The organism is Hwanghaeella grinnelliae, assembly GCF_004005845.1.
GTDB lineage: Bacteria > Pseudomonadota > Alphaproteobacteria > UBA8366 > Aestuariispiraceae > Hwanghaeella > Hwanghaeella grinnelliae.
In genome coordinates, this window is sequence record NZ_SADE01000001.1 from 401,725 (window position 1) to 517,067 (window position 115,343).

Below are 115,343 nucleotides of genomic sequence, written 5' to 3' on the forward strand. Positions count from 1 at the left end.
TCCTGAGCTTCGCGCGGCCATCGCGGACCATTATGCCCGGGAGTACGGCGTTTCGGTGCCGCAGGACCGTATTGTGGTGACCACGGGGTCGTCCGGCGGTTTCCTGCTGTCCTTCCTGGCTGCATTCGATCAAGGGGATAAGGTCGCCCTGGTCGCACCCGGATACCCTTGTTACCGGCATATTCTGACCGCGCTCGGCATCAAGCCGGTCATTATCGAGACCACCAAGGAAGACCGCTACCAGCCTTCTCCGGCTTTGTTGGAGAAGGCGCAGGCAGAACACGGCAAGATCGACGGGTTGATCGTCGCTTCGCCCTCCAACCCGACGGGTACCATGCTTTCGAAAGAGGACATGGCGGCGCTCGCAGAGTACTGCGGACAATCAGGCATACGGCTGATCTCGGACGAGATCTATCAGGGAATTTCCTACGGCCGTGGTTTCGAAACGGTCTTGTCGCACGCCGATCACGCGGTCGTCGTGAACAGTTTTTCGAAATATTTTTCCATGACCGGCTGGCGCTTGGGTTGGTTGGTCTTACCGGAAGATCTTTTGCGCCCGGTGGAATGTTTGGCCCAGAACCTTTTCATCTCGCCTCCGACTTTAAGTCAGGTTGCTGCGGTGGCCGCCTTCGACTGCCGGGAGGAGTTGGAGAGCAACGTCGCGCGCTACGCTGCGAACCGGGACTTGCTGCTTCGGGAATTGCCGCAATCCGGGTTCGGGGACTTGGCGCCCAGTGATGGTGCATTTTACCTCTATGCCGATGTCGGCCATATGACGAATGACAGCCTGTCCTTTTGCAGCCGGATTCTGAAAGAGACCGGGGCAGCGGTGACGCCGGGGCTGGATTTCGACGAAGCGCGGGGGCACCGGACAATGCGCTTCTCCTTTTCCGGCACGACGGAGGAGATCGCGGCCGCGGCTGCGGCGCTGAAAGACTGGCGGCCTTAGAAACCTCCCAACTTGGAGATAAGAAAAAGCCCGGAAGCATTGCTGCATCCGGGCTTTGTCTTTTGGCAGGCAAAGCTGCGTTCTCCGCTGTTTTAGGATCCGATCATACGGTTCCACCAGCCTTTGCGCTTCGGCTTGTTCGGGTCTTCGGCTTCCTCCGCATTGGCAGCGTCGTTTGCCGCTTCCTCGACAGAGGGTGCCGGTGCCGTGCTCTCCTGCATGGCCGGTTGAGGCGTTGCCGCGGCCGGTTCTTCCGCCGGTTCCGGAACAACGGCCTCTTTGGGCTGCGTTTCGGCACGGACCTCTGCGGCGGCCGCAGGTTCGGCAGGTTCGGCGGGCGTGACGTTTTCCGCTACGGCGTCCGCTGATTCCGGCCCCGCTGCTTCCGCCTCTGTTGCTTCCGCCTCTGCGGCCTTCTTGGCTGCTGCCGTCTTACGCGGTCGGCGTGTCCGTTTCGGTTTTGCCGGTTTTTCTTCCTCAGCGGTCTCGACCGACGCTTCGGCGGGCTGCTCTACAGCCTGTTCAGTCGAGGAGTCGGTGGATTGTTCGCTGACGGCGGATACGTCATCGCCTCCGGTTTCGACAGCATTCTCGGCATCGGCCTCACCCTTGTCCGCGCCGCGACGGCGGCGGGGACTGCGACGGCGGCGTGGCTTGTCGGCCTTACCGTCATCGCCGTCCGAGGCGGTGGAGTCTCCCGCGACTTGTTCGGATTGCGCAGTAGTCTCAGCCTGTTCACCGGACTGGTTCTCGGCACCGCTATTGTCCGAACCTGAGGCATCGGAACCGGCGTCTTCCGACGAACCATCCGCTGCCTGCGCATCGGTTTCCTGGTTGCGGCGCTTGCGGCCACCACGGCGACCGCGTTTGCGGCGCTTGCGCTGACCCTGTTCGCCGTCACCGTCGCCGGCAGCCTGGCGATCGCTTTGTTCGGCGTCGTCGCCGTCATCGCTATCGTCGCTGTCGTCGTTTTCGTCGGCATTGGCTTCCTGCGAAGCGTTCTGGTCCTCATCGCCCTCTTCGAAGCGCCGCTTGCGGCGACGGCCGCGTCCACGGCGGCGGCTGGACCGGCCTTGTTCCTCAGACTCTTCCGTCGCAGCCGTCGCAGCTGGGCGCTCGGCAGCAACAACCTGTTGGGTTTCGGCAGTATCATCCGCTTCACCGGCAACGCGGCTGAGCAGGAAGTGAGGCGGAATGAAGCCGTCATCCGTTTCGATGACGACATTCATGCCGTAATTCTCTTCCATTTCCGCCAATGTCGCGCGCTTGTGGTTCAGAACATACAGCGCCACGCTTGGCGGTACGCGTACGGTGATCTGGCGCGAACGGCGACGAAGTCCTTCTTCTTCGACGGACCGCAACACCCGCAGGGCGGAAGACTCGGTCGACGGAATGTTGCCGACGCCGCCGCAAGTCGGGCAGGGAGCGGTCATTGCCTCCAACAGGCTCGGCCGCAGACGCTGCCTGGACATTTCCAGCAATCCGAAGGGGCTGATCCGGCCAACTTGAATGCGGGCCCGGTCACGCCGCAGCGCTTCCTTCAGCTTCCGTTCGACCGAATGGTCGTTGCGGTTTTCTTCCATATCGATGAAATCGATGACCACAAGACCGGCAAGGTCGCGCAGGCGAAGCTGGCGGGCGATTTCCTCGGCCGCTTCCAGGTTGGTCTTATGCGCCGTTTCTTCGATATGGCGTTCGCGGGTGGCCCGGCCCGAGTTGACGTCGATTGCCACCAGCGCTTCTGTCTGGTGCATGACGATGGAGCCGCCGGAGCGCAGTTGAACAACCGGATCGAAAATCTGGTTCAGCTGGCTTTCGACCTGATAGCGCTGAAACATCGGGACGTTTTGATCGTCCTTATACGGCTGGACCTTCTTGGCGTGACTGGGGATCATCGCCTTCATGAAGTCCTTCGCGACGCGGTATCCCTCCTCGCCGGCGACGAGGATTTCGTCGATATCCTTGGTGTAAAGGTCGCGGATCGAGCGGCGAATCAGATTCGCCTCTTCATGGATCAACGCCGGTGCTGAAGAGCCCAAAGTCGTCTCACGGATCGTATCCCAGGTCCGCATGACGTATTCGTAATCGCGCTTGATCTCCGCCTTCGAGCGTTCCTGACCCGCGGTCCGCAGGATAACGGCCATGCCGTCCGGAATGCTAAGGTCCGTCAGTACGCTTTTCAGACGCTTGCGGTCCTGCGGGTTGGCGATCTTCCGGCTGACGCCGCCGCCACGTGACGTGTTCGGCATCAATACGCAATACCGGCCGGCCAGCGACAAATAGGTCGTCAAGGCCGCGCCCTTATTGCCGCGCTCTTCCTTGATCACCTGGACCAGCAGAACCTGCCGACGCTTGATGACTTCTTGAATTTTGTACTGCCGTTTCAGGCGGGGACGGCGGCGCTGTGCCTCCTCGACGGCTTCATCGGCACCCTCGGTTCCACCGACTTCCTCGACACTATTGCCGTCGTCGCTGTTTTCCTCGACATCGATGGCATCGTCGTCGCCGTCGTCCTCTTCCTCAATCCGGTCGGCGACCGGAATGCGGTAGTAGTCAGGGTGAATTTCACTGAAGGCCAGGAAACCGTGACGGTTTCCGCCATATTCGACGAACGCGGCCTGCAACGATGGCTCTACCCGGGTCACTTTCGCCAGGTAGATATTGCCTTTCAGTTGTTGCTTGGTCGCTGTTTCGTAGTCGAATTCCTCAAGCCTGTTACCATGTATCGCCACCACCCGCGTTTCTTCGGGATGTGTGGCGTCGATCAACATGCGTCGCGCCATTAATTTTAACTCCAGCCACCTTCATCCCGCGGTCTGAGCCCGGGTGCCGGCGGTGATTATTGCTGGGAGATCCGGCTGTGACGAAGTCCGCACCATGCGGATGGCTTCGTCTTTGGCGTCCTGCGCAGGCGTCGGCAACGCCGCATCTCTGGCGCCGGACGGTTTCTTGCTGGATCTCCACGGTTTCAATCATTTGTACGTTCACTTGTCTGTTCGCTGCCGCGGGCAATGGCTTAGCGCCCATTCCGAACAACCCTATGACGGGTCTCGACGGAACAAGCTGCTGAGCGCCATTGGATTGTTTCACCGGCGGCGGCGTGCCATCCCGGCGGCGTCAATCAAGGGAAAACCTTTCAGCGCGAACGGGATTGCGGCACTACCGCATCAGGAACCCTTGGCGGCGTAGAGTCGCAGATAGAAACTATCGAAAGCGAACCGGTAGGAAAACCGATTTTTCATAGATATGACAGACTTAATACCATTGTCGCAGTTTGCCGTATGGCAAATGGTCGTCGTGGGGGTGGGTTGGTTTGCCTGATTTGAACGGACATAGCTGGATTTCCCTGGCGGTAAGACCGTCGGAACCATTGAAGAAACAAGGGAATCCCACCATAAACAAGAGCAGCGTTACCGTTATCGAATCGATTTGAGACGCCATGTCCGCACCCGTTCCAACGCTGTTTCGACGGATCGTCGTCGCCCTGACCGCTTTTCTGGCGGTTTTTGGCGTTGCGGTCACGGCGCATGCTCAAAGCAAAGTGACGGACGTTCGGGTGGGGGTGCACCAAGGTTTCACCCGGTTTGTGTTGGAACTGGATGCGTCGGCACCTTATCGACTGCTGACCTTGCGCGATCCCTATCGTGTGGTCATCGACCTGCCTGAAGTTGCCTGGGAAACCGGGGACGAATCAGCCGGAAAGGTCGCGAAAGGCGTGATCGGCAAGTTCCGCTTCGGCCTGTTCCAACATGGCGTCAGCCGGTTTGTCATCGACTTGCGTGAACCGGCCGTTGTGAAAGCGCATTTCCGGCTCGATCCCGAACCGGGCGCCGGCCACAGATTGGTTGTTGATCTTGAACCCAGCACAGATCAACAGTTCGCGGCCGCGATGGGTAGCGTGGAATCGAAAGATTGGGCATCCCGCCAATCCGCTGTGGCGGCGGCTTCGCAGTCCCAGCAACAGTCCATTGTTCGTGCGCCCGTCAAACCGACGGAGCAGGCCGAAAAGCGTCTGAAGACAATTGTGATCGACCCGGGCCATGGCGGTGTCGATCCTGGGGCAATCGGCGCTTCCGGGATCTATGAAAAGAAGATAACACTGGCCTTTGCGAGAGATCTGCGCGACCGGTTACAGGCATTGGGTGGATACCGGGTTATTATGACCCGTGACCGGGATATCTACATACCGCTCAGGCGGCGGTATGAAGTTGCCCATCGGAACGAGGCGGACCTGTTCATTTCGGTCCACGCCGATGCCCATCACACATCCGATTTGCGCGGCTTTTCAGTTTATACTTTGTCTGAGACGGCGTCGGACAAGGAAGCCGCCGCATTGGCGACGAAGGAAAACAAGTCCGACATTCTCGCCGGTTATGATCTGTCCGAATACGATGATCAGACATCGTTCATCCTGCTGGACCTGGCCCAACGCAAGACAAGCGAGGCGTCTTGGCAATTCGCCCAATCGCTGGTCAAGAATGTAGGCAGCAACGTCACTTTGCTGCGGCGGCCACATCGTTTCGCTGGCTTTGCCGTCCTAAAGTCGCCAACCGTGCCCTCAGTCCTGGTGGAGTTGGGGTATCTGTCGAACCGCCGGGAAGAGAAGGATCTGCGGACACCCGCATACCGCGCAGGGCTCGCGGATGCCATCATCCGTGCGATTGATGTTTATTTTGAGCAACAGGACCGGCTTAGCCGTTCCTAGTTCAACCGCAGTCGGCTAATATTCCCAGGAACAGCGAGTTTTGTTCGGAATTTTGCCACATTCGCGCGGTATATCGGCGCGATGCGGTTGTATCGGCGTGGAACCCGTGGTTTTTGCGGGCCAAGCGGCCTAGCGTGCGGTGCAGGGTCTGACTTCATTGGGTGATAAATGCGTTTGATCAGAGTATTGCTGGGCCTTCTGGGTATTGGCGTCTTCGTTTGCTTTCTGGGCGTGGCGGCGGTTGCGTATGGGTTTTGGCATTACGGTCAGGGATTGCCGGAATACAAGCAGCTGGTGGACTACGAACCGCCGACGGCTACGCGCGTGCATGCGGGTGACGGACGCCTGATTGCCGAATATGCCACGGAAAACCGCGTTTTCGTTCCAATCAAGTCGATACCGCGGCACGTTGTTCAAGCCTTCGTCTCGGCGGAGGATCAAAACTTCTTCAGCCATCCCGGCGTCGACTTCATTGCCTTGGCGCGCGCCGTGGTCACGAATATCCAGATCAAGCTGCGTGGCGGGGGACGTCCCGTGGGCGCGTCGACCATCACGCAACAGGTCGCGAAGAACTTTCTGCTCAGCAACGAAGTCTCGATCGAACGCAAGGCGAAAGAAGCGATCCTTGCGCTCCGGATAGAACGTGTGCTCAGCAAAGAGCGCATTCTGGAACTCTATCTTAACGAGATCTATCTCGGTTACGGGTCCTACGGAGTGGCCGCGGCGGCGCTGAACTACTTCGATAAATCGCTGGCCGACCTGACGATCGAAGAGGCCGCCTATCTGGCCGGCTTGGCGAAAGGGCCGCGTAACTACCATCCCGTTTATCGCTATGACGACGCCATCGTGCGGCGGAACTATGTCATCGGCCGTATGGCGAAGGATAAGTTCATCAGCAACGAAGAGGCCCGTATGGCGATGGCAGCGCCGCTGACCGTTGTGCCGCCGCGCGATGTGCTCTCCGTCGAGGCGCGCTACTTCGTGGAAGAAGTGCGGCGTGAATTGGTCGACCAATTCGGCATCGGCCGGGTAAACGAGGGCGGCCTTTCGGTTCGCTCTACACTCGACTCGGAATTGCAGGAAATCGCGCGCACGGTTCTTCGCGATGGGCTGGTTGCTTATGATCGTCGCCACGGATATCGGGGGCCGGTCGCGCAGATCGGCATTGAGGGAAATTGGCAAGCGTCACTCGGCGAAGCTCAGATTCCACCTGACATCGACCCCTGGCAGCCTGCGGTCGTGCTCTCTTTGGACGGAAAAAAGGTCCAGCTGGGGTTCGCGGACGGCACCGAGGGGACCTTGCCGCTGGGCGAGATGCGGTGGGCGCGTAAAGCGTTGGACGATCAGGCGCGGGGCTCGGCGGTGAAAAAACCGGGCGACGTTGTCGCGCCCGGCGATGTCATCCTCGTGGAAGCCGTGCTGTTCAAGGAGCCGGATAAGGAAGGCGGCAATCCCGAACCTTATCCGCCGGGAACCTATGCGCTGCGGCAAGTGCCGGCGGTCAACGGCGGGATTGTCGCGATCGATCCCCATACCGGGCGCGTTTTGGCGATGCAGGGCGGCTGGAGCTATGACGACAGCGAGTTCAACAGGGCGACGCAGGCGACGCGGCAGCCCGGATCCGCGATCAAGCCTTTCGTATACCTGACAGCGCTGGAAAATGGGTTCACGCCCGCGACCATGATCTTGGATGCCCCTTTTGTGCTGGATCAAGGGCCGGGCCTCAAGAAATGGAAACCGTCGAATTTTTCTCGAAAGTTCTATGGGCCCAGCCCCATGCGGGTAGGGATCGAACGGTCGCGCAACCTTATGACCGTCCGGTTGGCGCAAGCCGTTGGCATGGACGCGGTGGTCAAGACCGTCGAGGATTTCGGCATCATGCAGGACATGCCCAAGCAATTGTCCATGGCCTTGGGCGCGGGTGAAACCCGACTACTGAATATCACAACCGCTTACGCGATGTTGGTGAACGGTGGGAAGAAGCTAACCCCGACCCTGATAGACAGGGTCCAGGATCGTGACGGGCGGACTGTTTTCCGTCACGACAATCGGGACTGTCCCGCTTGCCGTAATACCGAATGGACCGGGCAGGCGGTTCCGGCACCGCCGGACAATCGCCCTCAACTGGTCGATCCCATCAGCGCCTATCAGGTAACGAGCATGCTGGAAGGCGTCGTGCAGAGGGGTACCGGGCGGCGCATCCGGGCATTAGGCAAGCCGCTTGCCGGGAAGACCGGCACTACGAATGACAGCCGCGATACCTGGTTCGTCGGTTTCGCCCCTGATTTGGCGGTCGGTGTCTTCGTCGGGTTCGACAATCCCATACCGCTCGGTAAACAGCCTTGGGGTGGGCAAGAGACGGGGTCATCCGTCGCTGCGCCGATCTTCAAAGCGTTCATGGGCGAAGCATTGAAAGACAAACCGGCGATCCCCTTCCGCACGCCGCCCGGCGCCTTGTTGGTGCGGATCGATGCGGAAACGGGTCTCTCCGCAGGTCCGGGAACGAAGAACGTCATTATGGAAGCGTTCAAACCGGGTACCGCGCCTTCCACCTCGGGTTCCGGGATTTTCATCGACGGGTCCGATGTGGATGGCACCACGCCCGGGGCCGGCGGTGCCGCCGGCGGGTCGGGAAGCGCAACGGGTTTATACTGATCGTGACTATTGTCTCGGCTCGGTTGAAAATCATCCACAATACGGTTGGAAATGCGGCGTGGCTTTGGTCCAGGTTCCAGCGAAGGACTATCGGTAACTAATATTTAACTCCTTCAACGCTAGACGTTAGCAGGCAACAGGGTGCTGTGAAGATACCCGACGCGTCTGTCAGGTAAGTCGTTTGGTGACGGTCGGGAAAATACCCGCCGGTTGGGAGAGTTTCATGACGAGCCGCAAGCTCATCGTTCTGGATGACGATGATATCGCCCGCGAAATTGTCTCCGCGAGTGCGCAGCGCGCCGGCTTTGCCTGTGTCGGATACTCTTCGGCCGCCGAATTGCGCATGGAGGACAATCTCCATGATTTCGATTTGCTCGTTCTCGACCTGAATTTGCTGGATACAGACGGGGTAGAGGTCCTGCAGTATCTTAGCGGTCAGGAATTCAAGGCTCCCATCCTCTTGGTTAGCAGTCTCGAAGAACGAGTCCTCTATTCCACCCTGCGTGTCGGTTCCTCCCTTGGACTTCAATTGCTGGACCCCGTCCGCAAGCCGCTGCGGCCTTCCGAATTGGGGAATATTCTCGCGTCGATTTCGACGGTTAGTGCGCCGTTGCGGCAGGAGGATCTAAAAAAGGGACTCCAGGAAAGTCAGTTCCGAGTCGCATACCAGCCGAAAGTATCGTTGCAGGATGGACGCGTCGTCGGTGCGGAAGCCTTGGCCAGATGGACGCACCCGGACCGCGGCCCGATATCACCGGCGGATTTTATTGCATTGGCGGAAGACGGCCCCCTGATTGCGGACCTCACCTATTTCGTGGCCGGGACGGCCTTTGAAGACTGCAGGTCGTGGTCCAATACGGGTTTTCATCTGTCTGTCGCGGTCAACGTATCGGCAAAATCGCTGACCGACCGCTCCTTCAGCGACAAGTTGGCGGAGCTTGTTCGCGACAGCAGCCTGCAGACTGATCAGATTACCCTGGAAATCACCGAAACCTCGGCCATGTCCGATGCCTCGGCGATGTTGGCGATGCTGACGCAATTGCGGATTCGTGGGTTCAACCTCAGCATGGATGACTTCGGCACCGGTTATTCCAGCCTGATGCAATTGCACAGGCTGCCGTTCTCAGAGGTCAAAATCGATAGAACCTTCATCCACGGCATGGATACAGATCAGGAGGCGCGGGTTATTTCCCGGGCGATGATCGGGCTTGGCCATAACCTGGGAATGCGCGTTGTGGCGGAAGGCATTGAGACCAAGGGCGTCATGCAGATGTTGCAGGAAGAAGGCTGCGATATCGGGCAGGGCTATTATCTGGGCAAACCTATGTGGCATCATGAGTTCCTGGATTGGTTGGGAGACTCTGCCGTCGCAGTTCCAGCGGAATGAACACTGTCCGAAACGACACAGACCAGACTATCGAAACCGTTCCCCGGAACGAGGTGAGCGAGGGTCAACTCGCCGGCCTCGAACTGTCCAAACGGCCGATCTGGATCTGGGACTTGAAAAGTGAACGGATCGAATGGGCGAACACGGCCGCTCTTGAATTCTGGCAAGTTCCCGATATCGAAACCTTGCGGCCCAAAAGTGAGCTGAAGTCCACCGCGGCCAGAATGCGTGTTGCTGGCTATGGCGACCGGACCGCGGCTGGTGAAGTCGTCGACGAAGATTGGACCATGTATCCCGGCGGCAAGCCGGTTTCCGTCCGTATCATCGCGTCCGGCTGTCGTTTTCGCGGTGACGATGCCTTGATATGCGAGGCGGTCGAAGGTGTCACTGCGACCAAGGAAGCCGGCGCCTACGCGCTGCGGGCCTTTGCCGAAACCTTCCACGTGTCGCCAATCGCGGAAATCGTCTGCAACATCGACGGCCGGATACGTTTTCTGAATACGGCGGCGATGAACGCGTTCAGTGTCATGGCCGGTGCCCGATTGGCCGATATAGCCGACGACAACACCGCAGCGGAATTAGAGCAGTTTCTGGATGTGCACCTGGGCGAATCCTACCTGACGAGGGATGTGAAGTTTGGGGACGACCACGACGCGCGCTGGTGGCGGATCATCGCGCAGGCCGGCAAAGATACGACAACCGGCGAGGATGCGGTCTATCTCTATTTGCTCGACGTGACGGTCGAACGGGAGGCCGCCCAAGCGCTTTCCGCCCAGGAAAAGATGTTCGCAATGGCGTTCAACGCCCTGCCTCTTGGCTTTGCGCTGAAAGACAGTGAAGCCCGATACATTTTTGCCAACAAGTTCTTGGAACGGCAATTCGGCAAGCCTCACATGGAACTTATAGGCAAAACGATTGCCGAAGTCTCTGACTTCGATGGCGTGTACAACGCGCTAGAGTTCGATTTAGAGGCTTTGAGAACCGGAGAATCCAGCCGAATTCATGAAGTTCATCCCATTGGTGATCAGATGCGCCACATTTTGCGTGGCCGGGAAGTCGTCGATGGTTTGGACGGAAACAATTGGCTGCTGAGTTTCGGCCTCGACGTTACAGACCAAGTGCTGGCGCAAGAAGATTTGCAGTCGGAAAAGGATTTCATCCAGGCCGTTTTGGACACGGCGCCGATACTTGTCTTCACGCGCAAGCAGAACGGCGATTTCGGTTTCATGAACCGGGCAGCGAGTCAGTTCCTGGAGGATAAGCCGAGCCTCGTTCTCGGTCTTGATCCATTGGGAAGGGGACGAAGTGACGGCCAGAGTGACGCGGAGGCCAGCGTTTATACTCTGGTTGAGCAGCGCCAGGACCGTGTGACCACGGAAACGGTCTACCGCACGGCCGCCGGCGAGGAGCGGTCCTTCCGCACCACCAGTCTGCCCCTGAACCGGTCGAAAGGTGATCTGGAGGTGTTGTCCGTCTCCGTCGACATCACAGAGTTGCGGCGGGCGCGGATGTCAGCCGAACGATCGAATGAAGCCAAGAATGGTTTCCTGGCGGCTATCAGTCACGAGATCCGGACGCCGTTGAACGGCGTTCTGGGTATCGCGCGTTTGCTCGAAGATACGCGCCTCGACCGCGACCAGGCGCAGATGGTGCGGACGGTGCAGGAATCCGGTCAGCATCTATTGTCGCTGATCAACGACATTCTGGATTTTTCCAAGATCGAGGCGGGTGCTGTCACATTGGAAGAAGAGTCTTTCGACCTTCATTCCTCGCTCACCTACATCGCCGACATTCTATCGCCGCGCGCGCAGCAGGCGGGCATCGATGTCGTCTTTACCGTCGATGGATCCGTTCCCCGGGGGCTGACTGGTGATCTGGGCCGGGTCCGACAAATCCTGGTGAACTTGATCGGGAATTCGATCAAATTCACGAAGCAGGGCGGTGTTCATCTCGCTGTTGATGTCGCTAAACGGAACGGCGAATTGGTGACGCTAAGCTTCGCGGTTACTGACACCGGAATCGGTATTCCGGAACAGGCGCTGCCGACATTGTTCGATCCGTTCACACAGGTCGATTCCAGCGCGGCCCGGCGGTATGAGGGCGCGGGTCTTGGGCTCGCGATTTGCATGCGGCTGGCCACTTTGATGAACGGCGAATTGGATGTGGCCAGCAAGCTCGGCTCCGGCAGTACCTTTACCGTGACCATTCCGTTCATCGTAACGGAAGGTGCCGCCGAAAACGATTTGAACCTGTCGAACCCCCTTGAAAAGCTGCAGGTCAGCCTGGTCGGATTTTCACCTCTGGTCACCAATGCATTGGCGAAGCAGGTCCGGGGGTGGGGTGGGACGCCTTCCGTCTTCGGGGCGATTTCCGATATCCCCGATCCGTCCGCATCAGATTTAATGATCATGCCGGAACATGCGGCGCGGAACGGTGGGACTTCATCCGCTGCGGATATTTGCCCGACATTGCTTCTGCTCGAATGGACGGAATCACAAGCCAAGATTTCGGATTCAAGGTATGAGACGATGCGCCAACCCGTCTCGGCGATGAAACTTGCCGGTGCGATCAAGCGCTTGTTGTCGGGAGGCGGCGGGGGCGATCTGCCGGAGGAAGAGGCGCTTCAAGCACAAGAGAATGCGGAACAGCTTGCCAGCGACACGGCCTCCGCGTTGCAGATACTTGCCCAGAAGAAAGCCAAATCAATGCGGATCCTCATTGCCGAGGATAACAACGTCAACCAATACGTCATCGGACAGATGGTGCGGAATGTCGGGCATACGGCGGACATCGTCGGGAATGGATTGGAAGCGGTTCAGGCAGCCTCCTCGCTGCCCTACGATGTCATTCTGATGGATGTTCGGATGCCGGAAATGGACGGGATCGTCGCGACCGGAAAAATCAGGGAACTTCCGGGGGCGGCCGGGAAGATTCCGATCATCGCGATGACCGGCGATGTTCTGCAAGACACGGTCGACGCCTGTTTCAAGGCCGGAATGGACGGCTATATCGCCAAACCGTTCGACCGCGACGTGTTGATGGCGGAACTGGCGAACCTGGTCGGGAGTGGACGTGTTTCGGATGCCCAGACGATGAGCGCCACCCTGCCGTTGGCCGACGAGATCGACGAGGAAATGGTCTTTGAAATGTTGCAGGTCCTCGGCAGTGCCGATTACATGAGGCTACTGGACCAAACCGTGACGCGCACCAAAACGGTGATTGAGGAAATGCTGCAGGCAGCCGCTGTCCGCGGAACCGACGATTTGGTTCAGAAGGCCCATGCGTTGCAATCCTCGCTAGGCCATCTTGGCCTCAAACATGCGCGGGATGTTTGCCTTTTCATCGAACAGAATGCCCCGAAGCGCGAGATGTCGGAAATTACCGCCGAAATCAATAAATTGGGCGAGGTCGTGGAACGCGGCGTTGCGCGCATTAAGTCGGACCAATAAGGCTCTCCGAAAGGGGCACCTCACCGACATGGTGGGGCTTGTCACGCTTGGCGCTATCTTCTAAACGCCTTTGGTAATGATGAGTGGGCGCGCGCCCATGCGATCTATCGGCAACGAGGAAACGTTTTCATGCGGGCTGAAATTCAGACTGTCGTCGACGAACTCAAGCAGTCATTGGAACTGCTGAGGAGGCATCTTTGACTTGGAGAATTCCAAGAAACGCCTGCTTGAACTGAATGCCAGGGTCGAAGACCCGACCCTTTGGGACAATGCCGCCGAAGCGCAGAAACTGATGCGTGAACGGTCCTCCCTCGATAGCCGGATCAGCGGATTCGAGGAACTTGAGAACGGTCTGAACGACAATGTCGAACTGATCGAAATGGGGGAGGCCGAAGGCGATGCGGATGTCGTCACCGAGGCCGAGGACGCGCTGATCGCATTGGGCGACAATGCGCGCAAACTTCAGATCGCAAGCATGTTGTCGGGTGAAGCGGACGGCAACAATTGCTTCCTTGAAGTTCATGCAGGCGCAGGCGGCACCGAGTCCCAGGACTGGGCCAGCATGCTGTTGCGGATGTATAGCCGCTGGTGCGATCAAAACGGCTACAAAACCCAGATCATCGAAGAAAGCCCCGGTGAAGAAGCGGGCATCAAATCCGCAACGCTGAAGATCGAAGGACCGGACGCCTATGGCTGGCTGAAAACGGAAACAGGGGTTCATCGCTTGGTCCGTATTTCGCCCTTCGACTCAAACGCGCGGCGACATACAAGCTTCTCCTCCGTCACGGTCTATCCCGAGATCGACGATTCAATCGAAATCGAGATTGAGGATAAGGATCTGCGGGTCGACACCTATCGCGCCTCGGGCGCCGGCGGGCAGCATGTCAACAAGACCGACAGTGCGATCCGCCTGACCCATATCCCCACGGGTATTGTCGTCCAGTGTCAGAACGATCGTTCGCAGCATAAAAACCGTGCGCAGGCCATGAAAATGATGGAAGCGCGCCTTTATGAAAGAGAACTGCGCGAACGGGAAGAGGCCGCCCAAGCGGAGCACGAGGCAAAGACCGATATCGGTTGGGGCCATCAGCTTCGCTCATACGTCTTGCAGCCCTATCAGATGGTGAAGGACCTTCGCACAGGGGTCGAAAAGGGGAACGCCCAAGGCGTCCTGGACGGCGACCTGTCGGAATATCTGGAAGCGGCGCTTGCGATGAAGGTGGAAGGGGGCCCGAGCGGCCCGGTCGAAGATATCGACTAGAGCCTATTCCTCCAGGAAGAAATCGAGCAAGAGCCGGGCGGTTTCGTCCGGCTTTTCTTCCGCCAGAAAGTGGCCGCAATCGGGGATCGCCTGTCCGCGAACATCGGCTGCGCGGTCGCGCCAGCAGGCCAGCACGTCGTATTGCGCTTCCATCACCGCGGCCCCACCCCAGATCGCGAGAAGAGGACAAGCGATCTTGGTCGCCAAATCCGCCTCATCATGTTCCAGATCGATGGTGGCCGCCGCGCGATAGTCTTCACAGGACGCAAGGATCATCGCGGGGTTGTTCCAGCAGCGCTGATACTCCGCATAGGCTTCCGGATCGAAATAGCTGTTGCCTTGAGGGGACAGGCTGCCGGTTTTGAAACCGTAGTAGAAATCCGGGTCTCGGCCGATCAGCGTTTCCGGCAGCGGGTTGGGCTGCGCCAGGAAGAACCAATGGTAATAGGCCATCGCGATTCCCTGATGCGAGTCGGAAAAGATCTTGTGGGTCGGCACGATGTCGAGCACCGCAAGACGCCGGACCCGGTCCGGATGGTCCAGCGTTAGCCGGTGCGCGACACGCCCACCGCGGTCATGCCCGGCCAGCAAAAATTCCTCGAATCCAAGGGCCTGCATCACAGCGACCAGATCGGCGGCGCTTGCGCGCTTGGAATAGGGGTAATGGTCGGGCGTTGTTTCGGGCTTACCGCTGTCGCCATAGCCCCGCAGGTCAGGTGTGACGACGGTGAAGTGTTCAGCCAGTTTCGGCGCCACCTTGTGCCACATTGCATGGGTCTGAGGGTAGCCGTGCAACAGCAATAAGGGCGGCCCGTCGCCGCCGATACGCAAATTGATTTCCGTTTCTGGTGCTTCGATACGCTTTTGCTCGAAACCGTTGAACAGCATGGTGAACCTCCCCTTGCGGTGTCGCCGGTTTGCCTTTCGGCCCGGCTATTATGATTTGGGTCGCCGGTTGGCCAGGTAAATCCCCGGCAGGACAAGCGCAGCACCGATCAGATGATAACTCTGCAAGGTCTCCCCCAAAAAGAACCAAGCGAGAAAGGCGACATAAACCGGTCCCATATACAGGATCAGGCTGCCGCGTGCGGCACCCAGGACCGCTTGTGCCTTGGCATAGGCCTGATATGCACCGAAACCCGGCAACAGGATCAGCAAGACAATCGCCGTGATACCGTCCTGCGTCATAGGCATCGGTTTGATGGTCAGCGTTTCCCAAACATAGAACGGTGCCAAAAGAAGTGTGCCGGCGCCGCAGATCGCGGTGAACCGGGTCATCATGCCCATCGCGCTTGGCCGGTACTTCATCATGATCGCGTAGATTGCCCATCCGGCGACCGCCCCCATGATCCAAAGGTCGCCGATGGTGAATTGCAGGTTCTTGAAAGCGCTCAAGTCTCCGCGTGCGATAATCCAAAGCACCCCCGCAAGGGAGATCAGCCCGCCGACCACCTGAACGGCCGTCAGGCGTTCGCCGTAAAACCTCCACGCCAGAAAAACGATCATCACCGGGGCTGAAGCATAGAGTAGACCGATATTGGTAGCCGTCGTCGTTTCCGCGCCGATATAGACGAAAGCGCCACAGATCCCCATCCCCAAGGCGCCAAGAACTAACAGATCCTTCCATTCCCGCCTAACGTCATGGCGATGCTGCCATAGTTTCGGGCCGCGGATCATCAGCATCAGGATCAGCACGCCGAACCACCGCCAGAAGGCCAAGGCGACAGGGGGCGCGGTATCGGCCATCCAACGCGCGACAAGCATGTTGGCGCCGAACATCGCGGGCGCGGTCAGCAAAAGAGCATAGGCGACCTGACGTTCGCTGAACCCGGCAAAGCCGTGCTCCTGCGGGGCTTGGTCACCGCCGGAAATGGGGGCGTTTGACATGATGCTCTTGATATAGTGGCAACGGGGATACCGCCAGCGCAGGGGCGGGAAAAAGCTTTATGATACGATTCCAGTTAAATGCTCGTGACCAAGTGTGGACGGGTCGTCATTTATCACTATTGTTTAACCTGTCTCTGGTATGGATAGCGTGGCGTAGGGGCCTAACCGCGTGTTCTCTTTCCGAGACTGGGAGCAATGTGGTGTCTGTCCAGGTACGGTTTCCGTGAATAGAAGTTGGCTAGGTCGTAAAAGCAGGAACTTCGCGCGAATGCTGCGACGTCGCCTGGTCGTGCCTATGTTCTCCAACAAACGCCCGCCTGAATTCGCGGCGCGCGGTGTATTGTTCGGTATCTTCTTCGCGTTCACGCCCTTGGTCGGCGTACAATTGGCCGTGATCCTGGCTTTCTGGTCCTTCGTCCGTGCGTTCGTTCCGCGCTGGGACTTCAATCTGATCGTGGCCATGGCCTGGATCTGGACCACCAATGTCTTCACGCTGGGGCCGATCTATTACGGCTTCGTTCTGACCGGCCAGATCATGTTGGGCCGTTGGGACGAACCGCTGGGTTACGAAGCCTTCACCACACGGCTGCATGAACTGCTCGCGGCACATACCGATGCCAGCGCGTTGCAGGAATTCTGGTACGGCACGATCAGTGTCTTGGATGCGTTCGGCCTGCCGCTGTTTCTGGGATGTGTGCCTTGGGCCGTGGGCTTGGCTGTCGCGGGGTATTTCTGGTCGCTGCGCTTTGTGCGTCGTCGGCATGAAACCCGGGCTGCCCGCCGCGCAAGCCGCCGCGAACGCAGCCGTTTCGCCCGGCAAGGTGCCTGACGCCCCAGCGGTTTTCGGTTTTCAGATTTTTCAGACCAGGGCGCCGTAGAAGTCGGGCGGCATGCCGGCTTTTGTCCGGCTGTCTTCATTGAAAGGCGGCTTCAGCATGCCCTTGAAATTGGCGCTGACAAGGTCCCGCCAAGTCTCTGCGGGGTCCTGGCCCCGATGCAGGCACAACCAATCGAACCACCGCTTGCCCGCGGCCACGTGGGTGATTTCGTCATCATGGATGATCTGCAAACGGTCCGCGCTGTCGTCGTCGCCCGCGGCCCGCAATTTCGCGATCATTGCCGGGGTGACGTCCAACCCACGCGCTTCCAATACCAGCGGCACGATGGCCAGCCGTGTCAGCAGATCATGGGCCGTGTCCCTGGAGGCCTGCCACAAACCGTCATGCGCCGGCAGGTCGCCATAGGCGCTGCCCAGTTCTTCCAGCCGTTCGGCTAGAAGCAAGAAATGCTTCGCTTCGTCATCCGCCACTTGAACCCAATCGTCCAGGAACGCTTTGGGAGGTTCCGGCCTGCTTGGGGCGAAACGCGCGACGATGTCCCAGGCCAGATCGATGGCGTTCAACTCAATATGGGCAAGCGCGTGCAGAAGGGCCGCGCGCCCGGCCGTGCCCTGGTTGATCTTGCGCTTTTTTACCTTGCCGGGATTGACCAAATCCGGCTTTGCCGGGCGCCCCGGCCGGTCCGGCGGCGGTGCCGATCCGACCTCAGTAACCGCCCCATCACGCCACATGGCCGCATAGCGGCGCGTCAGGCCCGCCTTCTCCGCCGGGTCCGTCGTTTCAAGTGCGGATACCGCCAAGGCGGTCAGGCTTTGGTGTTCAGGCAAAAGGCCTCTCGCCTCAAAGTGTTTTGGCGGCGTCCAGCACTTCCTGTGCGTGGCCGTTGACCTTTACCTTGGGCCAAGCCTTTGCGACCTTGCCGTCGGGCCCGATCAGGTAGGTGGACCGGATAATTCCTTCGAATTCCTTGCCGTACATCTTCTTCACGCCCCAAGCGCCGAACTTTTCGCAGACATCCGAGCCTTCGTCGGAGGCGAGGGCAAAGTTCAATTCCTGCTTGGCCTTGAAGTTGTCGTGCTTTTTTACGGAGTCCTTGCTGATCCCGATGATCGTTGCGCCGATTTTGTCGAAATCACCTTTCAGATCTCGGAAGTCCTTCGCTTCGGTTGTGCAGCCCGGTGTGTTGTCCTTGGGATAGAAATAGACGACGACCGGCGATCCTTTGAGATCGGCCAGCGTGACGGACCCACCGCCATCGGTCGGCAGGGTGAAATTCGGGGCGGTGTCGCCTTCTTGCAGCGCCATGGCGGGTCTCCTGTCGGTGTTTATGTTTTCGCATACAGAGTTACAGGATTGATACGCCGTCGATCAATCATCGGATCGGCACTAGGGCGTATCAGTTGGGCATATTCGGCCAGGGTGCTTTTCGCTGCGGGACCTTTCCGGGGTTCCGACGAAGGCTTAGTCTAGCCGCAAAGATCATGGCGGCCGCAATTTGCGGGTATAAGACGAGAAGAGGGAAAATCGCATGACAGTCTTGCTGGTAGGGTCGGTGGCACAGGCCGGACAATCCGTCGTTGAGCGCGAGTTGGGCGGGAAGATCCCGGTCGATGCTGTAATGCTGAACGATCCCGACAAGGAAGCGGTTGCCGCTAAATTCGCCGCGGCCCGGATGATTGTCTCTCCCGCCTATCGTGCGGAATTCCCCTCGTCCCCCAAGCTGGAAATGTTGCATGCGCCGAATGCGGGGCTCGATTCGATCGAATTCGATGCCCTGCCGCCTGGGACGCGTGTCTGCAATGTCTTCGAACACCATATCGGGATCGGCGAATACGTGCTGGCCGGGATGCTGCGCTCGGTGATCGACCTCGATGCCCGCAGCCGCAAGTTCAAGGACGGTTTGAACTGGGAAGACACCCCGCGTCTTGGCGCGCCGACACGTGGCGAGTTGAGCGGCAAGACCCTGCTGAGCATCGGCTATGGCACGATCGGTCAAGCGGTTGCGGAACGGGCCCGGCCTTTTGGTGTCCGGATTGAAGCGGTGACGCGGACCCCGCGCGCGATGACCCCCAAACCGGACAAAATGGCCGGCTATGACAGCATGAAGCAAATGATCGGCGATGCCGATTTCGTGCTGATCGCCTGTCCCCTCAATGACGAAACCGAAGCCATGTTCGATGTGGACCTGATTGGGGCGATGAAGCCTTCGGCCATCCTGATCAATGTGGCACGCGGCAAGATCGTGGCGGAAAAGCCGCTTTACGATGCCTTGGCCCAGGGACGGATCGGCGGTGCGGTGCTGGATACGTGGTGGGACTATCCGACGACCGAAAACCAGAACGTCAAACCGTCGGCCTGCCCCTTCTGGGACTTGGACAACGTCGTGATGACGCCCCATTGCTCCGGCTGGACGGATGGTTTGATCGAGCGCCGATTCAAGATCGTTGCCGAGAACGCCCGCCGGCTTTTTGCCGGCGAGGATCTGATCAATCAGGTTTTTCCCGAGCTGTGACCCGGATCGCCGAACTCGCCCTGGGACCCGTCGCCGGCCCCTAATTCCACCCGTGCCTGTTCGGCCGGCTCGGCGATGATCTCCTGGTAACGTTGCTGAACTGTCTCCGCCACCTCGGCGATATGGGCTCGCAAGGAAGGGAAGTCCTCAAAACCGCCGCAATGGGCCAACAGCGCTTTTTGCCCGTCGGGTGCTTTTTCTTCGTCCAATCCTTCTTGTGCGGTCAGGCGAATAGCCGCCTGAAGGTTCCGCCATAATCGCAAGGCGGATCGAAGCTCTTCCGCGACCGTATCGTCCAGATAGCCGGCATCCGCCAACTTTACCAAGGCAGTGCCGGTATTGGTGGAAAGTATGTCCTTCCCCTCCGCTGCGTACCGCAATTGCAGATACTGGGAGATGAATTCGATATCGACCAAGCCACCGTGCCGGTGTTTGATTTCCCAAGGTTTGTCACCGGGATACTGTTTGCGGATCCGCTGGCGCATGGTGTCGACATCGCGGACAAGTGCCTTTGCGTCACGCGGCTGCCGGATGGCGTCTTCGATGATCCGGGTTAGTACCGTTTGCAAACCGGCTGGGCCGTAAATCGTCCGCGCGCGTGTCAGTGCCATGAATTCCCAGGTCCAGGCCTCGCCCTGATAGTAGTTCTTGAATCCATCGAATTGGGTGCATACCGGCCCCGACCGACCATTGGGCCGAAGTCTTGTGTCGACTTCGTAGAGGTTCCCTTCGCCGGTTTGTGAGGTGATAGCCGTGACCAAGCGTTGGCCGAGGCGTGAGAAATAGACCATGGGGGTCAGCGCGCGTGTCCCGTCGGACCCGTCAATATCCGCGGGCACGTTGTAGACGAAAACCAAGTCCAAGTCGGACATTGGCGCCATTTCCCGCCCGCCCAACTTGCCGAAGGCAAGAACAGCCAGTCCCGTTTCGCCCTCAGCGCTTTCGCCAGGCCAGCCGCCATGGGGGTCGCGGAATTCCCGGGTCACGGATTCTGTCAGGGCACCGACCGCCGTTTCCGCCACTGATGTCAGAATTGGACCGGCCTCTTCACCCGTGCGGCGCCCTTGCAGCAATTCGACACCGGTCTGGAACCGGCGGTCGTTTGCCCAACGGATGACGATATCGAGTATGTCCTGGAAGTCCCGGGCCTGCCCCAATGCATGGTCCAGCGTTTGTTTCATTTCGCGTCGGTCTGCTTCATCCGTGGACCAGTCGTCGCTGATCACCCCATCGAGAAGGGAGGGATGCCGCGATAACCAGATCGCCAAACGCGGAGCGTTGCCCATGATTTCGGAAACCATGTCCAGAAGTGACGGGTTGGAATGAAAAAGTGAAAGCAGCTGCACACCCGACGGCAACTCACCCAGGAAATCGTCAAACCTGTTGAACGCTTGCATCGGGTTCGTCGTGGCGGCGAGGCTTTCCAGCAGGCGCGGCATCAGTTCGGTCAGAAGCTGCCGGGCACGTTCGCTTCTGGTAGAGCGATAGCGCCCATGGTGCCAGACGCGGATGCGCCCAATCACATGGGATGCGTCCTCGAACCCCATATCGGTTAAAGTTTCCACCGTTTCCGGGTCGTCCTCGACACCGGTGAAGACCAGCGACCGTCCGCCGCTGCCCAGGTCCGGCTCGTCTTCGAAAAGTTGGGAATATTCCTGCTCTACCTGACGCAGATGGCGAAGAAGATCGGCGCGGAAGGCATCGGCGTCGTCGTAGCCCATGAAAACGCCGATGGCGTCAACGCCCTCCCATGTCGCGGGCATTTTCTGGGTCTGTTCATCCATCACCATTTGCAAGCGATGTTCCAAGGTACGCAGGAAATCATAGCTTTCTCGCAGCCGGGCGGCGGCCTCATGGGTGGTGTGGCCTTCCTCCGCCAATTGATCAATGGCCTCAAGTGTCTTGCGCATGCGCAAGCTGGGTGTACGCCCGCCCCAGATCAGTTGTTGGGTCTGGGCGAAAAACTCGATCTCCCGAATGCCGCCGCGGCCGAGCTTCACGTTGTGCCCTTCGATGGCGACCTGCCCACCGCCGCGATGGGCATTGATCTGGCGTTTGATGGAATGGATGTCCGCAACGGCGGCAAAATCCAGGTGCTTCCGCCAGACGAACGGTCGGATATGTTCCAGGAAACGGTATCCCAGGTCGCAATCGCCCGCGACCGGTCGCGCCTTGATCATGGCCGCGCGTTCCCAATTCTGGCCGATTGTTTCGTAATAGGATTCCGCAGCGCCCACGGTCATGGCCAGTGGCGTCATCCCGGGGTCCGGGCGCAATCGAAGATCTGTTCTGAAGACGTACCCGTTCGCGGTGCGCTCATGCATCAGGTTGACGATGGTCTGGGTGGCGCGGACCATGTCTTGGCGCAAACGGTCGGAATCCTTGGGCTTCAGCCGTTCGGGCTCGTACAAGGCGATGATGTCGATATCGCTGGAATAGTTCAGCTCACCGGCTCCCAATTTCCCCATGCCAAGAAGCATGTAGCCGCAATTGTCGAGCGTATCGCCATCCAACTCGACGTCGATTTTACCGCTCGCAACGAGGGAACCGAGTGCATGCCGAACACTGGCATTCAGACAATGTTCCGCCAGGAGGGACAGGGTTCCCGTAATCTCGTGCAGTTTCCATGCGCCCGTCAGGTCCGCCAAGGCGATCAACAAGGCTGCCTGACGCTTGGCGATACGCAGGGCCTTGGACGTGGCCGCCTGCGGCTCGGCGGGATTTATTTGCCGGATGCCCTCGAATATGGCGTCCCGCGCGCCTACATATCCGGTGTCGGGAAGGTCCAGCAGAAAACCGACCTCCTTGACCGCGAGTTGCGTCAGAAAGGGACTGTTACCGAACAGCGCATCCAATATCTGCTTGCCGCCGGGCGCGGCCAGGAAGGCTTCGGCCTCCGCCGCTCTCTCCGCGGATTGGGCGGCTTCCAACCATCTTTCCAGGCCAACGGTCGCGGCATGGTCGTCGCCGGCCCGCGGCGGGCGGTCCGGCTCGGGAACAATTGCGGATAGATCCATCAATGCGTCCTGTTCACGTCAGAAAATCTAGGCTAACCCATTGGTCATTCCCAATGGGCGGCAGACTAGGGGAAGTTCGGCCGCTCTCCAAGGTTCGGCAGGTATAGGCCTTACGGCTTGTTCTTGGCGTTTTCCCCGGTGTGTCCTTGGCGCTTCCATTTGGAGTGCGGGCGCGAACATGCTCTATTGCGGCGGAAATCCGTTTCCTTTCCGCAATCATAGAAGAACGGTTCTTGTACTAAGTGCGACGACGCAGCCTACGCATAACTTTAGAAATCGCCGCTGGGCTAATAGCCGGACTGGCTTTCCTTGTGGGCATCGGCTTTTGGCGGTTGTCGCAGGGACCCGTTTCGCTCGCCTTTTTGACGCCCGCCGTGCAGCAGGCCTTGTCGCAGTTCGAAAGCCCGATGGAGATAGAGGTACAGGATACTGTCCTGTCCTGGGGCGGTTGGGACCGGGCGGTCGATATCCTGATCAAGAATGTCACGTTACGGCAGCCCGGTGAGCGCCCGGCGATTGTCTTGCCGGAAGTGTCGGTAGGACTTTCGATCCGTGCGCTTGGCCGTGGGTTGATCGCACCGACCAGTCTGGAGATCTCTTCACCTGAAATCTTGGTGCAGAGGGATGCGGATGGGCGCTTTTCCTTCGGTTTGTCCGCTCAAGACCTTGAGGCGGGAGACAACGAAACGCCAGTCTCCATGTCGGTGCTGGATGCATTTATGCGCCCGCCGGACCCGGACAGCCGATTGGCCTATCTCACCAAGGTCGGCATTCTGAACGCGACCGTCACGGTCAGCGATCAAGTTGCAGGACTGACTTGGCGGATGCCACAGTCCAACATCATCCTCGTCCGGGAAGGGAACGAGCTGCGCGGCAATGTCAGTTCCATTTTGACCGCGGTAGGCCAGGAAACGCCGATATCCGCCGTGATGCTGCGATCCCTGGATACGAGGGCGATGTCCTTCACCCTGAGTTTCGAAGAATTAGATCCAGCATTGGTCGCCAGGGCGATCCCGGAAGCTTCTTTCCTGAAGGATGTTCAAACGTCCCTGACAGGGTCGGTGAAGGCGAGCCTTCTGTTGGACGGCAGACCGCGAGACGCCGAAATCAATTTGCGCGGCGATTTCGGCCGCATGGTCCTCAACCTGGATTTGGACGAGGAAACGCCTGTCCTGACCGCTGGGCTGAAACTGTTCGACGTCGATACGAAGAGGTTGGCGGCGATCAGCCCGCTGTTGGCGGATTTGAAGCCGCTGGCGACACGGCTGGACGGGACCGCCGCGCTGACGACGACGACCGCGGGCGATATCATTGCCGCCGATTTCGCCGTGACGGGCGGGCAGGGTGAGCTTGATCTTTCGGACTTCGACATTGAGCCGCTTGCGCTTCGGGGGTTGGCCCTGTCCGGCCGTGTCGACGCGGATCTTATGTCGATCGTGCTTGAAGAAGCGCGTGTCGACTTTCTAGAGGAGACCTCACTTGCCGTGCGAGGGGCCGCGGTGAAGGACGGCAACGCCTATGCGGTCGACCTTGCTGGCGATGTTACGTCGTTTTCGGCAAATGCACTTGAATTGCTTTGGCCGGAGACGATCAAAGGCGGTGCGCGCAGTTGGGTTCTTCCCAATATCCCAAAAGCGCTGGTGCCGTCCGCGACGATCGAAGTGCGCGGGCGCGTGCCTTTGGATGACCCGGCGGCGATAGAGCTGGATCAATTCGGTGGATCGATGGAAATCCGTGACGCCACGGTTCATTATTTTCGGCCCTTGCCGCCGGTCGTCGGCATCTCAGGCCGGGCGGAATTCGGCCCCGGCTATTTCAATATCACGACGGAAGGCGGGCAGGTCGGCAAGAATATTAAGCTGGGGGCCGGCCGGGTTGATTTGACGGAACTCGATACGCTCGAAAACGCCAGCGTGTCCGTTGCCCTGGAAACACCCCTCAGGGATGCGCTTCAACTGCTTGACCAGAAGCCGCTCGGTTTGATCACCAAGCTTGATATCGATCCAAACGACTTGGCTGGGGAAGGAAATGTCGAGACGTCCTTCAAGTTCAGGCTGTTGAACTCTCTAAAAGCGGATGACGTGATTTATGCCGCGCGGGCTTCGATGCGGAATGTGTCGATGAAGAACGCGCCGCTGGATTCGACGATTTCCAATGGCGTGCTCAATTTGGATTTGAACACTTCCGGGATGACGATTTCCGGCAATGCCGAAATGAACGGTGAACCGGTGCTGATCGACTGGCAGGAGAATTTCAAGGACACACAGGACCTGCGCTCGCGCTATGACGTGACCGGTATCGTCGATGACGAGTTCCTGCGCGGCGTGGGTATCGATTTCGATCCTTATATCAAGGGATCCGCCAAAATAGACCTGACTTATCAATCCTTCCGCCGCCACCCGGCCATGCTCGACATTGCCGCAGAGGTGACGGAGTCGGTGATTACCGCGGACGTCTTGAATTGGGCGAAACCCAAGGGTGTTCCGGGGGACCTTTCGTTGCGGATGGTCTTCCTGCCGGAAGGCGGTGCGCGGTTGGAGGATGTCGTCCTGAAGACCGACGAATTGGATGGGACGGGTACGGTTCTATTAGGGCAGGACTTTTCCACGATCATGCGGGTCGATATCGATCACCTGAGTTATCGGGGGAACGATGCCAAGGGCGTCATCAAGCGCCGGACGGACGGCGGGTTGAGTATCGATGCTGAAGGCAAACGCTTCGACATCAATCATTTTCTTGAACCCGATCGTGGCGATCCCACTGAAGAGGAACCCGGCCTGCCATTCGACCTGATGGCGAGTTTTGACGAGATTGTGGCCGGCGCGCAGAGGCGCCTTCAGGATGTCGCGGTCACTATGGCGCATGATGGTGACGATGTCCTGGCCCTTCGGTTGGATGCAAGGGTATCGGATGGCAGCGCGCTCTTGATCCGGCTGGAACCGGCGGGGCCGGGGCAGACCTTGAATGTATCGGCCGATAACGCCGGCGCTGCGCTGGATGCCTTTAACTGGACGAACCGGATCCGTGGCGGTCAGCTTTCCGTCCAGGCACAGCGAAAGACGTTGGATGCACCGATGACCGGCACCGTTCTGGTCGAGGATTTTTCGCTAAGCAATGCGCCGGCAATCGCCAAGTTGTTGGAGTTCATGTCGCTTACCGGAATTCTTTCCGCCTTTTCTGAAGCCGGTTTGGCATTTGACGAGATGGCGGCGAATTTCAGTTTCGACGACGGCTTTTTGGAGTTCGAAGACGCCCGCGCTTACGGAAGTTCCATAGGGATCACGGGAACCGGCCATATCGACACGGATGCCGAATTCGTCGCTGTGGAAGGCACCGTGGTGCCCGCCTATTCGGTCAACCGTGTCCTGGGTGCGATCCCGCTGATCGGTCCCTTGGTTGTCGGCGGGGAAGGTCAGGGGCTGTTTGCGGCGAACTACAAAATCGACGGTCCACTCGAAGATCCCGAGGTTGCGGTCAATCCGCTCTCCGCACTGGCACCGAGTTTCCTGCGGCGTTTGTTCAAGGCGGATACGGAGCCGGTTGAGCCGCTTGATACCGGACGCGACGATTCCGGCGGGACGACGGGACCGGCGATCGGCGGCAATTGACGGGCAGGCGCCGATCGACGGCGCGCCCGCTGTTAAGCGGGACGCACCAAGATATGACGTTTCTTCCCAGAAGACAGTTTGATCACGCCCTCATCCATAAGATCGGAAAGCGTGACCGTCATGCTGTCGCTGGCGATCTTCTCGTCATTCAGACGGGCGCCACCGTTCTTGATCAACCGGCGCGCTTCCCCGTTGCTGGCCGCGAGGCCCGCGCGGTTCAGAATATCGAGAATGCCGATGCCGGCCTCAAGGTCCCCACGCGGGATCTCGACCGTGGGCAGGTCGTTTGCAATTTGACCGGCGTCGAAGGTCTTGCGCGCCGTTTCGGCCGCGGCTTCGGCTGCCGCTGCACCGTGAAGCAAACTGGTCGCTTCGTGCGCTAGAATCTTCTTTGCCTCGTTTATTTCGGAGCCCTCCAGGGCTTCCAGCTTGGCGATCTCCGCAATGTCCATATCCGTGAACAGACGCAGGAAGCGGCCGACATCGGCGTCGTCCGTATTTCGCCAGAACTGCCAATAATCGTAGGGCGACAATTGATCCCCATCCAGCCAGATCGCGCCGGAGGCGGTCTTGCCCATCTTTGCGCCACCGGACGTGGTCAGCAACGGTACCGTCAAGCCGAAGACTTCATTGCCTGAAACCCGGCGGGTCAATTCGATCCCATTGACGATATTGCCCCATTGATCCGAACCGCCCATCTGCATTTTGCAGCCGACCCGTTTGTTCAACTCCATGAAGTCGTAGGCCTGCAGGATCATGTAGTTGAATTCCAGGAAGGTCAGCGGCTGTTCGCGGTCCAAGCGCAGCTTCACTGAATCGAAGGATAGCATGCGGTTGATGGTGAAATGCCGGCCGATGTCGCGCAGGAAATCGATGTAGTTAAGCCCGCGGAGCCAATCGTCGTTGTTCACCATGACGGCGTCCGTCGGCCCGTCCCCGAAAGTCAGGAACTTGGCGAAGACGCGTTTGATGCCCGCAATATTGTCGGCGATCTGTTCGTCGGTCAGCAGTTTCCGGCTTTCGTCCTTGCCGCTGGGATCGCCGACCCGGGTGGTCCCGCCGCCCATGAGCACGATGGGTTTGTTGCCGGTCTTCTGCAGCCACCGCAGCAACATGATCGGCAAAAGGCTGCCGGCATGCAGGGACGTCGCCGTTGCATCGAAACCGATATATGCCGGCATAGGACCCTTCGCGGTTTCCGCATCGATACCGTCGGCATCGGTGCATTGATGGACAAAACCGCGCTCGGTGACGATGCGCAGGAAGTCTGATTTCGGATTCGCCATGGGTCGGATACTCGGTGAAAGGTTATCGGGTCGTGTTGTTTGTTGTCGGTTGCCGTGCGGTTTGGCTTGCACGGCGGCGCGGTTTAGCATGTGCCCGCGTAAGCGGCAATGTAGACGGCGGGACAAGGAAGGACCTTTAAATGGCGGTTCCCCTGTTGCGCAAGGGAGGACGAATGGCGGACGGACCGGTATGGGCCCTTGGCCTGATGAGCGGAACCAGCATGGATGGTGTGGACGCCGCATTGATCAGGACGGACGGCGATACGGTGACGGCGGTCGGCCCGTCGGTCATGGAATCCTACGACGAGGGCTTCCGGGATAAGCTCCGCGCCATCCTCGGCGCACGCCAGGGAACCCCAGAAATCGAAGCCGTCGAACGGGAGTTGACCCTGCGCCATGCCGATGCGGTTCGGGCTTTGTTGGCGTTGGCGTCTATCCCGATGTCGGAGGTTGCTGTCATTGGTTTTCATGGTCAGACGATCGCCCATGATCCCGCCAAACGGTTCACTTGGCAGATCGGTGATGGCGATCTGCTTGCGTGTGAAACCGGCTTGCCCGTCGTTTGCGATTTTCGTTCGGCCGATGTGGCCGCGGGCGGGGAAGGCGCGCCTTTCGCGCCCGCCTATCACCAGGCGATCATGATGGGACAGGCAAAACCCGCCGTGGTTCTGAATCTGGGCGGGGTCGGAAACGTTACCTGGATGGACGATGATGCCCTGCCGATTGCGTTCGATACCGGGCCGGGAAATGCCCTGATTGACGATTGGCTGATGACGGAAGCCGGCATTGCCTTCGACGAGGGCGGAAAAATCGCGTCGGCTGGCAAGGTCGTCCCGGATGTCCTGGCGCGTTTGTTGGACCATCCCTATTTCGACCGATTGCCGCCAAAATCCCTCGACCGAAACGATTTCTCCGCCGATGCGGTGTCCAACCTGTCGCTTGAGGATGGCGCCGCGACCTTGGCGGCGTTCACGGTGGAAAGTGTTGCCAAAGCCCCCTATCCAAAACCACCCGTGTCGGTCTTTGTCACAGGCGGGGGACGGAAAAACGCCACCTTGATGCGGGGGTTGTCGGAAAGGCTCGGTGTGCCTGTCTTGCCAATCGAAGAAGCCGGTTATGACGGCGACGCACTGGAAGCCCAGGCTTTCGCGTTCCTGGCCGTCCGCCATTTGCGCGGACTACCCACAAGTTTCCCATCCACAACCGCGGTCCCTGCGCCGATATGCGGCGGCAAGTTATGTCATCCCCCGCAGGATATGCAGAGGCCGTCCGAGGGCAAGCCGGCCAAAAATCAGTCCGCGGCCTGACCCTTGGGGTGCCCTGCATTGTTTTCGTCGAGATAGGACTCGGTCAGTTCCGCGATATCGTCCAATTGGTTGGCGAAGAAGTGGTTGGCGCCTTCCAGTACCTTTTCCGTGACCGTGATGGTCTTCTGGGAATTGATCTTCTGCACCAGTTTCGTCACCGAATCCGGCGGCACGATCGTATCTTCCGAGCCATGGATAACCAAACCGGATGACGGGCATGGGGCTAGGAAGGTGAAGTCGTAGATATTCGCCGGCGGGGCAACCGAGATGAAGCTGGTGATTTCCGGACGGCGCATCAGCAATTGCATGCCGATCCATGCCCCGAAGGAGAAGCCGGCGATCCAACATTGCTTGGCGTTCTCATTGAAGCTTTGCAGCCAGTCCAGGGCGGAAGCCGCATCGGACAATTCGCCTTCGCCTTTCGCGAAGATGCCCTGACTTCTTCCAACGCCGCGGAAATTGAACCGCAGGCAGGAAAAGCCCCTATCCGCGAACGTATTGTACATGGTGTAGACCACGCGGTTGTTCATCGTTCCGCCATGCTGCGGATGCGGATGAAGAAACAGCGCAATTGGTGCATCCGGCTCGGCGCCATGCGTATAGCGGCCCTCGAGACGTCCTTCCGGTCCGTTGATTATGACTTCAGGCATACGCTTCCAATCCTAGTCCACAATTATGCAATGACCCGAAGGGGTCAGCCGGTATCGCAATAGCGTCGTTCATGCAAAAAGGGCACACATCCACAGGGGAAGGAGTTTCCCTCAAGGACGTGAACCCCATGTCGGATGCACGTTACGTATTGTACCACTCTTTTTTGGGCGTTCTTGGGCAACTCTGCAATACCCGATCAATAAGGATCGCGACTTTCCGGGGCAAAGGTAAGGCTGCTTCGGCCGACAATAAGACCAATGTCGAATGTATTTTTTCCTGAATGATAATTGATTGTCGCTTCAACCCTATTATATCTTCCGGAGAGTTAACAATGAGCCGGATTCTTCTTGACCGGCGATATCGTGCTCGGCTAGGCGAGGGGTTCGCCGGGATGGGCACTACGGGTCCACAGCAGCGGGTGGGGACGGAAATGACGGTACTACGAACGATTATCGATGAAATCGATGGCATGATTGCACGCGATCCCGCCGCGCGATCGCGGCTGGAAGTCGTGCTTTGTTATCCCGCATTTCACGCCATCATGGCCTATCGAATGGCACACCCGTTGTGGCGGCGCGGCTGGCATTTGCTTCCGCGGATGATATGCCAGACGGCGCGTTGGCTGACCGGGATCGAAATCCACCCAGGTGCGAAGATCGGCAAGAAATTCTTCATCGACCACGGCATGGGCGTCGTGATCGGGGAAACTGCCGAAATCGGCGATAATGTGACCCTCTATCAAGACGTCACCCTGGGCGGTGTTTCACCTGCCGAGGAAAGCGAAAAGCAGCGCAGCGTCAAACGTCACCCAACATTGGAAGATGGCGTTATCATCGGTTGCGGGGCGCAGATCTTGGGCCCGATCACGGTCGGAAAATGCGCGCGCGTCGGTGCCAACTCGGTTGTTGTGAAAGACGTTCCCTACGGTGTTACTGTCGTGGGCATACCGGCGAAGGTCGTCGTTGCACGTCAACAGGCGCAGGAAACCGTCTTCTCGCCCTACGGCACGCCGATGGGCGATTTGCCCGATCCGGTCGCGCGTGCACTTGAAGGCCTGATGCAGGAAGTCACGATCCTGCGGAACCAGGTTCAAGTGTTGGAAGGGCGATTGGAAGAGTCCGAAAATCGTGCTGCCACGCCGGGGGCAACCGGGTCGTCGGGTGACATGGACTACCGCGTATCGGACTCGAAGCAATAGGCTTTCCAGTTCCGAGGGAGTTGCGAATTAGGCTAAGGCTGGCAGCGATGCCGGCCTTAACTTTTATTCGCCAGCCGTAAAGCCATTCATTATGATCACCGAGTTTTGTGCCGGTACTGGACTTGATCCTTGCCCGATCTAAGTCTAATCGCACCAATATGCTTATTCGGTTCGCGAAACGAACCGTGAATAATGGGAGATCGAACCTGTGCGCTTGAGTACGAAAGGCCGCTATGCGGTAATGGCGCTGGTCGATTTGGCGAATATGGGGGCCGATCGACCTGTGGCGCTGGCGGATATCGCCCGGCGGCAGGAAATTTCTCTATCCTATTTGGAACAGTTGTTCGCGAAGCTCCGCAAAGGCGGGGCCGTGCGTAGCGTGCGCGGTCCGGGTGGCGGTTACATGCTGGCGCGGCCGGCGGATCAACTGCGGATCTCCGATATTGTGGTCGCGGTTGATGAGCCGATCCGCGCGACGCGCTGCACCCCGACCTCGCCGGAAGGGTGCATGAACAACAAGACCCGCTGCATCACCCACCACTTGTGGGAAGGGCTTAGCTTGCAAATCTTTGAATATCTCAGCTCCGTTACGGTCGCTGATGTTCTTAGCGGCAATATTGCCGGCATGGATAACAGCCCCGAGGCATTGGAAGAGCGGCGCGCCGCCGCGGAATAGCCACAACGCGTACCGAGGCGCTTACGGATATTCCCTATTGGCGCGACATGCTCTAGAAACGCGGCCATGCCTGATAAGATCTACCTTGATTACAACGCGAGTGCGCCTTTGAAACCGGAGGCGCGCGACACGGCTGTTGCCGCGCTCGGCATCGGCGGAAATCCGTCTTCCGTCCATCAATCGGGTCGGGAGGCGCGCGCGATCATCGAGCGCGCCCGGGAGGATGTGGCCATCCTGGTTGGCGGGCGTACCCAGGACGTGATCTTCACCAGCGGTGCTACCGAAGCGAATAATTTGGCCATCCGCGGTTTTGTGCCGGAAGGAGAACCGCGCCGGGTCATCGTCAATGGGACCGAACATCCCTCTGTGTTGGAAGCCGTCGGCGATGCTGAACATTTGCCCGTGAAGGCGGATGGAGTGGTCGATATCGGTTTCCTTCAACGCATGCTCGCGGACCGGGATTGGCGCAACTGTCTGGTCTCGGTGATGGCGGTGAACAATGAAACCGGTGTTGTCCAACCGATCGATGAGGTCGTCGCCGTTGCCCATGCCGCCGGCGCAAAGGTCCATTGCGACGCCGTACAGGCGGCAGGTCACATGCCCATCGACATGCTGGAGCGGGGCATCGATATCGTGACAATTTCAGCCCACAAGATGGGCGGTCCGCGCGGCGTTGGCGCCGTGGCAACAGGACCGGGGGTGGCGTTGAACGCTATCATCCGGGGCGGCGGGCAGGAACGGGGCATGCGCTCAGGCACGGAAAACCCGGCCGGCATTGCCGGGATGGGCGCTGTCTGTGCATCCGCGCCCTCTTACGGGCCGAATGTGGCGAAGGCGCGGGAATTGCGCGACCGGCTTGAGGTCGCTTTGCGCGAAACCATTCCGGCGTCGGTGATTGTCGCCGCCAACAGCCCCCGGGTAGGCCATGTCTGTTGTGTTGCCCTTCCCGGTGTCCCCGCGGAAACGCAGGTCATGATGATGGATCTGGAAGGCATTGCCGTCAGTGCGGGGGCAGCGTGCTCGTCCGGGAAGATCAAGACGAGCCATGTTTTGCGGGAGATGGGGCTGGGCGACGACATATCTGGTTCTGCAATCCGGGTCAGTTTTGGCTGGAACAGCCGGGACGAGGATGTTGACGGTTTCCTGGAAGCCTTTCACCGCATGGCCGCCCGTATCGGCTCATAATCGTTAACGGTTTGGACGGATTTTTTCTTTACAGTCAGGGCCTCAAGGAACAAAAACCCAGCCCGAAAGCGTGTCTTGTGAAGTGTGGCGGTCAAAAATGGCGAAAATTACTTTTGTAAACCGAGACGGCAGTGAAACAGTCGTGGACGCCCGCGACGGCCTGTCGGTCATGGAAGTCGCGATCGACAATGATGTCGATATTGAGGCCGCCTGCGAAGGGTCTCTGGCTTGTGCGACCTGCCATATGGTTGTGGACTCTGATTGGTACGACAAACTGGATCCGCCGAGCGACGAAGAAGAAGACATGCTCGATTTGGCCTTCGGATTGACCAGAACGTCCCGGCTTACCTGCCAAATCCGCGTCAGCGGCGCAATCGACGGTCTTCGGGTGAAACTGCCTGACGAATAGGGGCCCCTCGCGCTGCAGGCGGGATTTTTCATGTCATTCCAACGCTTAGACCGATAACCCGGATCCTGGAAAATGACTCCAAGGTCAAAGGTGTCATTGTAAGCGATGCAAAAAGCCTGCTAGGCTTTGTCCCGTAGATCGTTTTCCGGTGGCGGGTCCCGCAAGTTTCCTACCTCCGGTCACGTCACGAAATGGGTTTTGAACCCGGATCTCAAGGGTCCGGGTATTGTCGTCGTTACAATAACATACCGCCCAAACGGGCGTGCAGCTGGGGAAGGATACATCCATGTCGGAAGTAGAGCAGAGACTTGAGAATTTTATGGACGGTCTCAAAAAACGGAATCCAGGGGAGCCTGAATTCCATCAGGCGGTTTTCGAGGTCGCCGCATCTTTGATGCCGTATATCGTCGCGAATCCGACCTATGAAGATATGCAGATTCTGGAACGTATGACCGAGCCGGATCGTACGATTTCCTTCCGAGTCTGCTGGGAAGACGATGAGGGCAATATCCGCGTTAACCGTGGTTTCCGTGTTCAGTTCAACAACGCGATCGGCCCTTATAAGGGCGGTTGCCGCTTCCACCCGACGGTGACGCAAAGCGTTTTGAAGTTCCTCGGCTTCGAACAGCAGTTCAAGAACTCGCTGACCGGTTTGCCGATGGGCGGCGGCAAGGGCGGCGCGAACTTCAACCCGAAGGGCAAGTCGGATCGGGAAGTGATGCGCTTCTGCCAGTCCTTCATGCACGAGCTTTTCCGTCACATCGGTCCGGATACGGATGTGCCGGCGGGGGATATCGGGGTCGGTTCGCGCGAAATCGGCTATATGTTCGGTGCCTATAAGCAGCTGACCAACCGCTTCGAAGGCGTGTTGACCGGTAAGGGCCTGGAATTCGGCGGCTCGCTGATCCGGACCGAAGCCACCGGTTACGGCGCGGTTTATTTCCTGCAGAACATGCTGGATCAGAAAGGCGTCGACATGTCCGGCGCGAATGTCGTCCTGTCCGGTTCCGGGAACGTCGCGACGCATGCGGCTGAAAAGGTCAACCAGTTGGGCGGCAAGGTTCTGACAATGTCGGATTCGGCCGGTTTCATTCACGACCCGGACGGGATCTCCGAGGAAAAGGTCAACTGGATCAAAAACCTCAAGAACGTCCGCCGCGGCCGGATCTCGGAGTATGCGGACCACTTCACCAACGCGTCCTATCATGAAGGCAAGCGCCCGTGGAGCGTCTCCTGCGATTTCGCGCTGCCCTGCGCGACGCAAAACGAGATCGATATCTCGGATGCGAACGAGTTGATCAAGAACGGTGTCCGCGGGCTCGCGGAAGGCGCCAACATGCCGACCGAACTTGATGCCATGCACGCCTTCCAGGCCGCAGGTGTCCTGTTTGGCCCGGCGAAAGCTGCGAATGCGGGCGGTGTGGCTGTTTCCGGCTTGGAAATGAGCCAGAACTCAGCGCGCATTTCTTGGAAGGAAGGCGAGCTTCAGGACCTTCTGCAGAACATCATGAAGGGCATTCACGACAGCTGCCACAAATACGGCGAAGGCAAGGGCAAGGATGGCGATACCGATTATGTCGCTGGTGCGAATATTGCCGGTTTCGTGAAGGTCGCAGACGCCATGCTGGCATATGGCGTGATCTAAGTTGGGATGATCCAAGCCTCTCGGGGCTTGGGCCGATCCTTTGTTGATTGGATAACCGGGCCGAAGCGATGCTTCCGGCCCGGTTTTCATGTCCGCGCGTGGCGCATGGCAATAGTCCTTGCCCCGGTGGCAGCGTGCAGATGGCCGGAGTGCCGAAAAGGCAGCACGTCTGGCGCCATGCTCTCGCAGGGTTCAAGGCCGAAAGTCGGTTTTGAACTCTTCCAGAACCGCTCCAAAATCACTTCTATACGGTCGTTTTTCCGTCTCCGCGCTTGTCATGAGGCTAAATAGGACTAATATTGTCCTTAAGGATCGGACCAAATTGGTCCTATTTAAATTCAAGCGCATTGGAAGTGACGATGCTCAGATTGAGCCGGCTCACAGATTACGCGGTAGTGGTGCTCAGCCAGATGGCGGGGCGCTCAGGCGAGGTCATGACCGCGATCGATCTGGCGGAGGCGACGGCGCTTCCGCAACCGACTGTCGCGAAGGTGCTGAAATTGTTGGCGCGGAGCGAGGTGATCGAATCCCGGCGCGGCACTCAGGGTGGATACGTCCTGGACCGATTGTCGTCCGAGGTGTCCGTGGCTGAGATCATTTCCGCGATTGATGGTCCGGTGGCGCTGACCGCTTGTGTGGACGAAGCGACAGGTGATTGCTCGGTTGAAACATGCTGCCCCATGCGTGGGCGCTGGGACCGGTTGAACACAGCGGTTCAGACAGCATTCGAATCCGTCAGTTTGGAAGAGATACTGTCCGTGAACAGTGTCCCGAATTTTATCGATGTGCCGCCGGTGGCTGGGGTGAAGCCCGCTTCTGCGGTTGGTGAATTGGAGTAGGTCCCATGGTAGCGACAAAGGAAACCGTCCAGCAGGTCCGCGATCTCGGTACCGAGAAGTACAAATATGGTTTCTCGACGGATATTGAAATGGATATCGCGCCGAAGGGCGTGAACGAAGATATCGTCCGGATGATCTCCGCCAAGAAGGAGGAGCCGGAATGGCTGTTGGAATGGCGTTTGAAGGCGTTCCGGGCTTGGCAGGAAATGCCCGAGCCGAAGTGGCAGAAAGTCGCCTTCCCGGAAATCGACTATCAGGAAGCCTATTACTACGCGGCGCCTAAAGGGTCGGACAACAAACCCAAAAGCCTGGACGAAGTCGACCCCAAGCTGCTGGAAATGTATGAGAAACTGGGCATTCCGCTGCGCGAACAGGAAGTGCTCGCAGGCGTTGAAGGCGCGCCGAAGGTCGCGGTCGACGCGGTGTTCGATAGTGTCTCCGTCGCGACGACTTTCAAGAAGGAATTGGAAAAGCACGGGGTTATCTTCTGTTCGATTTCAGAAGCGGTAAAAAACCATCCGGATCTTGTCCGCAAATATATCGGATCCGTGGTTCCCTATTCGGACAATAAGCATGCCTGCTTGAACAGCGCTGTCTTCACCGATGGCAGCTTCGTCTATATTCCCAAGGGCGTCCGCTGCCCGATGGAATTGTCGACCTATTTCCGGATCAATGCGGAAAACACCGGCCAGTTCGAACGCACATTGATCATCGCCGATGATGATTCCTATGTAAGCTATCTGGAAGGGTGTACCGCCCCGCAGCGGGACGAAAACCAGCTTCATGCGGCGGTCGTGGAATTGATTGCGCTGGATAATGCGGAAATCAAGTATTCGACGGTCCAGAACTGGTATCCGGGCGACGAAAACGGCAAGGGCGGGATCTATAATTTCGTCACCAAGCGCGGTGCATGTCGGGGGCGCAGTTCCAAGATTTCCTGGACGCAAGTGGAAACCGGTTCGGCCGTTACCTGGAAGTATCCAAGCTGCATCCTGCAGGGTGATAATTCGGTAGGCGAGTTTTATTCGGTTGCCATTACCAATAATGCGCAGCAGGCCGATACGGGTACGAAAATGATCCATATCGGGAAGAATACGACCTCTAAGATCATCTCGAAGGGGATTTCCGCCGGGCGTGCCGACCAGACCTATCGCGGTTTGGTGCGCATTATGCCCAAGGCGGAAGGTGCACGGAACTTCACCCAGTGTGACAGCCTGCTGATCGGGGATACCTGCGGCGCGCATACGGTGCCCTATATCGAAAGCCGGAATCCTAATGCGAAGGTTGAGCACGAGGCGACGACCTCGAAGATCAGCGACGATCAACTGTTCTATTGCCTGTCACGGGGAATGAGCGCGGAAGACGCGGTCGGACTCATCGTGAACGGGTTCTGCAAGGAAGTTATGCAGACCCTGCCCATGGAGTTCGCCGTAGAGGCACAGAAACTTATCGGTATCAGTTTGGAAGGCAGCGTCGGATAGCGGTTTCGGGCGAAAGCCGAAACCAACCCCGGGACGGGGGGAATATTCGATGCACCAAGGAGTAAGCGACGATGGCCTTGTTGGAAATACGTGACCTGCATGCGGAAGTGGATGGGAAGGAAATCCTGAAAGGGATCAATCTGACCGTCGAACCGGGTGAGGTTCATGCGATCATGGGTCCGAATGGATCGGGCAAAAGCACTTTGTCCTATGTGCTGGCCGGCCGCGATGGCTATGAGGTCACGGGCGGTGAAGTGATCTATGACGGCAAGAACCTGCTGGACCTGGCACCGGAAGAACGCGCCTGCGAAGGCGTCTTCCTGGCCTTTCAATACCCGGTGGAGATCCCGGGTGTGGCAGGAACGACCTTCCTGCGGCATTCGGTGAACGCCAAGCGAAAGTACCAGGGTGAAGCCGAATTCGATGCGATGGAGTTCGTGAAGTTCGTTCGCGGCAAGGCCAAGGATCTGAACATGCCGGACGACATGCTGAAGCGCGCGGTGAATGTCGGCTTTTCAGGCGGTGAGAAAAAGCGGAACGAGACCCTGCAGATGGCCGTTCTGGAACCGAAGCTCGCCATTCTGGACGAAACGGATAGTGGCCTGGATATCGATGCGCTGAAACTTGTCGCCGATGGTGTAAATGCGTTGCGCGCGCCGGAACGCGCGATGTTGGTCATTACCCATTACCAGCGTCTGTTGGACTATGTGGTGCCCGACAAGGTGCATGTTCTGGCCAATGGCCGGATTATCAAATCCGGGGACAAGTCCCTTGCCCTGGAACTTGAGGAACACGGCTACGCCCATATCCTGGAAGCGGCGGCCTAAACCATGAGCGGAAATGTACAAGAACAGACGCTGGAGCCGGTACTCGAGCGGTTGCTCGACGCGGCCCCTGGCGGTCGTCCGGCGGATGAAGGCGCTCGCGGACCATTGGCGGCGCTGCGGGCCGAAGGCAGGCGTGCTATTGCCGCAGCGGGTTTGCCGACACAAAAATCAGAGCCCTGGAAATACACCAGCCTGAACGCATTGCGGAAGGTCGAATGGAGTGGTCCCGCCGGTGACGGCGCCGATTTCGATACGGTTAAATCCGCGCTGCCGGTTTTGGATGCGTATACGGTCGTCCTTCTGAACGGGCGGTTCGATTCGGTCTTGTCGGATTTGAACGGCCTGCCGAAGGGCGTTCGCGTCCTGCCGCTTCCCGAAGCGATGTCCGACTCGGCCGTAACCGATACATTGGCATCTCTCATCCCGCTCGACATGGCGCCGATGGCTGCGTTGAATACGGCACATTTGGATGACGGGGTTCTGGTGCGAATTGACGCCGGCAAGGCGCTGGACAAGCCGCTGCACATCGTTTCCGTCGGCTATGCCGGGAGTGCGCCGGCCGCGTATCACCCGCGGTTCCTGATACAGTTGGATGAAAATGCCGAAGCGACGGTTATCGAATCCCATATTGGGCTGAAGGGCGCGCCGACCTTTTCAAACACCGTTACGGAAGTTGTCTTGGCACCGTCCGCGCGCTTGGGGCACTACAAGCTTCAAGATCAGGCAGTGGACGGGTTCGACTTGTCGACGACGGCGATCCGCTGTTCGGATAAGTCCGTCTATGACGGATTCACGCTTAGCCTGGGTCTGGGGACGGTCCGCAACGATGTGCGGATGACGCTGGACGGGGAACACGTGGAAGGCCGGTTGAACGGGGCTTACCTGGGACATGGCGGGTCCCATGTCGACAACACGACCTTTATCGACCACGCCAAGCCGAACAGCACCAGCCGGGAGGTCTTCAAGGGTGTCCTGGCGGATGAGTCCCGCGGCGTTTTCCAGGGAAAGATCCTGGTCAGGCCGGATGCGCAGAACACGGACGGACATCAGCTGAACAAGTCCTTGCTGCTTTCAGACAAGGCTGAAGCGGATTCAAAGCCCGAACTGGAAATCTATGCAGATGATGTTCGGTGCAGCCATGGCGCGACGATCGGGGCCTTGGATGATGAACAGCTGTTTTATTTGCGGGCCCGTGGGATCGACGCGGTGACCGCGCGCGCGATACTGGTTCAAGCCTTCCTGATGGAAGCGTTGGATGAGATTCAGAAGGCGTCCGTCAGAGACGCCCTGCACGAACATCTGGCTGCACGATTGCAGCCGTTGTTCAAAGGAGGACTGGTATGAGTGCGGCAGCAGGCGCGGTAAATCCGGTTTACGATGTAGAGGCCGTGCGCGCGGACTTCCCGATCCTGTCGACGGAAGTTCACGGCAAGCCCTTGTGCTTCCTGGATAGCGGCGCATCCGCCCAGAAGCCCAAGCAGGTCATCGATCTGATGCGCTGGCACTACGAGAATGAATACGCCAACGTCCATCGCGGCGCCTATGCCTACAGTGAGAATATCACCGGGGCTTATGAGGCTGCGCGGGAAAAGGTGCGTGCCTTCCTGAACGCACCCTCGGAACGGAATATCGTCTTCTGCAGCAATACGACAGCTGCGATCAATCTGGTCGCCTATAGTTTCGGGCGTGGCTGCATGAAGGAAGGGGATGAGGTCATCATCTCCGACATGGAACATCACTCCAACATCGTTCCCTGGCAGTTGCTGCGGGACATGATGGGAATCGTCCTGAAAGTCGCGCCGATCACCGATGACGGTGAATTGCGGATGGATGCGTTTCGCGACCTGCTGACCGACCGAACGAAACTGGTCGCTATCACGCATGTTTCGAATGTGCTGGGCAGCGTCACACCGGCGAAGCAGATTGTCGATGCCGCCCACCAGGCGGGCGCGAAAGTGTTGTTCGACGGCAGTCAAGCCGTGATGCACATGCCGATCGATGTGCAGGATCTGGATTGCGACTTCTACGCCTTCACCGGCCACAAGCTATACGGACCGTCAGGGATCGGCGTACTCTATGGCAAGGAAGATGTCCTGGACGCGATGCCTCCCTTTTTCGGGGGTGGGGACATGATTTCCACGGTTGCCTATGAAGGATCGACCTGGGCGGAACTGCCCGCGAAATTCGAAGCTGGAACACCGCCGATCGTTCAGGCGATCGGGCTTGGTGCTGCGATCGACTATGTGACGGGCGTCGGGCTGGACGGGATCGCCATGCATGAGGCGGATCTGCTGCAATACGCAACCCAACGGCTGTCTGCCATCGACGGCTTGCGCATCTACGGGACCGCCGGTCACAAGGCGGCGGTGATTTCCTTCACCATGGGCGATGCGCATCCACACGATATTGCGACGATCGTCGACCGGGAAGGTGTTTGCGTGCGCGCAGGGCACCATTGCGCGGAACCGCTGATGCACCGGTTCGGTGTAACGGGAACGACACGGGCCAGTTTCGGCATGTACAACACGCGCGCTGAGGTCGACACCCTTGCCAATGCGCTTGAGAAAGTGAAACGGATTTTTGGCTAGGGATAGCCGAACCGATATCGAACGGGAATAGTAGCGATGTTAAGTCCATACCCAGGATACGACTTGTTCGGCGATGGCGGGCAAGCCGCCGAGGAAGGGACGCAGGCGCGCGCCGGCTACCCCTTGCCCGAAGGCACGCAAAAAGCCAAACCGGAAGAATTGGAAGCCGCGTTGCGCACCGTGCACGACCCGGAAATTCCGGTAAACATCTACGATCTTGGCCTGATTTACGAATGTACGATGCAGGACAATGGGGATGTTGATGTTACTATGACCCTGACCGCGCCGGCCTGCCCGGTGGCCGGTGAGATGCCGGGCCAAGTCGCTCAGGCGTTGGCCGGGGTTGAAGGGGTCGGTGAGGTCGTGGTGACACTGACGTGGACACCGCCGTGGACGCCCGACCAGATGTCCGACGACGCGAAGATGGCCTTGGACTTTTTCTAACGGGAATTCTTTTGGCTGATTCCCATGGCCCCTGGTTGTCGAACGCTTGAGCAGACACAATTTATCGGTTTGAGCATGATGGAGAGTAAAAATGTTCGGTGATGGTACCCCAATCGTGACCTTGACTGACGCTGCCGCGCAGCGCGTTCAGGCATTGGTGGAAAAGGGAGGCGAGGACGTCCTGGGCCTTCGCGTCGCCGTGGCGAACAAGGGGTGTTCCGGCCTCTCCTACGTGGTCGAATACGCCAAGGACAAGAAGCAGTTCGAAGAGGTTGTGGAAGACAAGGGCGTGAAGGTTTTCATCGACCCTGCTGCGGTCATGTTCCTGATCGGCGCGGAAATGGACTACGAGGAAAGCAAATTCGCGTCCGGCTTCACCTTCGCCAATCCGAACGAGACGGCCCGATGCGGCTGTGGTGAAAGCTTCAGCGTTTCCTGACGGTACCGGCCAGCGCTGGTATTTCCGACTATTTTTCTCCTACAATGTAGTGGCCATCGGATCGAAACTCCGGCAAGTGCGTGGGAGTCTTGAGAATTGGACATTCAGGTCAATCCGGAATTCGAAGACCTCCTCGAATATGCGGGGGTCGATGGGGCCTTGTTTGCGCTGAAGGAAATGGAGGCCGAAGGTCCCCGGCTGATCGGTTTGATTGATGTGGGGGGGAAGTCCGGAAACCTTTCTGCTGTCGCGGAAGCGGCCCATTCCCTGAAATCTTCCTGTGCGGCGCTTAGTATGAATGCCAGCGCTGAATTGGCCAAAACTATTGAAACTGCGGCACGTTCCGGCGGCGGGGTCGTATTGGCGGATACAGCTGTCGAATTGCGAACGCTTTTCGATCAGGAACTTGCAGCGATCCGTAACTTTGTGGAGCGTAGGGCCGGCAATGGCGCGTCTCGGTAATTTAAAGTCCAGGAAAGCGGTTATCGAAACCTGCCTGGCGATGAATGCCAGCGGCATCAACCAGGGAACATCCGGTAATGTCAGCCTGCGCAGCGATAAAGGTTTCCTGATCACCGCTTCGGGCGTGCCCTATGATGCAATGACGCCGGATCAGGTCGTCGAGATGGATTTGGACGGCGGATATTACGGCGAATGGGCGCCGTCGTCGGAATGGCGGATGCATTTGGACATCTATCGCAGCCGACCGGAAGCCCAGGCCATTGTCCATACGCACTCCACCCATGCCACGGCGCTTTCCTGTCTGCGCAAGGACATCCCGCCGTTCCACTACATGATTGCGGTGGCCGGTGGGGCCGACCTGCGATGCGCTGATTATGCGACCTTCGGCACCAAGGAATTGTCCGAAAACATGCTGCGGGCATTGGAGGGCCGAAAAGCCTGCCTTCTGGCGAACCATGGCACGATCTGTTTCGGTCCGAACCTGGCAAAAGCCCTGTGGTTGGCAATTGAGGTGGAGGCCCTCTGCCATCAATACTTCCTGGCCTGCGAGGCGGGTGAACCGATTCTTCTGGACCCGGCCGAAATGGCCCGGGTGCTCGACAAATTCTCGACCTATGGCAAGCAGGACGCCGAAGCGCTCGCCAAGGCGCAGGCTAGCGGTGAGGCGCCAGTCAAACGCGACTGACGGCGCGCGACTGAAGCGGTGGATCATATTTTCGCCATTGCCGCTTGCCCCTGAACAGCAACCCAAACAAAATGTTCCCCAACAAGAGTGGTTCGTCGGTAGGCGCAAGTCCGGGACGAATTGAAGAAAAATACATCAGGGTACGGGTATGTCTGATTTGGATGCGTGGCGTTCGTTCCACCGAATACATGACTTGGTGGACCGCCTTCCGGACCTTGCCGGTGAAGAGGTCATTATCAGGGCATTGGACCACGTTTTCACCGGCAATGAGCTTAAGGCAGCGGTAGATTCGGCAGAAACCGCCTTGCGCGCCCACGGCATTCGTCAAGGTGACCGGGTCTTGCTTGTGAACGAAAATTGCGCGGCGCTATGCGTGTTGATTTTTGCCGTCAGCAGGATCGGCGCGTGGTCCGCGATTGTGAACGCCAGAATCGCGAAGGCTGAGATCGACCGGATCGCGGCACACTGCAAGGCCAGGGCCCGGTTCTATACAGGCGCGATTTCGGAACCGGCGGCGGCTATGGCGGTGGCTGATGGCGCGGATGACATCGACCTGGGCCCCACTACCGGCATACAGGCGACCCCTGCGGTGGATGAGGTGCCGGAGGCAGGGGAGCCGGAAGATGGTTCCGCTGTTGCCGTTCTGCTTTATACGTCCGGCACGACCGGGCAACCGAAGGGGGTGATGCTCACCCATTGGAATCTGCTTTTCACCGCCCAACGGTCAGCGGAGTTGCGCGGCACCAAGCCCGGCGAGAGGACGCTTGGCGTTCTGCCGATTTCCCATGTCTTCGGTCTTTCATCGGTGTTCATCGGCACGGTTTTCGGCGCTGGAGAACTCATCCTGCGATCGCGCTTTGTGCCGCGTGATATCGCTGACCTGCTTGAGAACGACGATGTGACGATCTTTCAGGGCGTACCCGCGATGTACGCCCATTTCCTCGAGCTGGCGACCGTCCGGGGCACGCCTATGGCGCCACCGAAGATACGGTATACCTCTGCCGGCGGTGCACCGCTGGACCTGTCCATCAAGCAACGGATCGAAGCGATGTGGAAGGTGCAGTTGAAGAACGGCTACGGCTTGACGGAAACCACAGCCGGCGTATGTGCGACGACGTTGGAGTATCCCGCTGACGATGACAGCGTCGGCGTTCTGTTCAAATCGGTCGAAGCTCGAATTGTCGACGCGAATACTTTGGAAGACATGCCGAACGGGGAGATTGGGGAGTTTTGGGTGCGCAGCCCGGGTAATATGAAGGGCTATTACCACAATCCGGAAGAGACGGCGAAAGTCCTCTTGCCGGATGGATGGTATCGTACCGGCGATTTCGCGAAACGTACGGCGGACGGCTATTTCTATATTGTCGGGCGTTTGAAGGAGTTGATCATTCGGTCCGGCTTCAACGTCTATCCCATTGATGTGGAAACCGCACTGAACAGCCATCCCGACGTGGCGCTCTCTGCGGTTGTTGGCCGGTCGGTTGACGGCAATGAAGAGGTAGTCGCCTTTGTCCAACCGATCGCGGGTAGGACGATAACGATGGAGGCGCTGCGGGCGCATGCGGAAGCCAGCCTTGCTCCCTACAAGCGGCCGTCTGAGTACATCTTCAGCGATAACCTGCCGGTAACGCCCGCAGGTAAGATCCTTAAGAATTCCCTGCGCGAGGAGGCCCAAACCCGGGCCGCAGCCGGCTAGTACCGTTTGAGGAGAGTTTTATGGCTCAACTGTTCAAAACCCGGATCACTGACCTTTTCGGTATAGAACACCCTTTGATTTGCGGCGGGCTGATGTGGTTGTCGGATGCCAATTACGTGGCGGCGAGTGTTAACGCGGGCGGCATGGGCTTCATGACCGCGAAGACCTTCCCGGACCCGGAAGCCTTCCGGGCGGAACTGCAGAAATGCCGCGAACTGACCGGCGGCAAGCGTTTCGGCGTGAACCTGTATCTGTCGATGCAGCCGGGATCGAACGACATGCTGCATACCCATGTCGATATCATGTTGGACGAAGGCGTCGACATCGTCGAAACCGCCGGCATGCCCCCGCAGGAATTCCTGGGCGATTTGAAGTCGGCCGGCGTAATCATCAATCACAAGGTTGCTTCCATCAAACACGCGGCGAAGGCCGAAAGCCTCGGCGTCGACGCGGTCACCATCGTGGGCGCCGAATGCGGCGGTCACCCGGGCTTGGACCTGGTCGGCACCATGGTTCAGACGGCGGCAGCAGCGCAAAGCCTCACCATCCCCTATATCGTCGGCGGTGGGATCGGCCATGGCAGCCAGGTAGCCGCCGCCCTTGCCATGGGGGCGGATGCGGTCGTAATGGGATCACGCATGACGGTGTCGGAGGAGATTTGGGCCCATCGCGCCTACAAGGACAAAGTCGTTGAAGCGAGTGAGAGGGACACGCGGCTTATCATGTCGTCCTTCCGAAATACGTACCGTGCCTATGACAACGAAGACGCAAGGTCGGTTTCAAAATTGGAGTCCGAAGGCGTTACGGATTACGAGGAATACAAGCCCTTCGTCGCCGGCATTCACCAGAAGGAAGCCTATACCAGCGGCGATTGGAACAAGGGTGTACTTTCCCTTGGGCAGTCGGCGGTCTTCGCGACTGAAGTGAAACCGGTCGCGGACATCTTCGCCGATATTCTGGAAGAAGCCAGACTGGCTGCCGAACGGCTCGACAATATGCGTTTCCCAGCCGCTGCCGCAGGGCAGGTTGCGTGAGGAGGATACCAAGATGACGACGATGAATACGCAGGTGCTGCTCGCCTCTCGGCCGACAGGCGAACCCATACCGGAAAACTTCGACATCGTCCAAAGCCCGATACCTGAGGCGGGGGAGGGCGAGATCGTCGTCCGCACGATATATCTTTCCATCGATCCCTATATGCGCGGGCGGATGGACGATGCGAAGTCCTATGCAGCCTCCGTGCAAATCGGCGACGTGATGACCGGCGGGGTCGTGGGCCAGGTTGTGCAGTCTCGGAATCCCAAATTCTCGGAAGGCGACTTCGTCCTTGGTATGTTCGGCTGGCAGAGCTTTTCGGTCAGCGACGGTTCCCTGGTCCGGAAGCTGGATCCGGCGGTTGCGCCGATTTCGACTGCTGTGGGCGTCTTGGGCATGCCGGGGCTGACGGCCTATGTCGGGTTGCTCGACATCGGGGAACCGAAACCCGGTGATACGGTTGTCGTCGCTGCCGCTTCCGGCGCGGTCGGATCGGTCGTGGGACAGATCGCCAAGATCAAAGGGTGTCGCGTGGTCGGGATAGCGGGCCCGGCAGACAAGTGCGCCTATGTGATGGAGGAGCTGGGTTTCGATGCCTGTGTCAGCCACCGAAGCGAAACGCTGAAGACGGATCTTGAAAAGGCATGCCCCGATGGCATCGACGTCTATTTCGAGAATGTCGGCGGCAAGGTTTTCGCGGCGGTCCTGCCGTTGATGAACGATTTCGGTCGGATCCCGGTCTGCGGGTTGATCGCGAACTACAACCTCACCGAACTGCCGCCGGGCCCGGATATGTCGGCGCGGGTGATGCGGAACATTCTGACCAAACGGCTGAAGATCCAAGGCTTCATCGTCACCGATCGCTACGACCGTTTCCCAGCCTTTGAAAAAGAGGTCGGCGGCTGGATTCGTGACGGTTCCCTGAAATACCGTGAAGACATCATCGAAGGATTGGAAAATGCGCCCGCCGCTTTGATCGGTGTGCTGGCCGGCCGGAATTTCGGCAAGATGCTGGTGCGCGTTTCCGACGATCCCAGCCGTCCCTAATCAACCTGCCCCGGTTTACGCGCCCGGTCTAGGCGCTCGGTCTAGGCGCTAGGCAGCGTGTAATCCTTGAACATGTCGCGCAGTTCGGTCTTGCGGATTTTACCTGTGGCGGAATGGGGAATGGCCTCAACGAAGGCAATATCATCGGGCAACCACCATTTCGCGACCCTGCTTGCCAGATGATCCAGGATACTCTCCTTGGAAACAGTCGCCCCTTCGCGCGGGACGACGACCAATAGGGGGCGTTCGTCCCATTTCGGGTGCGGCAGGCCGATTGCCGCGGCTTCGACGATATCCGGATGACCGATGGCCGCGTTCTCCAAATCGATTGAGCTGATCCACTCGCCGCCTGATTTGATCAGGTCCTTGGAACGGTCGACGATCAACAGGAAGCCTTCTGGGTCGATGGTCGCGACATCGCCTGTCTTGAACCATCCCTCGGCGTCAAAACACCCGGCACTGGCACTTTCGTCGTTGTAGTATCCAGCCGTAATGAAGGGGCCGCGGACATACAGCTCGCCCGATGTCTTTCCATCATGCGGCTGCCTGTTGCCGTCTTCGTCGACGATTTTCATATCAACCTGGAACAAGCGCCGGCCCTGCTTTGCCTTCAGGTTAATGCGTTCATCCATATCGGTCTCGTCGTAGCGGGACGGAAGGACGCCGATGGTGCCGATCGGGCTCATCTCCGTCATGCCCCAGCCATGGACGATATCCAAGCCGTGTTGCTTCTCGAAAGTCTCGATCATGGCGCGTGGTGCGGCTGACCCGCCGATCAACATCGATTTCAGATGGGCGGGTTTGCGCCCCTGTTTCTGCATTTCACCGATCAGGCCCAACCAAACTGTCGGGACGCCCCATGCCGCCGTCACATTTTCCTTGTCCATCAAGTCGAAAAGGCTGGCGCCGTCCAGATTGGGGCCGGGGAAAACCAAGCTGGTCCCGGTGACGAAACAGATATAGGGCAGCCCCCACGCGTTCACATGGAACAGCGGCACGACGGGTAGGACAACATCCCGGCTTTCCAAATAAAACCCGTCCACCGACGCAACCGAAAGCGCGTGCAACACGTGCGAGCGATGAGAATAGAGAACGCCCTTCGGATTGCCCGTGGTGCCGGACGTATAGCAAAGCCCTGCCGCCGTGTTCTCGTCCATGTCCGGCCAATCATACGATGTCGGCTGGCCATCCAGCAGATCTTCGAAACACAGTGCGTTTTCGATTGTCGTGTCGGGCATATGGGCCCTGTCGGTCATGATCACCACATGTTCGACAGAGGGGAATCTACCCTGCATTTTCTCAACGATGGGAACGAAGGTCAGGTCGATGAACAGTGCACGGTCGGCCGCATGATTGACGATATAGTCCAACTGCTCGGCAAAAAGCCGGGGATTGATCGTGTGGCAGACAGCCCCGATGCCTGAGATGGCGTAGTAGAGTTCCAGATGCCGGTGCCCATTCCAAGCGATGGTCGCGACGCGGTCTTCCTCGTTGATGCCCAAGGCCTTCAAGGCATGGGCCAGTTGGGCAACCCTGTCCCTGGTTTCAGCGAATGTTTGATGATGGACATCGCCTTCGACCCGGCGGGAAACGACCAGTTTGTCGGCATGATTCTCCGCCCCGAACTCGATCAACGACGAGACGAGCAACGGCCTGTTCATCATCAAGCCACGCATGGCATCCTCCCTAGTACATTTTGTGGCACGCTATACTGGCGCGGCCAATTCTCAATTCTTGGTCGGAATCTTGGCTGCGGCGGGACGGTTAGGCAAGCAGCTTTCATCGGGCTCGACAGGGTGGCGGGCCAGTCTGTACTCTTTGGACAATTGAACAAGAACAGTAGAACTGGGGGAAGACCGGATGATTTTCGATCTAACGGGAAAGACTGCGTTGATCACGGGATCATCGCGTGGCATCGGCCGGGCGATTGCCGAGGCGATGGGCGGATTGGGTGCCAATGTGGTGATTTCCAGCCGAACGGCGGAAGATTGCGACAAAACCGCCGCCGAGCTTAAAGCGACAGGTATTTCTGCGGCGTCAATCCCCTGCCATATCGGCCGGAACGAGGAATTGCAGTCGTTGGTCGACAAGACGCGGGACGCGTTCGGCCAGGTCGATATTCTGGTCTGCAATGCGGCGATCAACCCGGTTTACGGCCCGCTCGCAGAGGTTTCGGACGAAGCCTTCGACAAGATCATGACCACGAATGTCCGCTCCGCCTTCACGCTTTGCAAAATGGTCCTGCCCGATATGGCGAAACGCGGCGAGGGATCGATCATCGTCATATCCTCCATCGCCGGGCTCTACGGCAATGACCGGATTGGCGCCTATGGCGTTTCGAAGGCGGCCGAAGCCCAGTTGGTGCGGAACCTGGCGGTTGAGTGGGGTCCGAAGAACATTCGCGTGAACGCGATTTCTCCCGGTCTGATCAAAACGGATTTCGCCCGTGCCCTCTGGGAGGATCCGGAAGTTCGCAGCCGTTCCGAACGTAAGGCGCCGCTGCATCGCATCGGTGAGCCGGAGGAAATCGGCGGGCTTGCCGCCTTCCTGGCGTCGCCGGCGGCGAGTTTCATAACCGGACAGAACATTGTCGCGGATGGCGGTCAGACGATTTCCGGCGGAGCGTAAGACATGGGAACGCTTGGCCCCGTAAGCGAGGCACATCGACTGGATGAGGGCCGTCTGACCGACTATCTCGTCGGCGCTGGACTGGATGACTTCCGGCAGCCCATGACGGTTCAGCAGTATCAAGGCGGACAATCAAACCCGACCTATCTGCTGGAAGCGGCCGGGACGCGATATGTTCTGCGCAAGAAGCCGCCGGGGAAATTGCTGCCCTCGGCGCATCTGGTGGAACGGGAATATCGGGTCATGAAGGCATTGGCGCAAACGGACGTGCCGGTGCCGGCCATGCATCTGCTGTGTGAGGACGATGAGGTCATCGGCACGACCTTTTTCGTGATGGAGTTTCTTGAAGGCCGGGTTCTGCCCGACCCTTCCATCCCCGAAGCGTCGGTGGCCGAACGGCAGGCGATCTATGAGTCGCTCTGCGATACCTTGGCGAAACTTCATAACGTGGATTACGAGGCGATCGGGTTGGGCGATTTCGGCAAGCCCGCCAACTATGTTCAGCGGCAGCTCGACCGTTGGACCAAACAGTTCCATGCGGCGAAGACCGACGAAATGCCGGCCATGGATGCGCTGATCGACTGGCTGCCCGCAAACATGCCGGACGAGGACGAGACCGCCATCGCTCATGGGGATTTCCGGCTGGAAAATACGATCCTGCATCCGACGGAACCGCGGGTGATTGCTGTGCTGGATTGGGAATTGGCGACGCTTGGCCATCCGTTGGGTGACCTGGCCTATAACTGTATGACCTTTCACCTGCCACATGGGGCGCCGTCCCTGAAAGGGATTGCGGGCCTGGACTTGAAAGGTCTGGGCATCCCGACGGAAGAGGAATATGTCGCGCGCTATTGCCGCATGACGGGACGGGGGAACATCCCCGACTTTTCCTTCTATGTTGTCTTCGCGATGTTCCGCCTGGCCTCCATCTGCCAAGGCGTCTACGCCCGCGCGCTCCAAGGCAATGCCAGTTCCGACAACGCGCTCGTCGTCGGCAAGAAGGCCGCCGTTCTGGCGGATATCGCCTGGGAAATTGCGCAGAAACGGGGATAGAGGACCGAATTGAAAAGGGCCCCTGAATGGGGCCCTTTTTTGTCAGTTCTTCTTGAATTCCATCTTGGCGATGGATTCCAGATGGACCTCGTCCGGACCGTCGGCCAGCCGCAATGTCCGTGAATGGCCATAGGCATGCGCCAGCGGGAAGTCTTGGCTGACACCGCCGCCGCCATGCACTTGGATCGCCCGGTCAATGACGCGGCCCGCCACGCGGGGCGCGACCACCTTGATCATGGCGATTTCCGCGCGCGCGGCCTTGTTGCCCACCTTGTCCATCTTGTCCGCGGCATGGAGGGTTAGCAGGCGGGCTTGGTCGATCTCAATCCGGCATTCGGCGACCATGTGGCGCAACGCGCCCTGTTCCGCCAGCGGCTTGCCGAAAGCAACACGTTCCATTGCCCGGGCGCGGATCGATTCCAGGGCGCGCTCCGCCTGACCGATCTGGCGCATGCAATGGTGGATACGGCCTGGCCCCAGGCGACCTTGGGCGATCTCGAACCCGCGGCCTTCGCCGAGCAGCATGTTGGTGGCGGGCACACGGACATTCGTGAAGGTGACTTCCGCATGGCCGTGGGGCGCATGATCGTAACCGAAGACGGTGAGGCCGCGTTCGACTTTCACGCCGGGCGTATCCATCGGCACAAGGATCATGGATTGCTGTTTGTGCTTTTCGGCATTCGGGTCGGTCTTGCCCATGAAGATGGAAATCTTGCAGCGCTTGTCCATTGCGCCGGATGTCCACCATTTGCGCGCGTTGATGACATAGTCGTCGCCGTCACGGGTGATGGAGGCTTCGATATTCGTCGCATCTGAGGAAGCAACGGCGGGTTCCGTCATCGCGAAGCAGGACCGGATCTTGCCGTCCAACAGAGGTTCCAGCCATTGCTTGCGCTGTTCCGGCGTACCATAGCGGACCAACACTTCCATATTGCCGGTGTCGGGGGCGGAGCAGTTGAAGGCTTCCGGCCCGATCGGCGACCGGCCCATGATTTCGCACAGACCCGCATATTCCAGGTTGGTTAGCCCTGCGCCGTAATCGCTTTCCGGCAGGAATAGGTTCCACAGGCCCGCCTCGCGCGCCTTCGCCTTCAAGTCTTCCATGATCGGTGGCACCTGCCAGCGGTCGCCTTGGCTTTCCAGCTGTTCTTCGAAGACGGCTTCCGCCGGGTAGACGTGTTCGTCCATGAAGGCGGTCAGCTTGTTGGCCAGTTTCGTGGCCCGTTCGGTTGTTTCAAACATGGCGTTTCCTATTCCGACTTCATCGCGGTGTATCGCTTCAGGTGATACTGCGCGTTGCCGAACAATGCGTTGATCATGGTCAAGCGTTTGAAGTAGTGGCCGATCGGCATATCGGCGGTCATGCCCATCCCGCCATGCAGCTGGATTGCTTCCTCGCCCACCAGTTTCGCCGACTGACCGCATTTCACCTTCACCGCCGCCGCAGCTTCGGCGCGTTCTGCCGGGCTGCAATCGTCCAACAAGGCGGCAGCCCGATAGGTCAAGGCGCGTGAGAATTGATGCGCGGAATACATGTCCGCCATCTTGTGCTGCAGGGCCTGGAAGCTGGAAAGCGGGCGGCCGAACTGTTTGCGTTCCTTGGTATAGTCGACGGTGAGGGCCACCGCTTGTTCCATTGCGCCGGACGCTTCGGCCGCGAAAAAGACACAGGCCCGGTCAACGACGGCTTCGATGATCGATAGCCCTTTGTCTTTCACCCCCAGGATGGCATCCGCGCCCACCCGTACATCGGTGAAGGTGACTTCCGCCGCGCGCAATCCGTCGACGGTTTGGTGGCCACGCACGGAAACGCCTTCGGCGGCGCGGTCCAGCACGAAGAGGGTAATGCCGTCCCGGTCGCGTTGGGCGCCGGATGTCCGGGCCGACACGATCAGGCTGTCCGCCGACCCGCCGTGATAGACCAGCATCTTTTGTCCGTTGATCTTGAAGCCGTCCCCATCGGTAGCAGCCGTCACGGCAACGTCGTTCAAATTGAACCGTGATTTGGGTTCGCTATGGGCGAAGGCCAGCAAGCGTTCGCCCGCGATCATTTCCGGCAGCAGCCGTTCGGCCAGCGGACCGCCCGCAAGGTCCAAAGCGGTCCCGGCGAGAATGACGGAGGACGCGAAGGGCTCAACTACCAAGCCCTTGCCCAACGCCTCCATCAACACCGCCATGTCGACACCTGTGCCGCCGAAGCCGCCATGTTCTTCCTTGAAGGGCAAGCCCAGCCAGCCGAGTTCGGCAAAGGTCGCCCAGTTTTCGCGGCTGAAGCCTTCCTCGCTGTCGATCAGTTTCTGGCGCGCTTCGATGGTGTAGTCGTTCTGCACCAACCGTTCGGCAGAATCCTTGATGAGTTGCTGTTCGTCCGTCAGCCAAACCGACATGGTTTCCGTTCCCCTTGGCCTTAGTTTTTTGGTTGGCCTTACAGGCCAAGCACGCGCTTGGCGATGATTTCACGTTGGATCTCGTTGGACCCGCCATAGATCGAGGCCTTGCGCCAATTGAAGTAAATCGGCGCGGCCGTCGCGGCATAGTCAGGGCCGATGCCCGGCTCGTTCGCGTGGATGTCCCAGGTGTCCGGCGCAAAGGCATGGGCATGGTTGCCGACCGCCTCGACCGCCAATTCGGTGATGGCCTGTTGAACCTCGACACCCTTGATCTTCAGAATGGAGGCTTCAGGCCCCGGCGGGTTGCCGCGCGCTTCGCCTTCCAAGGCCCCGATGACCATGGCTTCCAATGCGAACAATTCGATTTCGACTTGCGATACCCGTTCTTGGAAATCGGTGTCTTCGGCCAGTGTGATGTCGCCGTTGACCTCATGTTCCGCGATGGTCTTCAAGCGCGCCAACTGCCGTTTCGACCGGCCGACGGCGGCAATGCCCGTGCGTTCGTGACCCAGCAGGAACTTGGCATAGGTCCAGCCCTTGCCTTCCTCGCCGACCAGGTTTTCGACCGGTACGCGGACATCCTCGAAGAAGACGCTGTTGATCTCCACGTCCCCGTCAATCGTCTCGATTGGGGTGACGCTGATTCCCGGCGTCTTCATGTCGATCAACAGGAAGCTGATGCCTTCCTGCTGCTTGCCGCTATCATCTGTGCGGACCAGGCAGAAAATCATGTCCGCATATTGCGCCAATGTGGTCCAGGTCTTCTGGCCGTTGACGATATAGTGGTCGCCGTCCCGCACCGCCTTAGTCCGCAGCGAGGACAAGTCGGACCCCGATCCCGGTTCCGAATATCCTTGGCACCACCAGTCGTCGAAGGACAGGATGCGCGGCAGGTATTTGGCTTTCTGTTCAGCCGACCCGAAAGTGTAGATCACCGGGGCCACCATGCTGACACCGAAGGGTATGACGCGCGGGGTGCTGCCCAGCGCCAATTCCTCGTCATAGATATGGCGCTGGATCGGCGTCCAACCCGGGCCGCCGTATTCGACCGGCCAGTTGGGCGCGGCCCAGCCCTGCTCGAACATACGTTTGTGCCATTGAACGTAGTCGTTCTTATCGAGCGGATAGCCCAACTCCACTTTCCGCTTCGTCTCGGGGTCGAGTTTGTCGCGGATAAAGGCGCGGACTTCCTGCCGGAAAGCCTCGTCCTCGGCACTCAGAACCAATTCCATTATTTTCCTCCCTGCCGGGTTTTATACCCGGTCAGATAACCTCGAACAGGCCGGCCGCACCTTGGCCGCCGCCAATGCACATGGTGACGACGACATTCTTCGCGCCACGGCGCTTGCCTTCGATCAGCGCATGGCCGACCAGACGTGCGGCGGTCATGCCGAAGGGATGCCCGACGGCAATCGATCCGCCGTTCACATTCAGGATGTCGTTCGGAATGCCCAGCTTGTCGCGGCAGTAAAGAACCTGAACCGCAAAAGCTTCGTTCAATTCCCAAAGGTCGATGTCGTCCATCTTCAGGCCGGTCCGTTCCAACAGGCGTGGCACCGCGTAGATCGGGCCGATCCCCATTTCATCGGGTTCGCAGCCGGCAACGGCGAAGCCGCGGAAGTAACCCAGCGGTTCAATTCCGAGGCGCTCTGCTTCCTTCGCGTCCATGACGACGGAGGCGGATGCACCGTCAGAGAGCTGGCTGGCATTGCCGGCGGTGACGAACTTGTCCGGCCCCATGACCGGCTGCAGGCCGGCAAGACCTTCAAGCTTCGTGTCCGGCCGGTTGCATTCGTCCTGGGCGATCGTGACTTCTTCTTCCCAGGACTCTTTGGTTTCCTTGTTGGTCACGATCTTGGTCGTGGTGATAGGGACGATTTCGTCGTCGAATTTGCCGGCCTGTTGGGCGGCGGCGGTGCGCTGCTGGGACTGCAGGCCGAATTCGTCCTGCGCCTCGCGGCTGACGCCATAGCGTTTGGCTACCACATCGGCGGTGTCGATCATGCTCATCCACAGATCCGGCTTATGTTCCATAAGCCAGGCTTCTTTGTAGAAATGATTGTTCCGGTGCGGTTGAACCAGGCTGATCGATTCGACCCCGCCCGCGACCATGGCCGGTGCCCCTTCCATCACCACCCGTTGGGCCGCCATGGCGATTGCCTGCATGCCGGAACTGCAGAACCGGTTGACGGTTGTGCCTGCGGCGGTCACCGGAAGGCCGGCGCGGATCGCGGCCAGACGCGCGACGTTCTCACCGGTTGCCCCTTCGGGGAAACCGCAGCCCAGGACCACGTCTTCGATCATGCTCGGGTCTATGCCGGCTTTCGCGACTGCATGCTGAATGGCATGTCCCGCCATCGTCGCACCATGGGTGTTGTTGAAGGCGCCGCGGAACGCTTTGCCGATGGCGGTACGGGCCGTTGAGGCGATAACGGCTTCACGCATGGATATATCCTCCTGTAAATGCGCTTCGCTTAGAGATCGGCGAAGCGTTTGTCTGCCTTGGCCAATTTTTCGAGGAGCGGTGCGGGCTTCATCAGATCGCCATGCTGCTCGTGGAATTCACACATTTTGTCATAGACCGTCTTCACACCGACGGTGTCCGCATAGAACATCGGGCCGCCGCGATACCGCGGGAAGCCATAGCCGAACAGCCAGACGATATCGATGTCGCAAGGGCGCATGGCGATGCCTTCTTCCAGCACTTTCGCGCCCTCGTTGATCAACGGATAAAGACAGCGTTCGACGATCTCCTGATCCGAAATCTTCCGTCGTTCGATGCCCAGGCGCTTGGACGTCTCGACCACGATTTCCTCGACCTTGGCGGAGGGCGTCGGCGTCCTGCCGTCGTCGTAATCGTGCCAGCCGCCCCCGGTCTTCTGGCCGAACCGGCCTAATTCGCAAATCTGATCGGCAATGTCCGAATAGCGCAGGTTGTTCGGGTTCTCGGCGCGTTGCCGTTTGCGAATCCGCCAACCGACATCGTTGCCGGCAAGGTCCATCATGGCGAACGGCCCCATCGGAAAGCCAAAGTCATAGATCGCCTTGTCCACTTGGGCGGGCAGGGCGCCTTCCTCAAGCAGGAAACCGGCTTCGCGCAAATATGGGCCCAGCATCCGATTGCCGACAAATCCGTCGCAGACGCCGACCAGAACGCCAACCTTCTTCAGCTTTTTCGACAGGTCCATGACCGTCGCGATGGTTTCCGGCGCGGTTTTCTCCCCCCGCACGTTTTCCATCAGCTTCATGACATTCGCAGGGCTGAAGAAGTGGGTGCCGATCACCGATTCCGGCCGGCTGGTGGCGGCCGCGATGACGTTGATATCCAGCATCGAGGTGTTGGTTGCCAGGATCGCGCCGGGCTTGGCGACGCTGTCCAAGGCCCCGAAGATCTGTTTCTTCAGGTCCATTTCCTCGAAAACCGCTTCGACGATGACATCGGCCTCCGACAGGGCGGCCATATCGGTCGCCCCGGTGATCAACGTCATTCGGGAATCCATGTCTTCCTGGGTCATCCGGCCTTTGTCCACGGTCGCCTGATAGTTCTTGGCGATCGTCTCCAATCCCCTGTCCAGGGCCGCCGGATCGTTCTCGACCACGGTCACGGGGATGCCCGCATTGGCGAAGTTCATGGTAATCCCACCACCCATTGTGCCGCAGCCGATGACACCGGCAGTCGCGATTTCCTTGACCGGCGTGTCTTTCGGGACATCGGGGATTTTGGCGACTTCCCGTTCGGCGAAAAAGGCATGGCGCTGGGATGCAGCCTGGCTGGAACCCACCAACCCCTTGAAAATTTCGCGCTCCTTGGCGAGGCCTTCCGGCCCGGGCAGGGTCGCCGCGGCTTTTACGGCCTCAATGCAGGCGAAAGGCGCGTCGAAACCGCGGGCCTTCTTAGCGATTGATTTGGCGAATTCGTCGAAGACCCCCGGATTGGCGCGGGCCTCGGCAATTTTCTCTTCGATTTCCATGGTTCGGCGCAGCGCACCGCTTGCCGCCAGCCGTTCCGCCGCGGCGAGGGCGGCTTCCAAGGGGTCGCCTTCGACGACCTCGTCCACGTAACCCAGCTTCTGTGCCTTCGCGGCCGGGGCCAGTTCCCCCGACGTGATCAGCTTCAATGCGGCCTCAACCCCGGTCAGGCGCGGCAGGCGCTGGGTGCCCCCGGCGCCCGGAATGATGCCAAGCGTCACTTCCGGCAGGCCCAGGCGCGTTTTTGTTGAGGCAACCCGGTAATGGCAGGAAAGGGCGGTTTCCAGACCGCCGCCGGCCGCGACCCCGTGGATCGCCGCGACGACCGGTTTTTTCGAATTTTCGATGCGCAGGCAGACGCTGGGCAGGTTCGGATCGGCCAGCGAGCGCGGGGTGCCGAATTCGCTGATGTCGGCGCCGGCGCTGAACATGCGCCCGGCCCCCTTTATGACGACAGCGGTGACCGCGTCGTCCGCTTCGGCCTGGTCCAGGGCTTCCGAAATACCGGTCCGAAGTGCCAGACCCAGGCCGTTTACCGGCGGATTGTTCAGCGACAGGACAAGAATCGACCCATGCCGCTCAATCAGAACCGCATCACTCATGACAGGACTTTCCCCCCAATTACCCAAAAAAGCGTGCCCAACAGCGTTCTAGACCTCAAGCCATTCAGACCGGATCTGCGCGTCGTTGAGTAAGGCTTCCGGCGTTCCGTCGAACACCATATGGCCGTGCCCCATAACATAGACACGATGCGAAATACGCAACGCTATTGTCAGTTTCTGCTCGACCAGAAGGATGGAAACCTTGCGTCTCGCAATCTCTTCGAGCAAGCCTGCAACCTTCTCAACCATTTGCGGGCTAAGCCCTTCCGTGGGCTCGTCGATCATGATCAGATCCGGATCGCCCATCAATGTGCGACACATTGTCAGCATCTGCTGTTCGCCACCCGACAATGCGCCGGCGCGGATATCGGCACGTTCCCGAAGGTTGGAGAACAGGTCGAACATGTCATCGATTGACCAACGCCCCTCCTGCTTCATGCTTTTCATGCCCAGAACCAGATTCTGGCGCACGGTCAGCGTCGGGAAGACGTCCCGGTTTTCCGGCACATAACCAATGCCCAGGCGGGCGATTTCATGCTGTTTCTTGCCCACCAGTTCGGTGCCGCGGAACTTGATGGAACCCTGTGGCGGCACTTCGCCCATGACGGCCTTGCAGGTGGTCGACCGACCGACGCCGTTACGCCCCAGCAGGCTGACGATTTCGCCTTCGGCTATGTCGAAGGAAACACCCTGCAGGATATGGCTCTTGCCATAGAAGGCTTGAAGATCGCGGACTTCCAACATCAGTGGGCGCCCCCAACCGTTTCGGTCTCTTCTTCCGGGGCCTCGCCAAGATAGGCCTCCTGGACCGCCTTGTTGTTGCGGATTTCCTCCGGCTTGCCGGTGGCGATGATCTCGCCATAGACCAGGACCGAAATTCGATCCGCCAGGTCGAAGACGACGCCCATGTCATGTTCAACCATGACCAGGGTCTTGCCCTCCGTCACCCGGCGAATCAGCTCCACCGTCTGGTCCGTTTCCGATGCGCTCATTCCCGCCGTCGGCTCGTCCAGCATGATGACATTCGCGCCGCCGGCGATGGTGATCCCGATTTCCAAGGTGCGTTGTTCCGCATATGTCAGCACCCCGGCCGGGATCGCCTGCCGATCGGTCAGGCCGATCATTTCCAGGATTTCGGATGTCCGCTCGTTTAAATCCTTCTGCCGGCCGACCAGTTTCCAGAAAGCGTATTTCAGCCCCATGCTCCACAACAGACCGCAGCGCACGTTTTCGAAAACCGTCATGCGCGGGAAGATATTGGTGATCTGGAAGCTCCGGCTTAGCCCTTTGCGGGCGATTGCATAGGGTTCCAGCGTGGTGACGTCTTCTCCGTTCAGACCTATGCGCCCGCCAGTCTTGCTGTATTTGCCGCTGATCAGGTGGAAAAGGGTCGATTTGCCCGCACCGTTCGGCCCGATAATGGCATGACGTTCGCCCGCCGGAATCTCCAGATCCACGCCCCGGATGATCTGTGTTTCACCGAAATCCTTGCGGATCCCTTGCAGGCTCAAAGCGGAAGCGCTCATCGGTCGCCTCCCTTTTCCGAGAAGTCATTGGCTTCCGCCCAGGCTTCCCTGACCTGCGGTGTCGCGCGGTAGGTCGTGTATGCGCCAATGGCGGTCACGGCCAAGGCCACGGCCCAGTTGGCCGGGTTATGGGTGTCGACCGCCATCCAAAAGAAATGCGCCACGTTGTCGCCGACCGGCGCGTTGTTGTAGTGATTCAGCATCTCAAGCACAGCGACACCGCCGGCCAGGGCGACCAGCAGCGGAATACCGGCGATCATATAAGGTTTTGCAAGCTGGCCGAGCCGCCCGGCTTTCATGGCCGGCCCGTGCATCATCATCAAGCCGGTCAGGCCCGAAGGCACATACATCACCGTCAGGACGAAGAGCAGGCCGACATAAAGCAGCCAAAGTTCCGTGTGATTGCTCAAGACCGTTTGCAGCAGGGTCAGCAGTACCGCGCCGACGATCGGGCCGATGAAGAAGCCGATGCCCCCGATATAGGCCATCAATAGCACCCAGCCTGAGGTCGTCAGATTCAGGTTTTCCTCGGTCAGTATTTCGTAGTTGATCGCGAACAATCCGCCCGCGATTCCGGCGAAGAAGCCCGACGCGCAGAAGGACATGAAGCGAACCTGACGCTGGCTGTACCCGACGAATTCGGCCCGTTCCGGATTGTCCCGCACCGCGTTCGCCATACGCCCGGCGGGCGTGAGGGAGAAGAGGTACATCAGCGCCGCCGCGACGAAGACGATGACCGCGGTGAGGTAATAAACTTCGATCTCCTTCAGGAACTCGGTGCCGAAGACCGGTGGGCCCATGGTGCGGTCGCCGCTGACCCCTTCCTCACCGCCGAAAAAGACGACGAAGATGATTGAACAGGCCGCGATCAATTCGCCCACGCCGAGCGAGATCATCGCGAAGACCGTTCCGGCGCGTCTGGTCGAGAAACTGCCGATAATGATGGCGAAGGCCAAGCCGAAGAGCCCGCCGATGAAAGGCAGAAACGGCAGCGGAATAGGCCAGCCGTCAACCTCGATATAATTCATGACATGGACGGAGAAGAATCCGCCCAGGCCGAAATATACCGCATGCCCGAATGACAGCATGCCGCCCTGGCCGAGCATCATGTTGTAGCTCAGTGCGAAGACGATGGAGATGCCCATCTGGTTCATGATGGTGACCGAGACGGGCGAGGAGAAAATCACCGGCATCACCGCCAGCACGATCGCACAGACAATCCATATGCCGAAGGGGCCGAGAAGCGCCGGCATCCGCGCCGGTCCGGACGTGTTCGTTGAAGACCGCATCATGTTTCCCGCTTACCCATAAGGCCGGTCGGCCGGAAAATCAGGATCAGGATCAACAATAGATAGGGCAAGATCGGCGCCACCTGCGGCAGGGACAGCGACCAGAGGTCCCGCAGGACATGATCGTCGCTGAAACTGACGCCGAGTAGATCCAGCAGATCGGTCATCGAGTAGTCGAGCGCGATGGCGAAGGTTTGCAGCCAGCCGATCAGCAGCGAGGCCACGAAGGCGCCCGCCAGCGACCCCAGCCCGCCGACAACGATCACCACGAAAACAATGCTGCCCAATACGAAGGCCATGCCGGGGAAAGTGCCCAGGGCCGGTCCCGCGATGACGCCCGCCAACCCTGCCAGGGCGGAACCGACGCCGAAGACGCCCATGAACACCAGCGGCACGTTGTGACCCAAATTCGCGACGGTGTTCGGATGGGTGATCGCGGCTTGGATGATTAGGCCGACGCGCGTGCGTGTAAGCATCATCAGCAAGGCGATGAATATCCCGATAGAGATAAAGATCATAAAGGCCTTATAGGCCGGGAAGGATTGACCGAAGAGGGTGAACAGCGGGAAATCCAGCAACTCGGGCTCGTGGTAGTCCTTCGTTGCCTTGCCCCAGAAGAACTGCACCACTTCTTCAATCAGGAAGGCGAGGCCGAAGGTGAAGACAAGCTCTGCAACATGGCCCCAGCGGTGCACATAGCGCAGGCCGTAACGCTGGATTAACGCGCCGACTACGCCCACCAGGATCGGCGCGAATATCAACCCGACCCAAAAGCCCATATAGCCGCTGATCGTATAGGCGAAATACGCGCCCAGCATATAGAAGCTGGCATGTGCGAAATTGAGAACGCCCATCATGCTGAAGATCAGCGTCAATCCGCTGGACAGCATGAACAGAAGCAGGCCCGTCACCAGACCGTTCAATAAGGAAAAGACGACTAACTCCACCGTACCCCCGCGTGGCTTGTTCCCGACTTAAAGCGTTGATGATCCGGGTGACGAGGAACCCGCCCCTTGTCCCGGTAGTGAAACGGCGGCTCGGCGATAAGGTCGAATGACGTCACGCCGGGCCGCCCTTTCGGTCGGCGCGCCTTATGACGGCCGTTTCATCTCGCAACTGGTCGGAAGGTCCTTACCGGCTTCCTTGACCGTTTTCTCGGTCAATAGGCCATAGCCGGAATTGTCGGCATCGACCTCGATGTTTTTATCCGTATGGACGGTGATATTTACGTCCTGGATAATTTGGTGGTCGCTGGCCCGCATATGAACCTTGCGGCCATAGATGTTGGTGAAGTCCATGCCTTCCAGCGCGGTTGCGACCGCTACGGGATCGTCCGTTCCGGCAGCTTCCATCGCCTTCGCCAGCATCTGGATCGTGCCGATGATGCGCGGCTGGTTCAGATCCTTGTCCGGATTGACCTTCTTGAAACCCTCGTTGAAGGCTTTGAACTCGGCGCTGGGTGGGTTGAAGGTGCCTTCGTGAACGACGCGGATGACGTCCACGCCCTTGTCCGCGAAGGTCGCGGTGATACCGTCATGGGCCCCGTAATAGGTGAAGATCGGCGCGTCCACGCCGGCTTCCACGATGGCCTTGCCCAGGCCGACCATGTCCGCCCCCCAGTTGCCGGTGATAACCGCGTCCGCGCCCGATGATTTGATTTTGGTGGCGTAGGGCGTGAAGTCCTTCACTTTGCCGATCGGGTGCAACTCGTTCCCGACGATTTCGATATCGGGGCGTTTGGCACCGATGAACTTCACCGCGGCGGCGGCCACGGCTTTCCCGAAGGAATAGTCCTGCCCGATGATGTAGACCTTTTTGATGTCCTGGTCTTCGGCGATGACGTCGGTCAGCGCGTCCATCTTGATGTCCGCATTGGCGTCGAAGCGGAAGTGCCAGAAATTGCACTTCTCGTTGGTCAGCGCCGGGTCGACCGCCGAATAGTTCAGGAAGATGATGCGCTGGTCCGGATTACGCCGGTTATGCTTGTTGATGGCATCGGTCAATGCGTTGGCGACGCCGGAGCTGTTCCCCTGGACGATATAGTGGATGCCTTCGCTGATCGCGCGCTTCAACTGGATCAGGCTTTCCTTCGGGCTGATCTTGTTGTCCATCGGAACAATTTCGAACATCCGACCGCCAAGCACGCCACCTTTGTCGTTGACCAAGGTCTGCGCTGCATATTCGAAGGTTCGGTAGCCGGATTCACCTGTTGTAGCGAAGGGACCCGACAGCGGGTCGATGAAGGCGATACGGATATTGTCTGCCGCGAAAGACGCGCCGGTAAAGCTTGCGGCCAGTAACGCGGTCGCAGTTAGAGTCCTGACTTTCTTGATAATTCCCATAATTTCCTCCCGTCTAAGGTGAAGCGGCGCTTTGTTTTGATGCCCAACCTTTTCGATTGGATCTGTGCCGTTTCGTTGGCCTTGTTCGACCGTTGGACGAAAGTAGACCCCTAGTGTCGACGAGAATCAAGAAATGACTTTAGGACTAATGCAAAGCCAGGTTGTTGAACACGCGTTCGAAAGCGGATTATTCCGGCCGTTCCATGCGGCAGGATGTGGGCAGAGAAGCACCTGCGGCCGGTACGGTCGATTCGGTCATCAACCCAAAACCTGAATTATCCGCGTCGATCACAATTTCGCGGTTGGTGTGGGTCAGGACGTTGATGTCCTGGATGATCTGATGGTCCGTGGGTCGCATATACAGCTTTCGGCCATAGATATTGGTCATCTCCAGTCCTTCCATAGCGCGTGCAACGGCCACCGGGGTATCGGTCCTGGCCTTTTCCATGGCCTTCGCCAGGAACTGCAGCACGCCGATGATGCGCGGCTGGTTGATGTCCATTTCCGGATTCGCGGTCTTGAAGGCTTTGTTGAAGGTTTCGAAAGCCGGGCTTGGCGGGTTGAATGCGCCTTCGTGGACGACGCGTATCCGGCCTAGCCCCTTTTCGCCGAAGGTCGCAGTAATGCCGTCATGGGCGGCGTAGAAGGTGAAAATCGGCACATCCAGTCCGGTCTCGATGATGGCCTTGCCAAGGCCGACCATATCGACGCCCCAATTGCCCGTGATGACCGCGTCGGCGTGCGAGGCCGCGATTTTCGTCGCATAGGCGGAAAAGTCCTTCACCTTGCCGATCGGGTGCAATTCATTGCCGACGATGGCGATATCCGGCCGTTTGGCGGTCAGGAATTTGACCGCGGCATCGGCGACGGCCTTCCCGAAGGAATAGTCCTGTCCAATGATGTAGACTTTCTTGATGGCCTGGTTCTGGGCGATGACGTCGGTGATCGCGTCCATTTTCATATCCGCATGTGCATCGAAGCGGAAATGCCAGAAATTGCATTTGTCGTTGGTCAGGGCCGGGTCGTTGGCGGAATAGTTCAGGAACAGGACGCGTCGATCCGGATGGCGCCGGTTGTGTTTCTCGACCGCTTCGGTGATGGCGCTGGCGACAGCGGAACTGGCCCCCTGGGCAATATATCGGATACCGTCATCGATGGCGCGTTTCAGTTGGATCAGGCTTTCCTTCGGGCTGCCCTGATTGTCCATCGGGACGATCTCGAACTGTTTCCCGCCCAGAACGCCACCCTTGTCGTTCACCATAAGTTTCGCGGCCAGTTCGAATGTCCGATACCCGGCCTGGCCTGATCGCGCGAAGGGGCCGGACAACGGATCGATGAAGGCGATCCGAATACTTTCGGACGCGTGGGCGGCGCTGATCATTAGGAAAGCAGAAAGGAACAAGGCAAATGCGTTTCGAAACACGGCAAACCTTCAAATGAGTTGGTGTCTGTTGGGGCTCTGGGCGGTTCTTGTCCCTGCGTCACGGCAGTTTTGCAAGCGAAGCCTCATCACTTTCCGGGCAAAGACGGCGATACTCCGAACCGTCTGGTTGATTGACCGGCGCAACGGGTCTTGTACCCTTGTGGTCGATACCGGACCCAGGAACACAAGAACAAGCCCGCAACCGGGCATTTGATAGAGGGAGACGGAACGCTGAGCGAACTGCTTTACGAAGTCCACGGGGAAATCGGCGTGGTAACGCTGAACAGGCCCGAGGCACGGAACGCGCTGACTTTCGGCATGTATGAAGGCTTGGCCAAAATCTGCCGGGAAACGGAAATCGGCGGGCCGGTCAAAGCCATCGTGGTGCAGGGCGCCGGTGGCAAAGCCTTTGCGGCCGGAACGGATATTTCCCAATTCCGGGCCTTTGGCGAGCCGGACGACGCGCGGCGTTATGAATCCACCATGGACGAAGTGCTGACCGATATCGAGAAATGCCCGGTGCCGACCATCGCGGCGATCACCGGTGCTTGCACCGGCGGCGGGGCCGCCATCGCGGCGACCTGCGATATACGGATCACGGATGAGCGCCTACGCTATGGGTTCCCCATCGCCCGCACGCTGGGCAATTGCCTTTCGATCGCCAATCTCGGCCGGCTGGCGCCGCTGATCGGCGTCGGGCGCTTGAAGGAGATCCTGCTGACGACACGGTTGATAGAGGCGCAGGAAGCGCTTGCCATCGGCTTGGTGTCCGAAGTTCTGCCGGATGCGGACGCGGTCCGGGCCCGCGCAATGGAGTTGGCCGAAATGCTCGCCGGAAATGCGCCGCTTTGCATGCGGGCGACCAAGGAAGGGATTCGCCGCCTTCGCGTCGACGGTACCGAAGCGAGCGGCGACGACTTCATCGTCGAATGCTATATGAGCGATGATTTCAAGGAGGGTATCGAGGCTTTCCTGGGCAAGCGCAAACCCACCTGGCGGGGGCGCTGACATGGTTGGACCGTTAGAAGGCTGCCGGGTACTGGAACTGACCCATATCATGGCGGGACCGACCTGCGGGATGATGCTGGCGGATATGGGGGCCGACGTCATCAAGGTCGAAAAGCCGACCGGTGATGACACGCGACGCCTTACACCGCCCACCATCAACGGCGAAAGCGCCGCGTTCCTGATGATGAACCGCAATAAGCGGGGCCTGGCATTGGACCTGAAGCAGGATTCCGCGCGCGATGCGCTGAAGACGCTGTTGAAGGACGCGGATGTGGTGATCGAGAATTTCCGCGGCGGCACGATGGAACGCCTGGGCCTCGGTTACGAAACGCTGAAGGAGGAAAACCCGGGGCTGATTTTCGTTTCGATATCCGGCTTCGGACGTACCGGCCCTTATGCCGCCCGCGGCGGATTCGACCTGATCGCGCAGGGCATGTCCGGCATCATGACGATCACCGGCGAAGGACCCGGTCGGCCGCCGGTGAAGGTCGGCGCGCCTCTGTCGGACATCACCGCCGGAATCATCGCGGCGATGGCGGTGTCGGCCGCCTATGCCCATAAGCTTAAGACGGGGGAGGGGCAAAAGGTCGATACGTCCCTTTTCGAAGCGGCGATCACACATACCTATTGGCAATCGGCAATCGCTTTCGCGACGGGTGAGACGCCGCATCCGCTGGGCTCGGCCCATCCGTTGAGTGCGCCCTACCAAGCGTTCCAGACATCCGACGGCTGGATCAACCTTGGGGCCGCGAACCAAAGGAACTGGGAAAAGCTGGTCACCTGCATCGGTGCGCCCGAATTGAACGAAGACCCGCGTTTCGTAAGCAATCACGAGCGCATGCATAACCTGCCGGCTTTGGAGGAAGAGTTGAACAAGGTCTTCCGGCAACGCACGACGGAAGATTGGTTGGCCGCGCTTGAGGAAGCGGGCGTGCCTGCCGGTCCGGTATTGACGGTCAATGAAATGCACGAGGACCCCCAGGCCTTGGCCCGGGAAATGATCGTGGAAACGGACCATCCCGTGGCGGGCATGACGAAGGCGCTCGGTCTGCCGGTCAAGTTTTCTGAAACGCCGGGGGGCATCGAACGGCCGGCGCCGCTATTGGGTCAACACTCCGTCGAGGTTTTGGCGGAAGGCGGCTACGGCGCCGATGAGATCGAGGCGATGATCGCGTCCGGCGCCGTTATCCAGACCTTACCGCCAGGTTAGAGAGGCCAGTAAACAAGCAGGTTGCAAAACCGGGCTAGAGCGGGATGTGGAAAATCGCGCCCTCACCCCAGGTTGCGGTCATGACCGCCGTTTCATCCGGCGTAACGACCAGACCGACCGGGCTGGACAATCCGCCGGCCAGGGGCTTGGACCCGCCATCCATCAGGATCTCTCGAACCGTCGTGCCGCCGTAGTCGACGACGAAGACGCGGCCGGTCTTTGTCATCGCGACGCCCGGGCCGGGTGTCCTGAATTCCTGTCCCGCCTCGACCCGCGTCCCGTCCGGACGCAGGATCGTGACGCCGCCGCCGATATTGGAGACGACGAATCCGCCATCCGGTGTCTGGACGACTCCGACGGGCGTGCGCAAGTCATCGATGACGGGGGTGAGCGTGCCGTCCTCGACCGCGAGGATCTGGTTCGTTCGGCGGTTCGCCACCATCAGCCGGCCGGCGAGGTCGAAGCTCAATCCCGCCGGCGTCGCCAGGCCCGTCACATGAGTGCCGCGGACACCGTCCGCCGAGAAACGCCAGATCACGTCAGTGGAATAGGAGGCGACGAAGATCGTCCCATCGGGCGCGATGGCGAGGCCGGAGGGCCCCGCCAATCCTTCGGCGAAGACCTCCCGCCCACCGTCGGGGGCGAACCGGCTGATCCGACCCGGCCCCCATTCGGCGACGAACAGGTGGCCCTGGGCGTCGAAGGCCATACCGACGGGCGATCCGATGCCGTCCCAAAGGCGCCTGGGCGTTGCGGCGGTGGCATGAGCCGGACCCGCAAGGCCGCCGGTTAGGATGAAGGGCGCGGCGAGTGCCTGCGCGATGATACGGCGTCGCGTCGTCTTCATGGCCGTGCCTCGATCTTCTCCGCGTCCCTGGACGCAAAGACTTCCTTCGCCGCGAACAATCCGTTCAGGGCCGCGGGAAAGCCTGCATAGACGGCCATTTGCATCAGGATTTCCGTGATCTCCTCCCGCGACAGGCCGACGTTCAATCCCGCCGCGATATGGATCTTCAACTGCGGTTGGGCCGTGCCCATGGCCGCCAGCGCGGCGATGGTCGAGACCTCCCGATCCCGCCGCGCAAGCCCGGGGCGGGAATAGATGTCGCCGAAGGGGAATTCGAACAGATAGTCGGCAAAGTCCGGAGAGATATCGGCCAGCGCGTCGATCACGGCCTGGCCGGCCGCGCCGTCGATAGCCTCAAGTGCGCGCCGCCCGCGTGCCAATCTTGTTTCGGGATCCGGTCTGTTTTCCGGCGCGGCTCCGGTTTCCCGGGGAAGGGGGTCGTGTATCGTCATGCTTTCGCGTCCTTTTTTCGAGATCGACATAAGTGTCGATCTTGGTGTCGAGGACGAGAAGCGAGGCTTGCAGATCGGCCAGATGGGCGCGCACCCGGTCACGGTGCATTTCCAAAATCTCCCGTCGTTCCGGACCGGTATGATCACCCTTTGTGCGAAGCTCCGCATACCGCAGCATTTCGCGGATCGGCATGCCGGTGGTCTTCAGGCGTTCCAAGAACCCGATCCAGACAAGAACCGAACCGTCATAGTCACGTTGCCCGCTGGCATCGCGGTCTGCGGGCGGCAGCAGCCCGATCCGCTCATAGTAGCGGATTGTGTGGACCGATAACCCAGTGCGTTTTCCAAGCTCGCCGATCTTCATGACACCTTGCTTCTCATCAAGACGCGACCGACCCTAGGGGTTCGAGTGTACTCTAAGTCAAGAAGTTTCTTGTACGGATAGCATGGGCCGTCACCCACCCTGGTGAGCGGGTGTCACATGTACGTCCTTGGGCTGGATATCAGGCGGTCCGGCGATGTTCGTAGGCGCCCAGTTCCGGGGCCTTGTGGAACTTGCCGTCCTTCATGATGGCGACAAGGCGCGCATGGTCCTGCAGCAGCTTCACGTCGCGGGACGGGTCGCCATCCACCAGCAGCATATCGGCAAGGTTGCCTTCGCGGATCGTGCCCAGGCCATTCTCTTTTCCCAGACGCAGGCCCATCAATTGGCCGCCATACATGGTGGCCGCACGGATCGCTTCCAGCGGCGTGAAGCCCAGCATGTCGACGAAATATTCCAGGTCCGTGGCATTGGTGCCGTGCGGGGTCCAGGCGAAACCGTAGTCGCCGCCGATCAAGACGCGGATGCCGCGCTTGTGCATCTCCTTCATGGACTCGATGGCGTGTTCCAACTCGCGCTCGTACATGTCGGTCAGCGGCGTGCCGGGCGTGATGCCGTATTCTCCGGCATTGCGGGCCGTGTTGATCAGCCAGGCGATGGCGGGGGCGACGAAATGCTTGTCCTTGTTCGCCTCCAGCATGTCCATGCTTTCATTGTCATGGAACGAGGCATGGTAGATTACTTCGATCCCGTATTTAACGCAGCGCTTGACCGATTCCTTCGACCGGGCATGCGCGGCCATGGCGCGGTGACGTCCCTTGGCTTCCGCCGCGATGATGGCAAGCTCGTCGTCGGCAAATTGGTTTTCTTCCGCGCCCATACCGGTGATCTCTTCACCGGACAAATTGATCTTGATGGTGTCGACGCCGATTTTCATCATCTCGCGCGTTTTCCGGCGGCAATCCTCGACGCCGGACACGACGATCCCCAGATTGAGGCCCTCATGCGGGATATGCGGCAGGGATGCATCGCCCAAACCGCCGACGGAGGTCAGTTCCGGTGTCGCCGCGGTATAGCGCGGGCCGGGCACCTTGCCTGCGTTGATCGCATCGCGGATGACGACATCCAGCCGGGGTTTCGCGGCGGCTGCGCCGTAACCGGCGGTGAAGCCGGAATCCAGCAGGATTTTCGCCATATAGACGCAATTCAGCATATGTTCTTCGATCGGCATCATCTGGATCGGGTTAATGCCGGGCGCGTTGTTCCAGCTGAGGTGCAGATGCGCGTCGATCAGGCCGGGCATCAGGGTCATGCCGCGACCGTCGATCCGCTGACCGCCATTGCTGTTCCAGCCATAGCTGCCTTGGCCGAAGCCGCCGCCTGAGCGCTGGACCGATTTGATACGGTTACCGGAAACGGTCACCTCGCCGTTGAACGGCTGTTCGCCGGTGCCGTCGATGATCCGAACATTGGTGAAGACAATATCGGACGACCCGTTGCCGTTACCGTTGCCGCCGCCCCATCCGCCAAAAGTCGACTCAGCCATGGTTCAATCTCCTCCATAGGGCCGCGTTCGATGCGCGGCCGCCTTCAGATGCTTGTTCAATGCAAATGTTCTTTTAATAGGGACGCCGTTCTTCCGGGCGCTTCCATCATCATCCAATGGGCGACGTCTGGAATGACTTCCAGTCGTGCGCCCGTAATCGCCTGCGCCAGGGCTTTGCCCATTGGCACTGGCGCTACGGGGTCCTTTTCCCCCGCTATCAGCAAGGTGGGCGCCTTGATCGCATCGTGGCGCGCCGGTTTCGCCTCGCTTAAGGCGATGCAATGGTCCGCATAGCCACGCGGGTCCTGCCGCATCAGGCTCTCCCGCACAAAGGCAGGGACCACCGGGTTGGCCTTGCGTGAGGCTTCCGAAACGCTGCCGTGCGACACGGCATCGGCAATGCCCGCCATACCGTTCGTCCGCGCCGCTTCCGCCCGCTCTTTCAAGCCGGCCCGCGCGGCAATAGGCGGTTCCAGTATAGGCCCCATCAGGGTGAGGGCAGTGACGCATTCAGGGTGCTGGGCGGCGATGTATTGGCACACCAGCGTTCCCATGGAATGGCCGACGAAATGGGCCTTGGCGACGCCGGCGGCGCGCAAGGCGTCCAGAACGTTGTCGGCCATGCCCTGTATGCCGGACCGGCCGGGCCGGATCGGGGAGCGCCCCGCGCCGGGCAGGTCCGGGCGCAGGACGCGGAATCCTTCCATGATCCCCATCAGGGGCTGGAAGCTGTTTGAATCCCCACCCAGGCCATGCACCATCACAACCGCCGGCCCGGTATCCGGCCCGGTAACTTCCATGATCATGCTGCCCAGGCTGCGATCGGTCATGATCAAATCGCCTCGACTGGGTTTTCCAAGGTACCGATACCGGCGATCTCGACCTTCACATTATCACCGGGGGTCAGGTATTTCGGCGGTTTGAAACCGATGCCGACGCCCGCCGGTGTGCCGGTGGCGATAACGTCGCCCGGCATAAGCGTGATGCCGTTCGAAATTGCCGCGATGATCGTTGGGACATCGAAGATCAGCAGGCTGGTATTCGAATCCTGACGAAGTTCTCCGTTGACCCAGCACTTGACCGTCGTGTCGCCCAGGTCGATCTCATCCGCAGTGACGGCGACGGGACCCATGGGGCAGAACGTGTCCTGCGACTTTCCGATCAGCCATTGGCTGTGTTTGCCTTGCAGATCGCGGGCCGTGACATCGTTGATGACCGTGTATCCCCAAACATGGGAAAGAGCATCTTCCTTGGATATGTTGCGGCCGGACTTGCCGATGATGACGCCCAGTTCCGCTTCATAGTCGACGGCGGTCGTGACCGAGGAATCCATCTTGATGGCGGCGCCGTCCGGAACCACCGTTTCCGGCAATTTGGAGAAAACGATGGGCGCTTCCGGGACCGCACCCTTGGCGGCGGAACTGTCGAAACCGGAATTCGCAAATTCGTGGGCGTGTTCGTGATAATTCTTGCCGACGCAGAAGATGTTCCGATGTGGCCGGGGGATCGGCGCGCAGATTTTCACGTCGCCGATGGGAATGGTGTCCAAGGTGCCTGGAACATCGCGCCCAATCAGGGCGGCGACGCCGTTGCCATCCGCGGCAAGATCAAGGCGGTCAACCGTGTCGCCATTGCCCGACAGTTTGCCCAAATGGGTGCCGCCTTGCCATTCGAATACGCAGAACTTCATCACTTATCCTCTTCAGGTTTGGTCCGGTATCAGGATGGTTGATCCGGTGGTTTCGCGTGCTTCCAAAGCGCGATGCGCTTCCGCGGCGTCGCTCAATTTATACTTCTGTCCGATTTCGACTTTGACGGTGCCGCTTCGGATCGCGTCGAAAAGGTCGGCTGAAATCGCGGCGATCTTTTCCGGCGTGTCGGTGTAGTGACCGTAATTGGGGCGCGACAGCGTGACCGATTTGGACGCCAGGGAACTGACATTCCAGGACCCGATATCGCCGGACGCCTGACCGAAACTGACCAAGTGCCCGGGGGTCGCGAGCGCGGCAATGGAATGCGCGAAGCTGTCCTTGCCGACTGCATCGTAAATGACATCCGCGCCATGCCCTTTGGTCAGGTCCATGACTTGTTCTTCCAGGCTCTTCTCGCCCGGCGTAACGACGTGGTGGGCGCCGGCGGCGCGTGCGATCCGGGCCTTCGCTTCGGATGAGGTCGCGCCGATGACGGTCGCGCCCATTCGGTTTGCCCATTGGCACAGCATCCGGCCGACACCGCCCGCCGGCGCGTAGATCAGAACGGTCTGCTTCGGGCGCACGGCATGAACCTGATGCAGCAGAAATTGGGCCGTCATGCCTTTCAACAAGCCTGCCGCTGCCGTCTCATCGTCGATCCAGTCAGGCAGAGGAATAACCAGCGCCGCACCCATGGTGCGGTGGCTGGTATAGGCACCGACCGGCGGGCAGGCATAGGCGACGCGCTGACCTTCACGCAGATGGCTGACGCCGGGCCCGATATCGATAACCTCGCCGGCGGCTTCCATGCCGGGCGCCTGCGGCGGTTCCAACAGCTTGAAGTAACCGGTGCGGCAATAGACGTCGATATAGTTGACGCCGATGGCTGTTTGTTTGATCCGAACCTGGCCGGGCCCGGGTGCCGGTGCCTTGATCTTGGCCGCGTGCAGCTCTTCCGGTCCGCCGTGACGGTCGATAACCATGGCCGTCCCGTCGATTCCGTTGCCTGCCGAAAGGGCCGGAGCGGCGATACCTGTGCCGGGTCTGGTCCGTTCGACCCGTTCGCGGACGGCTTCGAACCCGGCTTCGTAGACGCCCTGGGTAACCAAATCCCGCAATTCGTTTTCCTGGCCGGGCGGCGTATCGAATTTGGATGACCAGTGCCAGAAGGTTCTGTTGCCATCGGTGATCGGTTTGAGGCGCACCTCCGCCAAGTAGTTCTGCAACGGTACGTCCGCGTCGACGATGGCGTAACGGAACCGGTGTTCCTTGTCGGACAGGGACAGCAATTGTTCGCGGATCCGCTCGCCGCCTTGAAGCGTGAAGTTCCGGACCGCGCCGACTTGGTCGGTCTGTCGTCCGGCTTCCAGGCTGCTGCGGCGCACCGCCGGGTGCCAGCGGTCGTGGCCGTTGAAATCGCGCAGCACGTCCCAGACCGCCGCAATGGGCGCGTCTATGACTGTGCTGCACTCGACCTTGACCGACATGGATCAGCTCCCGAATTTTTCTTTCAGGGCGTTGAAGCCGCCCTGGAAGACGCCGTTGCCGACCAGGTCGGTCAGCTCGGATTCGCGACCGGGCGCGCAGTCGAATTCCGCCGACCATTCGGCGAAGGTGCGGTTGCCGTCGGTGATCGGGGTCAGTTTCAGGGTCGCGACATAGTTTTCCACGCCCATCGGGCTTTCCAGGATCGAATAGGTGCAGGAAAAATCATAGTCGCTGAGTGCCAGCAACTGCTCGCGGATAAAGCCGCCATCCTTCAGACGGAAGGCGCGGACGCATCCGACCTGGTCCGATGGCTGGCCGCCCTCAATCCGGCTTTCGGCAATCGCCGGATGCCAGTTGGGCAGGGCGTTGAAGTCCCGCACGGCCGCCCAGAGGCGGTCGGCGGGCGCTTCGATGACGGAAGATGTATAGACCTCGACCATGATCAATCGTCCGACTTATCGGTCTTGTTGGACTTGGCGAGACTTTGGGCGTCCTTCGCGCTGCGGAAGATATCACCCATCTTGGCGACATTCGGATTTTCGACGCCGATCTCCTTCATCAACTCGTCGATCAGCGGGGCCTGGGCCCGATAGCGCAGCGCGCTTTCGATGACTTCGTCCGTCGGCGACCGACTGCCGCCGCCACCGCCGCCGGTCAGCCCGTCCACATGCAGGATCTTGATGCCTTCGATGTTCTCCATCGGCTTGACGCTTTCCCGCACGATACCTTCCAAACGGTCGATCATCTTCGACCGCAGCTGGCCGGCGCGCGCATCCTCGGTCAGGATGTTCTCCGCCTCGTTCTTCAGGCGTTGTGCTTCGGCCGCGACCGCCGCCGTGACCTTGTCGGCCTCGGCCGCGATTTGGCGGGTGTCCGCGTCCTTGCGGGCGATCATGCGATCGATGGATGCAAGGCGTTCGGCAACTTCGGTTTCGCGCGTGGTGTTGACCTTTTCCTCGGCCTCCACCGCGCGGGCACGGACCGCTTCCACACCGACGCGGGTTTCCGCTTCCTCGGCCTGCTTCTGCAGCACGGCGATCTGACGTTCGATTTCCGCCAGTTCCAGAACCTGCGCGCGCTCGACCTCAAGCCGCTTCAAATCGCGGTCCTGCACGATGCGCGCTTCTTCCAAACCACGGTCGGACGCGATACGGGCGCGTTCGATTTCCTCGCGGGCTGAGATCTCCGCTTCCTCGATGGTTTGACGCTGGGCGATCTGTTGCGAGCGCAGCAGGCGGTCGCGTTCGATGCGGGCCTTGTCCAAGGTCTGGTCCAGGGAAATCCGGGCGGTTTCGACGGCCTTGTTGGCGCCGATCTTGGCGGTCTCGATTTCCTGGCCGCGGGCGATGTCGCGGGCCTCGGTTTCCTGATCGGCCATGATCCGCGCTTCGCGCAACTGACGCTCGGACACGATTTTCGACCGCTCAAGATCTTCGTTCGCAGTAATTTCGGAGCTTTCGACGTCGTGGCGCTGTTTGATCTGTTCCTGACGGATCAACCGTTCGCGCTCGATGCGGGATTTCTCCAGGGATTGTTCCTGCGCGATGCGGGCCTGTTCGACCTCCTGATGCGCCTTGATTTCTTCTTCTTCCAGCGACCGGCGCTGTTCGATTTCGTAGGTCCGGGTTTCCCGGTCCGTCGTGATACGGGACCGTTCGATTTCCGCCTGGCGGGTGACGCGGGTGCGTTCTATCTCCGCCCGTTGCTCGGCCCGCAAGGATTCCAGCGTGCGTTCCTGGTTCAGGCGGGAGCTTTCGCTCTCCTCCTCAAGCTTCAGGGTTTCCTTTTCCGCTTCCAAATTCCGGGTACGGATCGCCAGCATGGAGGACTGTTCAATATCGTTGCGCAACTTGCGGCGGGACTCGATGGTCTCGATCAGCTGCGTCAAACCTTCGGCGTCGAACCGGTTGGCCGGGTTGAAGAATTCCAGGTTGGTCTGGTCCAGATCCGTGATCGCGACCGATTCAAGTTCCAATCCGTTCTTGGCCAAGGCTTCAGCCGCACGTTTCTCGACGATCTCGACATAGTCGCCGCGCTTCTCGTGCATTTCGTCCAGGCTCAGTTCCGCTGCGACGGACCGCAACGCACTGATGAATTTCCCGGACAACAGTTCGGCCAGTTGGGCCGGATCCGTCGTGCGGCGACCGAGGGTCGAGGCCGCGGCTGCAACCGCCGTCTTTTCCTGCACCACGCGGACGAAGAAGTCGGCTTCGATATCGACCCGCATGCGGTCACGGGTGATGACCGCCTCTTCCTTGGTGCGGGCGATTGGGATGCGGACGACGTTCAGGTTGACCGGCGTCACCTCGTGGACGATCGGCAACACCAGTGCGCCGCCATTTATCACGACCTTTTCCCCGCCGAAGCCGGTGCGGACGAAGGCTTCTTCCTTGGTGGAGCGGTGATATAGCCAGTTCAGCAAATAGACGGCCACGACGATCACGATGATCGCGACGATGAGCCAGAGAATGATCGATCCTATCAGACCGGTAGTCATGGTCTTTCTCCCCCTCAGCCGGTTTTGCCCGAGGCAGTGGTAATTGCCTTGAAGGCTTTTGTTTGTTCGGTAAGCGCGATTTCGGTCGGCAGACGCTCCATCGAGGAGGCGCCGTAGAAACCGTGGCAGTGATCGGTATTGTCCAAGATGTACTGGGCGTCATCGGGCATCGCGACTGGGCCCCCATGAACAAGCACGAGGACTTCCGGGTTAACCCGCCGCGCGGCCTCGGACCAGGCGTTCACCATGGCAGGGCAATCTTCCAGCTTCAGCGAGGTTTCGGCCCCGATGGAACCACCGGTCGTCAATCCCATATGGCAGACGATGATATCCGCGCCGGCCGCTGCCATGGCGGTGGCCTCGTCCTCATTGAAGACGTAAGGCGTGGTCAGCAGGTCCTTTTCGTGGGCCATGCGGATCATGTCGACCTCCTGACCATAGGACATGCCGGTTTCTTCCAGATTGGCGCGGAAGGTGCCGTCGATCAGCCCGACCGTCGGGAAGTTCTGGACGCCGGAAAACCCGACGGCTTTCACCCGGTCGAGATATTCGTCGAAGATGCAGAAGGGATCGGTACCGTTCACGCCCGCCAGGACCGGCGTGTTTTGCACCACCGGCAGAACTTCATGCGCCATTTCCATGACGATGTCGTTGGCGTTGCCATAGGCCATCAGGCCCGAGAGCGACCCGCGGCCCGCCATCCGGTAACGGCCGGAGTTGTAAATCACGATCAGGTCGATGCCGCCGGCTTCTTCACACTTGGCCGACAGGCCCGTGCCCGCGCCGCCGCCGATTATCGGCTGGCCGTTCCGCCGCATGGTGTGAAACTTTTCAAGAAGTGTCTTTCGCTCAATGCGCGGCATTGCGGGCCTCTCTTCTCATCGGATTGATTTCGTCCAACGCCCTGACGGCCGCATCCGCGAAGCCGGGGTCGTTGATGTGATGGGGAACCCGGACCAAACGCCGGTTCGGGCTTTCCTGGAAGTTGCGGGCGATCGCCTCGAACAGGGCTGCGTCGGCTTCCGGATCGTGGAAAGCCTGGCCCGGCGCGTCGAGCGCGGAAACGCCTTTTTCTGGGATCAGGAAACGCACCGGTCCGTCCATGCGATTCAGGCGTTCGACGATCCATTCGCCCATGCGGACATTCTCGTCCCGCGTGGTGCGCATCAGGGTGACCTGCGGATTATGTTCGACGAAGGTCCGGTTGTTGTATTTCTCGGGCACGGTATCGCGCGCGCCGAAGTTCACCATGTCGAGTGCGCCGACGGAACCGACATAGGGAATGCGGGTGCGGATGAAGGCGCCGAAACGGTCCTCGTCGGCCGCGAACACGCCGCCCATCATCATGTCGCAGACCTCGGTCGTGGTCAGGTCGATGGCCGCCGACAGCATGCCGCTATCGGCCAGTTTTTCCATCGACTTTCCGCCGACCCCGGTGGCGTGGAAGACCAGGCAATCGTAGCGGTCTTCCAATTGCGCCGTGATCTGCTGGACCGCCGTTGTGGTGACCCCGAACATGGTCAGTCCAAGGCCGGGTTTGTCTGTAGAGGCCGGACGCTCGGTGCGGGCCGATTTGACCATCCCGGCGATGGCGTTAGCGCCGTTGGCCAAAACGCGGCGGGAGATTTGGTTCAAGCCCTGCACGTCGGTGACGGAATACATCATCATGATGTCAGCCGGGCCGACATACTGGCCGACATCGCCGGAAGCGACGGTGGAGATCATGACCTTAGGCACGCCGATGGGCAGGCGCCGCATTGCTGGCGTGGCGAGCGCCGTGCCGCCGGACCCGGCCGCCGAGATCACGCCGCCGATGCCGCGTTGCCGGGGCAGCCAGTTTTCGAACGCCTCCTGCATGGCGCGGATGGATGCACCGCGATCACCGCTGAAGACCGATCCCGCGCCACCGCGCGCATAGGCCGCGACCATGTGCGGCGGGACGTCGGCTGAGGATGGTTTGCCAGATGTGGACAGGTCTACGGTGCGGACGCTGAGGCCCCGCTCGACGATCCGGTCGCGGATATAGTTCAATTCCGCGCCCTTGGTATCGAAGGTGCCGACGACATAGACATCGTCGCCGCGCAACAATTCCAGCGGGGTCAGCGGTTCCGCGAAAACCGGTTCCGGCTTCGCGTCGAAGGGGCGGGCCGGTTTCGCCACGGTTTGCTTCGCCGGGCGTTCGCCCGGTTTGCCGTCCTGCCAATGGGCGCTCGACCAACGGGTCGGCGGCACATAGACCAGTGTCGATTTTTCGTCCGGCGCGGTTTCTTCCGTCCGGTCGTCTTGGGGTTCCTCCCGCTCCACGACCGGTTCTTCGGTGTCATCGGGCTTTGCAGCGGATGTTTCCTGTGGTGCTGATGCGGGGATCATCGGCAGGTCGACATCGTCGTGCGAATGGCGCCCGACACCCAGAAGACGTTCTTGCAAGGTGCGGTCGGCGGCCAATTGCTTGGCGGGCATCACATTGCCCACGCGCCCGTTCACCATGATCGCGACGTCTTCGGAGACGGAGGTGGCGACGGCAATATTCTGTTCGATCAACAGGATCGTCACATCGCTTTCTTCCGCCAATGTCCGCAGCAGGTTTTCGACCTGATCGACGATGACGGGGGCGAGTCCTTCGGTGGGCTCATCCAGGATCAACAGGCTTGGGTCCTGCAGCAAGGCGCGGGAGATCGCGACCATCTGCTGTTCGCCGCCGGAAAGCTGACCGGCCCCATTGCGACGGCGTTCGTATAGGCGGGGGAATGTGTCGTAGACGCGGTCGATGGTCCAACTGCGGCCGCTGCCGGAAACCAAGCGCAAATGCTCTTCCACCGTTAGCGAGGGCCACAGGCGGCGCCCCTGTGGGCAATAGCCGACCCCGATGGACGAAATCCGATGGGTTGGCTGGCCGGTGATTTCCTGGCCTTCGAACTGAACCGATCCGCGCCGTGCGGGCAGCAGCCCCATGATGGCGTTGCACAGTGTCGTCTTGCCCATGCCGTTCCGGCCGACGATGGACAGCACGCCGCGGTCGAGCGTCAGGTTCACGCCCTGCAGCGCATGCGAATGCCCGTAATAGACATGCAGGTCCCGAACCTGCAGGACCGGGGCGTTGGAATTTCCGCGGCGGTTGCGATCAGCCATGACCATGCCCCAGATAAAGTTCCTGTACCTCCGGATCGTTTTCGATCTCTTCCGGTGTGCCTTCCTTAAAGATCCGGCCGTTATGCATCATGGTGACCGACTCCGAGACGCGCAGCGCCACATCCATGTCGTGTTCGATGATGATGAAGCCGATATGGTCTGGCAGCGCCTGAAGGATTTCGACCAGTTCGGTTCGCTCCGTCGGGGAAAGACCGGCGGCGGGTTCGTCGAACAGGATCAGACGCGGCGCGCCGGCCAGCGCCAGCGCGATTTCCAACTGCCGCTGCTGGCCGTGGCTCAAATCCCCGACGGGCGTGTCGCGTACATTGTCCAGATGGACGGCGGAAAGAAGGGTTTCGGCGGCTTCCATGCCGCTGTCGTCCTTGCGGGGGCGGCGCAGGGAGAATCTCCCGCGGCTCACGCCCCGGCAGGCGAGATAGATATTGTCGATGACGCTGAGGCCGCCGAACAGAAGGGAAATCTGGTAGGTGCGGCGAAGGCCGCGACGGATCCGCTCATGAACCGGCAGATCCGTCACGTCTTCTCCGAACAGACGCACGCGACCGGTGGTCGGGGGAAAGTCCCCGGTGATCGCGTTGAACAGGGTGGTCTTGCCCGCACCGTTGGACCCCAGGACCGCCCGCCGCTCACCCGCCTTGACGGTCAGGTTGATGTCCGCCAGCGCCACGAGCGCGCCGAAATGGCGGCTCACGGCCTCAAGTTCCAGCGCGTAAAGGCCGGCACTTTGCAGACGGGAGAGGGCGGAGGTCGAAGGCATTGTCTTTATTCTTCCAACGATGCTGGTGTTTTCGGCTTAGTTGCAGGGCGGGTTTTCACGACCGACCTGGCCATATTCCAGGAACTTGTCGTAGGAAACGCCCAGGGTTTGGTTGACCTGCGGAATGACCTTGACGGTCTTGTTAACCAGATTGCCGTCCGGCCCTTCGATGACTTCCGTCAGGAAGATGTCGGCGACGGCCTGGCGGCGTTCGTCCAGATGGACTTTGCCGGTCGGTGTTTCGAACTCAAGGCTCGACAGGGCTTCACGATACTTCTTGCCGCCGTCGGAAAGATCGCCATTCACTTCGTTGAGCGCCAGCAGGGCTGCCTTCGTGTTGATGTAATAGGCGTGGGCGAACAGCGAAGGTGACGGGAATCCGTCCGGGAACTGCTTTTTGTAGGCAGCCACGAACTTGTTCCAGCGTGGGTCGTCCCAGGTATCCGACACCGGTCCGGCCGACGGTGTGCCGATGATGAAGTCACGCGTCCGGCCTTTGGAGCCCAGAACCGTTTGGTCGACCGTGATCGAACCGCCGATCAGGGGCAGTTCGCCGCCGGCCTGCTCGTACTGGGTCAGGAAGTTGACCGCGTCCGCGCCACCAAGCGCGACGTAGATGGCGTCGACATCGTCGGGCAATGCGGCAATGACCGAGGAATAGTCCTTGTTGCCGATCGGAACCCAGAAACGGGCATCGACCGGGGCGCTACCGCCGAGACGGCAGAACGGCTCAAGGAAACCGAAGACCTGCGTATAGGGGAAGGAATAGTCTTCCGCCAGGACGGCCACGGACCGATAGCCCTTGTCGTTATAGACATACTCGCCCAAGCCGGCCATCCACTGCGCGCCTTCAGTCGAGAAACGGAAGAAGTTGTCCGCCGGGCTGCGCAACGTCGTGTCCTGCGCGGCGGACGAGCCGTTCAGGAAAGTGACGTCGGGCTGGGTCTTGGCATAGTCCTTGACCGCCAGGCCTTCAGACCCGGAAAGCGGCCCGACCAAAATCTGGACCCCGTCCTGTTCCACTAGTTTACGCGTGGCGCGGATCGCGCTGTCCGGCGATGCGTCGGACGAGCCCGTGATCAGTTCGATCTTCTTGCCGCCGGCGGAATAGCCGAATTCTTCCAGCGCCAGTTTGACGCCGCGCATGCTGTCTTCGCCCAGGACCGTGAAGGCCCCTTCCAAGGTCGCAAGCGCACCCATCTTGATGCTGTCCTGCGCCATGGCGCCGGTACCAGCGAACGACAGCAGCGCCGCCGCCGCTAGGCTTTTACCCAAATTACCGATCATCGTTACCTCCCAAACACGGTTATAGAAACTCGGTTTATTGTTCGAACGATGGGGCAGTTTGCCCGTCGTCCCGTTCTGCCCGGGCATTTCTGCGCCGCGCATTCCAGTTGAGCCCGATGCGGTTGCGCACCTTGCTCCAAATTCCAAGAAGTCCATCCGGCGAGAACAGCACCACCAGCAGAAAGGCCAGGCCGATCACGGTGTTGAACCGTTCGCGGTCGATCAGGTCGATGGCGAAGTTCTCCAGCAGAACGAAGGCGATGGCCCCCAAGAAGGGACCGACCGGATGCCGCATGCCGCCGACGACCGCGATCACCAGAATATCGATGGCGACGTCGACGCCGACGGAACCGGGTGATATCCGGCCGTTGAACCAGACCAGCAATACGCCCGCGGTGCCGGCGATGATGCCGGACATGAAATAGGCGACGATCCGATGCACGGTCACGTCATAACCGAGCGCGTGCATGCGGCGGGGATTGTCGCGGATGGCTTGCAGGCTGAGGCCGAAATTCGCCCGCGCGCCGTACAGCACCATGAAGAAGAAGAAGGCGGCCAGGGCCAGGGTCAGGTAATAGAAGGGAATTGGGGCGCGCCAATAGACACCGAACAATGTAGGGGGCTCGACCCCGGCATAGCCGGTAAACCCGTTGAACAGCGCATAGTTCTGCCGCACGAAGTAGAAGAACGCGACCGCGATCGCCAATGTGATCATGATCGTGTAGATGCCCTCGGTCCTGACCGAGATCGCACCGATCAAGGCGCTGAAGACAGCCGCGCCCAGGATCGCGACCGGGATGGTCAACCACCAGGGCCAGCCCAATCCCATCACGCCGACACTGTTGTCGCCAAAGATCGCCATCAGGTACCCGGCGAAACCGGCGACGGTCAGCTGTGCCAGGCTGACCATGCCGCCATAGCCAGCCAGCATCATCAGCGACAGCGCGACCATGCCCAGGATCAGCGAATACGCGCCGATCTGATAGGTGAAAAAGTCGGAGGTGAAGGTCGGGTAGGCGAGCAGGAAGACGGCCACGACGATTTTCGCCGGATGGATGTCCGTCCACGCACTGTTGCCGGAAAAGAGGCCGCCTGTCGCCATTGCTCAGCGCCCTCCCATGATGCCCTGCGGGCGGACGGCCAGCACGACGACCATGATCAGGAAGGTCAGGACCACCCCGTAGGTCGGGAAATAGGCCAGGCCGAACTGTTCCGCCAATCCGACGAGCAGCGCGCCGATGGCGGCCCCCGTCACGGAGCCGAGACCGCCGACGATGACGACGATGAGCGAGGCCAGCAGATAACGGATATCCTCGCCGGGCGCGATGGAAAGGGCGGTCCCCCCGACGACGCCGGCAAACCCGGCGAGGCCCGCGCCGATGGCGAAGACCAGGGCGAAGACCAGTTGCACGTTGACGCCGCTGGCGGCCAGCATCTGCCGGTCGTTCACGCCCGCACGGATCATCATGCCGATCCGCGTGCGGTTGAGGAACAGCCACAGCCCGATGCCGACCGCGACAGCGGCGACCAGCACGGCCAGGCGATAGATTGGGTATTTGATATAGACGGCGGCGCCGGATGATTTGACGACCGAGATGATCGGCAGTTGGGTCGCGCCGAACAGCCATTCGGGCGGCTGGAACTGATAGGTCGTGCCGGTCCAGATCGCCAGCATCAGGTCCGCCGCGATGATGGATATGCCGATTGTGACCAGCGTTTGGCGCAAGTCATCGCCTTCCATGCGGCGGAAGATCAACACCTGCAACAGAATGCCGCTGACCGCGATGGCGAGGAAGGCGACCAGCAGTCCGAAGAACCAGCTGCCGCTAGCTTCCGCGACTTCGTAGCCGATATACGCGCCCAATAGATACATTGAACCATGGGCGAGGTTCACGTTCCTCATAAGGCCGAAGACCAGCGTGAAGCCGCTGGCGACCAAAAAATACAAACCGCCCAGCGTCACGCCGTTGAAGAAGGTGTTGACGAAGGTCTTCTTCCGGCCGATCGCCGAGATCAACCAATCCGGCCAGACGGCAAAAATCATCCATAGGAAGACGGCCGCGGCCAGGAAGATCACGATGGCCCAGAAGGTATGGCGTTCAACAAAACTGCGCATCGACGCTTAACCCCGCCCGTATGTGGCGGCGATGGCCAATGCGTCGGCATATGACGCGATGATTGTTGGTGCGATGACGGGTTTCCCGCCCATGGCCGAAACGGACCACAGCATCCTCAATTTCCTCCCCGCGGCGCCGGTTGGACGGCGGCTGGTTTTTGGTGTCTGGCTGCCTTTTCGGCGCCGGTCACGGTCCGGTCTTTTGCCGGACTTCCCATTGTTTGGTGAAAATATCTTGCGGCGACTTCTTTTTCGCTGCAATGGCCTGTTGAGATTAAGTGAGTAAAAATGGGTAAAACATGATCCAAAAAATGAGAATCAATGGAGGGGAGGTTTCCATCAATTCTCACAGATTTTCCCGGTTTCAGGCTTTGGAAAGCCATCCTTCCCCCCAAAAATGTGGCCGAAAATTGAGGGTTTCGACCTTTTTTTCGACAGTTATTGAACCAATTGATGGACCAATTCGCCGATTATTATGAAACAATAGCACCAATTCTAAGATTTACTAGGCACTTTGGTTCAAAAAAGTTGACTTAATATACCAATTGAACCTATTATTTGAGGTGATTGGTCAGTGATTCGGGTTTTCCAGCGGCGAATCCTTATGGCTTTGACGGGGAATTTTCATGAGATCGACGATATCGGCACGAATTGCAGACCAGTTGCGGTCCGACATACGGGCGGGCGCGTTTTCCGGTGACGGCCGGATTCCGACGGAACGGGAACTGGCGGCGCGCTTCGATGTCGCCCGCAATACAGTGCGCCGTGCGATCGAGGATTTGCGGGATGACGGCCTTGTTGTCTGTCATGTGGGCCGTGGCACCTTCGTCGCGGGGAATGATGGCCTGACACAGCTTGCCCCGACCCCTCAGAACGAGAATGAAACCACCTCCAAGGCGTACAACTTCGTCGCTGAGATCAGTCCTCGGGACTTGATCGAAGCCCGTTTGATGTTTGAGCCCGCCGTGGCTGCTGCTGCCGCGGCGAACGCCACGGAAGCGGATATCCAACAACTGCTTCGCGCCCAGGCCGGATCGGAACAGACTGACGAGATGGAAACTTTCGAGAAGTATGACGCGGAAATCCACCGTCTGCTTTTTGCGATGAGCCAGAACCAATTGGTCATCAAGATCGATGAGATGCTGTCGGCAATGCGGGCCAATGCGGAATGGCTTGCGGCGAAGCGTCGGGCCTATACGCCCGCGCTGAAAGCCCGCTATGTTTCTCAACATGCGGATATTATCGAAGGCATTCGTATGCGCTCGCCGAAAGCGGCGCGGGAAGCGATGACCGCCCATCTGGAAGAAGTCCGACGCGCCTTGCTCGAAATATGAGTGATACTGCGCGCCCGTGCCTGGCTTTGTGGCGGATCGTCGCCCCGAACCATGTCGATAGGTTGCCTTCCGGTTTTCTAACCGCGACGCCGGGCCTGCCCGATGACCGGGTGCCTATGGAAGTGGGTTTGCTGCTGCCTGCGGGGCGGGGGCGCGGGGTCGTGACGGATACCGTTATTGCCGACCCTGCCGCTGCGGCGGGAAGGGGCGTCGGTCTATTCATGGCAAACCCGTTCCTGGCGGTCGACCGGGAAGCGGCACGGTTGCAGGCGGCCGGCATCGGCTGGGTGTCGAACCTGCCCAGCACGCATCAACAGGATGCGGATTTCCAGCAGCAGCTGCAGGATGTTGGACTTGATTGGGCGCGGGAACTCGCCTGTTTGGCGAAGTTCGGCGACCTGGGCTTAAAGCGGCTGGCCGTGTTGTGTGACGAGGCGGCCTGTGAGGACGTCTTGGCGGCCAAACCCAATGCGGTCGCGATTCTGCCGCGGGTTGCCGATTTCGCCGCCGGGTTCCCGTCGATGCTGCGCCGGGGCGGTTCGGCGCAGGCGGTTGCGAATACATTGTTGGATGCGGGATGGCAGGGGCCGGTGTTGGTGTTGGGGTCTGAGGCGGAAGCGGCATCACCTGCCCTGTGGCCACCGGGCGTCGATGGATTGCTTCTGCGGCCCGTGATTTGGCGAGCCGTTGTTTGAGGATGCGCGTCAGCCTGTCAGGCCGAACTTCTTGATCTTGTTGTAGAGCGTCTTGCGGGACATGCCGAGGGCCTCGGCCGTACGGCTGCGGTTGAAGCCGTTTCGCCACAGGGCATCGACGATCCGTTCCTTCTCACCGCCCCGCGCGGTCGGGCCGGCTGCGGCGGCGCCATCCAGGCGGGACAAAACAGTGTCCTCCGCGATGGGGCCGCGCGCCGTTTCGGCTGACAGGTCGGTGAGCAGGGCGGTCAATTCAGCCTCGTTGCCGGGCCAGGCATGGGTTTCCAGCCGCCGCAGCGCACTGGCCGTGAAATCCTGCCGCGTGATGGCAAGGCCGGTTTCGACGCAATCGAACAGGTCTTCCACCCTTTCCCGCAAGGGCGGAACTTTCAAAACTGCACCGCCCAAGGCTTCCGCCAATTGAGAATCCAGGCCAAGTACCGACGGGTCCAGGGTATCCGAACTGCCGGCCACCGCGCAGACGAGGACCACCCGCGTGGTGACGGGAACCGGGCGCCAGGACCCGGGCGCCCGAAATGTACCGTCGGTCAAGGCGCGCGCCAGCCGTCGCTGGGTCGCGACCGGCAGCCGTTCCGCCGCGCGGATCGCCAGCACGCTGATACCGGGATCGGAAAGGCCCGGCAGCCGTCGGTCGATCGTATCGCGATGGCCGAACAGAAGGTTGCGGGCGCGGCCCGGAAACTCCTCCCCCGCCAGGTCGATGGTGACGACCGGCGCTTGTCCCGGTTTCCGCGATGTCGGCTTGCCGGCAAGCGCGGTAAGGCTGGGTATGGTCGGGCTGCCTTTTTCCGCCAATAGCAGGACGGGGCGGTCCAATTCGGCCAGCGATCGAAGGCGTTCAAGGTAATTCAGCAGGGCGGGGGAATGGCCGTTGAAACCAAAGCCCCGGCCCCAGGCCGTCAGCCGGTTTTCCTTTTCGTCCAGCGCGGCGCCCTTACTACTCGCCTGCCGGAACCGGTCGATCTGATCGGCGACGGAAATTTCCAGCGGCATGCGTTCGAAAGTGGAGCCTCCGACATAGCCGTCGATATCGGCGAGGCGCACCACCCGCGCCAAATCCTCCGCCGTTTCGATGGGGCCGCCTTCCAGCAGGAAGCGCGTCTTCGGGCTGATCCGTTTGATCAGGCGACCGATCTCCCGCGCCATGGCGGCCACTTCCTCAAGCGAGGCGCGGGCTTGGTGCCCGACGGACCCGCCGACATTCCAACCGAGGTTCAGACAGACGAGGTCGAGCCTCGCATCCGCCGCCAACCGCGCCTGGGTCCTGGTCGCGCAATAGAACATCGCGGTCAGACCCCGGTCCTGGACCGCGCGCAACTGTTCCACTTCGCGTTCGATGCCGCGGCCGGCACGCGAGAGGATCTGCTGCATCGGGCGGGAATAATGCATGCAACTGGGAAAGTTCACCGCGCCGGCGAAACCCTGTTCCTTGATCGCTGCGGCCGTGGCGGCGAAGTCGAGATCTTCTTCCCAAACATTCAGCCCGATCAGGACCGGTATGTTGCACTGGGTCAGAAGTTCGGTCCGCGCGAAACCGTCGGTCAGGGTACGGGCATCGAAAATCGGTAACATGCAGGCAATCGACGGCGCCCCCATGCTGCGCAGCCGCCCGGCATTGATGGCCAGCAGAAAGTCGGCGCCGCCGCGCTCCGCCGCCAGCCCGGTGCTGCCGGAGCCGATGGCCGCGCCGATCAGGAATTTTCCCTTAAGTCCCGCGTTCACTCCAAATCCCGATAATCCGATTTCAATCGGTTACCAGTATCGCACGTCTTGCCGGTCGAGTTCACCCTGAACCGCGGAAATGTCGATCCGGTCCAGTTCGCTGTTGGATTTCAATGACAGGGCGGCCGCGATTCCGGCGCCTTGGCCGGTGACGGCGCAGCAGCTCATGTTCCGTGTCGCGGCGTGGCTGACCGGGTCGCCGCCGGTGGCGCGGCCCGCGACCAGCAGGTTCTTGACCTTCTTCGGCACAAGGTTGCGATACGGAATTTGGAAGTAGCGGCCGGTCGTCGGCAGAATCAAGATGCCATAGCCGTCGATGAATTCCGGGTAGATGCCGATGGAATCCTCGAACCGGCCCTGCTCGCGCACATCGGTTTCGGTCATGTTGTAGGCCGCATCGATCTTGCGCGTATCGCGGATGCCCAGCGTCATGCCGAAATTGCGCAGGCGCATGCCTTCGCAGCCGGGCATGTATCGTTTCAGGGCCTCGATCGCCAACATGGACTGGCGCCGGCCTTCGATCTCGAACTTGGTCAAATCGTCCGGGTCGGTGCCGTCGCAGTCGTCCATATGGATCAGGTTCATATAGGTCAGTTCACCCGTGTCGTGCATCGCGCCCCAAGTGCCGGCGATGGTGTTCAGGTGCGGCGGAATCAAACCGTCCTCAATTGCTTTCTGGAACGGCTTCTTTACGAAGGGGGAGAACATGTCGTCTTCCTTGCCGGAGGTTTCGATGTTCCATTCACCGCCGCCGCCCCAATCCTTATAGGTCTGGGGATCGTTACGGATGCCTTCCATGAACTTGGTCTTGTCGACGCCGGCGACGTGGAACATGACGGAGGCCGCCATCATTTTTTCTTTCGCCGTCTTGAAGACCGGCGCGCCGGCCCAATTGACAAGGTCCGCGTCCCCGGTCGCGTCGATCACGCGGTGGGCCAGGATCGCCTCGCGCCCCGCCTTGGATTCGGTGATGATGCCGGTGATCGTGTCGCCGTCCATGATCGGAGCGACGACGAAGCGGTGCAGCATGGCGTGAATGCCTGCTTCCTCGACCAGCTTGTCGGCGACGATCTTGAAGCCTTCCGAGTCGATTTCATAGGACAGGCTTTGCGACTCCTGGACCGCGGCGCCCATTTCCTTGGCGCGGGTCTCAAACTCGCGGCCGATGCCGTTCGCCTCAATCGTCTCCTCGTGCCGGTACCAGGCCATGCCTTCGACGCCGACCACGGTCAGGTTGCCGCCGAAACAGCCGAAGCGCTCGACCAGGCAAACCTCCGCGCCCGCGCGCGCTGCGGCCAATGCCGCCGCCAACCCGCCGGGGCCGGAACCGACGACCAGAACGTCCGTCTTATGAATGACGTCGACGGAACGCGCCGGTTCCGTAATCGTGCCCAATGTCGCGCCCATGTTTCGACCAACCCTTTCAACGCCTGAATGAAAAACATCCAAATGGAAAAGTATCCGCTTTCGGATTTCTTCGGATACTGGAGACGGGCCGAGCGTTCGTCACCCCATAAAATGAGCGGATAAGTAAGATTTAATTTTGCATTTCCGGGACTTATTCAAGGCAGAACGAAGAAGAGCGAAAATCGACGAAATGCGCTTAGTCTTGCGTTTGCGCCGCCGGGCCGGTTTTGGCACGGAATCGCCGCATCCAGTCCAGGCTGACCGCGTCGGCCAGTTTGGCGACGCCCGGTTTCAGCGTGCCGCGTGCAGGGGCGGGAACTTGCAACGCATCGCAGATCCGACCGACAGGGGTGGCCGGATCTTCCGACAGATTTTCATAGCCGACGCGCAAGCGATCTATTCCTTGTTCCGCAAACCAATCCGTCCAGGCGGTGTCATAAGCATCCAATTCGGCCAGTTTCACCGCGATCCTGTCGAAATCGAAGACCGGGTCCGACGGCGGGGCCAGACGTTCCACCTCGGTTCCGTCCGGGGCGATATGCCAAAGGCCGGTCTGTTCGGCCTTCACCATGGAGACGGCCTGGGCCAGTTTGTCTTCCCGCGTCAGATGAATGTAGAGCACGTCGCCGAAAGCTGCGCCGAGGCGTTCGCGGTCGGCGGTCAATCCAGGATGCACCGTGCCGATCATGGCCGACAGGCCGGGCAGGTCTTTGCGCATCAGACGCAACCCGAAAATGTCGGTATCGCCTTTTCCGGCTGCGATGGCGGCTTTCAGCACGGCGGCGCAGAAAGCCGGGTCGTCCGGTGTACCGGTCTTAGGCATTCCGGGCTGGGGCATGCCCAATTCAACCCACCATTCGGGATCCATATCGCCCATGAAATAGGAATCCGGCTTACCGGTCCTGCCGGTCGCGCTCAGCAAATCGCAAAGCAAGGTGCTGCCTGTGCGCGGCGTGGCGCAGATGATGAAGCTCTTCATGCCAGGGGACTCCAATTGGGCGGGCAATAGTGTCGTGCGCCGGGGTATCTTGTTTAAGTGATGTCCATCCAACAAGCTGTCGCCAACAAAACAAACGGTTTGACTATGGGAGGAACATGAAATGGCGAAAATCGCGGTTGTCGGCGTTGGGGCGATGGGCGGTGTCTATGCGGGCTTGCTGGCCGATGCGGGACATGAAGTCTGGGCGGTGGATGTCTGGCAGGACCATGTGGATGCGATCAAGTCCAAGGGACTTCGCGTCGAAGGGGCCAGCGGCGACCGTACCGTGACCTCGGTTCACGCGACGACCTCGCTTGCCGATGCTGGAACCTGCGACCTCTATATTATTGCGACCAAGGCGGACGGCGTCGGCCCTGCAGCGCAGGCGATCAAGCCGTTGGCCGGGCCGCAATCGGTGGTGCTGACGATCCAGAACGGGCTCGGCGCGGCGGAGCGGATAGAGCAATACATGCCGCTCGACAATGTGTTGCTGGGCGTGGCGGAAGGGTTCGGGGCCTCGATCAAGGGACCGGGCCATATTCATCACAACGCCATGAAGCGCATCCGCATCGGGGAATGTTCCGGCGGCATGACCGACCGGTTGCAGGCGGTTGAGAAGATTTGGCAGGAGGCCGGCTTCAACGTCCAGGCCTATGCGGATATCGAACAGCTGATCTGGGAGAAGTTCGTCTGTAACGTCACCTTCTCCGCCCCCTGCACCACCTTCAACAAGACAATCGGGGAGGTGATGGCCGATCCCGCTTCCTGGCATATCGCGATGAATTGCGGGCGTGAGGCCTATGCCTGCGGTAAGGCCAAGGGCGTCAATTTCACCTTCGACGACGTCGATGCCTATATCACCGATTTCGGGTCGAAGATGCCCGACGCGCGGCCTTCCATGTTGCTCGACCATCTAAACAAGAAACGCTGCGAGATCGACGCCATCAACGGCATGGTCCCGGTGGTTGGCAAGGAACTGGGCATCCCGACCCCTTATAATGACGTGGTGTCCGGCGCGGTCCGGGCGCGAGAGGATGCATTTTGAGAGGTAAGGAGTGAAGGTTTCATTTTACCGGCCGGACCCGGCACTTACGGGGTTGGTGGAGGCCTATGTCTTGGTCGACGATCGGGACGGCGGGCTGCCTTTTTCCCCGGTTACAACGGCGCCGATGCCCTATGGGGTTTTGAGCGTCAATTTCTGCGACAGAAGTGTGGACAGTGACGGCAACCGTCATCCGGAAATCGCCTTTCTCGGCCTTCAGACAGCTATTCGCCATTGGGTCGCGGGCAACGCCACATTGTTTGCAATGGTGTTGCTTAGCCCTGTCGGTATGGCCGGGATGATGCCGGGCCTGGGACAACATACCGGAAATGCCTTGCGCAACCTGACCGACCTTCTGGGGCCTGGGCAGGCAGCGGGACTTCGCGCCGCCGCTGCGCGATTGATGGCTTTCGGCAAAACCGATCTTCTCGACCGTTGGTGCCTATCCGCCTTGTCGGCTCAAACCTTGCGCGCCTCGATGGGGGAAGCGTTGATCCAATCAATCGGCCGGCACCGGACCTTGTACGCGGCTGCATCGTCGATGGATATTTCAGTGCGCGGCTTTCAACGCCGTTTCCATCGGGAATTCGGCACTTCCCCGACGGAACTGAGCAATTTGGTCCGGCTGCAGAACAGCATGAAAACGGCGCGTCGGCCTGGTACTGGTCTGTTGGATGAGCGCTATGCGGATCAGTCACATCAGATCCGCCATTGGCGGCGCTATCTGGGGACGACGCCGGGGCGCTACCGGCGGTTCGAAGTATCCGCCGCGGCGCGCGCGCTGGAATGCGCCGACCCGGACGGCGCCGCCTTTTACATGTGATCCCATTCCTGTCGCGATCGTTCAATACCGGCTCTGCACCACGGACCACACTCGACGCTGTTTTCAACGCGATAGCGGGAGTGTCAGGAGATGTCGGACCTTAGGACAATAGCATATAGCGTGCGCGGACAACGGATGGAGAGTGTGGCCGTTTTGCCGGAAAACGACGGTAGCCTTCGTCCCTGTGTGCTCGTCTGTCACGATTGGAGCGGTATCAACGAATATACCTTGGAGACATGCGAGAAGCTGGTGGCGCTGGGCTATGCCGCCTTGGCGGTCGATGCCTATGGGGCGGGGTTGCGCGGGGACCCGGTCGGGGACAATTCCCATTTGATGACCCCGTGTCTGCAAGACCGGGACCTGTTGCAGGAGCGATTGTTGGCAGGTTTAGCCGCGGCGGCGGATCTGGCCGGCGTGAATGCGGAGAATATAGCCGCGCTTGGCTATTGTTTTGGCGGCCTATGCGCCTTGGACCTTGCGCGTCGCAACCCGGATGGTCTTCGGGGCGTGGTTACCGTGCATGGCGCGCTCAACCCTCCGCCGTCTCAATCTCCAACAGCATCGGCGCCAGCGCCTATGCGTGCGCGGGTGCTCATGTTGCATGGATGGGCCGATCCCATCGTCCCACCGGCGGAGGTGAAGGGCGCGTTCGAAGAGTTCACTGCGGCAGGGGCGAACTGGGAAATGCAGATTTATGGGCATGCGATGCACGCCTTTACCTTTACCGGCGCGGCGTTTCCGGAGCGCGGTATCCAGCACCACCCACACGCGCATCGTCGGTCCTGGAAAACCACCTGCACTTTCTTGGAAGAGACACTGATGGACGACGGAATTATCCGTACAAAATCATGAGACCCGAATGCCGTGGATAAGCCGGCCAACACCATCGCCACCGTCGCGGCAGGGCAGTTCAATGACTTGGACGGTCAGGAAGCCCCTTGATTGGGCAGCCAATCTACCTTCAACAAGGCCAATGTTCCCGGTGTCGCGGATGGTCTGAAAGTGATCGCGGAATTGGATGCCGAAGAGCCGTGGCCAATATGTGCTGAAGCGTGCGCCGGCGATATTGCTGTTGACCAAGCCGTTGAAGTTTTCCCCTGAGATGCGGAACAACGGGTCCGGCTCGGCATCTGGAAAGCACGAGATGACGATGTCGGAATGCCAGCCGCGGAAATCGACAAAGTCGAACCGGCTCCAATCCGGCAGGGCTTCGCCACCCCGCCGTTTTCCGTCCCAGACACCGATAAGGCTGCTGAATTCCGGCGCCGCCTCAAAGACCTTATCCATGGGCAGACGACGAAGATTGAACAGAGGTGCGTTCTCATCCTCCTCAATCTGGTTCAACAATCCGGTCACCGGGTTGGTTGCCGCCACGTAACGCACTCCTTGTGTATCTAAATCCATCCAAAACTACTTAAATATTAGTAAAAATGAGTTAACAAAATCTGACCAGGGCTGGCGGGGGGCGGCCAGTGAAGCGGTATGGTGTATGTAGGACGGCCCTCTACGCGCAGTAGAAGGAAATTATGCGAGATAAGCGTCAGCCGTGTTTCACGAACAGGGGCGAATGGTATGACCGAAAAGGAACTGGATAGAGTCCTAGAGAGAGGGTTCAAGGAATTGCCGGGTTTTTGTGATTGGTTCCTTTCCAGAACGCGATTTTCTGATCGGGGAGGAAGATGCGTCTTCTCCCGATCCGATCATCCTTGGGGGCGTTTTCCTGTCGAGTTTACAGACCCTGAAACGGGTCGAAACGAAGAAGTTCTAAGAGAAGGCGAAACGGATGTGCTTGTTGTTTTCGAGGCAAGCGATGGGATGATTTTTGCACTCCATATCGAAAACAAACTGGCCGATGGAAAATTTACTGCTTTCCAGCCGGAACTATATGCTGCCCGGGCCAAACATTGGTTGCATGACGTAAAGTATGGTCGCTATCAGGATTTTCAGACGGTTCTCGTTTCGCCGTCCACGTTTCGAAAAAAGAATGTACGGGAATCTGGGAAGTTCGACTGCTTTGTGTCCCATGAGGATATCGCAAAGTTTCTCCCTGAGTTCGGTTCGGAGTAGGGTCTTCCGGAAGCGACGATTTAGAGCACAACCCAGCGGTGACGTTAGGACGGGAAAACCCGATGACTTCCTTCTCAATGACGACAATGACCACCTATCTCTTCTTCGCCGCGGCGATCGTGGCGGAGGTGATCGGTACGACGGCACTGGCGCGGGTGGAGGGGTTTACCAGGCTCTGGCCCAGCGTGATCACTGTGGTCGGCTATGCGGCGGCCTTCTGGTTTCTATCTTATCCCTTGCGGGTCATGCCGACCGGGATCGTCTATGCGGTGTGGAGCGGGGCGGGGATCATCCTGATCACGCTGGTCGCTTGGCTGGGCTTCAACCAGAAACTGGATATGCCCGCGCTGATCGGCCTCGCCCTGATCCTTGCCGGGGTGGTTGTGATCAATGTCTTCTCGAAATCGGTGGCGCATTAGTCAAGACGCTGGACAGGGATGTAGCTGTGAACTAACCCCGAGCATTGGGGGGCTCGTTCCGTCGAGCCATAGGTAAGGGGGCAGAACCGACAGTGAAAAGGGATTGAAGCAGGTATGGATTTCCAGTGGATCGCAATCGCGCTTGGTGACGTTACCTGGATCTCGATCGCCTTTGTGCTTGGCTTGCTTTCCCGCGCGGTCGGCTTACCGCCCCTGGTCGGCTTCCTCGCCGCCGGATTCGTCCTCAACGCTTATGGCATCACCAGCGGGGTCACGCTGGAACGGCTTTCGGACCTTGGCATCACGCTGCTGCTTTTCACCGTCGGGCTGAAGCTGAATCTGCGCACCTTGGCCAAGCCGCAGGTCTGGGCGGTGACGGGCGTCCAAACCGGCGTCACCGTCGCAGTGCTGTTCATGGTGCTGACGGTGATGGCGTTGGCCGGCCTACCGCTTGCCGCGGATCTTGATTGGCCGCAGGCGCTTCTCGTCGCCTTCGCGCTCAGTTTTTCCAGCACGGTTTTTGTCGTGAAGGTCCTTGAACAGAAGGGGGAGATGAAATCCCTCCACGGTGGCATCGCCATCGGCATCCTGATCATGCAGGACATTGCCGCCGTCATCTTTCTGGCGGTTTCGGCCGGTAAGATACCATCCCCCTGGGCCGCTTTGGTACTGCTGCTCATCCCGCTGCGGCCGGTACTGCACAAGCTGCTCGAACGCGTCGGTCATGACGAGCTGCTGGTGCTATATGGTTTTCTGCTCGCCATGGGCGGGGCAGAACTGTTTGAGATGCTGGAACTGAAAGGCGATCTCGGCGCGCTCGTTCTCGGCGTGTTGATTGCCAACCATCCGAAAGCGGACGAGATGGCCAAGACCATGCTTGGCTTCAAGGATCTGTTCCTCCTCGGCTTTTTCCTTTCCATAGGCCTGTCGGGCGCGTTGACCTGGGAGACGGTTGCGATTGGCGTGTTGCTGACGCCTTTCGTCTTCCTCAAAGGCGCGTTGTTCTTTGCTTTGTTAACCCGGTTCCGCTTGCGCGCGCGCACGGCACTGCTCTCCTCGATCAACCTCACCAACTACAGTGAGTTCGGCTTGATTGTGGCGGCAATCGGCATATCCAGCGGCTGGATCGGGAATGATTGGATGGTTGCGATTGCCGTTGCGCTCTCACTTTCCTTCGCTGTGGCGGCGGGGCTCAGCACCGTCTCCCAACCGCTATACACCAAGTACCGGAATCGTTGGAAACGGATGGAGCGGGACGACCTGATCTCGGATGACCGCCTGCTCGACATGCGGGGCGCGAAGATCGCGGTGATCGGCATGGGCGGTGTGGGAACCGGTGCTTTCGACATGATGCGGGAACGGGACGGCGACGTTGTCGTCGGTGTCGATATCGACCCGCAAACCGCCGCCAACCAGCGCGAGGAGGGCCGCCACGTCCTGCATGGCGACCCGTCCGACTCGGATTTTTGGGACCGTATGCAGGCCGGTCATTCGCTGGAACTGGTGATGCTCGCCCTGCCGCGCCACGCCACCAACATGGCCGTTCTGGAACAGTTGAAGGCCGCCGGATTCACCGGTCGCATTGCCGCTACTGCGCGGTTTCAGGATCAGGTCGAGGCGTTGGAGGAAGCCGGCGCCGATACGGTCTTCAATATTTACCGGGAGGCCGGCGCGGGCTTCGCCGCACATGTGGTAGGCAGGAATGCGGAGCGGGATGCCGGGCAGTAGCCGCCTTCCATGTTATGGTCGACCGCTCACGGCAGGTTGGCTTCGTTCTCAATAGGCCGACCGGAACATGCTGATGAAATCCGCTTCCGTCGTGTGGCGCGGGTTCCAACGATTGTAGTTCAGCTGAAAGGCATGTTTGGCCATGGTATCCAGACTGTCTTCCGTCACGTCCAGATCCCGCAGCCGTTTCGGTACGGACAGGTCGTCGCAGAGTGTGCCGATGGCGTCCAATCCCATCTGGGCGGCCTCGCGTTCCGGTACACCTCGTACATTCATTCCCATGACACGCGCCACATCCCCAAAGCGGGCCGGATTGGCAATCAGATTGAACCGCGCCGCATGCGGCAGGCAGACCGCATTGGCCAATCCATGCGGCACCGGATAGCGACTGCCCAGCACCATGGCCATGCAATGCACGTTGCCCAGCCCCGTCGTACCGAAGGACAGTGCCGCCAGCGCCGAGCCGTTTTGCATGCCGAGCGCAGCCTGTGTGTTCTCCCGGTTGGCCACATAGGGGCGAATGTTTTCGCTGATCAACCGCATGGCATGAAGATTCACCGCATCGGACCAGGGGTTCGCCAGTTTGGACAGGTAGCTTTCGAAGGCATGCACGAAGGCATCCACCCCGGCATGGACCGCTACATGGGCCGGCACGGTGCTGATCGCCAGCGGGTCGAGGATGGCATGCATCGCCGGGCCAAAACGGGCATGGCGGATCGCCATTTTCACATTACGCGCGGTATCGGTGATGACCGCCGCGCCGGAAACCTCCGACCCCGTTCCTGCGGTGCTGGGAATGGCGATCAAGGGGAGTGGCGCAATCGAGAACCTGTCCACCCCTTCAAGGTCGGCGACCACGCCGCCATTGGTGGCCAGGATGCCAATGGTCTTGGCCACGTCGATGGCGCTGCCACCGCCGAGCGCGATGATCGCTTCTGACTTTTGGGTTTGGCATAGGGCAGCGCCGGCGACGACCGACTTGTCCTTCGGTTCCGGGTCGATTTCGCTGAACTGGGTCAGAGTGACGCCCGCCGCTTCGGCGACTGCGGCGATGCGTGTCATGATCTTGCTGTCGACCAGGGCCGGATCGACCACGCAGAGCACATTGCGCCAGCCGCCGTCGCCGAGAATATCCCGCAGTCCATCGATTGCGTTGACGCCGAAGCGGACCTGCGTCGGGCAGGAAAAGAAACCGGTTTTTTGGAGTGTCATGGCGGGGCCTTTATGGTGTGGATTGGGATGCGTTTCCTTGCGGGGGTTATCGTAAGAACCGACCCCCTTTTCTTATCCACCCAGTAGAAAGCCGAAGTCGGCGGGCGACAATGCCGTCCCGCCGAATAGTGTTGTTTCCAATGATAGAGGTCTGCCGCGGTTTACGCCGCTTCCTCTTTCACGTTTTCCATTGCGTGTAGGGTGACGCGCCACATCTCGCGTTGATGGGCGTCACTGTCGAAACCGGTCGCCGCATGCAAGGTGCAGCGGTTGTCCCAAACGACAATATCACCGGGGGACCAAGACCATTTCACGGTGAATTCCGGCCCGGTCACGAAGGGTAGCAGGTTGCGGTAGAGGGCGACGCTTTCGTCCTCCACACCTTCCAGATCCCAAAGGTCCAGCTGTTCCTGGGAAATGGTCGCGCCCTTCGGCACCAGGGCGGCGGTGGAACTGTTCAAACCGTAAAGTGCCGGCTTTCCTGTTTCCGGATGGATCAGGACGACGGGCTGGCGATAGGGTGGGTTGGCCGCACGCTCTTCGGGCGTCAGTACCGGATAGCCCGGCGTGTAGAGGCTGATCTTCTTGTCGTGATGTGCCTGGGACATGACCGCTTCCATGCCCAGCAGTTTTTCGCGGGTTGCCGCATCCAACCGCTCGAAGGCGGTGCCGGCATCGGCGAACAGGGTTTCACCCCCACTGGGCGGGGTCTGCCGGCAATGCAGCACCGACCCGATCGTTGGCGTCGCACTGCCGATATCCGTATGCCAGACCGGGCGGTGCGTCGTTGTGTCATAGCGCATATCCGCATCGTTCTTCAGCGCCGGCACATCCGATTGCTGGGCTATCGCACGGCCCTGTTCGTCACGAATATTTCCAATGCGCAGGATTTGCGTGCCGTCGACCATCATCAAGTCCCGGCCCGCGATCGGACGCACTTCAATCGCGCCGAAGACCTCGGCCCAGTTCAGCATGCCATCGGCGGTCAGCCCGGTCAGTTCATCCCCGCGCAGGGCGAGCAGTCCGCCATGCTTCTGCCACAGGGAAAAGGCCTGTTGCCGGAAATCAGGGTCACTCAAATCGCTGAGTCGGACATCCTCGATCAGACATCCAAATTCCCCGTTCAACGGTACACCCTGCATCGGCTCGCTCCTAAAATCCGTGGAGCAACCAGCTTAGCAATGGATTTTGCTGCGGCGCAATAGACGCTTTGCAATGATCTGGATATGAAAACCGGGCGCGGTCATGTAGGGGATGCGGCTTGGGGTGCTTCATTCTCGTTCCCTTCCGCTTCCAGGTCTTCCGTGCGCATGGCATGCCATTCCTTGATGACGGCATTCGCCGTGATCAGGATCGGCACAGCCAGCAACGCGCCGGCCACGCCCCATAGCCAAGTCCAGGCCAGCATGGACAGAAAGACGGATATGGGGTGCAAGGTGAACCGACGCCCCAATATGGTGGGGGAAATGAAATATCCCTCACCTGCGGTAATCGCAGCATAGGTCAAAGGCGGCGCCAGGATAGAGAGCCAATCATGGAACGTCAGCAAGGCGGCGATGCCGATGGCGCCGGTTGTTACCACCGGGCCCAGATAGGGGATGAAGCCCAGCACGAATGCCATCGCCCCCCATAAGAGCGCGTTCGGCATGCCCCAGGCCGCCATGGCGGCGGCGGTCAGGCAGCCGACGGTGAATTGGATCAGCGCGACCGTGGCCAGGTAATGGGCTGCCTTGGTCTGCACCGATATGAACAGTTGCGACAGTTGACGGCGCCGGTCCTGCCGCGCCACGCGCCTCAAAATGTCGGTCACCGCCCGGCGGCCGCCGGATAACAGGAAAAACAGCAGCGCCAGGGTGATGCCGGTCTGTGCGATGGTTTGCCAAGTATAGGAGAGCAACAGGTCCGACAGGCTGGTATCGCCGACGACGACGGATCGTTCGTCCTTGGGCGAGACCCGTGCCAGCTCATTGATCTTTTCGGACGCTTCCTTGGCTTCCTCGATGGTTTCCCGGAACGGCCAGACGCGATACTCGATTTCCCGCACCGCGCTGGGGATGCGCGAAATCCAGTCCGATGCCGGTTCGGCCAGTAAGTGGAAGGCAACGAACAGCGAGGATAGCAGGCCGAACAGCACCACGGCCGCGCCCAACCAATCCGGCAACCCGACGCGGCGCAGCCCGATGATCACCGGGCTCAACACCAGCGAGAGATAGACGGCAAACAGGATCGGCAGAACCAATTCCGCCGCGAAATACAGCGTATAGGCCGCCGCGAGCCCAAACAGTCCATAGACCGCCTTGCGCTGCCAATCATTTATGTCCTGGGCATTGACTTCCTTTTGCCCAGGCGCCGCCGAAGGTGGCTGCTGCGGTTGTATGTCCGGCCCGGCACCATCCGTGCCGGCGCTCTCCCCAGTTGGCTGCACCGCCGTCTCCTAGAAAATTCATGCTCATATGAGAAACGCATGAACCGGGTGGGGGTTGCGGCGGCGGCCCGGCGGAACCGCCGGACGGGGGGAGGGACTGTCATCCCGCGGACTGTCGGTCCCGTGCCGGCTTTTTACGGCGTTTGAGATGCAGCCATAACCCGCTGATCACGAACCCCGCCGGTGTCAGCGCCAGGACGATCCAGAACACCCGGACGACCGGGCCGGCGAAGGTGCCCACATGGATCTGATATTTCATATGCCACAGCCATGTGGCCAGGGTGACGTCTCGTCCGTCCTGGACATGCAGGACGCGCGCTGGTTGGTCGCCGATCCAGACCTTCGTCGGCATGGTCTGCCCTTCGGCGAAGTAGGTCATGATGGCGGGGCCTCCCTTCCTGTCCGGCGGGCGGATCGTGCGCAGATCCGCATTGGCCGTGGCGGGGACGGCGGCGGCGAGTGAGAGGGCCGCGCGCAGATCCTCAAGCGGGGCGAGCCCCTCGAATTTGGGCGGATTTTCCTGCGCGACCTCGCTGAAGGTGAGGGTTTCCAGAACCCATTGCATTGGATTGTGCCAATACAAGGCCATCCCGGTATAGGCGACGGTGAGCAACAGAAGCGCGGTCAACACGCCGGTAAGCTGATGCAGGCGAAGCACCGTCACCACCGTGCTGCGCCCTTTCGGCACGACCAGCCGCTTCAACCGGTTCGGCAGTTTGAGCCAGAGCCACAGTCCGATGCAAATCTCGAACGCCATGAGAAGCGCGACGACGGAAACGACATGCCGCGTCCAACGCGCGGGTTTTCCTTCCGCCAAATATCGCCGGTGCAGCGCTGTCACCCACCCCTGAAAGGTCTCGTTCGGCCTGAAATGAACCAGTATATCCCCGGTATAGGGATCGATATTGACGACACCCTTGCCGCCTGAAAGCCATGCGGTGTGAGGAAGATTTTCCGCTTCGGCAAGGGTCAGTGCCCAAACCGGAAGGTCCGGGCGCTGCTCTTGGACGCGGTCCAATATCTCGGGCGGCGGCAACGGCGTCCCGGATGGGGTGACACTCCACCCGCCGGGGGCAAAGGCGCGCTGCAATTCCGGACCGTAGACCAGAATCGCACCGGTGACGCTCGCCAGGATCAGCGGCACCATCAATACAAGCGTGGTGTAGAAATGTATGGCTTTTATCGATGAATACCGCATGACCTGATCGAACCCTTATCCGCTTGCGGCGGCCCTAGAACGTGTAATCCATGCCGAGCCAGACGACCGTGCCCAGTTTGGCGTCGTCGTCGAAGGTTTGGCCGTCGATGGTTTGTCCGAAATCACGTTCGTCCAGCAGGTTTTCGGCCCGCGCGCGCAGGGTCAGCTTGTCGTTGACCGCATAGCTGGTGCCGATATCCAAACGCGTGAAGCCGGACCGTTCGGTTACCGAGCCGTCGATATTGTAGGATTCGAACCCGGTCGTGACATACGCGGCGCCCCAAATCCCCCATTTCTCGGTCGCCCGGTAGTCCAGGCGCAAACTGGCCTGATGTTCCGGCACCGGCACGCCATTGCTCCCGAAAAAGACATTGCCGTTGGCGTTCGTGCCGTCCGCCCGCGTCGCTTCAACGTCCAGGATGTGCATGTAGGAGGCGGACACCGAAACACTGTCGGTGAGCTGGTCGAATGCCTCAACCTCGATCCCTGTTTGGTCCACCTCCACATTCTGGATGGCGCCGCCGTTTCGGCGCGGGACGTTGTCCTGGACGATGTTGTACAGGGCGACATCGATATACCCGTTGTGGATGCCCTGATTGATGCCGATTTCCATGGTTTTCGATTCAACGACTTCGTCTTGCGCGCCGTTCGGGTTCAGGGCGTCCGTGCCGAAGTTTCCGTACTTCTCGAAGAAGCGATTGAAACCGGTCGCGTAGGAAACGCGCAGGCGCGTCTCATCCAACACGCTGTAGGATGCGCCGGCCTGATAGGACAGGATGGCGTCATCCTGCAGGTTGTCGGCCTGTTCCACGCCGTTCAGGATGATTTCGTTGTTCAGCCAGGTGTAACGCAGACCCGCCGTGAGGGTGAGGTTGTCGTTGAACGTGAAGGCGTTCATGGACTTCACGGCATAGTCGTCGAACGAATTGTCGAACGTCTTGTCGCGTTCATTGAATGTGTGTTTGTACTCCACCCCGACCGTGCCGTCGTAGTCGATCGTGTCGGAAAGGGGCAGCGACAGATTGTGGTCCGCGAACAGGATCCGGTTGTCGATGGCGCGGTTCCGGTTCCGGGCCGGCCAGCGCGACCGTGTATTCGTGATGGCGGCGCCGGCTTGCACGCTGTTGATATCGCTCAGCGTGTGGTCGACCGTCGCCGCGCCCATCCACGATTCCGTGGTGATTTTATTCAGGTCCCCGTTCCGGAAGATATCGGGACGGCTACGGTCGTAGATCGCCAAAAGCTCGGCGCGCGTGTCTTCGCTGAAATTGAAGCCGAGTTTTCCGACGGTGCCCACAATGTACTGTTTGTCCAGGCTGCTCGGGTCGCCGTCATAGCTGCCCAGGAAGCCGCTGGCCGCGGCATAATAATCCCAGTCCTCCGTGCTGTCCGCGACTTCGCCTTGCACGATGCCTTCTCGCGCGGTGCTGGCGTCGATACTGATCGCCTGGTGGTCCTCGTAGCCGCGGCCGGATTTGATGTTGGTTTGGATGACCCCGCCGTCGCTGCCGTCGCCGTACTGAACGGCGCGCCCGCCCTTTAGGACGTCGATCTGCTCAACCGCGATGCTTGGCACCAGCGTGTTGTTGTATCCGCCGCCTTCCTGACCCTGGAACTTCAGCGCCGGCAGGCCGTCGATCGATTCCGATGCCCCGAAATCGCCGAAGGTACGAACCTTCTTGCTGCTGCCGAAGCGGTCGCCTGCCTCCGGTGAGTTGATCAATCCGCTTGCGTTGTAGCGCAGCGCATCCGTCGTGTTGACGGGGTTCAGGTTCTGCAGAACCGATCCGCCGACGCCGGATGAAGACCGGCTGCTGTTATAGGCCCTGTCGACCCCTTGCCGGATCGCCTGTGACGGATGAACGGTCCTGCCCTCGATCACGACCGGGGACAGGGTGAATTCCTCCGACCAAGCCGGTGTTCCGGTGATGGATGCGGTAGCGACCGATGTGGCCAATGTAAGCTTCCAGCCTAAAGTGCTTATTGCACGACGCATGTGACTTCCCCTCGACATGTATGACGAATGAACGGCCCCTGGATTCAGGGACCGACATGGGCAGGGGGCGTGGGCCGAATGGGTGGAAGTCGCTGGATACCGGTTGGAATTAAACCGAATTGTCTGGCTGATTGTTTCGAACTGAACGCGCTATGCCTGGTCCAGCCCCCGGAACAACGGATCGCGAAGCCACCTCGGCCGCTTCGCCCTTTCCGCCGCCCCGTCGGCAAGCCCAACAGAACGCAGTCGCACCCCCCACATTTAAGCGAAGGCGGTTTCGAAATACCGCCTTCACAGATGAGAATGAGTATTATTAACATGACAGTTAATCAAGAGTGATTTTGAGAATTATTCGCAATATTGGGTGTGTGAATCGGATTGCCGCATCGCCGACACGGCCTTCGCCCTCTACAGCGAAGCCGGCGCGGGCGTTGCGGCGCATGTGGTGGGGAAGGAGGGGAAGCGATTGTACTAGAAAAGCAAACTGTCACCGTAACCCCGGATTTATGCGGTGGTATGATGGACCGCTATTGCTTGGAACGGCGAATGTTTGGGAGGTTGGGAAGACTACTGTACGTCCTTTAAACAATCGTCCAAAACAGCAGATAGTTTCCAGCTTAACAACGATTCGAGTAGTTGAAGGCAGGCGTGCATCATGTGTTGTGATTCTAGCCTGAGTTGAGAACAAGCTTGCAAAAATATCATGCCTCTGAACGAATGTTGTTCAATTCGTGAGAGATCAACAACGTATTGAATTGAATAAAAGAAGTTTAACCTGAAGTGTGGTTTTGGAACCATCGTTCCTAAGATTCGAGCTGACAATTTTATAATCGGCTTCGAGATCCAGTTAAACTTGGTGCTCAAATGAACGAAAGAACACAGACCTTTAAAATCAGTTCACGCCTGAAGGATGTCTTGGGCCGTGGTCTTGTTACCAACGAATTTGTTGCGGTTTTTGAACTTGTGAAGAACGGGTTCGATGCTGGCGCAACAAGTGTGGTGATTGAGATTGATCCATTTGAAGGACGAATTGCGATTGCAGACGATGGGAAAGGAATGTCCCGCCAAGATATTATAGAACGTTGGCTTTTCCTTGCATACTCGGCAAAAGCTGATGGCTCGGAAGATAGCAACATTCCCAAGGACTACCGCGATCTTATCGGTCAACGAGAACAATTTGCAGGAAACAAAGGGATTGGGCGGCTCTCATGCGACACACTTGGTAAAACGCTAGAATTGTACTCACGCGCTATTGGACAAGACCAAATCCAGAAATTGTCCATTAATTGGGAAGATTTTGAGCAAGATTCAAAAGAGGAATTTGGAGAAATCGAGGTTTCTCTGACACCCATCGATTCATTTCCGGAAATCAATTGTGGATCAGGTTCGCCTTCAAAACACGGCACTGTCTTGTGGATCGAAGGGGCGCGGCATTCGTGGAATGCTGATGCTACGCTCCGGTTGCGCCAGTATTTGGCGAAGTTGATTGATCCTTTCGGCACTACTGACGATGTCGATGTCATCACATGCCTAATTGGTTATGAAGATGAAAAAGGAGCAGAGCCGAATGAAGTAATCAATGGACCTGTTGGTAACAGTGTTGCCGATGTTCTCCGAGACAAGACCACTCGAATTGAGGTCTTGATAGAAAATGGAGAAGTCGAAACACGGCTCGTCGATCGCGGAACGACGATGCTGCATATCCGCGAGCCTCTACAGAATGAAGCGTTGGCCAAAGTTACAATCAGAGGTGAAATTTTCTTTCTGAACAGAAGTGCGAAAGCGACATTCGCACGGCGTATGGGAGTTATGTCTGTAGAATTTGGAAGCATTTTTCTTTTTTTGAACGGCTTTCGAGTTTTCCCAATTGGCGAAGAAACTGATGATACTTTTGGTCTCAATCGCCGAAAACAACAAGGTGTGTCTCGGTTCTTAGGTACTCGCGATGTCATGGGCCGAGTAGACATTCGGGCCGCCCCCGGAATCTTTCGAGAAGCATCTAGCCGCGATCAGGGGCTGATTTCAGATGCGAACCAGAGAGCGCTTTATGACGCTATTCGTAGCTATATGGTGATCCGTCTAGAGCGATACGTCACTGGAGTAAACTGGAAGATTAAGGCTGATCAATACCGAGAAGATCGTTCCGCACTTGAGAGCGATCAAGGCCGGGAATTGGCGATCAGCGTTTTGGGACGGATGGCATCCCCAGATCAAGTCAAGGTGCTGTCTATCGCACCCGATCTGGAGCGTGTTGCGGAAGGGCGCCGGGCAACTGCTCAGCGAACTTTATCCGACCTTGACCGTCTTGCGGAAAAAGCCGGCGACTCCGAGATGCGAAAACGTGTCGCTGAAACACGCCAACGTATTGCCGAACTTGAAGAAGCTGAGCGAGCTGCGAGCCGTGAGGCGGCTAATTTGGCGGAAATGCGGGCTGCTGATGCAGTAAAGATTGATAGCTTGGAACGCCAAGCGAGATTCTTATCCGCATCTAGTAAGCCAACAAGTGAGCGCTTACAGCTGCTGTTACATCAAGTTTCAATTTATTCGAACCATATCCATAGCTCATCACTTCGGGCCGCACGTGATCTAGTTAAGGCACTAGAGATGATACCATCAGGCGATGATATTGACCCTGAGGACCTCGAGGACTTGGCGGCGGCGCTTAGGCACAATATGGGCGAACTTAAAGACGAAGTGGCGTATATCACTCTTGAGGCAGACCGCTTGAAAGCACTCACGCGGTTTGCGCCAAACCTCGATGTTGAGGTTGACCGTGCCGAGATGCAGGATGACCTCCTGACGTTCCTGCGAGAATATATTGAGGTTATCGTGGGGGGGGCTGACTTAATTTCGAACGTTGTTTTCAAGGACGATGGAAAGCCTTTCATTACTACATTCTCGCCTTTTGATATTGCGGTCATTGTAGATAACCTTGTCGATAATTCTCGCAAGGCGAACGCACAAGAAATGAAATTTTCAGTTGAAAGTCGCACTAAAAAAGGCATAGCGTTACTTGTTACAGACGACGGAATCGGACTTCGCGACGCAGACCCTGCCAAAATCTTTGAGTTAGGTTACACAAGTTCAGCCGGAGGAAGCGGTCTGGGGCTCTATCACATCCGAAAGGTGATGAACGGGATGAATGGCAGCATTGAACTTGCGAGTAATCGCGAAGAAGGGAGAGCGGACTTCGTCTTGAAGTTCGTGGAGCGCTGATATGAACTTGAAGTTTGGTCTGCTTTGGCTCGAAGACCAGTATTCCCCGGCGGAATTGGACAATATCAAGAATGCCGCCAGAGCACATGGCTTCCAGATTGAAATTGTTAATCGTCCAAATGGAGACGACCTTAAGGAACTCTCCGTTGAACAAGAGCGTCATTACCCCTTTGACCTTATCTTAATCGACCTTGATCTTGCGGCTGATGGGAACGGTGCAGATGAAGCGAGACGTGCTCGCGATTTATTCCCAGCTACACCAATCCTGTTCTATTCAGGGAAGAAGAATAGAGACGGACTGGTCCAATTGATTCAAGAACGTCAAGTTGAGGGTGTTTTCATCTCTCACCGAAACGACTTCACAAAGAGAACTGGAGAGTTGATCGGTCATCTTGCCGCATCGTTTAACCGACTTCCTGGAATGCGTGGCCTTGCTGCGAGGGTGGTGGCTGAATGCGATGATCATTATAGAGCGATTTTAACTACTCTTGGGAAGCATAGTGACCTAGAAGCCAAAATTGCTGCGCTACTTGATGAAGAAGTCCAGAATGCTCAAGAAAGAAGTGTAAAGGGTTATAGTAGTGACTGTAAGGGGGGATTGGCTGGACGAATTGGCTCAAGAGCCGTGACTAGTATGACACTCCACAAAGTAGCTCGAAAAATAACTGGTTATGAAGAATTCCGTCAGTTATGTGGCGCTTCCGACGCCTTAGCGGCTGCCCGCCGTGAATGTAAAGACTATACAAAGGATGTGCTTGAGGTGCGAAATACTCTTGGGCACGCGCTGGAAAGTCGCACTGACAACGGCTGGGAAATTGCCAACCCTAAGGGTGAAGACATAACTGTCGCGCGGTTCCCGCAGATACGAGAAACATTTCTCGTAAATCTTGAAGCGATTAAGAGAATGCTAGATATCGTTACGTCAGAGTCCTTATTGGACGAAAGCGGCTCTTAGACCAAAATCCACGGCTTTCTGTTCTGGGCCTGGCGCTGTGCATCAAGTTGTTGCATAGTCTCGTGAAGTACGTGCATAGGGGATGATGATGACCGGAGAGCAGGGGGCACCTGTATTCGTGGATTTGTTTGCGGGCTGCGGCGGATTATCTCTAGGTCTAATGCAGTCCGGGATGTCCGGATTGTTTGCAATTGAAAAGGACGATTTCGCCTTTCGCAGCCTATTTCGGAATCTGGTAGATCGTAGACGGCGCCAGCATTTTCAGTGGCCCGAATGGTTGCCAAGGGCACCCATGTCCGTCGAAGGTCTAAATGAAAAATTTGCAGAAAGACTATCTGAACTCAGAGGACAGATAGATATTTTAGCTGGTGGGCCACCATGCCAAGGTTTCTCTTTCGCGGGAAGACGGCAATCCGATGACCCTCGGAACAAGTTATTTGAGGAATATCTAAAAACAGTAGATCTTCTGAACCCGCGTGTTGTGTTTGTCGAGAACGTGCGCGGCTTTGGCGTGGATTTCCCGACTGGAAACACTCAGAACTACGCTAATGTTCTACGGGATGAACTTGAGCGCAGATATGTCGTCCACGAGGCGCTTCTTGATGTCTCAATTTTTGGTGTGCCCCAGGCACGGACACGATACTTCCTTCTTGCACTTGATCCAAAATATGGAGATCTGGACCCGTTCGATCTTCTTAAGTCTCGGCTACCAAAGTACCTCAAAACCCTTGGCATTTCAGTTCCGGTTTCCGCTCAAGACGCTCTTTCAGACTTGGAATTAACGACCAATGGCTCTGTACCCAGCCGAGATACACCAGGCTTTCGTGAAATTTTTCCAGGTAAGGCGAACACCGATTTTCAACGATTAATGCGGCAAGGATTGTCTGGCTCAATCACAGATTTGAGACTCGCACGCCATCGTGCGGACATAGCTGAACGCTTTAGAGAACTAATTGCTGCGTGCATTGCTCAAGGACGGCTAAATGTTTCAATTGGCCCGGAGTTGCGTGCAGCCCATGGCCTAAAAAAACAAGCGCTAAGGGTAATGGATCCTTTTGCACCTGCGCCTACGATTACCAGCATGCCTGATGATCTTCTCCACTACTCAGAACCTAGAACCCTCACTGTACGAGAGAACGCACGACTTCAGTCTTTTCCTGATTGGTTTTCGTTCCATGGAAAATACACCTCCGGCGGAGACCGACGTTCCAGGGAGGTTCCTCGTTTCACACAAGTTGCCAATGCTGTTCCACCAATGGTGGCCCGGGCGATCGGGGAAACATTGATTTCAATCCTACACTCTGAACCAAAGCCAGCTTTGGAATCGTCATCGCTCACGGAAACTGATCTTACATTAAGTGAAGCGAGTGTTTGCCTTAATCGGACGCTGTTGCCTGCTTGATCAAGCGCATTTTTTCTTTCCAACGCCCACCGCCGGACTGTATGGCTACGCCGTGCTAAATTCTTAATCCAAGATCACCGTAACCAACAAATCCTTCGCGTCGATCTGGTCGGCGGGTTTGACGAGGACTTCCTCGACCACGCCGTCTCGGTCGGCGTGGAGGACGGTTTCCATCTTCATCGCCTCGATGCTCAGCAGGTTGTCGCCGGCGGTGATCTTCTGGCCGGGTTTGACGCTGACGGCGGAGACGACGCCCGGCATCGGCGCGCCGATATGGGCCTCGTTCCCGGCCTCTGCCTTGCGGCGGGCGGCGGCGCCGGCGGCGCCGTGGGCGCGGTCGGGGACCTTGATGCGGCGGGGTTGGCCGTTCAATTCGAAGAAGACGGTGACCATGCCCTTCTCGTCCGTTTCACTCTGGGCCAGAGTGTCGATCACCAGCGTGACGCCGGGTTCCAGGTCGACCTGCAATTCCTCGCCCACCGGCAAGCCATAGAAGAAGACCGGGGTCGGCAACCGGCTGACCGGGCCGTAATGGTCATGCGCGCGCGCATAGTCGGTGAAGACCTTGGGATACATCATGTAGGAGGCGAATTCCGCATCCGAAATCTTGCGGTCCAGGTCTTCCTCCACCTTTTTGCGCTCCGCGACGAGGTCCGCGTCCGGCAAGAGGGAGCCGGGGCGTTCGGTATAGGCTTTCTCGCCTTTCAACACCTTCTTCTGAATGTCCTTCGGCCAGCCGCCCGGGGGTTGGCCCAGATCGCCCTTCATCATCGAAACGACGGATTCCGGGAAGGAGACGTCCCGCGCCGGGTCCTTCACGTCGGCGACCTTCAAATCCTGGCTCACCATCAACAGGGCCATGTCGCCCACAACCTTGGAGGACGGGGTGACCTTGACGATATCGCCGAACATTTCGTTCGCATCCGCATAGGCCTGGGCGACTTCGTGCCAGCGGGATTCGAGGCCCAGCGAGCGCGCCTGTTCCTTCAGGTTGGTGAACTGTCCGCCCGGCATTTCGTGCAGATAGACTTCCGAGGCTGGGCCCTTCAGGTCGCTTTCGAAGGCGGCGTATTGGCTGCGCACCGCTTCCCAATAGAAGGAGAGGCGGCGGATCCATTCCGGGTCCAGGCCGGGGTCGCGGTCGCTGCCTTTCAGCGCCTCGACGATCGAACCCAGGCAGGGCTGGGAGGTATTGCCGGAAAAGGCGTCCATCGCGGCGTCCACCGCATCCGCCCCGGCATCGACCGCGGCCAGCACGGTGGCCGCCGAAATGCCCGATGTATCATGGGTGTGATAATGCAGCGGCAGGTCGGTCACGTCCCGCAAAGCCTTGAACAGCAGGGTCGCGGCGGCGGGTTTCAACAGGCCCGCCATGTCCTTCACCGCGATGATGTTGGCGCCCGCCTTGTCCAGCTCGACCGCCATGTCGGTATAGTATTTCAGGTCATATTTCGGGCGCGCGTTGGAGAGGATGTCGCCGGTATAGCAGATCGCCGCCTCGCACAGTCCGCCTTCGGTCCGCACCGCGTCCATGGCCAGGCGCATGTTCTCGACCCAGTTCAGGCAGTCGAACACGCGGAACAGGTCGACGCCGCCGTTCTTGGCCTCATGAACGAACTGCTTCACCACATTATCCGGGTAATTGGTATAGCCGACGCCGTTGGCCCCGCGCAGCAGCATCTGCAGCAGCAGGTTGGGGGCGGCTTCGCGGATCAGGCTCAGGCGTTCCCACGGGTCCTCGTTCAGGAAGCGCATGCTGACATCGAAGGTCGCCCCGCCCCAGCATTCCAGCGAGAGGAGCTGCGGCAATGTGCGGGCATAGACACCGGCGATGCTGGCGATGTCATGGGTGCGCATCCGCGTCGCCAGCAGGGATTGATGGGCGTCGCGCATGGTGGTGTCGGTCATCAGGACCTGTTTCTGGTCCCGCATCCATTTTGAGAATCCGTCCGGGCCCAATTCTTCGAATTTCTGTTTGCTGCCGGCGGGGATCTCTCCGGTTACATAGGGGATGACGGGTTTGGCCGCTTCCGGGTCCGGTTCCGCGCGGCCTCGCGCCTCCGGGTGGCCGTTGACGGTGACGTCGGCGATATAGGTCAAAAGCCGCGTCGCCCGGTCGCGGCGTCGGACGTTGGAGAACAGTTCCGGCGTCTCGTCGATGAAGCGGGTTGTGTAGCTGTTGTCGCGGAATTTTTCGTGGGTGATGATCGCTTCCAGGAAGGTCAGGTTCGTCGCGACGCCGCGGATGCGGAATTCGCGCAGCGCGCGGTCCATGCGTTGAACCGTTTCATCCGGGTCCGGCGCCCAGGCGGTCACCTTTTCCAAAAGCGGGTCGTAGAAGCGCGTGATCACCGCGCCGGAATAGGCCGTGCCGCCATCGAGGCGAATGCCGAATCCGGTCGCCCCGCGATAGGCGATGATGCGGCCGTAATCGGGAATGAAATTCTGTTCCGGGTCTTCCGTCGTGATACGGCATTGGAGCGCATGGCCGTTTAACCGTATCATTTCCTGGGCCGGAACCCGGCTGTCGGGCGTGCCGATTTCGTGCCCTTCCAGGATACGGATCTGCGCTTTCACGATGTCGATCCCGGTCACTTCCTCGGTCACCGTATGCTCGACCTGGATGCGCGGATTGACCTCGATGAAATAGAATGCGCCGGTATCCGCATCCATCAGGAATTCGACCGTGCCGGCGCCGACATAATCGGTGGCATGGGCGATCTTCTTGGCGTAACCGGCCAGTTCCTGGCGCTGATCCTCATTCAGATACGGTGCCGGGGCGCGTTCGATAACCTTTTGATTTCGCCGCTGGATCGAGCAATCGCGCTCATACAGATGGACGACATTGCCGTGCGTGTCACCCAGGATCTGGCTTTCCACATGCCGCGCGCGCTCGACCAGTTTTTCCAGATAGACCTCGTCCTTGCCGAAAGCGGCCATGGCCTCGCGCTTGGCTTCCATCACCTCGCGGGTCAGATCTTCGGCCTTGCGGATGGTGCGCATGCCGCGCCCGCCGCCGCCCCAACTGGCCTTCAGCATCACGGGGAAACCGATTTCTTCCGCCATTTTAAGGACTTGCGCCGGGTCGTCGGGCAGGGGGTCGGTGGCCGGGACGACCGGCACGCCGATCTCGATCGCCAGGTTGCGGGCCGCGACCTTGTTGCCCAGCCGCCGCATGGTTTCCGGGCTGGGCCCGATGAACAGCACGCCCGCTTCGGCGCAGGCTTCCGCGAATTCCGGGCTTTCCGACAGCAGGCCATAACCGGGATGGATCGCATCCGCGCCGCTTTCCTTGGCCACCCGGATGATTTCATCGATCGACAGATAGCTTTCGATCGGCCCCATATCCTGGTCCAGATGCGGCCCCCGCCCGATCCGATAGCTTTCATCCGCTTTGAAGCGGTGCAACGCCAGCTTGTCCTCCTCGGCCCAGATCGCGACCGTTTTCAGACCCAATTCATTGGCGGCGCGGAACACGCGGATGGCGATTTCCGACCGGTTGGCGACGAGGATTTTTTGGATCGGCATGAGCTGGACCTCCTGGATTACCGGCGGGCTTGCGGGCTGGAATACCGCAGGGTGCGCAAGTTTAATCTATTGTGCAGCGCGGAACTAGCGATTGTTCCAGGCGGACGCTGGTTGTCGTTTTCGGGCAAACAATGTGCGTTCCCCGGCGCTTAGCGCGGTTCTGACCGGCCCTAAGATGTTTACGGTTACATGATCTGGGTATGTGGACTATGCTTTTCCCAAGGGCTTCTGCCCATGTCGTACGGCCTCGCTCGCGGTTTCGACGGGCCAAGAATAACGGGAGTGTGTCCACATCAGGCGGATCGCCGACGGCGTATGACAAAAAATCGAACCTAAGAAAACATAGAACAGCTAACTGAGTTGAACAGAGAGGCTTATCCAAATGACGAAACATCCATTGCTAGACAAAATCCTGAGCGATAGCAGAGCGACCAGACGCGATTTCATGGTCGGTGCTTCCGCGCTGGGTTTGTCCGCGGCGGCCGCCTCCGCGATGTGGCAAAGCCGCGCCTATGCGGCGACGCCGAAAAAGGGTGGTAATTTCAGGGTCGGGATCGAGGACGGCAACACAACCGACTCGCTGGATCCGGGTACGACTGAATCCGTCTACATGATTCAGATGAACCACATCTTCCGGAACTACCTGACGGAAATCGACAACACGAACCAGGTCGCGCCGGACATCTCGGAAAGCTGGGACGCGACGCCCGATGCGAAGGTCTGGTCCTTCAAACTGCGCAAGGGCGTTACCTTCCATAACGGTAAGACCTTCGATGCCGCCGATGCGGTTGCGTCGCTGAACTACCACCGCGCGGAAGGCACGAAATCGGCCGCGAAATCGCTGCTGACCGATGTCGAGGATATCAAGGCGGACGGCAAGGACACGGTCGTGATCACCATGAAGGCCGGCAATGCGGACCTGCCCTATACCCTGTCGGACTATCATCTGGTCATGATGCCGTCTGACGGCGAAGGCAATGTGGATTGGGAGAGCGGTATCGGCACCGGCGCCTATTCCATCGAAAGCCATGAGGCGGGCGTCCGCTCCGTGCTGAAACGGAACGAGAACTATTTCAAGGACGGCTGCGCCAATTTCGACAGTGTCCAGATGATCCAGCTTTCGGACCCGAATGCGCGTCAGACGGCGCTGAAGACCGGTGAGGTCGATGCGGTTACGTCGCTTGATTTGAAGACTGTTCATCTGATGAAGCGCGATCCGAACTTGGTTATTCAGAACGTCCCGTCGGGCGCGGCGATCACCATGCCGATGTTCTGCGACGTCGAACCGTTCAAGAACAACGATGTCCGTCAGGCCATGATGTACGCCATGGACCGGCAAGACATTCTGGACAAGATCTTCAAAGGCTTCGGCACGATCGGGAATGACACGCATATTGCCCCGGCGCTGCCCTATCATGCGGATATCCCGGCCAAGCCCTATGACCCGGACAAGGCCAAATCCCTGCTGAAAAAAGCCGGCTATGACAGTATCGATGTCGAGCTTTCGGCGGCGGATGGCGCGTTCGCGGGCTGCGTCGACATGGCGACTCTGTACTCCGCCCATGCGGCGAAGGCCGGCATCAACGTCAAGGTCGTGCGTGAGCCGAATGACGGATACTGGTCCAATGTCTGGCTGGTGAAGCCTTTCGTCATGGTCTCCTGGGGCGCTCGGCCGACGCCGGACGTCATATACTCCCTGGCCTATAAGGACGACGCGCCGTGGAACGAATCCCATTGGCAGAACAAGCAGTTCAACGAATTGCTGCTGCAGGCCAAGGCGGAGCTCGACGACAAGAAACGCGCCGCCATGTATGCCGAAATGCAGATGCTGCAGGCGACCGATGGCGGATCGATCATTCCGATCTACCGGAACCGCGTCTACGCTCATGCCAAGAATGTCTCCCATAGCGAGAACCTGACGGCGAACTGGGAACTCGACGGTGGGCGCGCCTACGAACGTTGGTGGTTCAACGACGTCTAAGACGCCGACGGGCTATTAAACTCGGCCATGTGCCGAACAGGGAAAGAGCCGCGGTTTTCCGCGGCTCTTTTCTTCTGGTTATTTCACGGTCACGTCGTCCGAAGCTAGAGATCGATTTCAAGATGCGGTTGCCCGACGCTCGACCGCTCCCGCGACAGACCTGATGGGCCGACGGTTCCACGGATGCGTTTTCGGAAGTTCGAAAAGCTGTCGAAGCTGACGACGTCTACGGCATTGTCCAGGTCCAGTTCCAGCCTGAACCAACCGGGGCGCAGCATGTCCACGGCCAGGATCGTTGCGTCGAATGCCTGTCCCAGATAGCGGCCCTGGACCCGGCCCCCCGGCACGAAGGCGTCGGGCGGGCGGTTGCCGATGGCGGCGTGAAAGGCGTTCCAATCCCGGAACCCATGCTGATGCGCGACGAGTTCCAGGGCGTGGCCGTGGCTGATCGGCATGTCTTCGGCGGCAAGCCGTTCCCGCAGGCGTTTGGCCTGGGACTTCGCGGCGGCCAGTGTCGGCAGGGCCGTGCTGGTGGCGGGCCGTGGGTTGGGGGTCGGTTCGGGGACTGGTGGTGTTTGGGATGTCGTGGTCATCGTTCTGCATTCCTCTTGCGTCGGTTTCGCAAAGTGGACGGGGCCCGCACTGCCATCCGCGCGAAACGCGGGAAGAATGTCAGTTGTCGATGTTTCAGGGCAGAACTTCACCGGGACGATTGACCGTCAGCGGGCGGCGTGCGTCTGCATGCAGCGCGGCTTTTAGACGAGCGCGCCAGGGGCGTCAAACAATGTTCGATCATGTCAACGTCCGCGCCAGCCTCGCCGCCTAGTCCTTAGACTTTCTCTCTTCCGCCGCGTCTTGATCAACCTTATCCAGCGTGACGTCTATGGGCACCGCATGGGCGATCCCGCCGCCATGGTCGAGGCCTCCACGGGTACCCGTCACCATTTGCGGTGACAGTGCGCATTTTCAGCCCGCTTTAATTGGTAGCACGCTGCGTATATGATCATACTTTAGGATGATATTGGTACGTTTGCGCACTGCCACCGAAATTCCGCATTTCCGAATATCCATGATGGCTTTCCTGTTGATTCTGCCCAATGAAATGAGCGCCCTGAATGTCGAAACCAAAAATACGCAGCCGTGAACTGCAGTCAGAAATTCTATCGTCTGTTCTGGAAGAAGGGGCTGCTCTATCTATTTACTTGGAGCCTGATACCAATGGGCCGCTATCCAACGCCAAGGAACCGTATTGCGAGTCATACCAGCTCGATTTTGTAATCGCCGAAAACAATGTCGCTTTTGCTTTCACTTCGGGCGATCACTTCAATACGCTCGCCCATGTCTGCAATTTGTATCGAAGCTACTATGCCTACACCAATGTTCAAGACGCATGGATTCATTACTTTCCAGCCATGGTGAATGGCGAAACGGTAGCGCAAACGACATTGATGTCTTTGGCTAGTTATAGACATTTGGAATGGATCGCCCAACCGAAGTACCACCGCATATTCGATAGTGACCAGAGTGCCAACAGTTCAAAAATGTTACTTGAGGCTATCCGGTCCGGATGCGCGTTCTGTGTTTCTCTACTTGATGAGGGTGGGATATGGCGCCGCGCGCCTGTCGACCTATTTTTCTATCATGAAGAGAGCAAGAGATTTCAACTTCAAACAGCAATTCACTGGTATCCAGGCATATTCGATCATCCCATCGCGATAGAGACTGAATTCGCCCAAAAGGGGTATCCAAACCGAACTGCCCCCAATGCCAATCGCATCAGGCATGAGCAAAGTTATCCTGCATCATCGACCTATTTGTCCATTTGGACCGACGGTGCCTACGACAATGTTGTTACGATTGAAAAAGGTCATCAGCTCAAATGGAAGCGCCTTTTGATCTTTGCCGAATCCAACCGCTAGGTTTATCGATTCAAGAAACGGCAATCCCAGTTACAATGCAGTTTTTTAGCCAACTCAAACTGGAAGTGGGCACGCTTTCAACAGCGTTGGTTGAACCTTTGCACTGTCACAGCAGCCTCTCATCGTAACCCGTGCATGCGAGTGGTAAGGGCGTCCCTTTTACCTCTTTTGCTTGGTCCACGAAGTTCGTGTTGCCGATGGTGCGGGCAACTACTTTCGGCGCATTGGATTGCGTCAAAATCGGCTAGCGTCGGCGGCTGGTGTTGCCGGACAATAAGGCAGGCTGTACCGTTCGCGCATGGACAAGAAAATAGCATTGATTACAGGGGCTGCGCGCGGGATCGGTCTCGCGACCGCAAAGCTTATGCTCGAGGCCGGCTGGGCTGTTGCGATGGTCGATCGCGACGGGGATGAATTGCGGGCCGCATCCAAGGACCTCTCAGGGGCGAAGGCGTTCCAATTCGATATTTCCGAACCCGAACAGGTCGCGGAAATGACGGCGGCGGTGCTGGCTTCCTTCGGCAAGATAAACGCCGTCGTGAACAATGCCGGTGTCGCTGATTTTTCCCCGCTCGAGGCAACCAGCTTCGACTCCTGGCGGGAGATCATGGCGACTAATCTGGATGGCACCTTCCTGGTTTCCCAGGCTGCGATTCCTGCTTTGAAGGAGACGCGCGGGGCCATTGTGAACATCGCGTCCATCTCGGGCCTTCGCGCGTCGACCTTACGCGTGGCTTATGGCACGTCGAAAGCCGCCGTCATCCATTTGACCAAACAACAAGCGTCGGAGCTGGGTGAGTTTGGAATACGCGTGAATTGCGTTTGTCCCGGGCCGGTGAAAACGAAGCTGGCGATGGCGGTTCATTCGCAGGACATCATCGACGCGTATCACGATGCCATTCCCTTGAACCGCTACGGATCCGAGCGGGAAATAGCCGAGGCTATTCTGTTCCTGTGTTCCGAAAAGGCGAGCTATGTCACCGGCCAGATCCTCGCGGCCGATGGCGGCTTCGATGCCACCGGGGTCGGCCTACCCGCCTTGCGGCGGTAACGGGAGCCCGCCGAGCGGTGGCGGAATAAAGTTAACTGTCACCGAAAAAGATACTCTGAATGCAGAATGCCGACGGGGGCAAGCGCGATGGTCCGACCTGCCCCCGTACGGAACTCTCTACCCTGACTGGGCTTCCGCCCTTAGGCGATCGCGACCAGTTCCACGTCGAAGGTCAGGGCCTTGCCCGCCAGCGGATGGTTTGCGTCGAGGAACAGTTCGTCTTCGGTTTTGTCGGCGACCACGACGGTCACGGATTGACCATTTTGGGTCTGCACTTCCAGCGGTGTTCCGACTTCGGTCGGGATATGGTCCGGCACGCTGGCCAGGGGCATAGCCTGAACCTGGCCGGGGTCGTGCTCGCCATAGGCATCCGCCGCCTCAACGCGGACGGTACGTTTTTCACCGACTTCCATGTCGGTCAGGCCCGCTTCCAACCCCGGAATGATCTGTCCGGCGCCCAG

At 59.2% G+C, this 115,343-nt stretch carries 95 protein-coding genes (2 of these 95 only partly in view); 46 read left to right on the top strand and 49 right to left on the bottom strand.

What is annotated here, in order from left to right; translation table 11 throughout:
* On the top strand, positions 1–949 hold the 3' portion of the coding sequence (locus EOI86_RS01765) for a pyridoxal phosphate-dependent aminotransferase (RefSeq protein ID WP_240035550.1). It extends 209 nt beyond the left edge of the window; 949 of the gene's 1,158 nt are visible here — the last part of the coding sequence; its start codon lies off the left edge, out of view; the stop codon is at positions 947–949.
* Between the two features lie 92 nt (positions 950–1,041).
* Here the strand turns inward: EOI86_RS01765 and EOI86_RS01770 are convergent, their stop codons facing one another.
* Positions 1,042–3,732 carry an Rne/Rng family ribonuclease gene (locus tag EOI86_RS01770; protein ID WP_127763429.1) on the bottom strand — a complete coding sequence of 897 codons (2,691 nt, stop codon included), beginning with the start codon at positions 3,730–3,732 and terminating at the stop codon, positions 1,042–1,044.
* A 52-nt stretch (positions 3,733–3,784) separates the two neighbouring features.
* Here EOI86_RS01770 and EOI86_RS01775 point away from each other — a divergent pair, with 52 nt between their 5' ends.
* The 6 genes from EOI86_RS01775 to prfB all read left to right on the top strand — a co-directional run bounded on the left by EOI86_RS01775 (position 3,785) and on the right by prfB (position 14,406).
* Complete coding sequence (locus EOI86_RS01775; RefSeq protein WP_127763430.1) at positions 3,785–4,138, top strand: hypothetical protein; 354 nt, start codon at positions 3,785–3,787, stop codon at positions 4,136–4,138.
* Between the two features lie 250 nt (positions 4,139–4,388).
* Positions 4,389–5,654, top strand: a complete 1,266-nt coding sequence (locus EOI86_RS01780; RefSeq protein WP_127763431.1) for an N-acetylmuramoyl-L-alanine amidase — start codon at positions 4,389–4,391, stop codon at positions 5,652–5,654.
* Positions 5,655–5,822: 168 nt separating this feature from the next.
* Complete coding sequence (locus tag EOI86_RS01785; RefSeq protein ID WP_127763432.1) at positions 5,823–8,309, top strand: penicillin-binding protein 1A; 2,487 nt, start codon at positions 5,823–5,825, stop codon at positions 8,307–8,309.
* A gap of 223 nt (positions 8,310–8,532) precedes the next feature.
* Entirely contained in the window at positions 8,533–9,696 is a 1,164-nt protein-coding gene (locus EOI86_RS01790) for a GGDEF/EAL domain-containing response regulator (RefSeq protein ID WP_127763433.1), read from the top strand.
* A 53-nt stretch (positions 9,697–9,749) separates the two neighbouring features.
* Positions 9,750–13,145 (top strand): PAS domain-containing hybrid sensor histidine kinase/response regulator, encoded by a 3,396-nt coding sequence (locus EOI86_RS01795; RefSeq protein WP_161973655.1) that lies wholly within the window; start codon positions 9,750–9,752, stop codon positions 13,143–13,145.
* A gap of 129 nt (positions 13,146–13,274) precedes the next feature.
* A protein-coding gene (gene prfB, locus EOI86_RS01800; RefSeq protein ID WP_127763435.1) for a peptide chain release factor 2 occupies positions 13,275–14,406 on the top strand; the annotation gives its coding sequence in 2 pieces (ribosomal slippage) (positions 13,275–13,343 and positions 13,345–14,406; 1,131 coding nt in all).
* A 3-nt stretch (positions 14,407–14,409) separates the two neighbouring features.
* Here the strand turns inward: prfB and EOI86_RS01805 are convergent.
* Together EOI86_RS01805 and EOI86_RS01810 are read right to left on the bottom strand one after the other, a co-directional pair.
* A complete protein-coding gene (locus EOI86_RS01805) occupies positions 14,410–15,294 on the bottom strand; it encodes an alpha/beta fold hydrolase (protein ID WP_127763436.1) in 885 nt (294 codons plus the stop codon).
* A gap of 48 nt (positions 15,295–15,342) precedes the next feature.
* Positions 15,343–16,293 (bottom strand): DMT family transporter, encoded by a 951-nt coding sequence (locus tag EOI86_RS01810; RefSeq protein WP_127763437.1) that lies wholly within the window; start codon positions 16,291–16,293, stop codon positions 15,343–15,345.
* A 268-nt stretch (positions 16,294–16,561) separates the two neighbouring features.
* Between EOI86_RS01810 and EOI86_RS01815 the strand changes: the two genes are divergently transcribed.
* Positions 16,562–17,122 (top strand): DUF2062 domain-containing protein, encoded by a 561-nt coding sequence (locus tag EOI86_RS01815; RefSeq protein WP_127763438.1) that lies wholly within the window; start codon positions 16,562–16,564, stop codon positions 17,120–17,122.
* A gap of 30 nt (positions 17,123–17,152) precedes the next feature.
* Here the strand turns inward: EOI86_RS01815 and EOI86_RS01820 are convergent, their stop codons facing one another.
* The gene (locus tag EOI86_RS01820; RefSeq protein WP_127763439.1) at positions 17,153–17,959 is read right to left on the bottom strand and encodes a ferritin-like domain-containing protein; all 807 of its coding nucleotides are present in this window, start codon (positions 17,957–17,959) and stop codon (positions 17,153–17,155) included.
* Between the two features lie 13 nt (positions 17,960–17,972).
* Positions 17,973–18,437, bottom strand: a complete 465-nt coding sequence (bcp, locus tag EOI86_RS01825) for a thioredoxin-dependent thiol peroxidase (protein WP_127763440.1) — start codon at positions 18,435–18,437, stop codon at positions 17,973–17,975.
* Positions 18,438–18,660: 223 nt separating this feature from the next.
* Here bcp and EOI86_RS01830 point away from each other — a divergent pair, with 223 nt between their 5' ends.
* Positions 18,661–19,644: an NAD(P)-dependent oxidoreductase gene (locus tag EOI86_RS01830; protein ID WP_127763441.1), complete on the top strand. Its 984-nt coding sequence runs from the start codon at positions 18,661–18,663 to the stop codon at positions 19,642–19,644.
* On the opposite strand, the gene EOI86_RS01835 is transcribed toward EOI86_RS01830, so the two are convergent.
* A complete protein-coding gene (locus tag EOI86_RS01835) occupies positions 19,623–22,661 on the bottom strand; it encodes a bifunctional [glutamine synthetase] adenylyltransferase/[glutamine synthetase]-adenylyl-L-tyrosine phosphorylase (protein WP_127763442.1) in 3,039 nt (1,012 codons plus the stop codon). The two genes, EOI86_RS01830 and EOI86_RS01835, sit on opposite strands and share 22 nt — an antisense overlap.
* A gap of 332 nt (positions 22,662–22,993) precedes the next feature.
* Between EOI86_RS01835 and EOI86_RS01840 the strand changes: the two genes are divergently transcribed.
* Positions 22,994–26,269 carry a YhdP family protein gene (locus tag EOI86_RS01840; protein WP_150132792.1) on the top strand — a complete coding sequence of 1,092 codons (3,276 nt, stop codon included), beginning with the start codon at positions 22,994–22,996 and terminating at the stop codon, positions 26,267–26,269.
* A 32-nt stretch (positions 26,270–26,301) separates the two neighbouring features.
* On the opposite strand, the gene tyrS is transcribed toward EOI86_RS01840, so the two are convergent.
* Positions 26,302–27,555: a tyrosine--tRNA ligase gene (gene tyrS, locus EOI86_RS01845; protein WP_127763444.1), complete on the bottom strand. Its 1,254-nt coding sequence runs from the start codon at positions 27,553–27,555 to the stop codon at positions 26,302–26,304.
* 140 nt (positions 27,556–27,695) lie between these two features.
* Between tyrS and EOI86_RS01850 the strand changes: the two genes are divergently transcribed.
* Entirely contained in the window at positions 27,696–28,862 is a 1,167-nt protein-coding gene (locus EOI86_RS01850; protein ID WP_127763445.1) for an anhydro-N-acetylmuramic acid kinase, read from the top strand.
* On the opposite strand, the gene EOI86_RS01855 is transcribed toward EOI86_RS01850, so the two are convergent.
* Positions 28,847–29,512: an alpha/beta hydrolase gene (locus EOI86_RS01855; protein WP_127763446.1), complete on the bottom strand. Its 666-nt coding sequence runs from the start codon at positions 29,510–29,512 to the stop codon at positions 28,847–28,849. The genes EOI86_RS01850 and EOI86_RS01855 overlap by 16 nt on opposite strands.
* A 431-nt stretch (positions 29,513–29,943) precedes the next feature.
* Here EOI86_RS01855 and cysE point away from each other — a divergent pair, with 431 nt between their 5' ends.
* The 17 genes from cysE to EOI86_RS01940 all read left to right on the top strand — a co-directional run bounded on the left by cysE (position 29,944) and on the right by EOI86_RS01940 (position 46,169).
* Positions 29,944–30,711: a serine O-acetyltransferase gene (gene cysE, locus EOI86_RS01860; protein ID WP_240035551.1), complete on the top strand. Its 768-nt coding sequence runs from the start codon at positions 29,944–29,946 to the stop codon at positions 30,709–30,711.
* 208 nt (positions 30,712–30,919) lie between these two features.
* Complete coding sequence (locus EOI86_RS01865) at positions 30,920–31,387, top strand: Rrf2 family transcriptional regulator (RefSeq protein WP_127763447.1); 468 nt, start codon at positions 30,920–30,922, stop codon at positions 31,385–31,387.
* 66 nt (positions 31,388–31,453) lie between these two features.
* The gene (locus EOI86_RS01870; protein WP_127763448.1) at positions 31,454–32,572 is read left to right on the top strand and encodes a cysteine desulfurase family protein; all 1,119 of its coding nucleotides are present in this window, start codon (positions 31,454–31,456) and stop codon (positions 32,570–32,572) included.
* A 97-nt stretch (positions 32,573–32,669) separates the two neighbouring features.
* Positions 32,670–32,981 (top strand): ferredoxin family 2Fe-2S iron-sulfur cluster binding protein, encoded by a 312-nt coding sequence (locus tag EOI86_RS01875; protein ID WP_127763449.1) that lies wholly within the window; start codon positions 32,670–32,672, stop codon positions 32,979–32,981.
* A 286-nt stretch (positions 32,982–33,267) separates the two neighbouring features.
* The gene (gene gdhA, locus EOI86_RS01880; RefSeq protein ID WP_127763450.1) at positions 33,268–34,626 is read left to right on the top strand and encodes an NADP-specific glutamate dehydrogenase; all 1,359 of its coding nucleotides are present in this window, start codon (positions 33,268–33,270) and stop codon (positions 34,624–34,626) included.
* Positions 34,627–34,985: 359 nt separating this feature from the next.
* Positions 34,986–35,465: an SUF system Fe-S cluster assembly regulator gene (locus EOI86_RS01885; RefSeq protein WP_127763451.1), complete on the top strand. Its 480-nt coding sequence runs from the start codon at positions 34,986–34,988 to the stop codon at positions 35,463–35,465.
* Positions 35,466–35,470: 5 nt separating this feature from the next.
* Positions 35,471–36,946: a Fe-S cluster assembly protein SufB gene (gene sufB / locus EOI86_RS01890; protein ID WP_127763452.1), complete on the top strand. Its 1,476-nt coding sequence runs from the start codon at positions 35,471–35,473 to the stop codon at positions 36,944–36,946.
* Between the two features lie 71 nt (positions 36,947–37,017).
* The gene (gene sufC, locus EOI86_RS01895; RefSeq protein WP_420810078.1) at positions 37,018–37,773 is read left to right on the top strand and encodes a Fe-S cluster assembly ATPase SufC; all 756 of its coding nucleotides are present in this window, start codon (positions 37,018–37,020) and stop codon (positions 37,771–37,773) included.
* Positions 37,774–37,776: 3 nt separating this feature from the next.
* Positions 37,777–39,117, top strand: a complete 1,341-nt coding sequence (sufD, locus tag EOI86_RS01900; protein WP_127763453.1) for a Fe-S cluster assembly protein SufD — start codon at positions 37,777–37,779, stop codon at positions 39,115–39,117.
* Complete coding sequence (locus EOI86_RS01905; RefSeq protein ID WP_127763454.1) at positions 39,114–40,361, top strand: aminotransferase class V-fold PLP-dependent enzyme; 1,248 nt, start codon at positions 39,114–39,116, stop codon at positions 40,359–40,361. The genes sufD and EOI86_RS01905 overlap by 4 nt, the downstream gene beginning before the upstream one ends.
* A 36-nt stretch (positions 40,362–40,397) precedes the next feature.
* Positions 40,398–40,805, top strand: coding sequence for an iron-sulfur cluster assembly protein (locus tag EOI86_RS01910; RefSeq protein ID WP_127763455.1), 408 nt, complete (start codon positions 40,398–40,400; stop codon positions 40,803–40,805).
* A gap of 91 nt (positions 40,806–40,896) precedes the next feature.
* A complete protein-coding gene (locus tag EOI86_RS01915) occupies positions 40,897–41,244 on the top strand; it encodes a HesB/IscA family protein (RefSeq protein WP_127763456.1) in 348 nt (115 codons plus the stop codon).
* Positions 41,245–41,340: 96 nt separating this feature from the next.
* Complete coding sequence (locus EOI86_RS01920) at positions 41,341–41,706, top strand: Hpt domain-containing protein (protein ID WP_127763457.1); 366 nt, start codon at positions 41,341–41,343, stop codon at positions 41,704–41,706.
* Entirely contained in the window at positions 41,690–42,391 is a 702-nt protein-coding gene (locus tag EOI86_RS01925) for a class II aldolase/adducin family protein (protein WP_127763458.1), read from the top strand. Before EOI86_RS01920 ends, EOI86_RS01925 begins: the two co-directional genes overlap by 17 nt.
* Before the next feature lie 148 nt (positions 42,392–42,539).
* Positions 42,540–44,087 (top strand): class I adenylate-forming enzyme family protein, encoded by a 1,548-nt coding sequence (locus tag EOI86_RS01930; protein WP_127763459.1) that lies wholly within the window; start codon positions 42,540–42,542, stop codon positions 44,085–44,087.
* Positions 44,088–44,107: 20 nt separating this feature from the next.
* Positions 44,108–45,121, top strand: a complete 1,014-nt coding sequence (locus EOI86_RS01935; protein WP_127763460.1) for an NAD(P)H-dependent flavin oxidoreductase — start codon at positions 44,108–44,110, stop codon at positions 45,119–45,121.
* Between the two features lie 13 nt (positions 45,122–45,134).
* Entirely contained in the window at positions 45,135–46,169 is a 1,035-nt protein-coding gene (locus EOI86_RS01940) for an NADP-dependent oxidoreductase (RefSeq protein ID WP_127763461.1), read from the top strand.
* 41 nt (positions 46,170–46,210) lie between these two features.
* On the opposite strand, the gene EOI86_RS01945 is transcribed toward EOI86_RS01940, so the two are convergent.
* Positions 46,211–47,845, bottom strand: a complete 1,635-nt coding sequence (locus EOI86_RS01945; protein WP_127763462.1) for a long-chain fatty acid--CoA ligase — start codon at positions 47,843–47,845, stop codon at positions 46,211–46,213.
* A 184-nt stretch (positions 47,846–48,029) separates the two neighbouring features.
* Here EOI86_RS01945 and EOI86_RS01950 point away from each other — a divergent pair, with 184 nt between their 5' ends.
* Positions 48,030–48,797, top strand: a complete 768-nt coding sequence (locus tag EOI86_RS01950; RefSeq protein WP_127763463.1) for an SDR family NAD(P)-dependent oxidoreductase — start codon at positions 48,030–48,032, stop codon at positions 48,795–48,797.
* 3 nt (positions 48,798–48,800) lie between these two features.
* Entirely contained in the window at positions 48,801–49,850 is a 1,050-nt protein-coding gene (locus tag EOI86_RS01955) for a phosphotransferase (protein ID WP_127763464.1), read from the top strand.
* Between the two features lie 42 nt (positions 49,851–49,892).
* Here the strand turns inward: EOI86_RS01955 and EOI86_RS01960 are convergent, their stop codons facing one another.
* From EOI86_RS01960 to EOI86_RS02010, 11 genes are all read right to left on the bottom strand, one after another.
* A complete protein-coding gene (locus EOI86_RS01960) occupies positions 49,893–51,092 on the bottom strand; it encodes an acyl-CoA dehydrogenase (RefSeq protein WP_127763465.1) in 1,200 nt (399 codons plus the stop codon).
* 8 nt (positions 51,093–51,100) lie between these two features.
* Positions 51,101–52,237 (bottom strand): acyl-CoA dehydrogenase family protein, encoded by a 1,137-nt coding sequence (locus EOI86_RS01965; protein ID WP_127763466.1) that lies wholly within the window; start codon positions 52,235–52,237, stop codon positions 51,101–51,103.
* Positions 52,238–52,275: 38 nt separating this feature from the next.
* Entirely contained in the window at positions 52,276–53,472 is a 1,197-nt protein-coding gene (locus tag EOI86_RS01970) for an acyl-CoA dehydrogenase family protein (protein WP_127763467.1), read from the bottom strand.
* Positions 53,473–53,503: 31 nt separating this feature from the next.
* On the bottom strand, positions 53,504–54,685 hold the full coding sequence (locus tag EOI86_RS01975; RefSeq protein WP_127763468.1) for an acetyl-CoA C-acyltransferase: 1,182 nt from the start codon (positions 54,683–54,685) through the stop codon (positions 53,504–53,506).
* Positions 54,686–54,714: 29 nt separating this feature from the next.
* The gene (locus tag EOI86_RS01980; protein WP_127763469.1) at positions 54,715–56,811 is read right to left on the bottom strand and encodes a 3-hydroxyacyl-CoA dehydrogenase NAD-binding domain-containing protein; all 2,097 of its coding nucleotides are present in this window, start codon (positions 56,809–56,811) and stop codon (positions 54,715–54,717) included.
* Positions 56,812–56,859: 48 nt separating this feature from the next.
* On the bottom strand, positions 56,860–57,555 hold the full coding sequence (locus EOI86_RS01985) for an ABC transporter ATP-binding protein (RefSeq protein ID WP_127763470.1): 696 nt from the start codon (positions 57,553–57,555) through the stop codon (positions 56,860–56,862).
* Positions 57,555–58,337, bottom strand: a complete 783-nt coding sequence (locus tag EOI86_RS01990) for an ABC transporter ATP-binding protein (protein WP_127763471.1) — start codon at positions 58,335–58,337, stop codon at positions 57,555–57,557. Before EOI86_RS01990 ends, EOI86_RS01985 begins: the two co-directional genes overlap by 1 nt.
* Complete coding sequence (locus tag EOI86_RS01995) at positions 58,334–59,629, bottom strand: branched-chain amino acid ABC transporter permease (protein ID WP_127763472.1); 1,296 nt, start codon at positions 59,627–59,629, stop codon at positions 58,334–58,336. The genes EOI86_RS01990 and EOI86_RS01995 overlap by 4 nt, the downstream gene beginning before the upstream one ends.
* Positions 59,626–60,573, bottom strand: coding sequence for a branched-chain amino acid ABC transporter permease (locus EOI86_RS02000; RefSeq protein WP_127763473.1), 948 nt, complete (start codon positions 60,571–60,573; stop codon positions 59,626–59,628). The genes EOI86_RS01995 and EOI86_RS02000 overlap by 4 nt, the downstream gene beginning before the upstream one ends.
* 144 nt (positions 60,574–60,717) lie before the next feature.
* On the bottom strand, positions 60,718–61,968 hold the full coding sequence (locus EOI86_RS02005) for a branched-chain amino acid ABC transporter substrate-binding protein (protein WP_127763474.1): 1,251 nt from the start codon (positions 61,966–61,968) through the stop codon (positions 60,718–60,720).
* A gap of 187 nt (positions 61,969–62,155) precedes the next feature.
* A complete protein-coding gene (locus EOI86_RS02010; protein WP_205032017.1) occupies positions 62,156–63,391 on the bottom strand; it encodes a branched-chain amino acid ABC transporter substrate-binding protein in 1,236 nt (411 codons plus the stop codon).
* Between the two features lie 150 nt (positions 63,392–63,541).
* On the opposite strand from EOI86_RS02010, the gene EOI86_RS02015 reads away from it, so the two are divergent.
* Both EOI86_RS02015 and EOI86_RS02020 read left to right on the top strand, forming a co-directional pair.
* A complete protein-coding gene (locus EOI86_RS02015) occupies positions 63,542–64,399 on the top strand; it encodes an enoyl-CoA hydratase/isomerase family protein (protein ID WP_240035552.1) in 858 nt (285 codons plus the stop codon).
* Between the two features lies 1 nt (position 64,400).
* The gene (locus tag EOI86_RS02020; RefSeq protein ID WP_127763475.1) at positions 64,401–65,609 is read left to right on the top strand and encodes a CaiB/BaiF CoA transferase family protein; all 1,209 of its coding nucleotides are present in this window, start codon (positions 64,401–64,403) and stop codon (positions 65,607–65,609) included.
* Positions 65,610–65,643: 34 nt separating this feature from the next.
* Here the strand turns inward: EOI86_RS02020 and EOI86_RS02025 are convergent, their stop codons facing one another.
* The 16 genes from EOI86_RS02025 to EOI86_RS02100 all read right to left on the bottom strand — a co-directional run bounded on the left by EOI86_RS02025 (position 65,644) and on the right by EOI86_RS02100 (position 82,145).
* Positions 65,644–66,456, bottom strand: coding sequence for a hypothetical protein (locus EOI86_RS02025; protein WP_127763476.1), 813 nt, complete (start codon positions 66,454–66,456; stop codon positions 65,644–65,646).
* The gene (locus tag EOI86_RS02030) at positions 66,453–66,836 is read right to left on the bottom strand and encodes a carboxymuconolactone decarboxylase family protein (protein WP_240035553.1); all 384 of its coding nucleotides are present in this window, start codon (positions 66,834–66,836) and stop codon (positions 66,453–66,455) included. Before EOI86_RS02030 ends, EOI86_RS02025 begins: the two co-directional genes overlap by 4 nt.
* On the bottom strand, positions 66,811–67,272 hold the full coding sequence (locus EOI86_RS02035; RefSeq protein ID WP_127763478.1) for a MerR family transcriptional regulator: 462 nt from the start codon (positions 67,270–67,272) through the stop codon (positions 66,811–66,813). The genes EOI86_RS02030 and EOI86_RS02035 overlap by 26 nt, the downstream gene beginning before the upstream one ends.
* A gap of 139 nt (positions 67,273–67,411) precedes the next feature.
* Complete coding sequence (locus tag EOI86_RS02040; RefSeq protein ID WP_127763479.1) at positions 67,412–68,776, bottom strand: metal-dependent hydrolase family protein; 1,365 nt, start codon at positions 68,774–68,776, stop codon at positions 67,412–67,414.
* A gap of 56 nt (positions 68,777–68,832) precedes the next feature.
* Positions 68,833–69,606, bottom strand: coding sequence for an alpha/beta fold hydrolase (locus EOI86_RS02045; protein WP_127763480.1), 774 nt, complete (start codon positions 69,604–69,606; stop codon positions 68,833–68,835).
* Between the two features lie 2 nt (positions 69,607–69,608).
* Positions 69,609–70,466 (bottom strand): fumarylacetoacetate hydrolase family protein, encoded by an 858-nt coding sequence (locus EOI86_RS02050; RefSeq protein ID WP_127763481.1) that lies wholly within the window; start codon positions 70,464–70,466, stop codon positions 69,609–69,611.
* 12 nt (positions 70,467–70,478) lie between these two features.
* Positions 70,479–71,954, bottom strand: coding sequence for an SRPBCC family protein (locus EOI86_RS02055; RefSeq protein ID WP_127763482.1), 1,476 nt, complete (start codon positions 71,952–71,954; stop codon positions 70,479–70,481).
* Between the two features lie 3 nt (positions 71,955–71,957).
* On the bottom strand, positions 71,958–72,395 hold the full coding sequence (locus EOI86_RS02060) for an SRPBCC family protein (RefSeq protein ID WP_127763483.1): 438 nt from the start codon (positions 72,393–72,395) through the stop codon (positions 71,958–71,960).
* A 2-nt stretch (positions 72,396–72,397) separates the two neighbouring features.
* Positions 72,398–74,452, bottom strand: a complete 2,055-nt coding sequence (locus EOI86_RS02065) for a flotillin family protein (protein WP_127763484.1) — start codon at positions 74,450–74,452, stop codon at positions 72,398–72,400.
* A gap of 14 nt (positions 74,453–74,466) precedes the next feature.
* Positions 74,467–75,315 carry a phosphoenolpyruvate hydrolase family protein gene (locus EOI86_RS02070; protein WP_127763485.1) on the bottom strand — a complete coding sequence of 283 codons (849 nt, stop codon included), beginning with the start codon at positions 75,313–75,315 and terminating at the stop codon, positions 74,467–74,469.
* Entirely contained in the window at positions 75,302–77,581 is a 2,280-nt protein-coding gene (locus EOI86_RS02075) for an ABC transporter permease (RefSeq protein WP_127763486.1), read from the bottom strand. Before EOI86_RS02075 ends, EOI86_RS02070 begins: the two co-directional genes overlap by 14 nt.
* Positions 77,574–78,359 (bottom strand): ABC transporter ATP-binding protein, encoded by a 786-nt coding sequence (locus EOI86_RS02080; RefSeq protein WP_127763487.1) that lies wholly within the window; start codon positions 78,357–78,359, stop codon positions 77,574–77,576. The genes EOI86_RS02075 and EOI86_RS02080 overlap by 8 nt, the downstream gene beginning before the upstream one ends.
* A gap of 36 nt (positions 78,360–78,395) precedes the next feature.
* A complete protein-coding gene (locus EOI86_RS02085; RefSeq protein ID WP_127763488.1) occupies positions 78,396–79,646 on the bottom strand; it encodes an ABC transporter substrate-binding protein in 1,251 nt (416 codons plus the stop codon).
* 34 nt (positions 79,647–79,680) lie between these two features.
* A complete protein-coding gene (locus EOI86_RS02090; protein ID WP_127763489.1) occupies positions 79,681–80,748 on the bottom strand; it encodes a branched-chain amino acid ABC transporter permease in 1,068 nt (355 codons plus the stop codon).
* Positions 80,749–80,751: 3 nt separating this feature from the next.
* Positions 80,752–81,762, bottom strand: coding sequence for a branched-chain amino acid ABC transporter permease (locus EOI86_RS02095; RefSeq protein ID WP_127763490.1), 1,011 nt, complete (start codon positions 81,760–81,762; stop codon positions 80,752–80,754).
* Positions 81,763–81,878: 116 nt separating this feature from the next.
* Positions 81,879–82,145, bottom strand: coding sequence for a hypothetical protein (locus EOI86_RS02100; protein WP_127763491.1), 267 nt, complete (start codon positions 82,143–82,145; stop codon positions 81,879–81,881).
* A 243-nt stretch (positions 82,146–82,388) separates the two neighbouring features.
* Between EOI86_RS02100 and EOI86_RS02105 the strand changes: the two genes are divergently transcribed.
* Positions 82,389–83,096 (top strand): FadR/GntR family transcriptional regulator, encoded by a 708-nt coding sequence (locus tag EOI86_RS02105; RefSeq protein WP_127763492.1) that lies wholly within the window; start codon positions 82,389–82,391, stop codon positions 83,094–83,096.
* Positions 83,093–83,791 (top strand): hypothetical protein, encoded by a 699-nt coding sequence (locus tag EOI86_RS02110; protein ID WP_127763493.1) that lies wholly within the window; start codon positions 83,093–83,095, stop codon positions 83,789–83,791. Before EOI86_RS02105 ends, EOI86_RS02110 begins: the two co-directional genes overlap by 4 nt.
* A 9-nt stretch (positions 83,792–83,800) precedes the next feature.
* Here the strand turns inward: EOI86_RS02110 and EOI86_RS02115 are convergent, their stop codons facing one another.
* The 3 genes from EOI86_RS02115 to EOI86_RS02125 all read right to left on the bottom strand — a co-directional run bounded on the left by EOI86_RS02115 (position 83,801) and on the right by EOI86_RS02125 (position 87,920).
* Entirely contained in the window at positions 83,801–85,534 is a 1,734-nt protein-coding gene (locus tag EOI86_RS02115; protein WP_127763494.1) for a phosphoenolpyruvate hydrolase family protein, read from the bottom strand.
* A gap of 30 nt (positions 85,535–85,564) precedes the next feature.
* A complete protein-coding gene (locus EOI86_RS02120) occupies positions 85,565–86,941 on the bottom strand; it encodes an FAD-dependent oxidoreductase (RefSeq protein WP_127763495.1) in 1,377 nt (458 codons plus the stop codon).
* Between the two features lie 196 nt (positions 86,942–87,137).
* Positions 87,138–87,920 (bottom strand): Stf0 family sulfotransferase, encoded by a 783-nt coding sequence (locus EOI86_RS02125; protein WP_127763496.1) that lies wholly within the window; start codon positions 87,918–87,920, stop codon positions 87,138–87,140.
* Positions 87,921–88,041: 121 nt separating this feature from the next.
* Here EOI86_RS02125 and EOI86_RS02130 point away from each other — a divergent pair, with 121 nt between their 5' ends.
* From EOI86_RS02130 to EOI86_RS02140, 3 genes are all read left to right on the top strand, one after another.
* Positions 88,042–88,965: a ketopantoate reductase family protein gene (locus EOI86_RS02130; protein ID WP_127763497.1), complete on the top strand. Its 924-nt coding sequence runs from the start codon at positions 88,042–88,044 to the stop codon at positions 88,963–88,965.
* A 10-nt stretch (positions 88,966–88,975) separates the two neighbouring features.
* Entirely contained in the window at positions 88,976–89,785 is an 810-nt protein-coding gene (locus EOI86_RS02135; protein WP_127763498.1) for an AraC family transcriptional regulator, read from the top strand.
* A gap of 90 nt (positions 89,786–89,875) precedes the next feature.
* On the top strand, positions 89,876–90,637 hold the full coding sequence (locus tag EOI86_RS02140; RefSeq protein ID WP_205032018.1) for a dienelactone hydrolase family protein: 762 nt from the start codon (positions 89,876–89,878) through the stop codon (positions 90,635–90,637).
* On the opposite strand, the gene EOI86_RS02145 is transcribed toward EOI86_RS02140, so the two are convergent.
* On the bottom strand, positions 90,632–91,159 hold the full coding sequence (locus EOI86_RS02145; RefSeq protein ID WP_161973656.1) for a PAS domain-containing protein: 528 nt from the start codon (positions 91,157–91,159) through the stop codon (positions 90,632–90,634). The two genes, EOI86_RS02140 and EOI86_RS02145, sit on opposite strands and share 6 nt — an antisense overlap.
* A gap of 198 nt (positions 91,160–91,357) precedes the next feature.
* Here EOI86_RS02145 and EOI86_RS02150 point away from each other — a divergent pair, with 198 nt between their 5' ends.
* The 3 genes from EOI86_RS02150 to EOI86_RS02160 all read left to right on the top strand — a co-directional run bounded on the left by EOI86_RS02150 (position 91,358) and on the right by EOI86_RS02160 (position 93,999).
* On the top strand, positions 91,358–91,852 hold the full coding sequence (locus tag EOI86_RS02150) for a hypothetical protein (protein WP_127763500.1): 495 nt from the start codon (positions 91,358–91,360) through the stop codon (positions 91,850–91,852).
* A gap of 86 nt (positions 91,853–91,938) precedes the next feature.
* Complete coding sequence (locus EOI86_RS02155; RefSeq protein WP_127765078.1) at positions 91,939–92,271, top strand: SMR family transporter; 333 nt, start codon at positions 91,939–91,941, stop codon at positions 92,269–92,271.
* A gap of 114 nt (positions 92,272–92,385) precedes the next feature.
* The gene (locus tag EOI86_RS02160) at positions 92,386–93,999 is read left to right on the top strand and encodes a cation:proton antiporter family protein (protein WP_127763501.1); all 1,614 of its coding nucleotides are present in this window, start codon (positions 92,386–92,388) and stop codon (positions 93,997–93,999) included.
* A 48-nt stretch (positions 94,000–94,047) separates the two neighbouring features.
* On the opposite strand, the gene EOI86_RS02165 is transcribed toward EOI86_RS02160, so the two are convergent.
* The 5 genes from EOI86_RS02165 to EOI86_RS02185 all read right to left on the bottom strand — a co-directional run bounded on the left by EOI86_RS02165 (position 94,048) and on the right by EOI86_RS02185 (position 100,830).
* Positions 94,048–95,211, bottom strand: coding sequence for an iron-containing alcohol dehydrogenase (locus EOI86_RS02165; RefSeq protein WP_127763502.1), 1,164 nt, complete (start codon positions 95,209–95,211; stop codon positions 94,048–94,050).
* Between the two features lie 161 nt (positions 95,212–95,372).
* On the bottom strand, positions 95,373–96,353 hold the full coding sequence (locus EOI86_RS02170; RefSeq protein ID WP_127763503.1) for a TauD/TfdA dioxygenase family protein: 981 nt from the start codon (positions 96,351–96,353) through the stop codon (positions 95,373–95,375).
* A gap of 101 nt (positions 96,354–96,454) precedes the next feature.
* The gene (locus EOI86_RS02175; RefSeq protein WP_127763504.1) at positions 96,455–97,636 is read right to left on the bottom strand and encodes an AI-2E family transporter; all 1,182 of its coding nucleotides are present in this window, start codon (positions 97,634–97,636) and stop codon (positions 96,455–96,457) included.
* A gap of 100 nt (positions 97,637–97,736) precedes the next feature.
* Entirely contained in the window at positions 97,737–98,834 is a 1,098-nt protein-coding gene (locus EOI86_RS02180) for a PepSY-associated TM helix domain-containing protein (protein ID WP_127763505.1), read from the bottom strand.
* Positions 98,835–98,868: 34 nt separating this feature from the next.
* On the bottom strand, positions 98,869–100,830 hold the full coding sequence (locus tag EOI86_RS02185; RefSeq protein WP_127763506.1) for a TonB-dependent receptor domain-containing protein: 1,962 nt from the start codon (positions 100,828–100,830) through the stop codon (positions 98,869–98,871).
* 864 nt (positions 100,831–101,694) lie between these two features.
* On the opposite strand from EOI86_RS02185, the gene EOI86_RS02190 reads away from it, so the two are divergent.
* The 3 genes from EOI86_RS02190 to EOI86_RS02200 all read left to right on the top strand — a co-directional run bounded on the left by EOI86_RS02190 (position 101,695) and on the right by EOI86_RS02200 (position 106,403).
* Entirely contained in the window at positions 101,695–104,046 is a 2,352-nt protein-coding gene (locus EOI86_RS02190; RefSeq protein WP_127763507.1) for an ATP-binding protein, read from the top strand.
* 1 nt (position 104,047) lies between these two features.
* Complete coding sequence (locus tag EOI86_RS02195; protein WP_127763508.1) at positions 104,048–105,001, top strand: response regulator; 954 nt, start codon at positions 104,048–104,050, stop codon at positions 104,999–105,001.
* An 82-nt stretch (positions 105,002–105,083) separates the two neighbouring features.
* A complete protein-coding gene (locus tag EOI86_RS02200; protein WP_205032019.1) occupies positions 105,084–106,403 on the top strand; it encodes a DNA cytosine methyltransferase in 1,320 nt (439 codons plus the stop codon).
* A 63-nt stretch (positions 106,404–106,466) separates the two neighbouring features.
* On the opposite strand, the gene pyc is transcribed toward EOI86_RS02200, so the two are convergent.
* Entirely contained in the window at positions 106,467–109,931 is a 3,465-nt protein-coding gene (pyc, locus tag EOI86_RS02205; protein WP_127763509.1) for a pyruvate carboxylase, read from the bottom strand.
* A gap of 382 nt (positions 109,932–110,313) precedes the next feature.
* Here pyc and EOI86_RS02210 point away from each other — a divergent pair, with 382 nt between their 5' ends.
* A complete protein-coding gene (locus EOI86_RS02210) occupies positions 110,314–111,912 on the top strand; it encodes an ABC transporter substrate-binding protein (protein WP_127763510.1) in 1,599 nt (532 codons plus the stop codon).
* Between the two features lie 104 nt (positions 111,913–112,016).
* Here the strand turns inward: EOI86_RS02210 and EOI86_RS02215 are convergent, their stop codons facing one another.
* Both EOI86_RS02215 and EOI86_RS24870 read right to left on the bottom strand, forming a co-directional pair.
* Positions 112,017–112,505, bottom strand: a complete 489-nt coding sequence (locus EOI86_RS02215) for a glyoxalase superfamily protein (RefSeq protein ID WP_205032020.1) — start codon at positions 112,503–112,505, stop codon at positions 112,017–112,019.
* Between the two features lie 229 nt (positions 112,506–112,734).
* Positions 112,735–112,857 carry a hypothetical protein gene (locus tag EOI86_RS24870; RefSeq protein WP_275668578.1) on the bottom strand — a complete coding sequence of 41 codons (123 nt, stop codon included), beginning with the start codon at positions 112,855–112,857 and terminating at the stop codon, positions 112,735–112,737.
* Positions 112,858–113,027: 170 nt separating this feature from the next.
* On the opposite strand from EOI86_RS24870, the gene EOI86_RS02220 reads away from it, so the two are divergent.
* Together EOI86_RS02220 and EOI86_RS02225 are read left to right on the top strand one after the other, a co-directional pair.
* Positions 113,028–113,831, top strand: a complete 804-nt coding sequence (locus EOI86_RS02220; protein ID WP_127763511.1) for a hypothetical protein — start codon at positions 113,028–113,030, stop codon at positions 113,829–113,831.
* Between the two features lie 298 nt (positions 113,832–114,129).
* Positions 114,130–114,882 carry an SDR family NAD(P)-dependent oxidoreductase gene (locus EOI86_RS02225; RefSeq protein ID WP_127763512.1) on the top strand — a complete coding sequence of 251 codons (753 nt, stop codon included), beginning with the start codon at positions 114,130–114,132 and terminating at the stop codon, positions 114,880–114,882.
* Between the two features lie 140 nt (positions 114,883–115,022).
* Here EOI86_RS02225 and EOI86_RS02230 read toward each other — a convergent pair whose 3' ends face one another.
* Positions 115,023–115,343 carry the 3' portion of an FKBP-type peptidyl-prolyl cis-trans isomerase gene (locus tag EOI86_RS02230; protein WP_127763513.1) on the bottom strand. It continues 108 nt past the right edge of the window, so 321 of the gene's 429 nt are visible here — the last part of the coding sequence; its start codon lies beyond the right edge, outside the window — the gene reads right to left on this strand; its stop codon occupies positions 115,023–115,025.

What these genes read in the sequence shown, in the direction of transcription:
- EOI86_RS01770 (WP_127763429.1), bottom strand. Translation starts at nt 3,732, where the DNA reads ATGGCGCGACGCATGTTGATCGACGCCACACATCCCGAAGAAACGCGG.
- EOI86_RS01780 (WP_127763431.1), top strand. Translation starts at nt 4,389, where the DNA reads ATGTCCGCACCCGTTCCAACGCTGTTTCGACGGATCGTCGTCGCCCTG.
- EOI86_RS01785 (WP_127763432.1), top strand. Translation starts at nt 5,823, where the DNA reads ATGCGTTTGATCAGAGTATTGCTGGGCCTTCTGGGTATTGGCGTCTTC.
- EOI86_RS01790 (WP_127763433.1), top strand. Translation starts at nt 8,533, where the DNA reads ATGACGAGCCGCAAGCTCATCGTTCTGGATGACGATGATATCGCCCGC.
- EOI86_RS01805 (WP_127763436.1), bottom strand. Translation starts at nt 15,294, where the DNA reads ATGCTGTTCAACGGTTTCGAGCAAAAGCGTATCGAAGCACCAGAAACG.
- EOI86_RS01810 (WP_127763437.1), bottom strand. Translation starts at nt 16,293, where the DNA reads ATGTCAAACGCCCCCATTTCCGGCGGTGACCAAGCCCCGCAGGAGCAC.
- EOI86_RS01815 (WP_127763438.1), top strand. Translation starts at nt 16,562, where the DNA reads ATGCTGCGACGTCGCCTGGTCGTGCCTATGTTCTCCAACAAACGCCCG.
- bcp (WP_127763440.1), bottom strand. Translation starts at nt 18,437, where the DNA reads ATGGCGCTGCAAGAAGGCGACACCGCCCCGAATTTCACCCTGCCGACC.
- EOI86_RS01830 (WP_127763441.1), top strand. Translation starts at nt 18,661, where the DNA reads ATGACAGTCTTGCTGGTAGGGTCGGTGGCACAGGCCGGACAATCCGTC.
- EOI86_RS01835 (WP_127763442.1), bottom strand. Translation starts at nt 22,661, where the DNA reads ATGGATCTATCCGCAATTGTTCCCGAGCCGGACCGCCCGCCGCGGGCC.
- tyrS (WP_127763444.1), bottom strand. Translation starts at nt 27,555, where the DNA reads ATGGCGAATCCGAAATCAGACTTCCTGCGCATCGTCACCGAGCGCGGT.
- EOI86_RS01850 (WP_127763445.1), top strand. Translation starts at nt 27,696, where the DNA reads ATGGCGGTTCCCCTGTTGCGCAAGGGAGGACGAATGGCGGACGGACCG.
- EOI86_RS01855 (WP_127763446.1), bottom strand. Translation starts at nt 29,512, where the DNA reads ATGCCTGAAGTCATAATCAACGGACCGGAAGGACGTCTCGAGGGCCGC.
- cysE (WP_240035551.1), top strand. Translation starts at nt 29,944, where the DNA reads ATGACGGTACTACGAACGATTATCGATGAAATCGATGGCATGATTGCA.
- EOI86_RS01870 (WP_127763448.1), top strand. Translation starts at nt 31,454, where the DNA reads ATGCCTGATAAGATCTACCTTGATTACAACGCGAGTGCGCCTTTGAAA.
- EOI86_RS01875 (WP_127763449.1), top strand. Translation starts at nt 32,670, where the DNA reads ATGGCGAAAATTACTTTTGTAAACCGAGACGGCAGTGAAACAGTCGTG.
- gdhA (WP_127763450.1), top strand. Translation starts at nt 33,268, where the DNA reads ATGTCGGAAGTAGAGCAGAGACTTGAGAATTTTATGGACGGTCTCAAA.
- EOI86_RS01885 (WP_127763451.1), top strand. Translation starts at nt 34,986, where the DNA reads ATGCTCAGATTGAGCCGGCTCACAGATTACGCGGTAGTGGTGCTCAGC.
- sufB (WP_127763452.1), top strand. Translation starts at nt 35,471, where the DNA reads ATGGTAGCGACAAAGGAAACCGTCCAGCAGGTCCGCGATCTCGGTACC.
- sufC (WP_420810078.1), top strand. Translation starts at nt 37,018, where the DNA reads ATGGCCTTGTTGGAAATACGTGACCTGCATGCGGAAGTGGATGGGAAG.
- sufD (WP_127763453.1), top strand. Translation starts at nt 37,777, where the DNA reads ATGAGCGGAAATGTACAAGAACAGACGCTGGAGCCGGTACTCGAGCGG.
- EOI86_RS01905 (WP_127763454.1), top strand. Translation starts at nt 39,114, where the DNA reads ATGAGTGCGGCAGCAGGCGCGGTAAATCCGGTTTACGATGTAGAGGCC.
- EOI86_RS01910 (WP_127763455.1), top strand. Translation starts at nt 40,398, where the DNA reads ATGTTAAGTCCATACCCAGGATACGACTTGTTCGGCGATGGCGGGCAA.
- EOI86_RS01915 (WP_127763456.1), top strand. Translation starts at nt 40,897, where the DNA reads ATGTTCGGTGATGGTACCCCAATCGTGACCTTGACTGACGCTGCCGCG.
- EOI86_RS01925 (WP_127763458.1), top strand. Translation starts at nt 41,690, where the DNA reads ATGGCGCGTCTCGGTAATTTAAAGTCCAGGAAAGCGGTTATCGAAACC.
- EOI86_RS01930 (WP_127763459.1), top strand. Translation starts at nt 42,540, where the DNA reads ATGTCTGATTTGGATGCGTGGCGTTCGTTCCACCGAATACATGACTTG.
- EOI86_RS01935 (WP_127763460.1), top strand. Translation starts at nt 44,108, where the DNA reads ATGGCTCAACTGTTCAAAACCCGGATCACTGACCTTTTCGGTATAGAA.
- EOI86_RS01940 (WP_127763461.1), top strand. Translation starts at nt 45,135, where the DNA reads ATGACGACGATGAATACGCAGGTGCTGCTCGCCTCTCGGCCGACAGGC.
- EOI86_RS01945 (WP_127763462.1), bottom strand. Translation starts at nt 47,845, where the DNA reads ATGCGTGGCTTGATGATGAACAGGCCGTTGCTCGTCTCGTCGTTGATC.
- EOI86_RS01950 (WP_127763463.1), top strand. Translation starts at nt 48,030, where the DNA reads ATGATTTTCGATCTAACGGGAAAGACTGCGTTGATCACGGGATCATCG.
- EOI86_RS01955 (WP_127763464.1), top strand. Translation starts at nt 48,801, where the DNA reads ATGGGAACGCTTGGCCCCGTAAGCGAGGCACATCGACTGGATGAGGGC.
- EOI86_RS01960 (WP_127763465.1), bottom strand. Translation starts at nt 51,092, where the DNA reads ATGTTTGAAACAACCGAACGGGCCACGAAACTGGCCAACAAGCTGACC.
- EOI86_RS01965 (WP_127763466.1), bottom strand. Translation starts at nt 52,237, where the DNA reads ATGTCGGTTTGGCTGACGGACGAACAGCAACTCATCAAGGATTCTGCC.
- EOI86_RS01970 (WP_127763467.1), bottom strand. Translation starts at nt 53,472, where the DNA reads ATGGAATTGGTTCTGAGTGCCGAGGACGAGGCTTTCCGGCAGGAAGTC.
- EOI86_RS01975 (WP_127763468.1), bottom strand. Translation starts at nt 54,685, where the DNA reads ATGCGTGAAGCCGTTATCGCCTCAACGGCCCGTACCGCCATCGGCAAA.
- EOI86_RS01980 (WP_127763469.1), bottom strand. Translation starts at nt 56,811, where the DNA reads ATGAGTGATGCGGTTCTGATTGAGCGGCATGGGTCGATTCTTGTCCTG.
- EOI86_RS01985 (WP_127763470.1), bottom strand. Translation starts at nt 57,555, where the DNA reads ATGTTGGAAGTCCGCGATCTTCAAGCCTTCTATGGCAAGAGCCATATC.
- EOI86_RS01990 (WP_127763471.1), bottom strand. Translation starts at nt 58,337, where the DNA reads ATGAGCGCTTCCGCTTTGAGCCTGCAAGGGATCCGCAAGGATTTCGGT.
- EOI86_RS01995 (WP_127763472.1), bottom strand. Translation starts at nt 59,629, where the DNA reads ATGATGCGGTCTTCAACGAACACGTCCGGACCGGCGCGGATGCCGGCG.
- EOI86_RS02005 (WP_127763474.1), bottom strand. Translation starts at nt 61,968, where the DNA reads ATGGGAATTATCAAGAAAGTCAGGACTCTAACTGCGACCGCGTTACTG.
- EOI86_RS02020 (WP_127763475.1), top strand. Translation starts at nt 64,401, where the DNA reads ATGGTTGGACCGTTAGAAGGCTGCCGGGTACTGGAACTGACCCATATC.
- EOI86_RS02025 (WP_127763476.1), bottom strand. Translation starts at nt 66,456, where the DNA reads ATGAAGACGACGCGACGCCGTATCATCGCGCAGGCACTCGCCGCGCCC.
- EOI86_RS02035 (WP_127763478.1), bottom strand. Translation starts at nt 67,272, where the DNA reads ATGAAGATCGGCGAGCTTGGAAAACGCACTGGGTTATCGGTCCACACA.
- EOI86_RS02040 (WP_127763479.1), bottom strand. Translation starts at nt 68,776, where the DNA reads ATGGCTGAGTCGACTTTTGGCGGATGGGGCGGCGGCAACGGTAACGGC.
- EOI86_RS02045 (WP_127763480.1), bottom strand. Translation starts at nt 69,606, where the DNA reads ATGACCGATCGCAGCCTGGGCAGCATGATCATGGAAGTTACCGGGCCG.
- EOI86_RS02050 (WP_127763481.1), bottom strand. Translation starts at nt 70,466, where the DNA reads ATGAAGTTCTGCGTATTCGAATGGCAAGGCGGCACCCATTTGGGCAAA.
- EOI86_RS02055 (WP_127763482.1), bottom strand. Translation starts at nt 71,954, where the DNA reads ATGTCGGTCAAGGTCGAGTGCAGCACAGTCATAGACGCGCCCATTGCG.
- EOI86_RS02060 (WP_127763483.1), bottom strand. Translation starts at nt 72,395, where the DNA reads ATGGTCGAGGTCTATACATCTTCCGTCATCGAAGCGCCCGCCGACCGC.
- EOI86_RS02065 (WP_127763484.1), bottom strand. Translation starts at nt 74,452, where the DNA reads ATGACTACCGGTCTGATAGGATCGATCATTCTCTGGCTCATCGTCGCG.
- EOI86_RS02070 (WP_127763485.1), bottom strand. Translation starts at nt 75,315, where the DNA reads ATGCCGCGCATTGAGCGAAAGACACTTCTTGAAAAGTTTCACACCATG.
- EOI86_RS02075 (WP_127763486.1), bottom strand. Translation starts at nt 77,581, where the DNA reads ATGGCTGATCGCAACCGCCGCGGAAATTCCAACGCCCCGGTCCTGCAG.
- EOI86_RS02080 (WP_127763487.1), bottom strand. Translation starts at nt 78,359, where the DNA reads ATGCCTTCGACCTCCGCCCTCTCCCGTCTGCAAAGTGCCGGCCTTTAC.
- EOI86_RS02085 (WP_127763488.1), bottom strand. Translation starts at nt 79,646, where the DNA reads ATGATCGGTAATTTGGGTAAAAGCCTAGCGGCGGCGGCGCTGCTGTCG.
- EOI86_RS02090 (WP_127763489.1), bottom strand. Translation starts at nt 80,748, where the DNA reads ATGGCGACAGGCGGCCTCTTTTCCGGCAACAGTGCGTGGACGGACATC.
- EOI86_RS02095 (WP_127763490.1), bottom strand. Translation starts at nt 81,762, where the DNA reads ATGCGCAGTTTTGTTGAACGCCATACCTTCTGGGCCATCGTGATCTTC.
- EOI86_RS02100 (WP_127763491.1), bottom strand. Translation starts at nt 82,145, where the DNA reads ATGGCTTTCCAAAGCCTGAAACCGGGAAAATCTGTGAGAATTGATGGA.
- EOI86_RS02105 (WP_127763492.1), top strand. Translation starts at nt 82,389, where the DNA reads ATGAGATCGACGATATCGGCACGAATTGCAGACCAGTTGCGGTCCGAC.
- EOI86_RS02110 (WP_127763493.1), top strand. Translation starts at nt 83,093, where the DNA reads ATGAGTGATACTGCGCGCCCGTGCCTGGCTTTGTGGCGGATCGTCGCC.
- EOI86_RS02120 (WP_127763495.1), bottom strand. Translation starts at nt 86,941, where the DNA reads ATGGGCGCGACATTGGGCACGATTACGGAACCGGCGCGTTCCGTCGAC.
- EOI86_RS02125 (WP_127763496.1), bottom strand. Translation starts at nt 87,920, where the DNA reads ATGAAGAGCTTCATCATCTGCGCCACGCCGCGCACAGGCAGCACCTTG.
- EOI86_RS02130 (WP_127763497.1), top strand. Translation starts at nt 88,042, where the DNA reads ATGGCGAAAATCGCGGTTGTCGGCGTTGGGGCGATGGGCGGTGTCTAT.
- EOI86_RS02140 (WP_205032018.1), top strand. Translation starts at nt 89,876, where the DNA reads ATGTCGGACCTTAGGACAATAGCATATAGCGTGCGCGGACAACGGATG.
- EOI86_RS02150 (WP_127763500.1), top strand. Translation starts at nt 91,358, where the DNA reads ATGACCGAAAAGGAACTGGATAGAGTCCTAGAGAGAGGGTTCAAGGAA.
- EOI86_RS02155 (WP_127765078.1), top strand. Translation starts at nt 91,939, where the DNA reads ATGACCACCTATCTCTTCTTCGCCGCGGCGATCGTGGCGGAGGTGATC.
- EOI86_RS02160 (WP_127763501.1), top strand. Translation starts at nt 92,386, where the DNA reads ATGGATTTCCAGTGGATCGCAATCGCGCTTGGTGACGTTACCTGGATC.
- EOI86_RS02165 (WP_127763502.1), bottom strand. Translation starts at nt 95,211, where the DNA reads ATGACACTCCAAAAAACCGGTTTCTTTTCCTGCCCGACGCAGGTCCGC.
- EOI86_RS02170 (WP_127763503.1), bottom strand. Translation starts at nt 96,353, where the DNA reads ATGCAGGGTGTACCGTTGAACGGGGAATTTGGATGTCTGATCGAGGAT.
- EOI86_RS02180 (WP_127763505.1), bottom strand. Translation starts at nt 98,834, where the DNA reads ATGCGGTATTCATCGATAAAAGCCATACATTTCTACACCACGCTTGTA.
- EOI86_RS02185 (WP_127763506.1), bottom strand. Translation starts at nt 100,830, where the DNA reads ATGCGTCGTGCAATAAGCACTTTAGGCTGGAAGCTTACATTGGCCACA.
- EOI86_RS02190 (WP_127763507.1), top strand. Translation starts at nt 101,695, where the DNA reads ATGAACGAAAGAACACAGACCTTTAAAATCAGTTCACGCCTGAAGGAT.
- EOI86_RS02195 (WP_127763508.1), top strand. Translation starts at nt 104,048, where the DNA reads ATGAACTTGAAGTTTGGTCTGCTTTGGCTCGAAGACCAGTATTCCCCG.
- EOI86_RS02200 (WP_205032019.1), top strand. Translation starts at nt 105,084, where the DNA reads ATGATGATGACCGGAGAGCAGGGGGCACCTGTATTCGTGGATTTGTTT.
- pyc (WP_127763509.1), bottom strand. Translation starts at nt 109,931, where the DNA reads ATGCCGATCCAAAAAATCCTCGTCGCCAACCGGTCGGAAATCGCCATC.
- EOI86_RS02210 (WP_127763510.1), top strand. Translation starts at nt 110,314, where the DNA reads ATGACGAAACATCCATTGCTAGACAAAATCCTGAGCGATAGCAGAGCG.
- EOI86_RS02215 (WP_205032020.1), bottom strand. Translation starts at nt 112,505, where the DNA reads ATGACCACGACATCCCAAACACCACCAGTCCCCGAACCGACCCCCAAC.
- EOI86_RS24870 (WP_275668578.1), bottom strand. Translation starts at nt 112,857, where the DNA reads ATGGTGACGGGTACCCGTGGAGGCCTCGACCATGGCGGCGGGATCGCC.
- EOI86_RS02220 (WP_127763511.1), top strand. Translation starts at nt 113,028, where the DNA reads ATGTCGAAACCAAAAATACGCAGCCGTGAACTGCAGTCAGAAATTCTA.
- EOI86_RS02225 (WP_127763512.1), top strand. Translation starts at nt 114,130, where the DNA reads ATGGACAAGAAAATAGCATTGATTACAGGGGCTGCGCGCGGGATCGGT.